Here is a 113,101-nt window from a genome sequence, read left to right as displayed (position 1 = left end):
TGAATCCCGTGGAGTCGAGCGGCTCGCCACCGAGGGGTGGGGGTGGGGGCTACCGCTGGGGGATGAACAGAAGCATGACGACCCGACAGGGCAAATGACAGGTCCGCCTCAGGAGTTGGCCAGGTCTCGCCAGCAGGTGAAGGCCGTTCACAGAGTGGACGGATCAGGACGATTCACCCGCCGCCCGAGATCGCCGCCATCCGCAAGACGGCCGACCGCCTGCGGAGACGGCCGTTCGCCCACCGAACGCGGATTCCGCCCACCGGACGGGCCGGCCGGCGATCGACTTTTACAACTGTGTAGAAGATTCCACGTGACGCCCGGGCGTCCGGGTGGCGGGATCCCGCCACCGGGACGCCGCCCGACCCCTTGCCCGGCGGCGGAGCATCTGCTAGTTCTGCGGCGCCGTCCCGGGCATGCGCGGGCTACTGCAGCCACCACTCCTGGGCCGTGTTGCCAGGGGTGCAGGGGACCATGGTGACCTCGTTGCCCGGGCCGTTGCTGGTCATGCAGGCCGAGTTCATGTAGTCGGCCAGCGTGTACGAGCCGGGGGTGGAGCCGCTGCGGACGGTCCAACTGGTGAGGAAGCTGTACCCGGTGGTGGCCACGACCTTGTTGTCCATCGTCTGGACGAGCGCCGGTCCGCCGCTGTTGCAGGCGTTGAAGTGGATCCAGGCGCCCGGATCGGTGGACCGCACCCAGCCGTACTGCGACGCGCCGCCGAGGACGATCGGGTTCTCACCGGTCAGGCTGTCGTTGCGCATCCCGATCGCGCCGTTGTGCCGCACGTTGACGATGGTGGTCCAGCTGCTGCCGCCGCAGGACGCGGGCCGGCTCGGGCTCTGCGGGGCCGTCGTGGTGCCGCCGCCCGTGGTCTGGGCCGGGGGCTGCGGGTTCTGGTTGGCGGGCGGGGCGGGCGGGTTGCCGCCGGCCCCGCCGCCGGGCTGGTTCGCCTGACCGCCCGCCGCCCCGCCGTTGGTGGACGCACCGCCGCCGGCGCTCGCGCCCCCACCGCCCGGCCGGGCACCGCCCGCTGCTCCGCCGCCGGATCCGCCCGGGGCCGGCGCCGGGGCCGGGACGGGGGCCTGCTGCGGGTTCTGCGCGCCGGGAGCCGGCTGCTCGGCGCCCGGGGTGGCCGCCGGGGTCTCGGTGGCCGGCGGCGGAGTGCCGGGCGCCGTGGCGGCCGAGGCGGCCGGGCTGCCGCCGACGGGCGTCGCCGGCACGGTGACCACGACGGTCGGCTGCGCGGCCGGCGGAACGGCACCGTCGGAGCCGCCGGGACTGCGGTCCACCAGCAGGGCGGTGGCGGTCCCCATCGAGATGATGACGGGGATGATCACCGGCACCAGCAGGGTGCGCCGGGACCGGCGCTTGCCGGGCTCGGTCCGGGCTTCGGGCTGGACCTCCGCGACCCCGCCCAGCGACGGCGCCGGATCCGTACCGGCGCCGGCACCGGCCACCCCGGCCTGGGCCCCTGCCGCTGCGCCCACCGCGGCGCCCGCCCCCGCCCGCGCCGCCGGCTCGACCGGCCCGCCCCGGGCTCCCTCGGCGCCGCCCCCGGCCCGCTCGCCAGAGCCTCCGGCCGTGACCGGTCGCGCTCCCGCACCCGCCCCTGCCCCCGGCCGAAGCGCGATCGTCCGGCCAGCCGACTCCCCGGCCGCCCCGGCCGCCCCGGCCGCCCTGGCCGCCCCGCCGACCGCGCGGTCCTCGCCCCGGAGGCCGTCGATCGCCGAGCGCGCCGCCGCCGCCATCGCGGCGGCGTCCGCGTACCGCTCCTCGGGCTTCTTCGCCAGCGCCCTGGCGACCAGCACGCGCACGGCCGCCGGGAAGGTGTCCGGCAGTCGCGGCACCGGCTGGTTGACGTGCTTGAGCGCGATCTGCAGCGGCCCGTCGCCGGAGTACGGCGGCTCGCCGACCAGCAGTTCGTAGCAGACCACGCCCATCGAGTAGAGGTCGGTGGCCGGCCCGAGGGCCGCTCCCTCGGCCTGCTCCGGGGACATGTAGAGCGCGGTGCCGATGATCGCGAACGGGGCGGTGAGCTTGGTGCTGGCGATCGCCCGGGCGATCCCGAAGTCGGTGATGGCCACCCGGCCGTCGGTGCGCACCATCAGGTTGGACGGCTTGACGTCCCGGTGCACGATGTCCCGCTGGTGGGCGGCGTGCAGTCCGTCCAGCGCGGCGGCCACCAGCTCCAGGGCGCGCCGGACGGTCATCGGCCCGGTTTCGGCGAGCACCCGGTCCAACGGGCGGCCGTCGATCAGCTCCATGACGATGTAGGCGCAGCGCTCGCCGCTGTCAGCGCCGTCGGCGCCGCCACCGCTCTCGCCGTAGTCGTGGACGTGCACGACGCCCGGGTGGTCGATGGCCGCGACCAGCTGGGCCTCCCGGCGGAAGCGCTGGGCGGCGGTGCCGTCCTCGAACAGCTCGGAGCGCAGGATCTTGACCGCGACCTGCCGCGCCAGCACGGTGTCCTCGGCCCGCCAGACCGAGCCCATCGCGCCGCCGCCGATCCGCTCGACCAGCCTGTAGCGCCCGCCGAGCACGGTGCCCACCCCGCTCATGCCCCTGACCCCCAGTGTGTCGTGACCCTCCCCGACGGGTCATCGGCACACAGTGTGCCAGAGCGTGTCGTCTCCTCAGCCGCTCGGTACTGCGCAGGAATTGAGCACAACTGTCAGTTTTCCCGGAGGTATCGGGCGTGGTCGGACACCTCCAGGACAGCCGCGATCACGGCCCGGGGCCGGTCCGCGTGGACGGCGTGACCGGCGCCGCGCACCAGCATGTGCGTCCCCCGGACGGCCCGGGACGCGACCTGCGACTGCAGGGCCGTCCAGCGGGAGCGCATCGCCCGGGGCAGGCCCTCGGTCGCGCTCAGGACGGCCACCGGCACCGGGGGCAGGTGCGCGGCGGCGCGCTGACGCCGGATCTCCGGGACGACGACGGCCGTCAGCCGGTTCTCGGCGAGGACGGTCCACCGCTGGTGGGGGTGCGCGATCACGGCCGCCTCGGCCCGGGCGAGCGGATCCCCCGCCACGGGCGCCGAGCCCGCCAGTGCCGTCCGGAGCAGCCACAGCCGGTTCAGCGCCGCTTCGGCGACGCGGACGGACGACGGCTGGAACTCCTCGTGCGCCGGGTCCACCAGGACCAGCCCGGCGACCAGCTCCGGCCGCTGCCAGGCCAGCAGTTGGGCCAGCTGTCCGCCCCAGCTGTGGCCCACCAGGACGGCCGGTCCGGCGTCCAGGTGCCGCACCAGGGCGGCGAGGTCCGCGAGTTGGTCCTCCAGCGTCGGGGACACGACCCGGCCCGTGGCCGCGCGGCCGTCAGGGGCGCGGCCGTCAGGGGCGGGGGCGGCGTGAGCGGAGGAGGCACGGGCGTTGGCGGCGGGTGCGGAGGTGGCGTAAGCGGAGGAGGCACGGGCGCCGGCAGCGGGTGCGGAGGCGCGGTGCGGCTCGCTGGCACCGATCCCGGCCCGGTCGTAGGCCACCACCCGTCCGTGGCGGGAGAGTTCGGGCAGCACGGGGGTCCAGGTGAGCGAGGAGGTGCCGCTGCCCGCGATCAGGATCACCGGCACACCACCGCCCCGCCCCGCCTCCACCCAGCGCAAGGCCCGTCCGTCACGGTCGAGTTCGCCCGGCGACACCCCGCCGGGCGTGCATTCGGCGAATGCCCGCACGATCGCGTCCTGGACGCTCCGCAAGCCCCATTCGGTGTGTTCCTGTCCCCGATCGCCCGGCATGGTGTGCACGTACGGCCCCCTGGATCCGTCGTCCGGCCACCTTCTGCCGGGCGCCGCGTTCCCCCGAAGCCCCCGCGTGAAGCGGCCCAACTCCTCATCTGACCGACGACGTTGTACGTCGCGATGCTCCGGCGCCCGAAATCCGCCCGTCCGGTGGGTGAACCGGAGGACAACAGATCGGACGCGGATCGTGCCGGCACGCCGGACGGGCGAGGAGCGCCGCCGGATCGGGCCCGGACGGGGCCCGCCGGCCGCGCACCTGGCGCCCGCCGGCGCGTCAGGCCGGCAGAGCCCGCTGCAGCAGGCCGAGCAGGGCCTCCCAGTGCCGTTCGTCGGCGGCCGCGTCGTAGCGGACCGTGTCGGCCTGGGTGTAGCCGTGCAGGGCGCCGCCGTAGACCTCGGCCCGGAACCGGACGCCGGCGGCGGTGAGCGCCTCGGCGAGTCGGCCGATCTGCTCGGGCGGCAGCGACTCGTCCTGATCGGCGTGCCCGAAGTACAGCTCGGCGGTGATCCGTCCGGCGCTCAGGTGCGGGCTGTCCGGGCGGTCGGTGGCCAGGTTGCCGCCGTGGAAGCCGGCCGCGCAGGCGATCCGGTCGGGGTGGCTGGCGGCGGTGCGCAGCGCGAGCAGGGCGCCGCGGCAGTAGCCGGTGAGACCGACCGGGCCGTCCTGGACCAGCGGGGACTCGGCCAGCCAGCGCAGGTAGGCGTCCGCGTCGCGCTCGGTCACCTCCGGGGTGAGGGAGGCGAGCAGCGGGCCGAGCCGGTCGAAGAGCTCCTCGCCGTCCTCCGGGTCTATCAGCTCCGGCAGGTCGACCACCGGCGCGCGGCCGTGGCGGTAGTAGGCGTTGGGCACGAGCACGGTGTACCCGGCCGCGGCGAGCCGGTCAGCCGACCGCTTCAGGTGCGGCCGGAGCCCGAAGGCGTCCATGTAGAGGAGGACGCCCGGGTGGGCCCGGTCGTCATCGGGGTGGGCGAGGTAGGCGTCGGCGGTGCCGTCCGCCGTCTTGACGTCCACGAGGGTTCCGCGCACGGTCATGGTGGTGGTGCTCCTTCCGTCCGTGCGGCAGCCTAACCGCCTGGCGGACGCTCGGTCGTGACGACCACCATCCCGTCCGCTAGGGGAACGCCCGCACCGCGGCGCGGCGTTGAGCGGGCATGGGGTTGATCGTGGGTGTGGCGGCAGCGGTGGCGGCGGTGCTGGGACTGGCCGTCCTGGCCGTGTGGCAGATCCGGGACGAGGCGTCACCGCGTCCGCGGCAGCGCGGGCCCGGGGTCGGGCTGGGCGCCGGCGGACTGGAGGAACTGCACGCGCTGTTCAGTCCGGGCAAACGGATCCAGGTCGAGCAGAAGAAGGAGCAGCTCGCGCTGCGGGACGACGCGCAGGCCGGCTCGCCACCGCACTTCGGGGTGGACCTGGACCGGGGCGTGGCGGTGCTGCGCACCACGGCCGACGGGGACGTGCGCGACCGGGCGCCGCGTGACCGAGCTCCGCGCGACGGGACCCGCGGCGGCGCGACTCGCGGCGACGACTCGGCCGACGGGACCGCGAACGGGACGACTGGCGGAACGGTGGACGGGACGGCGGACGGGACGACCGGCGCAGCGACCGGCAAGAGGGCCGACGGCCCGGTCGACGGGACGACCGACGGGATGACCGACGGGACGGCCGACGGCGGCGGAACGGGACCGGTCGGTCAGGCCTCCCAGGTGCGCGAGCAGAGCACCAGCCGGTAGCCGTCCGGGTCGGCGACCGTCACGCCGTACTCGTCCCAGTACGGGTTGTGGGCCGTGACCCGGGTGCCGCCGGCCGCCTCCAGACGGGCGACCAGGGCGTCGTCCACCGGCGTGCCGAGGTAGACGACGAACAGGTCCTCCACCGTCGGGGTGGGCTCCAGCGGCCGCTCCGGGTCGTGCGTGAGCTCGAAGTGCCAGGCGCCGCCGGTCGGGCCGACCATCAGCAGGTCGTGCTTGCCGGAGACCCGCTCGGTACTGCGCCACAGCACGTCGAGGCCGAGGCCGGCGACGTAGAAGCGCTCGGCCGCCGCGAGGTCGCGCGAGGGGCGGGCGATCCGGACCCGCACGGTGGAATCGATCATGCCGTCAACCGTAGCCGACGCCACTGACGGCGAACGCCGGGGGCCGCGGTACCCGGTACGGCCCGTGGACGACCCGTGGACGGGCTGGAGGCGGCCCGTGGACGGCCCGTCAGAGCCGGCGCAGCCGCTCCTCGTCGGAGGTCCGCGGGCAGGTCAGACAGGCGGCGGCCGCCGGCGCGACCGCGTAGTAGAGGCAGCAGCCGAGCCGGGTGCGGGTGTGGTGGGCGCGCCCGTCGGGGGTGTGCAGGCGGCGGAAGTCGGCGGCGCCTGGCAGCGGTTGGGTCCCACCGGGCAGCACGGCCTCGGCCGCGGCGACGGCGGCGTCCTGCGCGGCGGTGGCACGCTCCGCGACGACGCCCCCCTCGACGACGGCGCCCTCGGCAAGGGCGCCCTCGGCAACGGCGGCGCGGGCGGAGGCGGCAGGGGCAGCCGGGGCGGTGGGGCCGACGCCGTCGGTGTGCCCCGCGGGGTCCGCCTCGTCGAGCATCCGGCCGAGGTACCAGATCGCGGAGGCGAGGTCGTCCGTGACCATGCCCCAGAGCGCGCGGTCGCGGCGACGGGTGGGACCGGCGAACGCCGCCAGCACCGGCTCGACGTGCGCGACCACCGCGGCCCGCAGTTCGGCGCGCAGCTCGTCGTCGCCGGGCAGCGTGACGTACCCGCGCGGGCGCAGCGCGAGCGCGCCGGTGGGCGCGTGCAGCCAGAGGTCGGCCGGATCGACGACGGGGACCCGGCGGGCCAGGTGCCAAGGACCGGCGACGATCAGGCAGGCCGACCAGACGTAGTGGTGGAGCAACCGGGAGGCGGTGACGTGCAGCCGCGGGGCGCGGCCGTGCTCGGCGGCGATGCGGGCCTCCTCGCCGGCCAGGACGGCGGCCAGCGCCCGCTCGTCGACGGCGAGTTCGGCTCCGGAGTACCAGCCGTCGGCGGCGGACGGGCGCGGTTCGGCGGTGTCGAGCAGGCGCAGGTCCAGCACCGGACACAGCTCCAGGAGGCGCCGGTAGTCCCCGGCCAGGGCGGAGGACTCCGCGACGGGCAGGGCTCCGCGAGGCGCGACGGACATGGGTGTTCCGTGAACCATCGACACTCCCGGGATCGATTCCGTATGATCGATTAAGGTGAGGCTCACCTTACAATGACTCATGCCGCCCGGCGACCACGCACGACCCCGATGGCACGACCCCGAGGATCGGCGCGCTCGGTCGACACGCTCGATCGCGCACCCGGCCGACAGGCCGGGTCAGCACGCCCGGCCGGCGCATCCGGTCGGCGCGCTGACACGCGCACCGACCCGCACGCCGACCCATCGGACCAAGCCGCCCGATCGACCCATTCGGACCATCCGGCCCAACCCGCTCAACCGGGCCAACCCGCCCAAGCTTGACGAACTTAGGTAAACCTAACCTAAGATCTCGACTCGTGTTGAGAACCGATCCGCCGGCCCCCACGGCCCCGGCGACGTCACGCCCCTCTGCGGTCCGGCGGCCCCTGCTGCTGATCGCCGGCGTGTGCGCGCTCGTGCTGTGCGCGGCCCTGAGCCTGGCCCTGGGCTCCCGACCCGTCCCGTTGTCGACCGTCGTCGACGCCCTCACCGGCGCCGCCCACGGCGCCGACGCCGACGTGGTGACAGGCCTTCGGGTGCCGCGCACGCTCATCGGGCTGGCCGTCGGAGCCGCGCTCGGCGTGGCGGGCGCCGTCGCCCAGGGTGTCACCCGCAATCCGCTGGCCTCCCCGATCACCCTCGGCATCAACGCGGGCGCCAGCCTCGCCGTGGTCGCCGCGATCTACGCACTGGGCCTCTCCCGCTCCGTCGAGTACGTCTGGTTCGCCTTCCTCGGCGCGGCCGTCGCCGCCGTCGCCGCGTACGCGATGTCGCGGCGCGGCGGTGACCTCGACCCGGTCCGGCTCGCGCTCGGCGGCACCGTGCTCACCGTGGTGCTCACGTCCTGGACCTCGGCGCTGATGCTGGCCAGCCACCGCACCCTGGACGAGGCCCGGTTCTGGCTGGCCGGCTCGATCGGCGGACGGCACCTGGACACCCTCACCCCCGTCCTGCCCTTCCTGGCGCTCGGCCTGATCGGTGCCCTCGCCATCTCACCCGCCCTCAACGCGCTGGCGCTCGGCGACGAGACCGCGCAGGCACTGGGCGTGCCGGTGGCCCGGATCCGGGTGGTCGGCGGACTCGCCGTCGTCCTGCTCGCGGGCGGCGCGGTGGCTGTCGCCGGACCGGTGGCGTTCATCGGACTGGCCGCGCCCCACCTGGTCCGCCCGCTGCTCGGCAACGACCACCGCTGGCTGCTGCCCGGCTGCCTGATCGCCGGGCCGCTGCTGCTGCTCACCGCCGACGTACTCGGTCGGCTGGTGGTCCGCCCGTCCGAGATCGAGGTCGGCATCGTGACCGCCTTCCTCGGCGCGCCGCTGCTCGCGGTGCTGGCCCGGAAGGTGGCGAAGTGAGCGCCCTCACCGTTCCTGCCCGGGCGCTCGCCCGCCGCCGGACCCGTACCGCCGTCTGGTCGCTGGTCGCCGCCGCCCTGCTGGTGCTGCTGACCGGGATCGCGCTCGGCACCGGGCAGGTCGGCATCCCCCTGTGGGACGCGCTGCGCGCGCTCGTCGGACAGGGCGAGCCCGGCAACGTCCTGGTGGTGCAGCAGTTCCGCGCGCCGCGCGTAGTCTCCGCGCTGATCGCGGGCGCCGGACTGGCGATGGCCGGCTCGATGCTGCAGCGACTGTTCCGCAACCCGCTGGCCGCCCCCGACACCATCGGCATCACCGGCGGCGCCTCCTTCGGCGCGGTCCTGATGCTCGCCACCGGCGCCTCGCAGCAGCTGGTCCCGCTGGCCGCGGTCGGCGGCGGACTGCTCGCGGCGCTGCTGCTCGGCGGCTTCGCCTGGCGTTCCAAGATGGCCGTCACCCGGCTGGTGCTGGTCGGCCTGGCGGTGCAGCAGGGCCTGGCCGCCGCGGTGAACCTGATGATCGTACGGTTCCCGGCCGAGCTGGCCTCCTCCGCGCTGCAGTGGACCACCGGCTCGCTCTACGGCCGCAACTGGACCGAGGTGTGGATCGGCGGCAGCGCCATCGCGATCACCGCCGTCGGCGTACTGCTCTGCCAGCGGCGGGTCGCCGTGCTCGACCTCGGCGACGACTCGGCGGGCGGCCTCGGCCTCACCCCGGCCCGCGACCGGCTCTGGCTGCTGCTGCTCACCATCACCCTCGCCTCGCTCGCCGCCGCCCTCACCGGACCGGTCGCCTTCGTCGCGCTCGCCGTCCCGCACCTGGTCCGGCTGCTCGCCGGGCCGCCCACCCTCGGCACCCTCGGCCTCACCGCGCTCACCGGCGCCGTGCTGCTGCTCTCCGCCGATCTCCTGGTGCTCCACGTGATCCCCGTCCACGGCCTGCCGGTCGGTGCCGTCACCGCCACCCTCGGCGCCCCCTGGCTCCTGGTGCTGATGATCCGCCAGGGCCGGCTTCCCCAGAGGAGCAGCTGATGACCTCCGTCCAGAGCTCTGTCGCCAGCCCGGCCGGGACGACGAACCGGCTGGCCGCCCACGGACTCGGCCTGCGCTACGGCGACCGGACCATCGTCGACGGGCTCGACCTCGAACTGCCCGGCAACGCCGTCACCGCGATCGTCGGGCCCAACGCCTGCGGCAAGTCGACGCTGCTGCGCGGGCTCGTCCGGCTGCTAGATCCGGCCGCCGGCACCGTCACCCTGGACGGCGCGGACATCCACCGGATGCCCGCCCGAGCCCTCGCCAAGCGGATGGGCCTGCTGCCGCAGCAGCCCGTCACGCCGGAGGCCGTCACCGTCGAGGCGCTGGTCAGGCTCGGGCGGTACCCGCACCAGCGGATGCTCAGCCCGTGGTCCAAGGCCGACCAAGCCGCCGTCGAGGAGGCGCTGGAGCGCACCGGCACCGCCGAACTGCGCGACCGGCAGGTCGACCGGCTCTCCGGCGGGCAGCGCCAGCGGGTCTGGATCGCGCTCGCCCTCGCCCAGGAGACCGACCTGCTGCTGCTCGACGAGCCGACCACCTTCCTGGACCTGCGCCACCAGCTCGACGTGCTCGACCTGGTCGCCGACCTGCACGCCGAGGCCGGGCGCACCGTCGTCATGGTGCTCCACGACCTCGGGCAGGCCGCCCGGTACGCCGACCACCTGGTGGTGCTCAAGGACGGACGGCTCGCGGCCGCCGGCCCGCCGTCGGAGGTGCTGACGGCGGAGCTGGTGGAGTCCGTCTTCCAGGTGCCGTGCCGGGTCGTGCCCGATCCGGAGACCGGCACGCCGCTGGTCGTGCCGCGGGCGCGGGCGCGGGTACGGGGCGCTGCCGCCGGTGCTCGTGCCACTGCCGCCGCGTCCGGACCGGCGTCCGCCGCCGTCTGAACCTCCCTTTCCCGTCCCCCTGTTCGACCCGATCCAAGGAACCCCTGATGAACCGCCGACTCCCCGTCGCCGTCCTCGCCGTCGCCCTCTCGACCACCCTGCTCGCCGCCTGCGGCAGCAACGGCGGCGGTGCCACGTCGGGCGGCGACTCCGCGTCCTCCGCCTCGGCAGGCACCGCCGCCGGGTTCCCCCGCAGCGTCAAGCACGCCGCCGGCACCGCCGAGCTCAAGAGCCGGCCGCAGCGCGTCGTCGTCCTGGACAGCGGTGAGCTGGACGACGTCACGCTGCTCGGCATCACCCCGGTCGGCGCCGTGTCCCCGCACATGAAGACCGAGGGCGGGTTCCCGAACTACCTCAAGGACAAGATCAAGGACACCAAGGACGTCGGCCCGATGAACGAGCCGAACCTGGAACTGATCGCCTCCCTCAAGCCCGACCTGATCCTCTCCTCCAAGGTCCGGCACGCCAAGGTCTACTCCCAGCTGAACGCGATCGCCCCGACCGTGCTGGCCGAGACCACCGGCTTCCCGTGGAAGGACAACCTGGCGCTGTACGCCCAGGCGCTCGGCAAGGAGGACGAGGCGAAGAAGGCGCTGGCCGACTACGAGGCCCGGGCGAAGAAGCTGGGCGAGGAGATCAAGGCCAAGTACAACGGCACCATGCCGACCGCGTCGGTGGTCCGCTTCGTGGCCGGCCCGACCCGCCTGTACGCCAAGTCCTCCTACAGCGGCGTGGTGCTCAAGGACGTCGGCCTGGCGCGCCCGGCCTCTCAGGACGTGGACCAGAACATCGTCGAGGTCAGCTCCGAGCAGATCAACCAGGCCGACGCCGACCTGGTCTTCGTCACCACCGCCGACGACCCGAGCAAGACCAAGGAGAGCGAGGTCCAGCAGACGCCGGTCTGGCAGGGCCTGAACGCCGTCAAGAACAACAAGGTGTTCAACGTCCCGGACGAGACCTGGATGTCCGGCATCGGCGTCCAGGCCGCCGACGCGATGCTCGTCGACATCGCCAAGGCCGCGGGCGTGGACGCGCCCAAGTAGTCGTCCCGCGCACACCGGCGAACGGACGACAGCCGACGGATGCCGACCGACGGCTGACGGATCCCAGCTGACCGATGACAGCTGACGGATTTCAGATGACAGCCGACAGATGACAGATAACAGATAACAGATTTCGAAAGTTGTCATCTGTCCGCCGTCCGCTGTCGTCCGTTCGCCCACCCTCCTCCGCACCCCTCAGAGGACCCCTCCCCATGCGGCTCTACCTGCTCGCCCTGAACCCCACCGACTCGGTCACCGCCGGTTTCCTGCCCGCGGCCGCCAGACTCGGACTCGACGTCACCGTCCTCACCGACCACGCCGAACCCCACCGACGGGCTTACACCGCGCTCCCCTTCACCGCGCCCGAGGTCCTGGAGTGCGACGTGCGCGACTTCCGCGCCGTCGTCAGCCTGATCTCCCGCCGTGCCCTGGCCGGCGCCGACCACGCGCCCGACGCGGTGTTCAGCAACAGCGACCACTTGCAGACCCAAACCGCCCTGGCCGCCGAGTACTTCGGCCTCCCGGCCAAGGACTGGCGGGCCGCCCTGCGCGCCAAGGACAAGGGCCAGCTGCGCCGCCACCTCGCGCTGACCGGCCAGGACACCGTCTGGTCTGCCGAGTTGGCCCCCGGCCAGGACCCGGCCGAGCTGGACCCGCCCTTCCCGTGCGTGGTCAAGCCCCGCGAGGGGGTGGCCAGCGAGGACGTCACCCTGGTCACCGACGCTGCCGAACTCGCCCAGCGCTGCAAGGAGATCCAGCACCGCAGGGCGGGCGCCACCCTGGTGGTGGAGGAGTTCCTGGACGGCGGGCTGCACACCCTGGAGACCCTCGGCGACGGTCGGCGACGCCACGTCCTCGGCGGGTTCCGCACCCGGCTCTCCCCGCCGCCGGACTTCATCGAGGAAGTGCTCACCTTCGTCCCCGCCCACCCGCAGCCGGTGGTCGACCAGGTGCTCGCCCAACTCGACGCGCTCGGCGTCGGATTCGGCGCCTGCCACACCGAGTTCGTCCTCCAGCCGGACGGCCGCGCCCGCATCATCGAGGTCAACTACCGCGCCATCGGGGACCAGTGCGACCTGATGCTCGCCGAGATCCTCGGCATACCCCTGTTCGAGCTGATCCTCGGCGTCCACCTGGGCCGCGAGCTGCCCGCCGACCTGGCCGAGCGCTGCGCCGCCACCCCCCGCCGGGCCCGCAACGAGGTGGTCTGCGCGGACCGCGCCGGTGTCCTCACCGCCGCCCCGGGCCCGTACGACGAGGAGCGCGACGGCGTCCGGCTCGCCTACCGCCCGCTGCGCCCGATCGGCGAACGCCACGAGCACTACCGCACCAACCGCGACTACCTGGGCGTCATCTGGGCCGTCGGCACCGACCAGGACGCGGTCGACGCCTCCGTCGCCCGCTTCCTCGCCGCCAACCGCTGGGAGATCACCCCGTGACCGCCGGAGACCGACCCGCATCCACCGAGGCCCGGCCCGACGGCACCACGGGCGTCGCCGCGCTCACCGCCGCCGAGCAGCTCACCCTGCGAGTGCTGTCCGCCCTGCTGCGCGAGGACGTCCTCGCTCTGCGCACCCTCGGCACCGTCGAGGACCGTCCGGACGGCCCCTGGCTGACCGTCGCCGGGCTGCGCCTGGCCCTGCCGGTGGCCCCGGAGGGCTTCCAGTGCGAGTACGCCGCCCGGCTGCCGCTGCTGGAACTGGACGGGCGGACCGTCACCGGCCCGGACACCGTCGTGGCCGCACTCGCCGAACTCGCCGAGGAGGAGGACCGGCCCGGCTGGGCGGCCTTCGCCGAGGAGTGCCGGCAGACCCTGGCCACCATGGAGCTGCACGAGCGCGCCCGCGCCGGGGTGCACGAGCGGCTGACCGACCGCTACGGCGCCGACCCGGCCGACTGGACCGGCCTCGCCGCCGCCCTCGGTCACGACACCCTGGCCGCCTACCTCGACCACCCGGTCTACCCGACCGCGCGCGGTCGGTCCGGACTCACCGAGCCCCAACTGCGCGCCTACGCACCCGAGTTCCACCCAGCCTTCAAACTGCGCTGGCTGGCCGTGCCGACCGACGCGCTGACCGTCCACGGCGAGCGGCCGCTGCCCGACTGGTGGCCCACCCCCGACCGGCTCGGCCTCGCCGACCAGTGCCCGGGCGACGGCTGGACAACCCTGCCGGTCCACCCGCTGACCGTCGGCGCCCCGCTGGACGAGGCCCTGGCGGCCACCGGCCTGGCCGGCCGCGCGGTGCTCGCCGAGCGTCCGTACCTGACGGTCGTGCCGACCCTCTCCATGCGCACCGTCGCCGTCGCCGACGACCCGGTCTGCCACCTCAAACTCCCGCTCGCCACCGCCACCCTGGGCCGTCTCAACCGCCGCACCATCAAGCCCGGCACGCTGCTCGACGGCGCCGCCGGCCAGCGGCTGATCGAGGCCGTGCTGGAACACGAGCCGCGGTTCGCCGGCCGGATCCTGCACGCCGACGAGCAGACCTGGGCGCACGCCGGACACGAACTGCTGGCCGTCCTGCTGCGCCGCTACCCGGCCGGGCTGGAGCAGGCGACGACCGTCCCGCTGGCCGCCCTGCTGGCCCCCGCCCCCGACGGCCGCCCGGTCATCGAGCACCTCGCCGACCGCTACCACGGCGGCGACGTCCTCGCCTGCTACGACGCCGTGCTGGAACTGCTGCTGGACTGGCAGGCCACGCTGTTCGGCTACGGCATCGCCCTGGAGTCGCACCAGCAGAACACCTCCCTGGTGCTCGACCGGGACGGCCTGCGGCTGCTGTACAAGGACGACGACGGCCCGCGCGTGCACACCGCCCGGATGGCCGCGGCCCTCGGCGAACTCGCCCCCGCCGCAGGCGACTTCGACGACCCGCGGATCTTCGGCGAGGACGACCGGGCGCTCATCGACCTGTTCGCCACCATCACCGGCCACCTGTGCACCGGCGCGTTGGCCTTCGGCCTCGCGGCCCAGGGCCGGGCCGAACTCTCCGACGCCCTCGCCCTGTTGCGCAAGAGGACGGCGGAGGCCGTGGAACGGCTCGGCCCGGTGGGCGAGCCGCTGCGGGCCGCGCTGCTGGACGCCGAGCGGCTGCCGGTCAAGGCCATGGTCACCGCCGGCACGCTGCTCAGCAAGCAGCGCTCGGGCGCGGCCGACATCAACAAGCACTACACCAGCGGGCCCAACTACCTGCGCGGCCACGCCCAGGAGTCCGGCCACGCCACCGGGCCCGGCCGCGCCCCCCAGCGCGGCGAAGCCCCGGAGCGCACCCCCGCCGACCGCACCAGCCCCGACGCCCTGCGCACCGACGGGACCGTCCGATGACCGTGGAGACCCTGCCGCAGCAGTCGCCGCCCTCGGCCGCGCGCTCCGACGGGCTCGGCCGCCGCCAGGTGCACGCCGTCGCGGCCTGCTACTTCGTCGCTTCCTTCGCCGCGCTCGGGCTGCCGCCGTACCTGACCGCGATCCTGCCCGGCCTCGGCGACCCGCAGGCCCGGTGGGCCGGCGTGCTGTACATCGTTCCGACGGTGTTCAGCGCGCTCGGCGCACCGCTGTGGGGCCGGCTGGCCGACCGCTTCGGCCGCAAGCGGCTGCTGCTGCGCGCCCAACTCGGGCTCACCGTCTCCTTCCTGCTGGCCGGAGCGGCGAACAGCCTGCCCGCCTTCACGCTCGCGCTGGTCCTCCAGGGCTTCCTCGGCGGCACCTTCGCCGCCACCAACGGCTACCTCGCGGCCGCGCTGGACGGCTCCCGGCTCTCCCGCGCGCTCACCCTGATGCAGGGCAGCGCCCGGGCCGCCCTGGTGGCCGCGCCGATCCTGGTCGGGGCGCTCTCCCCGTGGATCGATCCGCACCGCCAGTACCTGGTGATGGCCGTACTCCCCCTCGCCGCGGCGGTGTTCCTCTCGCTGCTGCCCGAACCGGCCAGCCCCGAGCCCCCCGCGACGGCCTCGGGCCGGGTGGCCGCGCCGACCGCCGGGGCCTCCCTCCTGACGCTCTACGTCTTCGAGTTCGCCTTCGTCTTCGCGACGGTGATCTCCTTCCCGTACCTCATCGCCCTCGCCGAGCAGCGTCTGCCCGGCGTGGACGGCACCACCACCGGTGTGCTCTTCGCCCTGCCGCACCTGTGCTACCTGGTGCTCGCGGCCCGCGTCCACACCCTGTTCGACTCCCGCCCGCACACCGGGATAGCCCTCGGCTTCGGCTTCGTCGCACTCGGCCTGGCCGGACACGCCGTCGCGTACTCGCTGCCCGTGTTCATCGCCGTCCGGCTGCTGCTCGGGGCCGGGCTCACGCTCGGACTCGTGTGCCTCGCCGTGCTCGCCGCCGGGGCCGCCAAGGGCCGCCCGCCCGGCCGGATGTTCGGCACCCTCGAACTCGTCTCCAAGGGTGGCGCCGTCGCCGCCGGCGCCGTCGCCGCGCTGGCCAACGGGCGATTCGGCGCCGCCGCCCCGGTGGTGGCCGGCACCGCCGCCGCCCTGCTGGCCGCCGTCGCGGCCACCGTCCTCACTCTCCCGTCCCTCCGCCAGCGCTGGAGTCGCCGATGACCGCCGAGCAGATGACCGCCGCCCAGCCCGCGACCGACGAGCACACGGCCGCCCGGCAACCGACCGCCCAGGGCACGACCGCCCAGCGCGCGACCACCCGGCAGCCGACCGCCCGGCGACCGACTGACGGGCGGACGGCCCGCACCACCGACACCCGTGAACCGATGGGTCGCGAACCGATGAACCACGAACTGCCCACCGCCGACGAGGCCGTGGCCCACACCCTGCTGAACTGCCTGCTGCGCGAGGTCTCCGCGCCGGAGCACCAGACCGCCGCCGACGACGGCCGTCTCCTGCTGCGCCTGCCCCGCCGCGGCGCCCTGCTGCGGGTCGCCCTGCGCCGCACCTCGCTGCTCGGCGCACACCGCTTCAGCGGACCGGTGGAGGTCGAACGGGACGGCGACTGGCACGAGTCGGGCTGGCAGGAGCTGGCCGAGTACGTCCAGGACGAGCTGGAGCTGCGCACCGGCACCGTCAACGAGGAGTTCCTCGACCAGGTGGCCTCCAGCCACGAGGGCGTCCGCCAGGGGCTGGAACACCGCCCGGGCCCCGGCATCGACCGCTACCTGGAGTCCGAGCAGGCCCTGCTGTTCGGCCACCGCTTCCACCCCGCCCCCAAGTCCCGTTCCGCCGCCCGCGGCGACTGGCGCCGGTACGCCCCGGAGTCCCGAGCGGCCTTCCCTCTGCGGCACTTCGCCGTCCGCACCGAGCTGCTGGCCGAGGAGTCGCTGGACGGCAGCGTCAGCGCCCTGCTGGACGGCCTCGGCGAGGTGCCGGACGGCTACCGGCTGCTGCCCGTCCACCCGTGGCAGTACGAACTCATCGGCGACCATCCGCTGTTGCGCGACGCCATGGCCCGGGGCGACGTCCTCGACCTCGGCCCGCGCGGCGAACGGTTCACCGCCACCGCCTCGGTGCGCACCCTGCACGGCGCCGACGCCTTCCTCAAGTTCAGCCTCAACGTCCGCATCACCAACTGCCTGCGCAAGAACGCCGCGTACGAGCTCACCGGCGCCGTCGCCCTCACCCGGCTGCTCGCCCCCGCCCTGGCCGACCTCGCCCGGCGCTTCCCCGACGCCGCGATGCTGCGCGAACCGGCCTTCCGCACCCTCGCCCTGCCCGGCGCCGACGGACGGCCTGACCGGGCCCTGTACGAGGGCTTCGGCCTGATCGTCCGCGAGGGCTTCGGCGAGGTTTTGCGCCCCGGCGTCACCCCGCTGCTCGCCGCCGCCGTCGCCGACGAGCACCCGACCAGCTCCGCCCACATCTCCCGGCTGTTGGAAGCCGGTTCGGACGGCGACCCGGGGAACGCGGCGCTCGACTGGTGGCGCGCCTACCTGAGGCTGCTCCTCCCGCCGGTGCTCGCCGCCTACTTCGACCACGGCGTGGTGCTGGAGCCGCACCTGCAGAACGTGCTCATCGGCGTGGACGCCGGCGGCCACCCCGTCCAGGTGCTCTTCCGCGACCTCGAAGGCACCAAGCTCGTCCCCGAGCACAACGAGTCCATCCTCGCCGCCCTCCCGCCCGAGGTGGCCGGGCCGATGACGTACGACGCCGAGCGCGGCTGGGACCGGGTGGTCTACTGCCTGCTGGTCAACCACGTCTCCGAACTCCTCGCCGCCCTCGCCGACCGCCACCCGGAGCTGGAGTGCGCGCTCTGGCAGGCCGTCCGGGACACCCTGGAGGAGTACGCGGCGGGCCACGGCTGCCCGCCCCGGCTGCGCGCCCTGCTCGCCGGAGTCCCGCTGCCCGCCAAGGCCAACCTGCTGACCCGCTGGGAGCGCAAGGCCGACCGCGAGGCCGGGTACGTCCGACTGCCCTCCCCGCTGGCCGGCTCCGTCCTCGCCGAGGCCGCCCGCATGCCCGTCCGCCTTCCCGCCGGGAGCACCGCCCGATGACCGACACCCACCACCGCGACCTCCGCCGCGACCGCCACCAGGGGCTCCACCAGGGCCTCGGGCACGCCACCGAGCGCGTCCGCGCCCACGTCGCCGCCCTCGCGCCGGACGAACTGCCCGTCTACGTCTACGACCTGGCCGCGCTGCGCGAGCACGCGGCGGCCGTCCGGGCCGCCCTGCCCGAGCGGGTCGAGCTGTACTACGCCGCCAAGGCCAACCCGGAGGCGCCGCTGCTCACCGCGCTGCGCGCCGCGGTCGACGGCTACGAGGTCTCCAGCGGCGGTGAGTTGGCGCACGTCCGGGCCGCCGTGCCGGACGCCCCGCTGGCCTTCGGCGGACCGGGCAAGACCCCGGCCGAGATCGCCGCCGCGGTGGAGGCCGGGGTGCACCGCTGGCACGTGGAGAGCGAGCAGGAGCTGCACCGGCTCGCCGCGGTGCTCGCGGACCGGCCGGGCACGGTCGTGGACGTGCTGCTGCGGGTCAACCTGGCGGTCACCACGGACGCCCTCGACGCGGTGCCGCTCGCGATGGGCGGACGGCCGACGCCCTTCGGCCTCGACCCGGACCAGGCCGGGGAGTGCGTCCGCGCGCTCACCGACGGCCCGCTGGGACGGCAGCTGCGCCTGCGCGGCGTGCACGCCCACCTGGCGAGTGGCCTCGCGGCGGAGGAGCAGCTGTCGGTCGCCGCGCAGATCGTCGCCTGGTCGGGCGCGCTCGCCGAGCGGCACGGCTTCCCGCTGGCCGAGGTCAACATCGGCGGCGGCATGGCCGTGGACTACGAGGACCCGTCGGCGCGCTTCGACTGGACGGCCTTCGGCGAGGGCCTGGCCAAGCTACTCGACGCCCACCCGGGCCTCATCCTGCGGATCGAGCCGGGCCGCGCGCTGACCGCCTACTGCGGCTGGTACGCGACCGAGGTGCTGGACGTGAAGCAGAGCCACGGCGAGGACTTCGCCGTGGTCCGCGGCGGCACCCACCACCTGCGCACCCCGGCGACCCGGGGCCACTCCCAGCCCTTCGAGGTGCTCCCGGTGGACGCCTGGCCGTACCCGTGGCCGCGCCCCGTCGTCACCACCGGCCGGGCCACCCTGGCCGGACAGCTCTGCACCCCGAAGGACGTCCTCGCCCGCGCGGCCGACGGCGCGAGCGGGCTGCGGGCCTCGGACCGTGTGCTGTTCGCCATGGCCGGCGCCTACGCCTGGAACATCTCGCACCACGAGTTCCTGATGCACCCCCGCCCGGGCTTCCACTACCTGTGACGGCCGACGAGTGACGGATGACAGCTGACAGGTAACAGATGACAGATGACAGATTTCGAAATCTGTCATCTGTCATCTGTTACCTGTCAGCTGTCCGCGGCCCTCCGGGGACCGTCCGCAGGCCACAGCCCGCTCCCCGCTGTCCGCACCCCCTTCCCCCGCAGCCCCTCGTGCGCACTCGTGGGAGAGTGGTACACAGCGAAGGGAGCGCAAACGTGCTGATGGACAAGGTGGCCGCGATACTCGCCGAGGCATCGGCCGAGGCGGTGGAGCCGCGTTTCCGGGCGCTGGCCGCCGGCGAGGTGATGGAGAAGGCGCCCGGCGAGGTCGTGACGGTCGCCGACCGCGAGGCCGAAGCCATCATCGCCCGCCGCCTGCACGAGCTGCTGCCCGTCCCCGTGGTCGGTGAGGAGGCCGTCGCCGCCGACCCCGCGCTGGCCCTGGCCCTCCACGACGAGCCCGCCGCCTGGCTGGTCGACCCGGTCGACGGGACGGCCAACTTCATCGCCGGCCGTCCCGAGTACGCCGTGATGTGCTCCCTGGTCCGCGGCGGCCGGACGGTCGCCGCCTGGATCTGGCAGCCCGCGACCGCCACCGCCTACCGCGCCGAACTGGGCTCCGGCGCCTGGCGCGACGACGAGCGGCTCACCCGCCCCCCGGCGCCGCAGGACCCGGCCGAGCTGCGCGGCTCGGTGAAGAGCCGCTTCCTGGACCCGGACCACCGCCGCCACCTGGAAGCCAACTGCTCGGCGTTCGGCGACGTCTCCCCCGGCCGGCACGCCGCCGGGATCGAGTACCCCGACGTCATCGAGGGCCGCTTCGACTTCCTGCTCTACTGGCGCACTCTCCCGTGGGACCACGCCCCCGGCTCCCTGCTGGTCACCGAGGCCGGTGGCGTGTCCGCGCGGCTGGACGGCACCCCCTACCGCCCCGAGGCCCCCGGCTGCGTGGACGGCCTCCTGGTCGCGGCCGACCCGGACACCTGGGAGCTGACCCGCAAGGTCCTCCTGGGCGCCTGACCCGGGCACGCCGCCCGGGGCTCCGTGCCGGGCAGAACCGGGGCGCCTCTCACCTCACCTCGCCTCACCACGTCGCCACGGCGTCACCACACCACCGGCAGCCGCTCCGGCATGCGCTTGATGAACCCCGGCCGCCACGCCAACTGCTCGACGGGCAGGGCGAGCCGGAGCTCCGGCAACCGCTCGACCAGCGCGGTGACGGCGATCTCGGCGTGCGTCCGGCCGAGCGCCGAGGCCGGGCAGAAGTGGCGGCCGGCCCCGAAGGCGAGGTGCGGGTTCTCCGGCCGGTCGAAGTCGATCCGCTCCGGGTGCGGGAAGACCGCGGGGTCGTAGTTGGCACCCTCGATCAGGACGAGCACCAACTCGCCCTCCCGCACCAGGGCATCACCCACCTGGACGTCCGCGAGCGCCAGCCGGGGCAGCGCGTCGCCGATCGACAGGTTGACCCGCAGCAGCTCGTCCACCGCGCGGCCGATCAGCGCGGGCTCCCGCCGCAGCCGCTCGGCGAGTTCGGGCTGCTCGCACAGGTAGACGATGGCGTTCAGCAGGAACGCCGAGGTGGAGACGGCGCCCGCGCCGAACAGCGACAGGGCGACGGTGGCGAGCAGGTCGTCGCTCACCCGGTCCGAGACGTCCGGGGAACGGCGAAGTGCGGCGAACCGCCCGAGCAGCCCGTCCACCGGCTCCGGATCGGCGTTGAGCTTCCCCAGCATGTAGCCGAGGTCCTTATACCAGTTGGGCGTCGATCCCGCGAAGGGCACCGGGCTGGTCAGGAAGGCCACGTCGATGCCGGACATCAGCCGTCGCCAGTCGTCGGCCGGGATGCCGAGCAGTCGGCAGTGGAGCGCGGCCGAGTAGGGCTCGGTGAAGCCGTCGCGCAGTTCACCCGGCGCGCCCTGCGCCTCCAGGTCGTCGATCAGCCGGTGGGCTTCGGCCTGCAGCCACCCGTCGAGTTCCTTGTCGGCGCGCGGGGTGAGCGTCTTCATGACGGCGTTGCGCAGCCCCGCGCTGTTGATGTTGCCCATGTTGTCGACCACCTCCGGCGGGATGGTCAGCGCGTACTGGCGCGGCACGCCGGGGTTGGCGGTGTCCTTGAGGCTGAACCGCTCGTCCTCCAGCACCTGCTTGGCGAGCCGGTAGTTGCTGACCAGCCAGGCCGGGTCCCCGGTCATGGTGCGGACCCGGGCGATCGGTTGCCGCTCGCGCAGCCGGTCGGCCTCCTCGGGGAGCACGTCGCCCCGCCGGGAGAACGGGAAGGTGAGTTCGGTCGTCAGCAGTTCCGTCATGGTGGGCTCCTTGCGTGAAATGGCGGGAAACGCGCGGATGGTGAGGGGAATCGGCTATGCGGCCCGTCCGGGACCGACCCCGACGGGCTCGGGTGCGGCGGGACCGACCCCGACGGGCTCGGAGACCGCGGCGCCGACGGCGCCCGACAGCGGCGGCAGGTCCGCCGGCACCGGCGGCAGCTCGGCCGCCGCCGGCGGCAGCCCGTCCGGCACCGAGGGCACGCCCGCCGGCCGCACCACCGCGTAGGCCTGGCCCGCCGCCGCCCGCGTCCCCTCCTCCCGCCCGAACAGCACGGGCGTGAGCGGCAGTTGCAGGTGGTAGCAGCTGACCGAGGACGCCACGCCGAGCAGCGCCGGGGTGTCCAGGAAGAACGGCAGCTCGGCGGTGATGTAGCGCAGTCCGGCGGCGAGTTGGGGCTCGTTCGGGGCCAGGCCCTCGCCCATCCGGGCGGCCAGGAAGCCGCGCGCCATGGCTTCCGCGGCGGCCCGGTACACCGGGTCGGTCCGCAGGCCGTCGACGGCCTGCCGGTGCAGTCGCCGGTAGGCGTCGTCGGCGGTGAAGTCGGAGAGGGCGTGCACCCCGACGGCGTCGCAGCGGCCGGATTCCTCGACGCCCCGCTCGATCCGGCGGGCGGTGGCCTTGACCTCCTTGGCGGCCCGCCGCTGCGCGTGCTCGGGGGTGTAGCCGAAGGTCTCGAACTGGGTCGCGACGTGGAGGTCGGCGTACACGACGTCGATGCGTCCGAAGAACTCGAGCCCCCACCCGACGAGTTCGGCGATCCTGCGGTGACTGAAATAGCTGTTGCCGGGGCTCACGCCGATCAGCAGGTGCTCGCCCCGCTGCCAGATCTCCCGGCACCGGCGGGAGTACGGGAGTGCCTCGTACCGGCCCGCCGGGGTGGTTATCGGCTCGTCGTCCGGAACGGTTTCGCGCATGCCTTGCCTCCGCTTCGCAGCATGGTCACAGGACGGTGTTCACAGGGGATTCACCGGGGTTCACAGAAATGCACGACGGGTAGGCGGAGTTCACCCGGATGTCCGGGGGTGATCACCGCGCCTGGGCGACATGTGCCTGATCAGGCGGCCTACCCCGGGGATGCCGTGTGCGCATGGTGGGGCTGCGGCCACATGAAGTTACCGCCGCGCTTCGGGATCTCCGCAAGCCCTGACCGGGGGTTGGCGGAATATGGTCACCGGGCGGCCGGAAACGGCCTGTACACCTTCACAACGCTATGTCCACGGACATCAACGGCGGTGCGGTCCGATATCTCCGGAGAGCCTCCCACACCAGTGTGCCTTCCTCCAACACCGGCCCGGAAAAAGGACTCCTGATATGGAGGCAGCAGAAAGGGCGCCACACGAACCGTGTGACGCCCTGACCGGAGTCCGGAAACACCGACCGAACACCGGAAACACGGGCCGCGCACCGCAAGCACCGGCCAGGCACAGCAAGCACCAGCTCGGCACCGCAGGCACCGGCCGGGCACCGGAAGCCCGGATCAGCGCACCGGGGACCGCGCCGGCCGGCCGCTATCCGGCGCGCTCGCCCGCCACCTTGCGGCCGGCCCGCACCACTTCCCGCAGCAGCGTGGACACCTCGCCCGCCGTCGCGTGCGGGTTCAGCAGCGTCAGCTTCAGCCGGACCCGCCCCGGGCCCCGCCCCGGGAGTTCGGTCCGTCCGACCACGGCCCGGCCGCCGCGCAGCAGCAGCCGTCGCAGCTGCCCGTTCGTCTCGTCCAGCGTGGCGCCGTCCGTCACCCCCGGCGGCCGGTAGCGGAAGAGGACGGTGGTCAGGACGGGGTCGGCGTGGAGTTCGAGGGAGGGTTCGGCGCGGACGGCGTCGGCGGCGGCGTGGGCGAGGTCGTGGCAGGTGTCGACGAGCCGGCCGAGGCCGTCGCGGCCGAGGGTGCGCAGGGTGACGGCGAGCTTGAAGGCGTCGGCGCGACGGGTGGTGCGCAGCGAGCGGCCGAGCAGGCTGGGGTAGCCGGCCTGCTCGTCGTCGACCGGGTTGAGGTACTCGGCGCGGCGGGCCAGGGAGACGTACGTTTCGGCCCGGCGGACCAGGAAGACCCCGGCGGCGGCGGGCTGCCAGCCGAGCTTGTGCCAGTCGAGGGCGACCGAGTCGGCGCGGGCGATGCCGTCGAGGAGCGGGGCGAGCCGGTCGGAGAGCAGCGCCCCGCCGCCGTACGCGGCGTCGACGTGCAGCCAGGCGCCGTAGCGGCGGGCGAGGTCGGCGGCGGCGTGCAGCGGGTCGACGGCGCCGGTGTCGGTGGTGCCGGCGGTGGCGACCACGGCGATCGGGGTCCGGCCCGCCCAGCCGGCCTCGGCGAACGCCTGTTCCAGGGCCTCCTCCCGCATCCGCTGGCCGCGGTCGACCGGGACGGGGACGACGGACCGTTCGCCGAGCCCGAGGAGGGCGGCGGCGCGCTGGACGGAGAAGTGCGCGGCTTCGGAGGCGATGATGCACGGGCGGACGCCCGCCGGGATTCCGTCGAGTTCCACGATGCCGTCGAGCTTCTGGTCGCGCGCGAGCATGAGCCCCATGATGTTGGACTCGGTGCCGCCTGAGGTGAGGACGCCGGCGGAGCGAGCCGGGTCGTAGCCGACCAGTTCGGCGATCTCGGCGAGCAGCGCGGTCTCCAGCGCCGTGGCGGCGGGGGCCTGGTCCCAGGAGTCCTGCGAGGGGTTGAGGGCGCTGACGGCGAGGTCCGCCGCTGCGGCGACGGCGAGCGGCGGGCAGTGCAGGTGGGCGGCGCAGGCCGGGTCGGCGGGGTCGGCGGCGCCGTAGGCGAGGAGTTCGGTGAGCCGGGCGAGCGCGTCCCGGCCGGCGGCGGTGGCCAGGGCGTCGTCGACCAGGGCGGTGATCTCGGCGGGGCTGCCGGCCGGCAGCGGCCCGGAGCGCATGGCGATGCCGGTGTCCAGGGCGTCCAGGACGGTGGCCAGCAGCGGCGCGAGCGCCCCGGGGCCGCCCGCGCCACCGGCCAGGGCGTCCGCCGCGACCTCGCCGCCCGGCAGCCCGATCGGCCCGGGCCCGTCCCCGCTCACCGCGCGCCCCTCCCCGCGCCGGCCTTGCCCGACGCGGCGCCCGAGGCGACACCGGCCCCGCCTCCCGGCCCCGCGCCCCGTCCCGCGCCCGGCCTGTCGGCCGAGGCCGACGCCGAGGCCGACGCCGAGGCCGAGGCCGACGCCGACGCCGACGCCGACGCCGACGCGATCGCCTCCGCCAGCCGCTCCAGCACGGCCGTCACCTGCTCGTCGGTGATGGTGAGCGGCGGCAACAGGCGCAGCACCGCGTCGTGGCGCCCGCCGAGTTCGACGATCAGTCCGCGCGCCAGGCAGGCCTCCCGGACCCGCACGGCGAGCGCCGGGTCCGCCGGGTGCGCCCCGCAGGCGTCGGGCTCGGCCGTCGGGTCGACCAGTTCGACGCCGAGCATCAGGCCCCGCCCGCGCACGTCGCCGATCACCGGCAGCTCGGCCGCGAGTGCCCGCAGCCGGGCCGCCATCCGCTCGCCGACGACGGCCGCCCGTTCGGCCAGCCCGTGCGCCGCGACGTACCGGAGCGTGGCGGCCCCGGCGGCCATGGCGAGGGTGTTGCCGCGGAAGGTGCCGGTGTGGGCGCCGGGCCGCCAGCCGTCGTAGTCCTCGCGGTAGACGACGACGGCGAGCGGCAGGCTGCCGCCGATGGCCTTGGAGAGCACCATGGCGTCCGGGACGATGCCGCTGTGCTCGACGGCCCACATCGCTCCGGTGCGGCCGACGCCGGTCTGCACCTCGTCGACGATCAGCGGGATGCCGCGTTCGGCGGTGATCCGGCGCATCTCGCGCAGCCAGCGGTCCGGCGCGGGGACGACGCCGCCTTCGCCCTGGACGGCCTCCAGGATCATCGCGGCGGGCGGCAGCACCCCGCCCGACGGGTCGTCCAGCAGCCGCTCGACGTACGTCGCGGCGAGGTCGGCGCCCGCCTCGCCGCCGACCCCGAACGGGCAGCGGTAGCCGTAGGGGTACGGCAGCCGGACGACTTCGCCGCCGCTCGGCAGCGGTTCCTTGACGGCGACGTTGCCGGTGAGCGCGAGGGCGCCGGCGGTCATGCCGTGGTAGGCGCCGGTGAAGGCGAGCGCGCCGGAGCGGCCGGTGGCGGTCTGGGTGAGCTTGAGCGCCGCCTCGACCGCGTCCGTCCCGGCCGGGCCGCAGAAGTGCACCCGGGCCCGGTCGGCGAACTCGGCGGGCAGGCTCTCGAACAGGGCGCTGGTGAAGTCGTCCTTCTCCGCGGTGGCGAGGTCGAGCAGGTGCAGCGGGGCACCGCTGTCCAGGGTGCCGCGGATGGCTTCCAGTACGACGGGGTGGTTGTGGCCGAGGGCGAGCGTGCCGGCACCGGAGAGGCAGTCCAGGTAGCGCCGTCCGTCGGCGCCCTCGACGGTCATGCCGTTGGCGCGGACGGGGACGATCGGGAAGGAGCGGGCGTACGTCCTGGCGGCGGACTCGCGGACGCGCTGGCGACGCAGGATGGCCTCGCCGGGGGCACCCGGGCCACCGGTGGCCGGGGCTCCGGAGGCGGCCTGGGCGGGTACGGCAGCGAGCGACACGACAAACCCCCAGAAGAAGTTAGGTAAGCCTAACTTTACTGCCCTTGACCTGGTGGAATCCCAGCGGGCCCCTCAGAACCACCCGAGCGGGTGAACCGTCCCCGGTTCTCCAACGAGCACCGCGCCGAGAGGTCACGCCCCGGACCGCCCACGGGCCGAGGCCGCCCACGTTCCGACAGCGGGTCGCGACGACCGGGAGCCGCTCACTCCGACCAGGAGCGGGTCGTGACACCCCTCGCCCCGGCCGGAAGCGGGTCGTGACACCCCTCGCCCCGACCGGGAGCGGGTCGTGACACCCCTCGCCCCGACCGGGAGCGGGTCGTGACACCCCTCGCCCCGACCGGGAGCGGGACTTGACGCCCCCGGAGCGCCCACGGGCCGAGGACCGCCGCGCCCCGGCGGGCGCCGGCCGTCAGCCCTTCGCCTTCCACCGGTAGCAGAGCTCCGGCCGGCCGACGTTCCCGTACTGCGGCTCCCGCACCGCCCGTCCGGTGTCCACCAGGTGCTCCAGGTAGCGCCGCGCGGTGATCCGCGAGACCCCGGCGGCGGCACCCGCGGCCGCCGCCGAAAGGCCGGTCGCGGCCTCCCGCAGCACCGAGGCGACGGTGTCCAGGGTGGGCGCGTACAGGCCCTTGGGCAGGGTGCTGCGCTCGGGGGTGCGGAGCAGCGCGAAGGCCTGGTCGACCTCGTCCTGACCGGTCGCCTCGCCGGTGCGCCCGAGGCTGTCGCGGTAGCGGGCGTAGCGTTCCAGGCGGTCGTGCAGGGCGGCGGCGCTGAACGGCTTCAGCAGGTACTGCACGACGCCCGCCGAGACCGCCTGCCGGACCATCGCCAGATCGCGGGCCGAGGTCACCGCGATCACGTCGGTGCTGTGGCCCGCGGCGCGCAGCGTGCGGCACAGCTGCAGCCCGTGGCCGTCCGGCAGGTAGAGGTCCAGCAGGGTGAGGTCGACGGGGGTTCCGGCGGCGCGGGCCCGGTCGAGGAAGCGCAGCGCGTCGGCGCAGCTGTGGACGGTGCCGGCGGCGTGGAAACCGGGTTCGCGCTCGACGTACAGGGTGTGCGCGGCGGCCGCCACCGGATCGTCCTCGACGACCAGGACCGAGATCGCCGCCGGGCCGGTCACGCGGACACCCCTTGCTGCTCACGGCCTGCCGCCTGCGGCCCGCCCGCCCCACCGGCCGCCGCGGCCGCTCGACCGACCGCTTCCCCCACCCCACCGGCGGCCGCGCCCGCCCGGCCGGCCAGCGGCAGCCGGACCGTCAGCACCGCTCCGCGGTCCCGCCCGACCTCGACGGTGCCGCCGTTGCGCCGGGCCGCCTGGGCGACCAGGGCCAGGCCGAGGCCGTGCCCGCGGCCGTCCTGCTTGGTGCTCCAGCCGCGCCGGAACACGTCCTCGACGGCCGCGGGGTCGATGCCGGCGCCGGTGTCGGCGACCCGCAGCAGCAGGCACGCGCCGTCACCGCCGCCGTCACCGCCACCGCCACCGCCACCGCCACCGCCGTCACCGTCGATCCGCGCGGTGACGGTGACCTCCGGCGGGGTGGCGCTCCGCGCGGCCCCCGCGATGGCCGCGTCCACGGCGTTGTCGATCAGGTTGCCGAGCACGGTGATCAGGTCCCGCGCGGGGAGCTCGGGCGGGAGCAGTCCGTCGTCGATCCGGCTGTCCTCGGTGAGGGTCAACTCCACTCCCCGCTCGGCGGCTTGGGCGGCCTTGCCGAGCAGAAGCGCGGCCAGCACCGGTTCGCTGACCGCCGCGACCACCCGGTCGGTGAGCTGCTGGGCGAGTTCGAGTTCGGCGGTAGCGAACTCCACCGCCTGTTCGTGGCGGCCGAGTTCGATCAGCGAGACGACCGCGTGCAGCCGGTTGGCGGCCTCGTGCGCCTGCGCGCCGAGCGCCTCGGTGAAGCCCCGGACGGAGTCCAACTCGCCGCTGAGTGACTGCAGTTCGGTGTGGTCCCGGAGGGTGACCACCCGGCCGAGGCCGGTGCCGATGGTGGAGGTGTTGAGCACCACGACCCGCTCGGCCGTCAGGTGCACCTCGTCCCGGGCCGGCTCCTCGCCCAGGACGGAGGCGACCAGCGCCCGGGGCAGTCCCAGTTCCGTCACCGGGCGGCCGTCCACGTCCCCGTCCAGTCCGAGCAGTTCGCGGGCGGCGTCGTTGCAGAGCACGACCCGGTGCGAACGGTCCAGCAGGACCAGCCCCTCGCGCACGGAGTGCAGCGTCGCCTGGTGGTACTCGTAGAGGTGGCTGAGCTCCTCCGGCCCCATGCCGTGGGTGTGCCGCCGCAGCCGGGAGTTGGCGAGGTAGGTGCCGGCGCCGCCGAGCGCGAGCGCGGCCACCGCCACCCCGACCAGGGCCATCAGCGGGCCGCTCAGCTGGGCGGAGATCGACTCGACCGTACGGCCCACGCTGACCAGCGCGACCAGCCGGTGCCCGTCGTCGTACACCGGCGTGACCACCCGGACGGACGGGCCGAGCGTGCCGGTGTACGTCTCGCTGCGGGTCTGCCCGGCGAGCGCCCAGTCGATGTGCCCGAGGTAGCGCTTGCCGATCTGCTCGGGCAGCGGGTGGGTCCATCGCACCCCGTCGGTGTCCATGACGGTGATGAAGGAGACCCCGGTGTCCAGGCGCACCTGCTCGACGTACGGCTGGAGCACCGCGGTCGGGTCCGGACCGGCGACGGCGGTCCGCACGGACGGCGAGTCGGCGACGGCGTGGGCGACGGCGGTGACCTGGCGGCGGGCCCCGTCCTCGTTCCGGTCGGCGGTGAAGAGGTACGCGAGCACCGCGCCGCCCGCGACCACCGCGGCGACGATGACCACCTGGACGACGAACAGCTGCCCGGCCAGACTGCGCACCAGACGACGGGACGGGCGGCCGGGCGGCCGACGGGACACGCGGCCGGACGGACGGCGGAACAGCGGGAGCCCACGGCGCGCGGAGGTGGGGGCGGTGCGCTCGGACATGCCAGCCAGTGTGCACCACGCTCCGCACGGCCGACCCCGGTGCGCCGAGCGTGAACTCTATGAACGCAAACGTGACCTCCGTCACTCCCCGACCCATAGTCGGATCGGCCCACCACCCGGGGCCGCCAGGACTGCAGGGCAAAGGAGCCGCAGATGTCGTTCGCTGGAGCCGCGACGGCGGGGGGACCCAGACGCAAGGACCGGACCCACTACCTCTACCTCGCCGTGATCGCCGCGGTGATCGCGGGCGTGGTGGTCGGGCTGGCCGCCCCCGGCTTCGCCGTGGAGCTCAAGCCGGTGGGCACCGGCTTCGTCAACCTGATCAAGATGATGATCAGCCCGGTGATCTTCTGCACCATCGTGCTGGGCATCGGCTCGGTGACCAAGGCCGCCAAGGTCGGCAAGGTCGGCGGCCTGGCCCTCGGCTACTTCCTCGTGATGTCGACCGTCGCGCTGGCCATCGGCCTGGTCGTCGGCAACCTCCTGGAGCCGGGCGGCGGCCTGCACCTGACGGCCGCGCTAGCCAAGGCCGGGCACGCGCAGGCGGCGGCCGGCGGCGCCCAGTCGACCACCGACTTCCTGCTCGGGATGATCCCCGACACCATGTTCTCGGCCCTCACCCAGGGCAAGGTGCTGCAGACCCTGCTGGTCGCCCTGCTCACCGGCTTCGCCCTGCAGGCGATGGGCCCGGCCGGTGCGCCGGTGCTGCGCGGCGTCGAGCACGTGCAGCGGCTGGTCTTCCGGGTCATGGCGATGATCATGTGGGTCGCGCCGATCGGCGCCTTCGGGGCCATGGCCGCCGTGGTGGGCGCCACGGGCACGGCCGCGCTGAAGAGCCTCGCGGTCATCATGATCGGCTTCTACCTGACCTGCGCGCTGTTCGTCGTCGTGGTGCTGGGCACCCTGCTGCGCCTGGTCGCCGGGATCAACGTGTTCGCGCTGCTGAAGTACCTCGGCCGCGAGTTCCTGCTGATCCTCTCGACCTCCTCCTCCGAGAGCGCGCTGCCCCGCCTGATCGCCAAGATGGAGCACCTCGGCGTCAGCCGCCCGGTCGTCGGCATCACCGTGCCGACCGGCTACAGCTTCAACCTCGACGGCACCGCCATCTACCTGACGATGGCGTCGATCTTCATCTCCGAGGCGATGGACAAGCCGATGTCGATCGGCGAGCAGCTCTCGCTGCTGGTGTTCATGGTGATCGCGAGCAAGGGCGCGGCCGGGGTCACCGGCGCCGGTCTGGCCACCCTCGCGGGCGGGCTGCAGTCGCACAAGCCCGCGCTGGTGGACGGGGTCGGCCTCATCGTCGGCATCGACCGCTTCATGTCGGAGGCCCGCGCGCTCACCAACTTCGCCGGCAACGCCGTCGCGACCGTCCTGATCGGGCGCTGGACCGGCGAGCTCGACGCCGAGCGCGCCCGCCGGGTGCTGGCCGGCGAGGCGCCCTTCGACGAACTGACGCTGGTCGACGGGCACGGGCAGGGAGCCGGCAGCCCGGCGACGGACGCCGCGCCCGAGGCCGCACCCGGGACTGCGCCCGGGACCGAGGCCGACGGCGTCCCCACCCAGGGCACCGCGCCCGCCGCCGCCTGAGCGACCGCGCGACCCCTCCCGCTCCCCCGGTTCGGCGCCACCCCCATCCCCCGGAAACGGCGCCGACCCGGGGGCCTTCCGTCTCCCGGGCCGAGCGGCTCCGGACCGCGCAGCACCCGGCGTGACCAGGCCCCGGCCCGAACAGCCTCCGTTCCGAACGGCCCCGGCCCTGGCCCCGAACAGCCTCGGTTCCGAACGGCCCCGTTCCGAACGGCCCCTGTTCCGAACAGCCCGCGGCCCGAACAGCCCGCGGCCCGAACGGCTCCCGAAGCCACCGCTGCCGTCGTCGCCCGTCAGGTCACAGTTCCTGCGAGCCGCTGACCGCCCAGGCCACCCCGCTCGCCGGGTCCTCCAGCGCGACGTGCAGGTGGTGCAGCCCGGCCGCCGGCTCCTGCCAGGTGAAGCAGCGCATCCTGGCCACCAACGCGTTCACCTCGCCAGGGTCCGGCCCGTTCGCCACCGCCATCGCGGCCAGCGCCCGCCACAGCCCCAGCCGCCCGTGCGCGCAGCCCTGCGCCCGGCCCACGGCGGCGGCCCGGACCAGCGCCGGATAGGCGAGCGCGAACGGCAGGTACCCGCCGACCACCCGCCGGCCGCGGGCCAGCAGCGCGGCCGCCAGCGGGGCCTGGCCGCGGACGCAGGCCACCTCCGCCCACGGCGCCAGCGCGCCGAGCTCGGCCCGCGCCCGAGCGACCCGCGGCCCCACCGGCCGACCGTCCGTCCGGCGCACCGGGGCCGGCAACTCCACCTCGCCGAGGCCCTCCCGACTGGCCGGCAGGGTCAGCAGCGCGCTCCGCGCACCGCCGCCGGGCAGGTACTCGCGCACCCGCACCGCCTCCTCCCAGCCCGCCGCCTCCCACGGCTCCAGGCGCAGCGGCACGCCCTCCGGGTCGGGCTCGGCCCCGTACGAGAGGTCCTCGCCGAGCAGCACCCGGGTGTGCGCGACCAGCCGGCGCACCGGGGCCGGGCCGAGCAGGGGAGCGAGCCGCAGCCAGGAGTGCCGGGTCGCCAGCACCTCCCAGAGCGGACCGGCGTCGTGGTCGGCCACCCCGGCGACCGTCCCCTCACCGCCGTCCCGGTCGAACAGCCGGACGGCCAGCTCGGGCGGCGCCGCGTAGGCGATCAGGTGGCCGAGCGGGGCGGTCAGGGCCGCCGCGGCCTCCTCGCCCGCCTCGGCCACGGCGGCCGCCCGACCCTGCCGGTAGGCGGCGAGCAGCTCGTGCCAACGGCCGTCCGCGGCCAGGGCGCGCAGGCGGCGGTCCTCGTACGTGATCACGATTTTCAGCGTACGGGCCGCAGCCGCGCAACAGCTGACTTGTCGTCAGTACGGTGCGTCGAGCCGCCGCTCACCGTGCTCGGGGGACCCCGGCTCGCGGCCCCCGACCACGCCCGTCAGCCACGCCCGTCGGTCGGGCCTGCCAGTCGGGCTCGTCATGCCCGTCAGCCACGTCCGTCGGCGCGGCCGTCAGCCACAGCCGCGCTCACGCTCCTGCTCGAGCACGGCGCGCAGTCGCCCGTGGGCGCGGCGGCGGGTGACGGCCAGGGTGCTGCGGTGCAGCCCGAGGAGTGCGGCCGCCTCGTCGACGGTGTAGCCGTCGAGGTCCACCAACGCCACCGCCCGAGCCTGCTTGGCGGTCAGGAAGGCCAGCAGGCGGGCCACCTCCCAGCGCGCCTGCAGCTCGGCCGTCCCGTCCGACCACGGCGCGGACACCGCACGGTCCCGCGCGGCCGTCTCGCCCGTCTCCGGCAGCTCGGGCATCGGGACCCTCCGGCGCTCCCGGCGCCACTGGTCGCGCAGCAGGTTGACCATCGTGGTGCACGCGTAGGCGTACGGCCGCGGATGGCCGAGGAAGCGCTCCGGCCGGCGGGCGATCCGCAGGTAGGCGTCGTGGACGACGTCCCCGGCGACGAGCGGACTGCCGGTGAGCACGACGGCCGCCTGCTGGAGCCTGGGCAGCAGCGCGGTGAACACCCGGTTGAAGTCGACCGCTTGACCGCCACCGCCGCAGCGCCCACCGCTGCCACCACCGCCGCCGTTCCCGCATCTCCCGCCGGCCCCGAATGGGCCGAAGCCCTTCTCCGGTCCGCCGTCCGCCCGCCGACCGCCGCAATCCACCATGCCGCTCTCCCCGGAAATCGGCACCCCTGACGCCTGCCAGGGCCAGACCACCGGCCCCGGCCCCGGCCGAGCTGCGTGTGACACGGGTCACATGATAGGACGCCACCTTCACCGTGCGCAGTCGATTAGACACAAATAGTCATCGCCCCTGCAGTGCCCGGGAGTTCACCTCCGGCGACGCGGAGTCCGCGAGCAGCCGGGCGGCGCGCACCCGGCCCGCGTGCTCGACCAGGTTGATCAGCACCTCCTTGCCCGACGACCGGCGGCGCGCGTCGCAGAGCAGCACCGGCGTTCCGGCGTCCAGGTCCAAGGCCCGGGCGACGTCCGCCGGGCCGAACTCCCTGCTCCCGGCGAAACGGTTCACTGCGACGACGAACGGGATGCGCCGGTGCTCGAAGAAGTCGACGGCCGGGAAGCAGTCGGTCAGACGGCGGGTGTCGGCGAGCACCACGGCCCCGAGCGCGCCCTGGGCCAACTCGTCCCAGAGAAACCAGAACCGGTCCTGGCCCGGCGTCCCGAACAGGTAGACCGCCAGGCCCTCGCGGATGGTGATCCGCCCGAAGTCCATCGCCACCGTGGTGGTGCCCTTGCGCTCCACGCCGCCGAGGTCGTCCACGCCGCGCCCGGCCTCGGTCAGCCGCTCCTCGGTGCGCAGCGGGCGGATCTCGCTGACCGCGCCGACCAGCGTCGTCTTGCCCACCCCGAAGCCGCCCGCCACCAGGATCTTGAGCGCGAGCACGGTGCCGTCGGGATCCTCCGCCGCCGAGGATCCGGGGGGACGGGACAGGTCGTCAGAGTGCGCGGAGTCCATGGATGACCTCCTGGAGGATGCGCTCGTCGGGGAGCAGGGCGGGCGGGACGGGGCGGCTGACCCGGATGAGCCCGGCCGCCAGCAGATCGCCGAGCAGCACCCGCACGACGCCCACCGGCAGGTCGAGGTCGGCGGCGAGTTCGGCCACGGACAGCGGCGTGCCCCGGCACAGCGCGAGGATCCGCTCCTGTTCGGGGCCGACCGGCGACTCGGGCACGTCGCGGGCGAACGCCGCCGGGCCGGACGGGGAGGACCGGGAGGACGGGCCGGACGAGGAGGGCGGGCCGGACGAGCAGGACGGGCCGGACGAGCAGGACTCGTCGCAGAAGACCACGGCGATCAGGTCGAGCTGCTGCTCACCGGCCCCGGTGCGGCCCCGGGTCATGGTGTACGGACGGACCAGCGGGCCGGCCTCGTCGTCGTACCAGCGGGCCCGGTGGGCGGCGGCGAGCGGGTTCCGTGAATGCGGGGTCCCGGCGTGCGGGTCGGGCACCGGGGTCACCAGCCGTCCACCGCGCGCGGCGCCGCGCCCAGGTGCTCCCCGACTCGGCGGACCAGTCGGGCCATCTCGTAGGCGATCAGCCCGAGGTCCGCCCGGGCGGTGGCGAACACGGCCAGGCAGGTGCCCTCCCCGGCCGCCGCGACCAGCAGGTACCCGCCCTCCAACTCGACCATGGTCTGCCGGACGTCACCGGCGCCGAAGTGCCGGCCGGCACCCTTCGCCAGGCTGTGGAAACCGGAGGCGACGGCCGCCAGGTGCTCGCCGTCCTCGCGCGGCAGACCGGCCGAGCTGCCCATGGCCAGGCCGTCGGCGGAGAGCACCACGGCGAAGCGGACCTCGGGGGCCCGCCGGACCAGCTCGTCCAGCAGCCAGTTCAGCTCTCCTGCGCGGTGGGTGGTGCCGATCACGGACGCTCTCCTTCGGGTCGGGGTGGGAATAGGGAACCGCGCGGACCCTGCGGCGGCGGGCGGTCGGCCGGGCCGGCGGCCCGCTCGACGGGCTGTTCGACCGGCCGGACGGCGGATCGGCTCTCGGGTCGGCCGTACCGTCCGTCCTCGGGACGCAGTCCGCGCGCCCACCCGCTCTGGAAGGCCGCCATCGCCGCGCGCGCCGCCTCGGGGCTTCGGCCGTCGCCGTCTCGGCTGCCGGACCCATGGCTCATGGCCGTGCGGCTCCCCGGGGCGCGGCGTGCGGCGCCGCGCCCGGCGGGGTCCGATCCGACCGGGGCCTCCCGCAGCTGCGGCGCGAGACTCGCCTGCCGGGTCCGCCGCGGCAACTCCGCTGTTTCCGGAGCGGGTTGACGACCTCCCGGCGCCTGCCCCGGATCGGACCCCGGACCCGGCGCGGGCCCCGGCCCGGCCTCGGGCTCGGGCTCGGGCTCGGGCTCGGGCTCGGGCTCGGGCCACGAGCGGTACGGCTGCGGCGACCCGGACTGCGGACGGGAGGCGGCACCCGGGCCCCCGTCCGCAGCCGGGTCCGCCACCCGGGCACCAGGGGCCCGGAAGGGGGTGCGGCGCGCCGGCCCGGGGTCGCTGCCCCGGACGCCGAACGGCAGCAACGCCCCACTCTCCGGCGACGGCCCACCCGCCGCCGGAAGTCCTGAATTCCCCGCATCCTGAGGTTGGCCCCCGCCCGCCGGTGGCCCACCGACCTCCACCGGGTCGACGTCCACCTCCGCTACCGGCCAGCGCGGTTGGCGCAACGCGACCGCCGGCCCGTCCGCCGCCCCCTGCTCCCGGCCGTGCCCCCACCCGTCAACCGGCCCGTCCACCGGTCCGTCAACCGGCCCGTCCACCGGTCCGTCCACCGGTCCGTCAACCGGTCCGTCCACCGGTCCGTCAACCGGCCCGTCCACCGGTCCGTCAACCGACCGGTCCGCCGGTCCGCCGCCGAGCAGCGCCGTGGGCAGCAGGACCACGGCGGTGGTGCCGCCGTACGCGGAGGTCACCAGCGAGACCTTGACGTCCTGTCGCCGGGCGAGCCGGCTGACCACGAACAGGCCGAGCCGGTCACTGTCGAAGAGGTCGGTCTGTTCGGCCGCCGCGATCCTGCGGTTGGCGGCGGCCAGCGCCTGCGTCCCCATGCCGAGGCCCCGGTCCTCGATCTCCAACGCGTAGCCGGTGCCGACCCGTTCGCCCCGGATGCGCACCCGGGTGTGCGGCGGGGAGAAGCCGGTGGCGTTCTCCACCAGTTCGGCGACCAGGTGGGTGAGGTCGGCGACGGCGTGCCCGGCGACGGCGACGCGCGGCAGCGGGTGCACCTCGACCCGGGCGTACTCCTCGACCTCGGAGACCGCCGCGCGCACCACGTCCACCAGCGGGACAGGTCGGCGCCAGGCCCGCCCGGGGGCGGCGCCGGAGAGGATGATCAGGCCCTCGGCGTGGCGCCGCATCCGGGTGGTGAGGTGGTCGAGCCGGAACAGGTCGGCCAGCTCGGACGGGTCCTCGGTGCGGCGCTCCATCGCGTCCAGCAGGGTGAGTTGGCGGTGCACCAGGACCTGGCTGCGGCGGGCGAGGTTGACGAACACCCCGGACACCCCCGACAGCACCTCGGCGCGCTCGACCGCCGCGGTGACGGCCGCCCGCTGGACGGCACCGAGCGCGCGGTGCACCTGGCCGATCTCGTCGCCGCGTCCGGTCTGCCGCGGCGCCTCGGTGTCGATGTCGACCTGCTCGCCCGCCCGCAACCTCCGCATCGTCGCGGGGAGTTTGCGACCGGCCAGCTCAAGTGCGGTGTTCCGCAGGCCGATCAGCTCGGTCACCAGCCCGCGCCCGATCTGTACCGAGATCAGCAGCGAGGCCAGCACACCGACCACGCCGAGCAGCACGGCCGCCCCAGCCGGGGTGAACAGACCTATGGCGTAAGGGTTCTGGCGTTCCGACGCGATCCGCCCGGCCTGGTCCTCGACGGTGCGCAGGCCGCTCTCGACGCTCCCCGCCACCATCGCCCACCGGTCCGCCGGCACCGCCACGGCGGCCGTCCGACCGTCCGCGGCCGCACGCACCCGCTCCTCGTACCCGACCAGCTCGCGGTGGTCCTGGCCGCCGGTCACCACGAGCAGCGCCTCCCGGTCCGCGGAGGGCAGGCCGACGCCGGAAGTCCGCTCGAACTCCCGCCGGGCGAAGGCCGTCCCGGTGAACTCGCGCAGCTGGTCGTCGCCGAGCGCGCCGGAGAGCTGGGCGGCGCGCAGCAGTGCGTCCTCCCGGGCCAGCAGCTCGCGGGAGCGGGCCAGCTCCAGCAGGGCGCGCGCGTCCGCGACGGCCGGGCGGCCTTGCGGCGGGGCGACGGCGCCGACCGCGGCGAGCGCCCGGTCCACCGCCTCACCGTACGCGGCGTACGCCTCGGGCCAGCCGACGCTGCGCGCCAGGACCCGGCCGCGCAGCTCGGGCAGGGCGGCGAGGGCGGCGCCGAGGGCGTCCAGGCGGGCGGCGGCGTCGGCGCCGAGTCCCTGGGCGTCGGCACGGTTGTAGCGCTGGTCGGGGTGGCGGGAGTCGGGGTACAGCGGGGTGACCGCGCGGTCGGTGGCCGCGACGGCCTCGCGCAGGGCGCTCTCCCGGGCGGCGGTGGGGGCGGCCGGCGGGGCGGCCAACAGCTGTCCGGCGGCGGTGCGTTCGGCCTGCAGGCCGGCCACCGCCGCGGCGAGCGGGGTGAGCGCGGTGCGCTGGGTGTCGTGCTGGCGCAGCAGGTCCCAGACACCCTGGGCGGTGGTGACGGTGGCGAACGCCCACAGGGCGATGACCGAGACGACCGGGACCATCAGCAGGGCGATGATCCTGGCGCGGACGGTCCGGGGGCGCAGCCCGTGCAGCCGCGGGCCGGGGCGCGGCGCCCGGGCGGGCGGCCCGGCGTGGGCAGCCCGGCGGGCACCGGGAGCGGTACCGCGGTCGTCTCGCATGGATGAGGAGCCTTTCGGGGCGCTGGGGGTCGGGCGTAAGGAGCTCAGGCGGCGCGGTCGCGGTGCTCCGCTCCAGGGCGCTCCGCGTCGTGGCGCTCGACGTTGGTCGAGCCGGGCTCGCGGGAACCGGGACCAAGGGGACCGGGACCAAGGGGACCGGGACCAAGGGGACCGGGACCAAGGGGATCCAGGCCGGGGCGGGCCACCCCGGCGGGGAACTCCAGCTCCTCGAGGGCCAGTTGGTCCGCCCGTCGGTGGGCGGCCCGCTCCTGGGCGGTCGGGGAGAGCGCGACGAAGGCCGAGGCGAGGAAGAGGAACGAGCCCAGGCCGACGGCGAGCGGGAAGACGAACTCCATCGGCCTGGCCCCGCCGAGCCCGGTCCGGGTCGGCTCCAGCCGGACGTGGACGGCGGCCATCCCGGTGTAGTGCATGCAGCTGACGGCCAGCCCCATGGCCAGCGCGGCGGCACCGGCCGCGTAGAGGTTGCGGATGGTGACGGCGGCCCAGAGCGCCGCGGTGGCGGCGCCGACCGCGACCAGCACGGACAGCGCGACCGCCCCGGCGTCGTAGCGCAGCCCGCCGTGCATCCGCACCGCCGCCATGCCCAGGTAGTGCATCGCGGCGACGCCGAGTCCGGTGGTGACACCGCCGCCCAGCAGCGAGAGGCCGCGGTGCCGGCCGTAGCAGACCACGGCCAGGCCGAGGCCGGTGACCAGCACGGCGACCGCCAGGCTGAGGACGGTCAGCGGGACGTCGTAGCGCAGCTCGGTGCCGTCGACGGTGAAGCCGAACATGGCGACGAAGTGCATGGTCCAGATGCCGGAGCCGATCGCCGCGGCGGCCGTCACCAGCCAGTTCCTCCGGACGGAGCCGGTCGCGGCCAGACCGCGCAGGGTGCAGCGCAGCCCGAGGGCGGCGCCGGCGCAGGCCATCAGATACGAGAGGGCGGGCGTCAGCCAACCGAGGCTGAGGTGGTTGAGGGTGCCCATGGGACCTCCGATCGGCCGGTCGGGCCCGGGGGCGGTACGCAGCGCGCCCGGGCTCCCCGGGCCGGGCGGACTCCATGCGGCCGACGAGGAGGTGCGGTCTCGTCATATGCCACCCGCATGTGCGCTTTCGGCCTGGGGTGCGTGGGACGCTATCGAGGGGCCGGAAACAGCCACCAGAAGATCTGAAAAGCTGCCCGTGGGTGGCGGGTGGTGTGTTCGAATGACCCGGTCGTGTGCCCGGGCGGCGGACAAGAGCCGGGGGCGTCGGCCGACGGCCGACGGGCAAGAGCCGGGGCCACGGGCGGCGGCCGCTGTGACAGCAGACAGCGAACAGATGACAGAGTTTGAAATCTGTCATCCGTTCGCTGAAATCTGTCGGCTGTGATCTGTTCGCCGAAACCCGTTCGCGGACGTCCGCCCGCTCACGTCCGCCCGCTCACGTCCGCCCGCTGCTGTCCGCCCGCCGTCAGACGCCCGCAGTGACCCGGATCCGCATCGGGCTCGCCGCCCGCAGCGTGATCCCCTGGGAGAGTGCCACTCGGCGGTCCACGGCCTCCACGTCGAAGTCCCGGAGCACCACGCCGAGGGTCAGCACCGACTCCAGCATCGAGAAGTGCTGCCCGATGCACGCCCGCGGCCCACCGCCGAACGGGAACCAGGCGTACCGGTGCCGGGCCTTCTCCTCCTCCGGCAGGAAGCGGTCGGGGTCGAAGCGCTCCGGATCCACCCAGTGGTCGGGGTGCCGGTGGGTGACCAGCGGGGCGACGACCACCTGCGCGCCCGCCGGGATGACGTACCCGTCGATGACGGTCTCCGCGACCGCCCGCCTGCCGGTCAGCGCCGCCGCCGGGTAGAGCCGCATCGCCTCCTTCAGCACCCGGGTGAGGTACGGCAGCGCCTCCAGGTCGGCCGCGGTCGGTGCCCGCCCCGCCAGGACGGTCCTCGCCTCCTCCCGGGCCAGCTTCCGCTGTTCCGGGTGCTTGCCCAGCAGGTGCAGCGCGAAGGCCAGCGAGGTGGCGGTGGTCTCATGCCCGGCAAGCAGGAACACCAGGACCTGGTCGCGCAGTTCGGACGGATCCAAGCGCTCGCCGTCCTCACCGCGGGCGCGTCCGAGCAGCGTGAGCAGGTCGTCCGCGTCCTCGTCGCCGCCCCCGCGCGCGGCGCGCTCCGCGATGATCCGGTCGCAGATCCCGTACAGCGCGCGCTGGGCCTCCAGGCCGCGCCGGTTGCCCGGAGTCGGCCAGCTTCGCGGGACCCGGACCGGGGCGAATCCGCGCTCCTTGACGTACTCGCCGAGCGCCGGGAAACTGCGCTGCACCACGGCGACGGCCTCCTCCACGTCGGCGCCGAAGAGGATTCGCGCGACCGTCCGCAGGGCGAACCGCGACATCTCGTCCGCCGCGTCCACCACGCCGTCCGGCGCCTTCCGCCAGCGTTCGGTGAGCGACTGCACCTCCTGCGCGATCGCGCCCGCGTAGCCGTCCACCCGGCGGCGGGTGAACAGCGGCTGGATCAGCCGGCGCTGGCGCTGGTAGTCGCCGTCCTGGCTGGTCAGCAACCCGTTGCCGACGCTGATCCGCAGCTCGTCGTAGAAGGCGTTCTCCTTGCGGAAGTTGGCGGCCTCGCCACCCAGCACCTGCTGGGCGCCCTCCGGGGAGAACACCGCGTAGAAGTCGGCCCGCAGCCCGGGCGGGCCGGCTTGGATCCGCACCACGTCCCCGTAGTCCCGCCGGGCCGCGAGGTAGGTGCGCAGCGGGCGGCGCGTGAGGTCGAACAGCGATCCGACCAGCGGATTGCCGGCCGGTCCGGGTATGACGGTTTCGGCGGTCATGGCGACTCCTTCTCCACGGGGATACCCGTTCCGACTCTACTGACGGTCAGTCAACACCGAAAGGAACGCCCGAGCCGCCGAACCTCCAGGCCGCCGAACCTCCAGGCCGCCAGGCCGCCGAACCTCCAGGCCTACTCGTACTCGGTGCCGCCCTTGCGGGTCAGGTAGGCGTCGCTGACCACCTTGGCGATCGCCCGGCCGCCGAGCACCGGACTCCAGCGCTCGGTGACCGGACGGACCACGACCCCTTCGCGCAGGTGGAGTTCGCGCCCCGACATGCTCTCCTTGCCCAGGGCGTGCCCCAGCACGACCTCCGCGTCGAACGGCCCGCGCCACAGCTCCGGCGCCAACGGCAGCTCGCCGTCGAGCAGTTCGGATGCGGACAGCCAGTTCAGCTGCCCGTCCACCACGGCCGACACGTCGAACGCCGCGTACCCGGGCCGGTCGGTGCGCGCCGAGGCGCCGTAGCTCAGGTCCTGCACGCCCTCGCCGAAGACCTCGCCGAAGATGCCGACCCGCTCGGCGCCGAGCCGCTCCGCCAGTCGGGCCGCCACCGCCGGGATGTCGTAGGCGCGCACCGCCCGCCAGTACAGGTTGCGCTCGTCCTCGACCAGCGCCAGCCCCTGCGCGCCCATCCCCTTCGACGAGACCTGCACCTCCCCCGTCCCGGCGGCGTAGGTGACCAGGCAGCAGCTGCCGTGCAGCTTCTCGGTCAGCACCACCGGCTCGCCGGGCTCGAAGACGTCCGGGTACCGCTTGAGGTTCTCGATGTCCACCCAGGGCAGCAGGTCGGGCGCGCTGATCACGTCTCCGCTCATCGAAGTCGGAACCGGAGGCTGCCACTTGACCACACCGAGCAGCTCGGCGAAGTCCTCGCCGGACTCGGCCGCGGCGACCAGGTCGGTGCCAGCGAGCGCGGCGGGCCGGCAGACGATGCCCTGGGACAGCTCGCCGCGCAGCCGCACCGCCTTCACCCGGTTCGCCTGGGCGCCGGCCAGCTTGCCGGTCAGTCCCAGCTCCGCGATCAACTCCTCCGGGAGCACGGACTGTTCGGGGATGTAGACGGCGTAGTCTCCGGTCCGGTACGCACCCCTCGCGACCACCGCCCGGTAGAGACCGACCTGGGCGAGCTCCAGAGCATCGGCGTTCGGGTGCTCCAGGATGGTCAGCTTCTCGGCGGTGACGCGCAGCGTGGACATGAGTACGGACTCCTCCCCTTGGTTCGACCGCGGCGGCGCACCCGCCGGCCCGGTCGCACGTACGGACGTCCGAATGCACGGACGGTGACCACTCTGACCGCTCGACCGCCCCGGCGCGACGCATTTTCCGCCCGCCTCCCCCGTCCACCCCTCGCACGGGTTTGAGCCATCCCACAGCAGGTCCGGCGCCCCCGCTGGTCCCCGCCTGTGCAAAGCGACAGAGGATTTATCGCTCGCATTTGCGGCACTATGATCGCCGTAATGGCCGCAGCTGCGGCCGTCGCCTCGCGCCCCTCCCGGCGCGCACCCCGGAGGGGAAGCACCGATGAGCATCCGTACCACCGGCACCACTCGCAGACTCGCCGTCGCCGCCGCAGCGGCCCTCGCTCTCAGCCTCGGGGTCACCGCCTGTGGCAGCGACGGCGGCACGTCCGGTTCCAGCGCTTCGACCGCCGCCACCGCCGCGAACCCCGCGGCGTCCTCCGCGTCCTCGGCGTCCGGAGGAAGCGGCACCGCGCCGAAGGCGAGCGGCACCATCACCGTCTTCGCCGCCGCCTCGCTCAAGGAGACCTTCACCGAACTCGGCAAGAAGTTCGAGGCCGCCAACCCGGGTAGCAAGATCACCTTCAACTTCGGCGGCAGCTCCGCCCTCGCGAGCAGCATCAACTCCGGCGCCCCGGCGGACGTGTTCGCCGCCGCCAGCCCGGCCACCATGAAGACCGTGACCGACGCGGGCGGCGCGAACGGCCAGCCGACGACCTTCGTCAAGAACACGCTGACCATCGCCGTCCCCAAGGGCAACCCCAAGCACATCGCGGGCCTCAAGGACCTCACCGCCTCCGGCGTGAAGGTGGCGCTGTGCGCGAAGGAGGTGCCCTGCGGCGCCGCCGCCCTGACCGCGCTCAAGGCCGCCGGGCTGGAACTCACCCCGGTCACCCTGGAGCAGGACGTCAAGGGCGCGCTCACCAAGGTCGAACTCGGTGAGGTGGACGCCTCGCTGGTGTACAAGACCGATGTGCAGGCCGATGCTGCGAAGATCGACGGCGTGACCTTCCCCGAGGCCGACAAGGCCGTGAACGACTACCCGATCGCCGCGCTCGCCAAGGCTCCGAACAAGGACGGCGCCGCCGCCTTCGTCGCCTACGTCCAGTCGCCCGAGGCCAAGCAGGTGCTGACCGCGGCGGGCTTCCAGGCGCCGTGAACCTCCGCACCACCGACCCCGGCGAAGACGGCACCGGCAACGGCGGCCCAGGCAACGGCGGCCCGCGCGAAGGCGGTCCGAGCGAAGGCAGCACCCGCGAAGGCGGCCCGGACACCGGCAGCACCCGCGAACACGGCACCGGCGGAGACACGGCCGGCGGACGGCGGTCCGGTCCGTGCCGCCGTCCGCGCCGGTCGCACCGGCACCGCGTCCCGGTCACCCTGCTGCTCCCGGCGCTGCTCGGGCTGGCGTTCCTGCTCCTCCCGCTGGTCGGACTGCTGGTCCGGGCGCCGTGGAGCGGCCTCGCCGAGCAGCTCACCAGCACCGCCGTCTGGGACGCCCTGCGTCTGTCGCTGATCAGCGCGACGGCGGCCACCGCCGTGTCGCTGGTCCTCGGGGTCCCGCTGGCCTGGCTGCTCGCCCGCACCGAGCTGCCGGGCCGGCGGGTGATCCGGGCGCTGGTCACCCTGCCGCTGGTGCTGCCGCCGGTGGTCGGCGGCGTGGCGCTGCTGCTGGCGCTCGGACGCCGCGGCATCGTCGGCTCCTGGCTGGACTCCGCGTTCGGCATCACGCTGCCGTTCACGACCGCCGGGGTCGTGATCGCCGAGGCCTTCGTGGCGATGCCGTTCCTGGTGATCAGCGTCGAGGGCGCGCTGCGCGGCGCCGACCCCCGCTACGAGGAGGCCGCCGCGACCCTGGGCGCCTCCCGGCTGACCGCCTTCCGGCGCGTCACGCTGCCCCTGATCGCCCCGGGGATCGCCGCCGGAGCCGTCCTGGCCTGGGCCCGGGCGCTCGGCGAGTTCGGCGCGACGATCACCTTCGCGGGCAACTTCCCCGGCCGCACCCAGACCATGCCGCTGGCCGTCTACCTGGCCATGGAGTCCGACCCGCAGGCGGCGATCGCACTGTCGCTGGTCCTGCTGGCGGTCTCTGTCGCCGTCCTGGTCGGCCTGCGGGACCGTTGGCTGTCGACGCCGTGACGCCGCCCGCCACCGCCTCCCCCGCACCCCGCACCCCGCACCCCCGTCAACGCGTGAACGTCCCGAACGCCCGAACACCCGGACGCCCGAACGCCCGAACGCCTGGAAGCCGACCCGATGAGCACCGAGACGGGCGCCGAGACGAGCGCCGAACGCCTCCCGAGCACCGCCCTCGACGCCCGACTGCGGGTCGAGCGCGCCGCGTTCACCCTCGACCTCGCCCTCACCGCCGCCCCCGGCGAGGTGGTCGCGCTGCTCGGCCCCAACGGCGCCGGCAAGTCCACCGCCCTGCGCGCCCTCGCCGGGCTGCTCCCGCTCACCGGCGGCCACCTGCGGCTGGACGGCCGCCTGGTGGAGGATCCGGCCGAGCGCGTGCACACCCCCGCCGAGGACCGCCCGGTCGGCGTGGTGTTCCAGGACTACCTGCTCTTCCCGCACCTCAGCGCGCTCGACAACATCGCCTTCGGCCCGCGCTGCCAGGGCCGCCCCAAGCGCGCCGCCCGGGCCGAGGCGGCTGCCTGGCTGGAGCGGATGGGCCTGGCCGACCACGCGTCGGTGCGCCCCGCCCGGCTCTCCGGCGGACAGGCGCAGCGGGTGGCCCTGGCCCGGGCGCTCGCCGTCCGCCCCCGGCTGCTCCTGCTGGACGAGCCGCTGGCCGCCCTGGACGCCCGCACCCGTCTCGACGTACGGGCCCGACTGCGCCGCCATCTGGCCGAGTTCGAGGCGGTGGCGGTGCTGGTGACCCACGACCCGCTGGACGCGATGGTGCTGGCCGACCGGCTGGTGGTGATCGAGGACGGGCGCGAGGTGCAGTCCGGCAGCCCGGCCGAGGTCGCCCGGCGGCCGCGCACCGACTACATCGCCCGGCTGGTCGGGCTGAACCTGTACCAGGGCCGGGCCGAGGGCACCCGCGTCACGCTCACGGACGGCACCGTCCTGGCCACCGCCGAGGAGGTGGACGGCCCGGCGTTCGTCGCCTTCCCGCCGTCCGCCGTGACCCTCTACCGGGAGCGGCCGCAGTCCAGCGCGCGCAACCTGTGGAGGGCCGAGGTCACCGGCCTGGACCTGCACGGCGACCGGGTCCGCGCCGACCTGGCCGGCGAGCTGCCGATGTCCGCCGACCTGACCCCCGCGGCCGTCGCGGAGCTGGGCCTGGCGCCGGGGGTCACGGTCTGGGCCTCGGTCAAGGCCACCCAGACCCACGCCTACCCGGCCTGATCCGACCGCGGATCGTCGGGCTCGCCCTACTCCGAGGGCTCGCCCTACTCCGAGGGCTCGACCTACTCCGAGGGCTCGACGAACCCCGACTCGTACGCGGCGATCACCGCCTGCGTGCGGTCCCGCGCGCCCAGCTTCGCCAGCACACTGCTGACGTGTGTCTTCACGGTCTGCACGCCGAGGAACAGCTGCTCGGCGATCTCGCCGTTGCTGAGGCCGCGCGCGACCAGCCGCAGCACCTCCGCCTCGCGCTCGGTCAGCGCCGCCCGCTCCATGGCGGCGCGGGCGGTCGGATTGCCGTGCCCGGCGGCCAGGCGGCGGATCGCGGCCGGGAACAGCAGGCTCTCGCCCGCCGCCACCAACCGGACGGCGTGCGCGATCTCGGCCGGCCGGGAGCGCTTGAGCAGGAAGCCGTCGGCGCCCGCGCGCAGCGCCTGGTAGACGTAGTCGTCGTTCTCGAACGTGGTCACGACCAGGATCCGCGGCGCCCGCTCCCCCGGTGCGCCGGGGCGCAGCAGCTCGCGGGTGGCCGCCAGTCCGTCCATCACCGGCATCCGGACGTCCATCAGCACCACGTCCGGGCGCAGCGTCCGGGCCATCGCCACCGCCTCCGCGCCGTCGGCGGCCTCGCCGACCACCCGCAGGTCCCCCTGCGCCTCCAGGACGGCCCGCAGCCCGAACCGGACCAGCTCCTCGTCGTCGGCGAGCAGGATGTCCGTCATCCCCGCACCACCCTCCCCGTGTTCCCCGTGTTCCGCCATGTGCCCCGTGCTCCCCGTGCTCCCGTAACGTCTCCCGCCGGACCCCGTCTCCGGCAAGATCATCGGTCACGCCCCCAAGCGTAGGGGCAGCCGGACGGCCAGCACCCACTCCCCGCTCCCGTCGGCCGCCGCCCCGGCCGTGGCCTCGCCGCCGAGCAGCGCGGCGCGCTCGCGGATGCCGCGCAGCCCCTTGCCGCCCTTGCGCCCACCGCCCGCCGGACGCGGCACGCCGCCGACGCCACCCGAACCGCCCGCGCCGCCGCCGGTCGTGCCGCGCGGCGCCCGGTTGGTGCAGCGCAGCTCCAACTGCCCCTCCCGGACGGCGATCCGGACGCTGAGCGGCTCCCCCGGCGCGTACTTGAGCGCGTTGGTGACGCCCTCCTGAACGATCCGGTAGGACTCGCGGGCGAGCACCCCGGGCAGCGTTCCGGTCGGCACGTCGATCCACGCCTCGACCGGACTGCCGGCCGCGCGGGCGGTGTCGAACAGCGCCGGCAGCTGCTCGATCCCGGGCTGTTCGGTGGCGGTGCCGTTCGCACCGGGCGGGGTCTCGCGCAGCAGGACGAGGGTGCGTTCGAGGTCGTCCATGGCCTGGCGCCCGGTCTCCTCGATGACCTCCAGCGCCTTGGCGACGAACACCGGGTCCCCGACCTCGCGCGCCGCGCCCGCCTGAAGGACCGTCACCGTCAGTGCGTGGCCGATGGAATCGTGCAGCTCGCGGGCCAGCCGGTTGCGCTCCAGCAGCCGTTCGGCCCGCAACTCGGCCTCCGCCAGCCGCTCCGCCGGAGACGGCCCCAACAGCCGGACCGCCATCGCGAGTTGGAGGCGACCCGCGAGCACCACCAGCCAGCCGTAGGCGAACAGCGCCACCGGCAGCAGCGGGAGGTAGCCCGGCCCCCGGGGCCCCGCCAGCAGATGACCGCCGGCGTTGACGCCGAACGCCGCGGCCATCCCGACGGCCGAGCCGAGCGCGACCCGGCCGATCAGCCAGAGGGCGGTGCGCCACCGGTCCGCCCAACCGCGGGAGGAGTCGGCGGCGATGTCCTGCTCGCGGTCGGGCACCAGCAGCAGCCGGGCCTGGATCCCCTCCGCCCGCCGCGCCGCCGGGATGAGCGCGACGAGCACCAGCAGGACGGAGTCCACGGCGACGCACTCCGCCACGATCCGGGTGAGCGTCAGCCCGACCGTCCCCGGATAGATGAGCAGGACGACACCCATGAAGACCCATCCGACCAAGAGGTGCAGGAGGCGCGCGTAGGTGACGCCGGCCAGCAGCGGCGCGAGGATCCTGGGCAGGGCGATCTTGGTCACCGCGCCATCCTCCCAGCCCAGCGGGAGTTCGCGGCTCCCGCCCGTGGTGCGACCGCGCTCCCTCCCGAGAGGGAGGCGGCGCCACTCCGCTGCGGGATCCGCCACCGGGGCCCACTCCGGTCGAATGGGACCACCGGCCGGAACCGCCGGCAGCAACGCAGCACCGAACAACCCCGGAGGGAGCGTGGCCGTGATCGAGATCCAGGGCCTGACCAAGGAGTACGACGGCCGACGTGTCGTCGATGACCTGTCCTTCGAGGTGCGCCCCGGCGTGGTGACCGGCTTCCTCGGCCCGAACGGCGCGGGCAAGAGCACCACCATGCGCCTGGTCCTCGGCCTGGACCGGCCCACCGCCGGACACGCCCTGATCGACGGCCGCCCGTACGCCGAACTGGCCGCGCCGCTGCGGCGGGTGGGCGCCCTGCTGGACGCCCAGGCCCTGCACGGCGGCCGTACGGCGCGCGGGCACCTGCGCTGGCTCGCGGCCAGCAACGGCCTGCCGGAGCGCAGGGTCGACGAGGTGCTCGCGCAGGTCGGCCTGACGGACGCGGCCGGGCAGCGGATCCGACGCTTCTCGCTCGGCATGCGCCAGCGCCTCGGAGTGGCGGCGGCGCTCCTCGGCGATCCGGCCGTCCTGCTACTGGACGAACCGGTGAACGGCCTCGACCCCGAGGGCATCCGCTGGATCCGCACCACGCTGCGCCAACTGGCCGCCGAGGGCAGGGCGGTGCTGGTCTCCTCCCACCTGATGAGCGAAATGGCGCTCACCGCCGACCACTTGGTGGTGATCGGACGCGGCCGGCTGCTGGCCGACGCCGCCACCGCCGACTTCATCGACCGGCACGGCCGCACCCGGATCCGGGTGCGCGCCGTGGACCCGGCCAAGCTGGACGCCCTGTTCACCGAGCCCGGCCACGGCCTCGACGCCACCCGGGTCGACGGCGGCGCCTGGGAGGTGAAGGGCGCCGAACCCGAGCGGATCGCCTCGCTCGCCGCCGCGCGCGGCGTGGTGCTGTACGAGATCGCGGTCCAACAGGACTCACTGGAGGAGGCGTTCATGCGGATGACCGCCGACAGCGTCGAGTACCGGGCGGAGGCGGCGGCATGAACCTCCCGGCCCCCAAGGTCCGTCCGGCCCTCCCTGTCCCCCCGGTCCTCCCGGCCCCTTCGGCCGCTGCGATCCTCCCGGTCCTCCGTGCCGAGCGGATCAAGTTCACCACCCTGCGCTCGCTCTGGATCACCCCGCTGCTCGCCGTGCTGCTCAGCGCCGGCCTCACCACGGCCGTGGGCGCCTGGCTCGGCGGCGCGGACCACAACATCGTCGACGATCCCGGCGTGGGCGTCTTCTACGGGCTCAACTTCGGCCACGTCGCACTGGCCTGCTTCGGCATCCTGCTGATCGGTCAGGAGTTCAACACCCGCATGATCGACATCTCGTTCACCGCCGTCCCCCGCCGCACCCGGCTGTACGGGGCGAAGCTCGCACTCGGAGCGCTGGTCGGCCTCGCCGTCGGGGTGGCCGGGACGGCGGGCGCCTTCGCGGGGTACGCGGCGACAGTCCCCGGGGCCTGGCACGGCCCCGCGTTCACCCGAGCCGCCGTCGCCGGGGTGCTGTACCCGCCGCTGCTGGTGGTGTTCTGCCTCGGACTGACCGCACTGCTGGGCAATCTCACCGCCGCCATGGGCCTGATCACCCCGACCGTCTTCCTGCTGTCACCGGCGCTCGGCGGCCTGCCCGGAGCCCGCGTCCTGGCCCAGTTCCTGCCCGACCGAGCCGGCCAGTACGCGCTGCACTACGTCGACGACCCGCACGTCGTCTACGGGCACTGGACCGGACTGCTGATCATGGCGCTCTGGGCCGCCGCGACCTCGTACGCCGGGCTGCGCGCCCTGCACGGCACGAAGTGAGCCCCCGGCACTCCCCCGAACGACAGGAGGACGGGCATGGGCCCGCGACCGAACGCCGACGCCCTGCGCGCCGAACGGATCAAGTTCACCACCCTGCCCTCACAGTGGGCGGCCCCGCTGGTCGCCCTGGCGCTGACCGTCGGCATCACCGCCGCCGTCAACGCCGCCTACGGCGTGAAGGACCACACGCCCGGCGAGGACCCGGCCGGCGGGATCTACTACGGCCTGCTGTTCGGCCACGTCGCCGTGGCCTGCTGCGGAATCCTGCTGATCGGGCAGGAGTTCAACACCCGCATGATCGGCGGCTCGCTCACCGCCGTCCCCCGCCGCGGCCGACTGTACGGCGCCAAGCTCGCGTTCGGCGCCGGGCTGGGCCTGCTGCTCGGGCTGGCCTCGACCGCCGGGTCGTTCCTGGTCGTCGACGCGACCGTGGGCGTGGACTTCTCCACCCCGGGCCTGTCCCTCAGCTTCCTGGCCGGCGTGCTGTACCACCCGATGCTGGTGCTGATCTGTCTCGGACTGACCACGCTGCTGGGCAACTTCAGCGCCGCCCTCGGGCTGGTCGCCCCGATGCTCTTCCTGGGCACGACCTTCCTGTCCGCCGTTCCCGGCGTCAGCGAGGTCTGCCAGTTCCTGCCCGACCGGGCCGGCCTCTACGCGATGCGCACCCAGCCCGAACCGGGCATCCACTACGGGCACGGGACCGGACTGCTGATCATGGCGCTCTGGACGGCCCTCTCGGTCTACGGCGGCCTACGGGCGCTGCGCCGGTTCGAGGCCTCCGGCACCTGACACGGAGACCACACGGAACGGGAAACAGGGACCAGGTAACAGCTGACAGTCGACAGATAACAGCTAACAGATGTTGAAATCTGTCAGCTGTTATCTGTCATCCGTCCGCTGTCGGTTGTCCCCGTCGTCTCACCGTCCGTCACCACCGTCAGGGCGCCGTCCGCCGCCCACCCGACGGCTCCCCTCACCGCAGCGCCGGGTGCTCCGCGATCACCGTGCAGCTGCCCGGGGCGATCTCGGTGAAGCCCGCGTCCTGGACCACCGGCAGCCCGCTGCCGACCAGCTCCTCCCACGCCTCGGGCGTCGCGGTCCGCACCGCCAGCGCGAAGCCGGACTCCACCCACTCCTTGCGCCGCGCCTCGTCCAGCCGCCACCAGGCGAGCTGCGCGGCGTGCCCGGTCTGGGCCATCGTCTTGCCCGCGCTCATCTCCAGCTCGGGGTTGAGCCACAGCACCGGCAGCCCCGGCTCGGGCTCACTGACCTCAGCGGTCTCCTCCAGGTCCGTCCCGGAGACCTGCAGCTTGGCGAGCTCCTTCGGCCAGCCGTCCAGCGGAACCGGCGGGAACACCCGCACCTCCGCCTCCCGCCCCTGCACGGTGACGCCCGGCAGTTCGCCCGCCCGACGCCACTCCCCGCCCCGGGCCCGCCGGACCACCTTGCGGATCCGGGCGTCCTCCCAGGCCGCGACCCGCTCCGCCCACTCGCCGTCCGGCCCGGTCACCCGGGGGTCGGCCAGCAGGGTGAGCACGGCCCTGGCCGAGGTCTCCAGCGCGTCCGTCCGCCCGGGCGGGGTCGCCCGCTCCATCCGAACGAGCAGCGGCAGCACGTACTGCGGTCGCGCGTCCCGGTCCCCGACGGCCGGAGAGTGGCCGGGATCGGCGTCGGGTGCACTGGACGAGGAAGCGGAAGCCGGGGCGTCGAACGGAGAAGTCACCCGTCCAGGATGCCAGCCCGCCCCCGACGCACTCCTCCCACCCCGTCCCGCCCCACTCGACCCTGGCGCGGCCCCTCCCGGGCCACTCCCGGCCCCGTCCGGCATGTCGGGCCGCCCCACGGCCCCGGTTCAGCGCAGCCGCTGCCGCAGCTCCTCCACGGCCGCCCGGATGCCCGCGCTGTAGGCGTCCCCCGGCAGGACGTCCAGGCTGCGCACGGCCCGTTCGAGCTGCTCGCGCGCGAGGTCGGGCTCGCCGAGCTTGAGGTGGTCCGAGGCCAGGTTCAGGTGCAACGAGGGGTAGAAGGCGCGCACCTGGAGGGCCGCCTCGTAGGTCTGGGCGCGCTCGGCGGTCAGCGAGTCGGCGGCGGCCAGGGCGCGCCGGTCCCACTCCAGCTCCGCTCGCGGGTCGTCCTGCAGATCGGCCAGATAGTGCGCCAGCACGCACCGGTGGAAGACGTCCTGCTCGCCCAGCTCCTCCCACAGCGCCTCGAAGCTGGCCCGAGCCTCGGCCGTCCGTCCGCGCTGCGCCGCCCGTACGCCGTCCAGCCCGAGCGCGATCCGGGCCAGCTCCGGCTCGTCGGCACCGGGCTGGGCCTCGTCGGCGTCGGCGGGACCGGTCGAGGACACCTCGGGCATACCAGGCACATCGGACATGCCCGCAGCCTAGCCGCCCCGCCCTGCCCCGGCCCACCCGCCGGACCGCCACCCCCCGCACCTCCGAACCCATGGCCTCTGCCCCCGGCCCCCGGCCCCCAGCGCCCGCAGCGGGCCCCCGGCCCGGGCCCGACGCCCGGTCAGCGCCGGTAGCCCCGCTGGGGGTCCCGCTCCTCCGCGTCCTCGTACGTCAGGAACCAGCCCTCCGGGTGCGTGGCCGCGAGCAGCATCTCCGTCCGCTGCTCGGCGGCGAGCTCCGGGTCGCCGTCGTCCGGCCCGTAGACGCCGAACAGCTCGTCGTGGCAGCCGTCCCAGTCGTAGTCGTAGAGGTCGGCCGGAAGGTCGCCCATCATGTCCGCCACCGATTCGGGCTGTGCGCCGAGCAGTGTCCGGGCGTCGACCAGTGCCATCCGCAGCGCGATCTCCTCGGCCAGGCAGCGCGGCAGCGGCCACTCGCCGAGCGCGAGGTCGTCGGCGAGGTCGTCGAAGGCCCGGGCCATCGTGCGGCGCCAGCCCCGGTGCAGCCGCCAGGTGCGCTGGGGCAGCCGGGCGAAGACCGTCCAGTCCGGGTCCTCGCCGTCGGAGACGGCCTCGTCCCCGTGCTCCTCGAGGTCGTCGTAGGCGGCGTCGGCCAGGCCGAGCAGTTGGGCGTGGAGCAGGCAGGCGGTGCGTGGGGTGAGGGTCCAGTCCGCGCCCGCGCCGCCGTCCTCCTCCTCGCTCTCCAGCGGGAACAGCTCGGCGAAGTCCGGGGTGAAGTCCTCGGTCACGCTGATCTCCAGCGTGCCGCCCATCGCCTCGACCCCGGGGATCGCGGCGACCAGCCGGTCCGGGTGGAGCAGCGCGCCGAGCGCCGCGTTGGCGTCCTCGGCGACCTCGCGCAGCAGTTCGCGGCGCTGGCCGGCCGGATCGATGCCGTCGAAGTCCAGCTCCTCGACGGCCCTGATCGCGGCCGCGCGCAGGGCCGGCCAGTCGGTGATCCGCAGGCCCAGCACCACCGTCGCCTCGATCTCCTGCGCACCGGAGTCCTCCGCCGCGCCCGGCCCCTGTGGATGATCGCTTCGCTCGCCCATGGGGCTACGGTACGGCTTTTCGGCCGCCCGATCACCGGTCGGGACCACCTTGCGGAAGCCTTCTCGGCCACCGCCCGGCCCCGCCTCGGTCACTCGGACGCACGACATGGGCAGGATGACCCCCATGGCTGACATCAACGAGTACGGCGGCGGGCAGAGCCCGAACGCCGACGTCCTGGTCGTGACCACCAACGACATCCCCGGCTACCGGGTCGACCACGTGATCGGCGAGGTCTTCGGGCTGACCGTCCGCAGCCGCCACATCGGCAGCCAGATCGGTGCCGGTCTGAAGTCGCTGATCGGCGGCGAGCTGCGAGGCCTGACGAAGACCCTGGTCGAGAGCCGCAACGAGGCGATGCAGCGACTGGTCGAGCAGACCAAGGCCCGTGGCGGCAACGCCGTCCTGATGATGCGCTTCGACGTGACGGAAGCGGCGGACGTCGGCACCGAGGTCTGCGCCTACGGCACGGCCGCGGTGATCTCCCCGCTCGCCTGACACCGCCGCGCCCCGCCGCCCCACTCCGCCTCCAAGGCCCCGAGCCGGGACCCGGGCCGGGGCCGAGGGCGGAACCGAGGGCGGGACCGGCGGGAACAGGCGCGGGGAACGGGCGTCGGGAACAGCCGACGGCTTCCCCGATGTTTCACCTTCGTGACTGTTTACGGTGCAACGAACGACGACAGCGCAACGGTCGACCGTGCGGGTACGGCGCAGCGCGTGGACGTCCTGGTGGTGGGCGCCGGGCAGGCCGGACTGTCCGCCGCCTACCACCTGCGCCGCCGCGGCTTCGCCCCGTACCGGGCGGGTGTCGACGGCGGCTTCGTCGTGCTCGACGCGAACGCCGGGCCCGGCGGCGCCTGGGCGCACCGCTCACCGTCCTTGCGGATGGCCACCGTGCACGGCTTCCACGACCTCCCGGACGCCGCACTCCCGCCGGCCGACCCCGAGGCCCTCGCGCGCGTGGTGGTGCCGGGGTACTTCGCGGCGTACGAGGCCCGGCACGCGCTCCCGGTCGTGCGCCCGGTGGTGGTGCGCGCCGTGCGCGCCGAGTCCGAGCGCCCCGATGCCCGGCTGCTGGTCGAGACCGATCGCGGCACCTGGTCCACCCGCGCGCTGATCAACGCCAGCGGTACCTGGACCCGCCCGTTCCTCCCGCACTACCCGGGCCACTACGCCGGCCGCCAGTTGCACTACGCCGAGTACCGCGGCCCCGGGGAGTTCGCGGGCAAGCGCGTCCTGGTGGTGGGCGGCGGCGCCTCGGCGATCCAGGTGCTGTCCGAGGTCGCGGCGGTCGGCGAGACGGTCTGGGTCACCCGCTCCGAGCCCGTCTTCCACGAGGGGCCGTTCACTCCCGAGTACGGGCGCGCGGTGGTCGCCAAGGTCGAGGAGCGGGTCCGGCAGGGCCTGCCGGTGCGCAGCGTGGTGAGCGTGACCGGCCTCGGCCCGTCCGTCGCCTACCGACGCGCCGAGGAGCTGGGCGCGCTGGACCGCCGGCCGATGTTCGACCGCCTCACCGAGCGCGGCGTCGCCTGGGGCGACGAGGAGCTGGCGGTGGACGCGATCGTCTGGGCCACCGGCTTCCGGCCCGAGGTCGGCCACCTCGCACCGCTCGGTCTGCGCTCCCCGGGCGGCGGCATCGCGCTGACCGGCACCCGCGCCACCGCCGATCCGCGCGTCCACCTGGTCGGCTATGGCCCGTCCGCCAGCACCATCGGCGCCAACCGGGCCGGGCGCGCGGCCGTCAACGACCTGGTCAGGCTGCTCGGCGACCCGGTCCTGCGGGACCTCCCGGCCGACCCGGCCAACCCGACCGACCCGGCCAACCCGGCCGACCTGGCCAACCCGACCAACCCGACCGACCCGGCCGACCCGGCGCAGGTTCCGACGCCGCGCCGGCCCGTCCCGACGGCCGTATGACGGCCGCCCGACGCGCCGGCCCGCTCAGCGGTCGTAGTCGACCGTCACCCGGTCGGTGACGGGGCGTGCCTGGCAGGTGAGCACGTAGCCGGCGGCCAGTTCCTTCTCCTCCAGGGCGAAGTTGCGGCGCATCTCCACCTCGCCCTCGGTGACCAGGGCCCGGCAGGTGCCGCAGACCCCGCCCTTGCAGGCGAACGGCAGGTCCGGCCGGGAGCGCTGGGCGCCGTCCAGGATGGATCGGTCGCGCGGGAGGCAGAGGGTGCTGCCGCGGCCGTCGAGGACGACGGTGACCTCGCTCTGCGGGCCGCCGTCCGTCCGGTCCGGGCCGTCCGTGCGGTCCCAGTCCTCGTCGCGCTCCGGGAGCGGCTCGTCCTCGGCGTGGAACAGCTCCTGGTGCACCCGCTCGGCCGGGACGCCCAGCTCGGCGAGCAGCTCCTTCGCCCCGGCGACCATGCCGAACGGGCCGCACAGCCACCAGTGCCCGACGCTCCCGACGTCCACCAGCGCCGCCAGCAGCGCCCGCACCCGCTCCGGGTCGAGCCGGCCGCTGAGCAGCTCGGCGTCCCTGGTCTCCCGGGACAGCACGTGGACCAGCTGGAAGCGGCCGAGGTAGCGGTCCTTCAGGTCGGCCAGCTCGTCCGCGAACATCACGGTGTCGCTGCGGCGGTTGCCGTAGAGCAGGGTGACGGTGGAGCGGCGGTCGGCGGCCAGCACGGAGCCGGCGATCGACAGCATCGGGGTGATGCCGGAGCCGGCCGCGAGCAGCACGTGGTCGGCGGGGACGCCGAGTTCGGGGCTGAAGAGACCCGACGGCGTCAGGACCTCCACCTCCTCGCCGGACCGGGCCTCGCGCACCAGCCAGCGCGAGAACAGCCCGCCCGGCACCTCCCGGACGGCGATCCGCAGCGGGCCGCCGGCCGGGGCACAGATCGAGTAGGAGCGGCGCTCGTCGGCGCCGTCCACCAGCTTGCGCAGCGTCAGGGTCTGCCCGGGGCGGAAGGCGTAGTCCTCCGCCAGCTCCTCCGGCACCGCGAAGGTCACCGCCACGGCGTCCTCGCAGAGCCGCTCCACCCGGTCGATCCGCAGCCGGTGGAAGGTGGGGCGGCGAGCGGGGCGGATGCCGGCCGCCTGGGTGTCGGCGAGGGCGGGCGAAACGGCGGCGGACATTCAGATCTCCTTGACGCGTTCGAAGGGCTCCCGGCAGGCGCGGCAACGCCAGAGCGCCTTGCAGGCGGTGGAGCCGAAGCGGGACAGCTCCTCCGTCTGCGCGCTGCCGCACAGCGGGCAGCACACCCGGCGGTCGACGGCACCGGTGGCCGTGGAAGCGCCGGCGGCCGTAGCGGGGGCGGTAGCCGTGGCGGTGGCGGTGGCCGTGGCGGGGTCGGTAGCCGTGGCGGGGGCGGCTCGGGTCGGACCGAGGGCCAGCGGGACCGGCCCGGCCGCCCGCACGGCCGAGGTCGGGCGCGGCGGGGCGATGCCCGCCTCGGCGAGCTTGCGGCGGCCCTCCGCCGTGATCAGGTCGGTGGACCACGGCGGGTCGAGCCGCAGCCGCACCCGGACGTCCGGGTATCCGGCCGCGCGCAGCCGGCGGTCGACGTCGGCGGCCATCTCGGCCACGGCGGGGCACCCCGAGTAGGTCGGGGTCAGCCAGGCGGTGACGACGCCGCTGCCGCCGTCCACCTCGACGTCCGCCAGGACGCCCAGGTCGGCCAGGGTCAGCATGGGCAGCTCCGGGTCCGGAACGCCCGCGGCGACCGCCCAGGCGAGGTCACGGGTCGTGCCGACGGCTTCCGTCCCCGCGTCGCCCGCAGACCCTACGGCGCCCGCAGGGCGCGCGGAGCCCGCCGTGCCCACGGCGCCCTCGCCGACCCGGCCGCCGGTCACCACGTCGCCCCGGGGTGCGCGCGGGCCACCACCTGCAACTCGGCGAGCAGCGGACCGAGGGCCTCGGTGTGCACGCCGTCCCGACCGCCCCGGCCGAGGACGGTGGCCAGCGGCGGAACGTCCGGCACGGCCAGCCCGGCCTCGGCGAGGACGGCGGCGAGCGAGCGCAGCACCGGCTCGCGCAGGGTAGCCGGGTCGACGCCCACCCGCAGCTCCACCGGGTGCGCGGTGAACAGCTCCTCCAGCAGCGGCCAGACCGCGTCGAGCCCGGCCTGCATCCGCTCGGCCGAGTACGGCGTGCCGTCTCCGAGGCGCAGCGTCCAGGCGGTGGCGTACTCGCGGTGGTACGCCAGCTCCTTGACGCCCCGGGTGGCGACCGCGGCCAGCACCGGGTCTGGGTGCGCGCTCAGCGCCTCGTACAGGGCGCCGCGCGCGGTGGCGAACAGCAGCAGCCGGGCGATCGAGTACGCGAAGTCGCCGTTCGGGGTCTCCACCATCCGGACGTTGCGGAACTCGTGCTCCTCGCGCCAGTACGCCAGGTCGTCCTCGGTGCGCCCGGAGCCGTCCGCCTGGCCGGCCCGGGTGAGCAGCAGGCGGGCCTGGCCGAGCAGGTCGAGGCCCAGGTTGGCGAGCGCGACCTCCTCCTCCAGCTCCGGTGCCCGGGTGCACCACTCGATCAGCCGCTGGGCGAGGACGAGGGCGTCGTCGCCGAGCATCTGGCAGTAGGCGGCGAGGTCCGCGCCGTCCGTCCCGGCGGGCAGGGCGGTGTCCACGCCGAGCAGCGGGTCGGCGAAGCCCGTGCCGTACGCCCAGCGGCCCTCGCCCTCGGGGCCGGGGGTGGCCTCGGCGAGGCTGAGGTAGACGTGGTCGTCCTCGGTGGTGGACGTGGTGTGGTCCTGCATGGTGGTTCCCCCGTCAGATGTGCGGGACATCCTCGGGGATGTCGTAGAAGGTCGGGTGGCGGTAGACCTTGTCGCCGCTGGGCTCGAAGAACGGGTCGCGCTCGTCCGGGGTGGAGGCGGTGATCGCGTCCGAGCGGACCACCCAGAGGCTGACGCCCTCGTTGCGGCGGGTGTAGAGGTCGCGGGCGGCGAGCAGGGCCATCCGTTCGTCGGCCGCGTGGAGCGAGCCCACGTGGACGTGGTTCAGGCCGCGCCGGGGGCGCACGAACACCTCGTACAGCGGCCAGCCGGCCTTGGACTCGGTCACTTTCCGTTCTCCTGTTCGGTGGCGGGCGGGGCGGACGGCCGGTCGGGCTGCCCCGCGGACTGCTCCGCGGCCTGGCCCGCGGTCTGCTCCGCGGCGCGCTTGGCGGCGTAGGCGACGGCCGCCTCGCGGACCCAGGCGCCGTCCTCGTGGGCGGCGCGGCGGCGGTCGATGCGCTGGGCGTTGCAGGGGCCCTGGCCGCGGATGACCCGGTTCAGCTCGGACCAGTCCGGCTCGCCGAAGTCCCAGCCGCCGCGCTCCTCGTTCCAGCGCAGCTCGGGGTCGGGGAGGGTGACGCCCAGGTGCTGGGCCTGCGGGACGGTCATGTCGACGAACCGTTGGCGCAGCTCGTCGTTGCTGTGCCGCTTGATCCGCCAGGCCATCGAGCGGGCGGAGTTCGGCGAGTCGGCGTCCGTGGGGCCGAACATCATCAGCGACGGCCACCACCAGCGGTCCACCGCGTCCTGGACCATCCGGCGCTGGCCCTCGGTGCCGCGCATCAGCGTCATCAGGAGCTCGTAGCCCTGGCGCTGGTGGAAGGACTCCTCCTTGCAGATCCGCACCATCGCGCGGGCGTACGGGCCGTAGCTGCAGCGGCAGAGCGGGACCTGGTTGCAGATCGCCGCGCCGTCCACCAGCCAGCCGATCACGCCGACGTCGGCGAAGGTGAGGGTCGGGTAGTTGAAGATCGAGGAGTACTTCTGGCGGCCGGAGATCAGCTTCTCGGTGAGCTCGGCGCGGTCGACGCCGAGGGTCTCGGCTGCGGCGTAGAGGTAGAGGCCGTGGCCGGCCTCGTCCTGGGCCTTGGCGAGCAGGATGGCCTTGCGGCGCAGCGAGGGGGCCCGGGTGAGCCAGTTGCCCTCCGGCTGCATGCCGATGATCTCGGAGTGGGCGTGCTGGGCGATCTGGCGGATCAGGGTCGCCCGGTAGGCGTCGGGCATCCAGTCCCTGGGCTCGATCCGCTGCTCGGCGGCGATGACCGCCTCGAAGCGCTCCTCCGGTGTCTGCGCGGGGACCTCCTCGGCCACCTCTGTTGTCACCACGGTCACCTCTCGCGTCCCGATCCTCGCGCACTCGCGCCCCAACCGACTGACCGTTCGGTCGGTACCATTCTGCGTGGCGGGGTGGAGGCATGGCAAGGCGCGGAACAGATAACAGCTGACAGATTTCGAAATCTGTCAGCTGTTATCTGTCATCTGTCATCTGTTAGCTGTTAGCTGTTAGCTGTTAGCTGTTAGCTGTTAGCCGACTGTCGGCCGACATCCGTCGGCTGGTAACCGTCGTCCGGACGTCCCGAGCACCGACCGGCGTCGCCCGTCACCCCTCCGCACGGTCGCGCAGTCGCGGCAGCGGCACGGCGAGGAGTGCCGCCAGCAGCGCGATCCGGGGAGCGATCTGGTCCAGCCGGATGTGTTCGTGCCGGGCGTGGGCACCGGCGCCCACCGCGCCGAAGCCGTCCAGCGTCGGCAGTCCGCGCGATCCCGGCAGGTTGGTGTCCCCCGCCCCACCCGCGGGCGCGCCGTCCAGCTGCTGCCCGAGCACCGCGGCCAGCGAACGCACGTGCCGCAGCAAGGGATTGCCCGTCCGCTCGGGCCAGGCCGGGCGGCTGGACAGCACCTCCGTCCGCACCCGCGCCCCCGGGCGCAGCGCGGTGAGCCGGGCGAGGTGGTCGAGCGTACGGCGCTGCGCCTCCGCGGTGGAGAACCGCAGACCGAGCTCGGCCTCGGCCCGGCCCGCGACCACGTTGGCACGCGAACCGCCGCTGATCCGACCGGCGTTGAGCTCCGTTCCGGGCTGGCCCGCGAGGCCGCGGACGAGCACGAGTTGATCCACCAGCTCGTCCACCGCCGACACCCCGTCGTGCGCGTCGTTGCCCGCGTGTGCCTCCCGCCCGGTCACGGTGAGCCGGACCCGGGTACTGCCGCGCCGCGCGGTCTTCAGCCGACCGTCGGGGTGCGGCGGTTCGAGCCCCAGCACCGCCGCGGCGCCGCGCAGTTGGCGCTCGACCAGGCGCCGCCCGTCCGGGCTGCCGACCTCCTCGTCGGAGACCACGACCAGGCGAACGGTCCGGTGCGGGCGCTCCCCCAGGTCTGCGAGCAGCGCCAACGAGCCCTCCAGGATGGCGAGTCCACCCTTCATGTCGACCACGCCGGGGCCGGTGAGCCGCCCGTCCTGCTCGGTGACCGGCCAGTCCGCCAGGGTGCCGACCGGCCAGACGGTGTCGTGGTGGCCGACGATCAGCAGGTGCGGCAGGGACTCGTCCCGCCCCTCCCACTCCAGGACGAGGTGGTCACCGGCCGGGCCGGGCTCGCGTCGGGCGGTGGCCCCGGTGGCACGGAACCCGGCGGCCAACTCCTCGGCGAGGGCGTCGAGTCGGGGCGCGTCCCCACTGGGCGACTCGATCCCGGCCAGGTCGGCACAGCGGCGTCTGACGGCGCCGGCGAGCGTACGGGCGCGGGTGCTGAGCGCCTGCGGCAGACCGGGCAGCGCCGCGGTGACCGCGCCGTTCACGGCAGCGGCAACGGTGGCGGCAACGGAGGCCGCGGGGCTGCCCGGTGTAGTGGTCGGTGAGGCGCCGGCGGTGCCGGCGCCGGTCGCCACGGCTGCGGTCGGGCCCGGGTCCGTCGTGACGGCGGTGGCCGGGACGCCCGGCGCGGTGGCGGCGGACGCGGTGGCGGCGGGCGCGGTGGCGGCTCGAGTTTCGCCGTCGGTCGCGGCCGGGACGGAGACCTCGTCCCGCTCGGCGATGTCCACGTCGGTGCCCGGCGCGGCCGACGGCCCGACGATCTGGGGACTCAACGCTCGCCTCCGCGGCCGCCGCCGGTATTCAGCGGCCGTACCGGCCGACCGCTCCCGCCGGGGTACCCGGCCCGACCGGAGCGCACCGTGCGGCCGGGATGATCGGCGGCCCGGTTGATCGGTCGGTCTGGCCCAAGTGCGGTGGAACGGCTGGGCGGCGTGCTTGGCATTGCGTCCTCCTCGCTCGATCCGGTGGCCCCGGTCCGCCCGGAGCCCCGTGGACGGCGGCCTCCTGGCGGCGGGCGCGAAGGCCGGACCGCCGCAGGGAAGCCGAGATGTGAGCCTAGAAGAACCGTTCGGTTTCCTGCGAGGTGGCCCTGCTCCCAGCGTGCCGGTACCGGGCCCGGCCACGGACACCCGCCGGAGAACGGCGACGGGCGCACGGCACGCGGGCCTGGATCGGCGCGCGGGCGCGGTCGCCGGATCGCGCCCATCTCCACCATGGACCCGCCGCCCGAGTTCGGCAGCGCAAACCGCCAAGGCACGGCATTTCCACGCCGGATGGGTGACAGCGGCTCAGCATGCGGTACGAACCGGGAGCACGCGGCGGCTCAGGGGAGCCCGGTCCGGCACCCGGCTTGATTCCGGGGAAACGTCCGGGGAACACCCGTGTGACCACCGGCCGGTGCGATGCCCCGACGAGCCCGCCGTGCGCCGCTCCCCAAGGTCGGGCCGGCACCGCGTGCACCGGGCCGGACGCGTCGCGACGCGGCGGGCCGCGGGTTCAGGCACCGTCCCCGACCAGCCCGGCATCGCGTGCCAACAGCGCGGCCTGGACCCGGTTGCCGACATCGAGCCCGGTCAGGATCCGACTGACGTGCGCCTTCACGGTGCTCTCACGCATCCCCAGCACGCCCGCGATCTCCGCGTTGGAGAGCCCGTCGGCGAGTTCGCGCAGCACGTCGGTCTCGCGCGGAGTGAGTCCGGCCACCCGGCCGCGGGCCGCGATCGAACGGGGCGCGCCCACGCGGTGGTAGCGGTCGATCAACCGCCGCGCGGCCGCCGGGTGCAACATCCCCTGCCCGCCCGCGACCACGTGCACGGCCCGGGCGATCTCCGCGGGCGGAGTGTCCTTCAGCAGGAAGCCGTCGGCCCCGGCGGCGAGTGCTTGGTACACGTACTCGTCCAGGTCGAAGGTGGTGAGCGCGATGACCCGCGGGGCGTCGGGCAGTTCGCGCAGCCGCCGGGTGGCGGCGATGCCGTCGAGCCGGGGCATCCGGATGTCCATCAGCGCGACGTCGATCCGCCGGCTCCCGGCGAGTTCGACGGCCTGGAGCCCGTCGGCGGCCTCGGCGACCACGGCGAGCGCCGGGTCCTGGGCGAGCAGGTCGACCAGGCCGAGGCGGACCAGCGCGTCGTCGTCGACCACCATCGTGCGGATCATGCCTCGTCCTTCGGCTGGTGCTCCGGCCTGCTCGGTGGCCTCGCCGGCTCGGGCGGTAGGGGCGGTAGGGGTGGTTCCGGTGGCCTCGGCGGCTGGGACGGGCTCAGGGGTTCGGACGGGCTCGGCGGCGGATACAGCGGCTCCGGTCGGTCCTCGCGGTCCTCGCGGTCCGAGCGGTCCTCGCGGTCCGAGCGGTCCGAGCCGTCAAAGCGGGCCGAGCGGTCCGGCCGGTCCGGGCGACTCAGCGGCTGCGGCGGCCGGCCCGGCGCGGGCAAGCGGGCGGAGAGCCGGAAGCCTCCGCTGCCGTCCGGGCCAGCGTCGAGGTGTCCGCCGAGTGCGCCGACCCGTTCGCCCAGCCCCACCAGGCCGTACCCGCCGCCTGCGAGCGGACCGTCCGGCGGCGCCTCGCCCGGGCCGTTGCGGACCTCGACGGTCGTCGCCGGAGCCCCGTAGCCGACCCGGACGGTGACGGGCGCGGCGGGCGCGTGCTTGCGGGCGTTGGTCAGTGCCTCCTGGACCAGGCGGTGCACGGCCAGCCGGTGGGTGGTCGGAACCGCCTCCGGATCCCCGGAGAGGGCCAGCTCGACCCGCTGCCCGGCCCCGGTGGCCTCGCCGACGAGGTCGGTGAGGTCACACAGGGCGGGCGCCGGAACGGACCCGCCGACGGGTATGGGTACGGATGCCGGTTCGGGCATCCGGGCGGGCCCGAGCACCGTCCGCGCGGACGGCCCGCACCTGGTGGCCGAGGGGGGCGACGGCGCCGACGAGGTCGACGGGGCCGGCACATCCGCCCGCAGCGCCCCCAGGACGTCCCGCAAGTCGTCGAGCGATCGGGCGGCGGTGGTGCGCAGCAGTTCGAGGCGGTGGGCGAGCCGGTCCGGGTCGGCGGCGACGGTACCGGCCCGGGCCTGGTCCCGGAGCACCCCGGCGTGCAGCACCAGCAGGCTGAGGCGGTGGGCGAGTACGTCGTGCATCTCCCGTGCGATCCGGGCGCGTTCGGCGGACCGCGCGTGCTCGGCACGCAACTCGCGCTCGCGGCGCAGCACGTCGACCTGTTCGCGCAGGGTGCGGATCAGCACCCGTCTGCCGTGCAGCCATAGGCCCACCGCCAGGGTGGCGGCTTGGACGAGGAGTTGGGAGCCGGTGGTGCCCGCCCAGCCGACCAGGGATTCCGGGCCCGTCACGTCGACCACCTCGACGGCGCCGCCGACCGCCGCGATGACGGCGCCGGCGGCCGTCGCCGGGCCGATGCGACCGAGGTAGGCGAGGTGGAAGACGCTGAACAGGCCGGGGAACGCCCGGTTGAACAGCCCGGCCGTGAGCACCGGTAGCACGGCGGAGGCGACCGGGTGGCGGCGGGCCAGGACCAGCGAGAGCGAGGCGAGCGCGGCCACGACCGTTCGCGGCACGCGCAGCGGACCGTCCGCGCGGAGCCACTGGACCAGGGCTTCCTCGGTCGCGAGGGCGAGCACGCCGACGAGCAAGGCGCTGTCCGTCCAAGGCCGGTGGCCCGGGCCGTACCAGCCGAGCAGGCTCCGGCCCATGGCGGTGCCTCCTCTCCTCGTCCGCTGCCGGTCATCCACGCAGTCACCCACGCAGTCATCCACGCAGTCACCCGCTCGGTCACCCGCTCGGGGCGTCGCCTCGGGCCGTCTCCTCGGGTCGTCCGCTCGGGCTCGATGCTAGGCGCGCCCGGGTCCGCGGCGCCTCCGTCTTCCGGCCAACCGCACCCTCGACTTCCGTCGGGGGTGCCCGTCGCTGACCGGCCGATTCGCCCCGCTCCCGCCCTCCCTAGCGTCGACCGCATGACCGACGAACAGCTCATCCGACGCCCCAAGTCCATTTCCGTTTCCCAAAGTTCGGTCCCTGGCAGCGATCGCCTGCTGTTCCTGGCCGAAGCGCTGCGCACCTTCCACGACACCGGCGCGATGGCGCCGAGCGGCCCGGACCTGGTGAACGCCCTCGTGGTGCCGGCCATGAGCCGCCCGGACCGCCCGATCTCGGTCCTGGAGGTCGGCGCCGGCACCGGCGTGGTGACCCGCCGGCTGGTGCACGTGCTGCGGCCGGGAGACCGCTTGCACGTCGTCGAGGCGAACCCGCGGTTCGCGGACCGACTGCGGCAGGACCCGGTCCTGGCCGCCCGCCACCCCGCGGTGGGGCTGCGGCTCTCGGCCTGCCGGGTCGAGGAGCTGCCGCGGGGGCGTCCGGCGACGGCCGGAGCGGACCCGGAGGAGCCCGGGGAGCGGTACGACGCGATCGTGTCCGGGCTGCCGTTCACCAACTTCCACCCGGCCCGGGTCCGCGAACTCCTCGACCTCTACCTGCGGCTGCTGGCACCCGGCGGCGAGCTGACCTACTTCGGGTACCTCGGGACCACGGCGGCGCGCACCCTGACCTCGGGGCCCCGCCGGGGCGCCCGCCACCGCGCGGTGGTGCGAGTGCTGCGGCAGTTCGAGGCGACGTACGGGCTGGGCCGGCGAACGGTGTGGCGCAATCTTCCGCCCGCCCGCGCCCACCTCCTCCGCGCCCCGGGCGGGCGGGCCGGTCCGAACAGATGACAGATGACAGACGACAGCGAACAGATTTTGAAATCTGTTCGCCGTCGTGCCATAGTGGCACCCGGGCCGCCCTGCGCCCGCCCGCCCCGGACCCCGGAGTGCCCCATGTCCTCGACCACCCGCCCCGCCCAGCATCGCCTCGGCGCCACCGGCCCCGTCACCTCCATGCTCGGCCTCGGCTGCATGGGCATGTCCGACATGTACGGCCCCGCCGACGAGGCCGAGAGCATCGCGACCATCCGCGCCGCCCTCGACGCGGGGATCACCCTCCTCGACACCGGCGACTTCTACGGCATGGGCCACAACGAACTGCTGATCCACGAGGCGCTGCGCGGTCGCGACCGCGAGAGCGTGCAGATCAGCGTGAAGTTCGGCGCCCAGCGCGGCCCGGACGGCCAGTGGCTCGGCTACGACGCGAGCCCGGCCGCGACCAAGACCGCTCTCGCCTACACCCTGCGCCGCCTGCGCACCGACCACGTCGACGTCTACCGCCCCGCCCGGCTCGACCCGAAGGTCCCGGTCGAGGAGACCATCGGCGCCATCGCCGACCTGGTGAAGGCCGGCTATGTCCGGCACATCGGCCTCTCCGAGGTCGGTGTCGACACCCTGCGCCGTGCCGCCGCCGTCCACCCGATCAGCGACCTGCAGATCGAGTACTCGCTGCTCTCCCGCTCGATCGAGGCCGCCATCCTCCCGGCCGCGCGCGAGCTCGGCGTCGGCATCACCGCGTACGGCGTGCTCTCGCGCGGTCTGCTCAGCGGCCACTGGAGCCGGGAGCGCGCGCTCGCCGGCACCGACTTCCGCGGCCACAGCCCGCGCTTCCAGGGCGAGAACCTGACCCACAATCTGGCACTGGTCGAGGCGCTGCGCGCGATCGCCGCCGCGAAGGGGGCTAGCGTCGCCCAGGTCGCGATCGCCTGGGTGGCCTCGCGCGGCCAGGACGTCGTGCCGCTGGTGGGTGCCCGTCGCCGGGAGCGCCTGACCGAGGCCCTGGGCGCCCTCGAGGTCACGCTGACCGAAGACGACCTCGCCGCCGTCGAGGCGGCCGTCCCGGCGGGCGCCGCCGCGGGCGACCGGTACGCTGCCGCCCAGATGGCCCACCTGGACAGCGAGCGCTGACCAGCCCCGGGCCGTCGGTACCTGTACCGCCCACGAGCCGCCGGCACCGGCCGGCACCCACCGGTACCGGCCGCCACCGACCAGTACCGCCCAGCACCGACCAGCACCGACCAGCACCGACCGACCGCACGACCCTAAGGACGGACCCCGTGACCACGGACACCGCACTCACCGCCGACCAGATCCTGATCGCGGCGGAGGACGTCCTCCGGCGGTTCGGCCCGGCCAAGGCCACCGTCGTCGACGTCGCCCGCATCCTCGGCGTCAGCCACAGCAGCGTCTACCGCCACTTCCCCAGCAAGGCCGCCCTGCGTGAGGCCGTCACCCAGCGCTGGCTCGACCAGGCGCACTTCGAGCTCGCGGCCATCTCCACCGAGAGCGGCCCGGCGGCCGACCGGCTGCGCGCCTGGCTGACGACGCTCTTCGCGGCCAAGCGGAAGAAGGCGCTCGACGACCCGGAGCTGTTCGCCACCTACATGGTGCTGGTCGACGAGAACAGCGGCACCGTCGAGGCCCACATCGACACCCTGGTCGACCAGATCGCGCAGATCGTCCAGGACGGCATGGACGGCAAGGAGTTCAAGCTCGCCCACATCCGCAACACCGCCCGGGCCGTGTTCGACGCCACCGCGCCGTTCCACGACCCGGCGTACGCGGCCACCTGGTCCGCGGCCGGTGCCGACGACCGCTTCGACGCCGTGTGGAAGCTCGTCCTCGGCGGCCTGAAGGCCAAGTGACGCGCGGCTCGCGGTCACCCGCGGAGCACGGACGACCGGGGCGCCGACGGCCGGAGGGAAATCCGGTCGCCGGCGCCCCGCCCGTCCGCCAGACTGGCCGCCCGCCGTCGATCTCACCCGGAGGATGACATGTGTGCGGCCGGTCCGGCCCTGGACAGCCTGCAGGGGCTCGCCCTCGGCGACGCCTTCGGCGACCGCTGGTTTCTCGGTCCCGGTGGACGAGGCGTCCGCGGCGCTGGCAGCCCGCCTGGTCCGCCGCGCGCCCTGGCACTGGACGGACGACACCGCGATGGCACTCGTGCTGGTGCGCCACCTGATCACCCACGGCGAGGTCCGACAGGACGCGCTGGCCGGGGAGTTCGCCGCCGAGTACGCGCGGCAGTACGGGCGCAAGTACGGCCCGTCGATGCACCGGGTGCTGCGCGGGATCGGGGCGGGCGGGGACTGGCGCGCCCTCACCTCGGGCCAGTTCGAGGGCCAGGGCTCGTACGGGAACGGGGCCGCCATGCGGGTCGCCCCACTGGGTGCCTGGTTCGCCGACGACCTGGCCCAGGTGGCCCGGCAGGCCGAACTGCAGGCGCTCACCACGCACTTCCACCCGGAGGCGGTGACCGGCGCGGTGGCGGTCGCCCTCGCGGCCGCGTTCGCCGTCCGGAGCCGGGGCGAAACCCCGCCCGGCCGCGCCGAGTTGCTGACCGAGATCGCCGGACGGTTGCCGGAGGGCGATGTCCGGTCCGGGCTGCGGCTCGCCGCCCGGCTGCCCGCGCACACCAGCGTCCGGCACGCCGCCCACGTGCTCGGCTCCGGGGCTTTGATCTCCGCCCCGGACACCGTCCCGTTCGCCCTCTGGTCCGCCGCCGGGCACCCGGACTCGCTGAGCGAAGCCGTCTGGCACACCCTGGAGGGCTGGGGCGACCTGGACACCACCTGCGCGATCGCCGCCGGTGTGGTCGCCGCCCGCACCGGGCTCGCCGACGTCCCGCCCGCCTGGCTCACCGCCCGCGAGGACCTGCCGGACTGGGTCGCCGAGGCGACGACGGCGGCTGCGGCTCAGCGCCGGACGACGCGGTACAGCACCCCGTAGAGGAACAGCAGCACCACCGCGCCCCCGATCGCCGACACCCAGGTCGTCAGGTCGAGGAAGCTCACCTTCACCGTCCTGTGCATCCAGTGCGAGACGATCCAGGTGCCCACGTAGGACCCGGCGATGCCGATCAGGGTGGTGCCGATCAGCCCGCGCTCACCACGCCCCGGCATCGCCATCCGGGCCAGGGTCCCCGACACCAGGCCCAGCACGATCCACGCCATCCAGCTCATCCGTCGCCCCTCGCGTCATCGGCGTGACGGCCCCGTCGAGACTCCGGGCCCGGACCGAAGGACGCGGGAGGGCGCCCTCTGGTTTCCGGCGCGCGGGACGACCGACGCGAACCGGCCACTCCCGGACGGCCCGACTCCGGGCGGCGCAGAGCGCCGGTGCGCTTCCGGTGCCGACACCGGAAGCGAAGCCGCCGCGACAGCCGGTCAGCGGCGCGAGTTGCCGAACAGCAGCCGGTAGACGATCAGCAGCACCAGGGCTCCGCCGACCGCCGACATCCAGGTCGCCCCGTCGAAGAAGTGCGCGTTGATCGAGCGGTGCATGAAGTGCGAGGCGATCCAGCCGCCGACGAAGGATCCGGCGATGCCGATCAGGGTGGTCACGATCAGGCCGCCCGGGTCCTTCCCCGGCAGCAGCAGCTTGGCCAGCGCTCCCGCGACCAGACCGAGCACGATCCACGCGACGATGCCCATCCGTCCATCCCTCCCGTCCCGGCGTGACGGCCCCGTCCCGCACGCTCTGCCCCGAAGGACGCGACCGCCCGCCCCGCGGTTCCGACGCTCGGGACCGGAGGTCCTGAACCGGCCACCGCCCTCCCGCTCCGGCCGCGCGTGGCGTCCTACCGGCCGGCCCGCCGCGCCGGAATACTGCGGCCATGCGCATCCTGATCGCCACCGCGGGATCCCGGGGCGACGTCGCCCCCTTCACCGGGCTCGGGGGCCGCCTGCGGGCGGCAGGCCACCAGGTGGCGGTCGCCACCCACGCCACCTTCGCCGAATCCGTACGGGCGGCCGGGCTGGAGTTCCGTCCGCTGCCCGTCGACCCGCGCGCCGAACTCGCCTCCGACCAGGGCCGACGGCTGCTGAAGGCCGGGAGCGGACCGGCGGTGGTCCTCCAACTCCTGCGACTCGGCCGGACGTTCATGCCGGCACTCGGGGACGGCATCGTCGAGGCCGTCGCGCTCGGCACCGACCTCCTGCTGACCACCAGCACCACCAGCGCGCTCGGTCAGGTCGCCGCCGAGGCCGCCGGCATTCCCACCGTCGGGCTGTTCCTCCAACCCCTGTCCCCTACAGGCGAGTTCGCGCCAGCCGTCACGGGCACCCGGTCACTCTCCCGGCCCGGCAACCTGCTCGCCGGGCACGCCGTCCAGGCCGCGACCGACCAGCTGTTCGCCCCGGCCGTCCGCGCGCTGCGCCACCGGCTCGCCCTGCCGCCGCTCCGCATCGCCCGGGCCCGGCGCGAGCACCCCGTCCTGCACGGCTTCTCGCCGACCGTCGTCCCGCGCCCGGCCGACTGGCACCCCCGGCTGGACGTGGCGGGCTACTGGTGGCCGGCCACCGAGCCGGACTGGCAACCCCCGGCCCGGCTCGTCGACTTCCTCACCGCCGGCCCGCCGCCGGTCTTCGTCGGCTTCGGCAGCCTGGTCGTCCCGGACCCCGAGCGGCTCACCGCGACCGTCCTCGCCGCCGCCCGTACCGCCGGGGTGCGGCTCCTGCTGCAGGCGGGGTGGAGCGGCCTGGCAGCCGGGGACTCGGACACCGTGCTGACCATCGGCGACACCCCGCACGACTGGCTGTTCCCCCGGACGGCCGCCGTGATCCACCACGCCGGTGCGGGCACCACGGCCGCCGCCCTGCGCTCCGGAACTCCCACCGTGCCGGTGCCCGCCCAACTGGACGCCCCGTTCTGGTCCGCCCGGCTCACCGCCCTCGGCGTCTCACCCGGCCCCGTCCCCCTGCGCGCCCTCACCCCGGCCCGCCTCGCCGCCGCCCTCCGCGAGGCCCTGGACGACCCCCGCTACCGCGCCCGCGCCCGCGCCGTGGCCGCGACCCTCGCCGCCGAGGACGGCGCCGCGAAGGTCCTGGCCGCCGTCGAGCGCGCCGAGGGAGGCGGGCGGGCGCCGACGACGAACGGCTGACGAATGACAGATGACAGATTTCGAAATCTGTCATCTGTCATCTGTTCGCCGTCATCTGTGCACTGCCGCCTGTCCGCTCAGCCCGCTCTCTGCCTGCTGCGCCCTGCCGTCCGGCGTCCGTCAGCGGCCGCCCGTCATCCGCCACCCATCGCCCGCTCCGCCCGTCGCCCCCTCCGCTGCCGCCCGCGCCCGAGGTTGAGGAGCACGTACAGGCCCGCCGCCGCCGTGAGGCCGACGGCCCAGCCGTAGTCGGCGAGCGGCTTGAGAACCGGGATGAGCCCGTCGGCCGGGAACGGCCCCTGCTTGACGCCCCGCGCGTCGACGGTGGAGTACGAACCGCCCACCGCCAGCAGGCCGCCCACCAGCGCCGCCGTGACGGCCCGCCAGTTCCAGCCGCCCGTGTACCAGTACGCCCCGCCCGGCCGGTACAGCTCGGCGAGCTGCAGCCGGGTGCCGCGCAGCAGCCAGTAGTCCGCGATGAGGACTCCCGCGACCGTACCGAGCAGACCGCCGACCACGCCCAGCCACGTGTAGATGTAGACGTGCGGGTCGGAGATCAGCCGCCACGGGAGGATCGCGATCCCGACCACGCCCGTGACCAGCGCTCCGGTACGGAAGTCGACGAACCGGGGCAGCAGGTTGGCGAGGTCGTAGGCCGGCGAGACGACGTTCGCGGCGATGTTCACCGACAGCGTCGCGACCAGGACGGTCAGCAGCGCGAACAGGATGCCGACCGGGTTCTCCATCTTCGCGGCCAGCTGGATCGGATCCCACACCGGTGTGCCGTACACGGCCTGGGAGCCTGAGGTGACCAGGACGGACAGCAGCGCGAACAGCGTCATCGTGGTCGGCAGGCCGAGCGCCTGGCCGCGGATCTGGGCCCGCTGGCTGCCACCGAAGCGGGTGAAGTCCGGGATGTTGAGCGACAGGGTGGACCAGAACCCGATCATGCCCATCAGCGCCGGGAAGAAGACCTTCCAGAACCCGCCGCCCCACCCCAGAGTGGACGGCTGGTCGAGCAGCGGCCCGAACCCGCCCGCCTTGACGGTGATCCACACCAGCAGGGCGAGCGCGCCGACGATGACGAACGGCGCCGCCCAGTTCTCGAAACGCCGCAGCGCCTCCATGCCCCGCGCGATGATGGCCATCTCGACCAGCCAGAACACCAGGAAGGAGAGCCACTGCGTCCACGGGTAGCCCGCGAACTCCCCGGCGGTGCGCCAGGACTGGCCGAGCAGCTTGCCCGCCAGCAGGAAGATCCCCTCCCCGCCGATCCAGGTCTGGATGCCGAACCAGGCGCAGGCCACCGCCGCCCGGACGAGCGCGGGCAGGTTGGCGCCGCGCAGTCCGAACGAGGCCCGGGCGAACACCGGGAACGGGATGCCGTACTTGGTGCCGGCGTGCCCGGCGAGCAGCATCGGTATCAGCACGATCAGGTTGGCCAGGGCGATGGTCAGCACCGCCTGCTTCCAGTCCATGCCGAGCGCGACCAGGCCCGAAGCCAGCGTCCAGGAGGGGATGTTGTGGGCCATGCCGACCCACAGCGCGAGGAAGTTGTAGGTGGTCCAGGTGCGCCGCGCCACCGGGACCGGCCGCAGGTCGTCGCTGGTGAAGCCGTTGGGAGGCAACTCCCCGGAGGCCGGGTCGAGTTCGACCCGGCCGTCGGGGTGCTGCCACTGTCTGCCGTCGCCGGTCAGGGTGTCGGCCATGGGCAACTCCCGTCTGCTGCAACTGGGATCACATGGGGGTTACACGTGCGGGATGACGTCCGTCCCGTAGGCGTCGATGGTGGTCTCGATCGCGTCGTGCATCGCGTACACGGCGAACTGGTCGACGCCGAGGGAGCGGAGTTCCTCCAGTCGGGCGCGCTGCGCCTGCGGCGGACCGATCAGGCAGAAGCGGTCCACGATCTCGTCGGGGACGAAGGCGGTGTCCGGGTTCCCGGCCCGACCGTGGTGGCTGTAGTCGTAGCCCTGGCGGCCCTTGATGTAGTCGGTGAGCGCCTGCGGCACCAGGTCCGAGTGCTCGCCGTAGTGGCTGACCAGGTCGGCCACGTGGTTGCCGACCATGCCGCCGAACCAGCGGCACTGCTCCCGGGCGTGGTCGAGCGCGGCGGGCGAGTCGTCGGCGGTGACGTAGGCGGGGGCGGCGACGCAGATGGTCACGGAGTCCGGGTCCCGACCGGCCTCGACGGCGGCGGAGCGCACCGCCTTGACCATGAACTCGGTGAGGTACGGGTCGGCCAACTGCAGGATGAAACCGTCGGCTTGACGTCCGGTCAGGGCCAGCGCTTTGGGCCCGTACGCGCCCATCCAGACCGGCAGCTCCGCGCCCGGACCGACCCACGGCAGGTGCATCTCGGTGCCGTCCACCTCGACGGTGCGGCCTTCGGCCAACTCCTTGATGGCGTGCATGGCTTCGGAGAGCCTGGCGAGGGTGGCGGGGCGGCGTCCGGCGACCCGCATCGCGGAGTCCCCGCGGCCGATCCCGCAGACCGTGCGGTTGCCGTACATGTCGTTCAGCGTGGCGAACAGGGAAGCGGTGACCTCCCAGGTGCGGGTGGAGGGGTTGGTGACCATCGGGCCGACGGTCAGGCGCTCGGTCTCGGCGAGGATCCGGCTGTAGATGACGAAGGGTTCCTGCCACAGGACGCAGGAGTCGAAGGTCCAGCCGTGGCTGAATCCGGCCCGCTCGGCCCGGACCATCCGGTCGATGAGCAGGCGGGCGGGCGGGTCGGTCTGCAGGACGAGGCCGATGTCCATGACGGTCTCCAGGGATCCATCGATAAGGAGGGTGGGGCCGCCGCCCGCGCCCCGGCCGGACGGCGGCTCGGACGGCGGTTCGGACGGCGGTTCGGACGGCGGTTCGGACGGCGGTGAAGGCGGCAGCTCGGGCGGCGGTTCGGGCGGCGGCTCGGACGGCGAATCGGGCGACGCTTCGGGCGGTGGCTCGGGCGGCGGCAGGTGGATGAAGGGGCAGGAAGGAGGCCGAACGCGGTCAGACCAGGTACTGGCAGGTGTCGCGACGCAGGAAGGTGCCGTGGCCGGCCCGGCCGAGCCAGGTGCCGTCGTCCAGCACGACGGTGCCCCGGGACAGCACCGTCCTGGCCCGGCCGGTGAGTCGGCGGCCCTCGTACGCGGAGTAGTCCACGTTCATGTGGTGGGTCGCCGCGGACACGGTCTGCACCGCGGTGGGGTCGTAGACCACGAGGTCGGCGTCGGCGCCCGGGGCGATGGTGCCCTTGCGCGGGTGCAGGCCGAACATCCGGGCGGGCGTGGTGCAGGCGATCTCGACCCAGCGGCGCCGGCTGATGTGCCCGTCCACGACGGCCTGGTGCAGCAGGTCCATCCGGTTCTCCACGCCCGGCAGGCCGTTGGGGATCTTCGAGAAGTCGCCGCGCCCGAGTTCCTTCTGCCCGACGTAGCAGAACGGGCAGTGGTCGGTGGAGACCACCTGGAGGTCGTTGGTGCGCAGCCCGCGCCAGAGCGCCTCCTGGTGCTCGCGCGGCCGCAGCGGCGTGCTGCACACGTACTTGGCGCCCTCGAAGCCGTCGGCGCCCTCCTCGGCGAGGTTGTCGGTGGAGAGGAACAGGTACTGCGGGCAGGTCTCGCCGAAGACGTTGAGCCCGTCGTCGCGGGCCCGGGCGAGTTCGGCGAGGGCGGAGGCGGCGGAGACGTGCACCACGTAGAGCGGGCTGCCGGCGACCTGGGCGAGCTTGATCGCCCGGTGGGTGGCCTCGGCCTCCAGCAGTTCGCGGCGGACCTCGCCGTGGTACCGCGGGGCGGTCCTTCCGGCGGCGAGAGCCTGTTCGACCAGGACGTCGATGGCGATGCCGTTCTCGGCGTGCATCATGATCAGCCCGCCGTTGGCGGCGCCGCGCTGCATGGCGCGCAGGATGCGGCCGTCGTCGCTGTAGAAGACGCCGGGGTAGGCCATGAAGAGCTTGAAGGAGGTGGACTCGCCGGAGTCGACGAGGGCGTCCATCTCCTTCAGCACACCGTCGTTGACGTCGGAGACGATGGTGTGGAAGGCGTAGTCGACGGCGCAGTTGCCGTCGGCCTTGGCATGCCAGGCGTCCAGGCCCTCGCGCAGCGAGCCGCCGACCGGTTGCACGGCGAAGTCGACGATGGTGGTGGTGCCGCCCCAGGCGGCGGCCCGGGTGCCGGTCTCGAAGGTGTCGGAGGCCGCGGTGCCGCCGAACGGCAGCTCCATGTGGGTGTGGGCGTCGACGCCGCCCGGGATGACGTAGTGGCCGGTGGCGTCGATGACGGTGTCGGCGGTCCAGGCCCCGGCGGCCGAGCTGCCGGTGGCGGCGAGGGCGGCGACGCGCTCGCCCTCGATCAGGACGTCCGCGTGGATCTCCTCGGTGGCCGTGATGACGAGGCCGCCGCGGACGATCGTGCGCTGCTGGGGGTCACGGGTGGTCATCGCGCTGCTCCTCAGGCCTCGGCGAGCGGACCGTAGGCGTCGGGGCGGCGGTCGCGGTAGAACGCCCACTGCTGGCGGACCTGTTCGATCAGGCCGAGGTCGAGGTCGCGGACGACGAGTTCCTCCTCCTTGTCGGAGGCGACGTCCCCGACGAACTGTCCTCGCGGGTCCACGAAGTAGGACGTTCCGTAGAAGTCGTTGTCGCCGTACTCCTCGGTGCCGACGCGGTTGATGGCGGCGACGAAGTACTCGTTGGCGACGGCGGCGGCGGGCTGTTCGAGCTGCCAGAGGTAGGCGGACAGGCCGCGGCTGGTGGCGGAGGGGTTGTAGACGATCTGCGCGCCGGCCAGGCCCAGGGCGCGCCAGCCCTCGGGGAAGTGGCGGTCGTAGCAGATGTACACGCCGACCTTGCCGACGGCGGTGTCGAACACCGGCCAGCCCAGGTTGCCGGGCTTGAAGTAGTACTTCTCCCAGAAGCCCTTGACCTGCGGGATGTGGTGCTTGCGGTACTTGCCGAGGTAGCTGCCGTCGGCGTCGATCACGGCGGCGGTGTTGTAGTAGACGCCGGTCTGCTCCTCCTCGTACACCGGGACGACGATGACCATCCCGAGTTCGCGGGCGAGGTCCTGCATCCGGCGCACGGTCGGCCCGTCCGGGACGGCCTCGGCCCAGCGGTAGTGCTCGGGCTCCTGGACCTGACAGAAGTACGGGGAGTTGAAGACCTCCTGGAAGCCGATGATCTTCGCGCCCTGGGCGGCGGCCTCGCGGGCGTACCGCTCGTGGAGGGCGATCATGCTGTCCTGGTCGCCGGTCCAACGGGTCTGGACGAGCGCGGCACGGACGATCTGCGACATGGGTACCTCCGCAACTCCGCGGTCCGGCCGTGCGGTCGGGCCCGCGGTCCGATGGTTGACGGGGTGGGTCTCACCCGTGGGTCCGCTCGGGGATCCCCGGGGGTCTACGTGCGTAGAAAGCGATCTGAAGACGGTAGGCCGGGCCTTGGTGGCCTGACAATACGTCGGCGGTAACGCGTCTGGGGCGATCTTGTTACGCGGACACGCGGACGGCCGCGGGTGGGATGAAACGGTCATGTACCCCGGCAGTCCCCTCGTTACTCATCCGCCGGGAACCGGGTACTCGGGCTCCGCCGGGGGAGGCTCACGCGGCCGGGCGCCCGAGAGAGCGGGCGCCCCGAGCGGGCGGCGGCGGCCCGTGCCGGTCCCCGGCACGCTCGGGGCGGCTCGCGGCACGCTCGGGGCGGCTCGGGGCGGGGCTCGCGCCGGATCACGGCACGCCCGTGCCGGACCGACGCTCGCTCGCGGCAGGCTCGCGGCGGGCTCGGGGGCGCCTCGGGGACCGGTGGGGCCGGTGACCTGGCCGCCGGTGCGGCTTGACTTCGTCCGGTTCGCTCGGGAAGGATCCGGCGCATGGACTCCGGCACCACTCTGGTTTGCCGCCTGCACGTCGATCTGCGACGCCAGGCGAGTTCCATCTGTGCCTGTTGACCTCGCACCGCCCCGCCGGTCCCGCCCTGTGACGTCTGCCAGGGCCCGCGCCGCGCACCCGCATCCGCAGTTCTGACCTCCCCCGCCCCCACCCGGTGCACCCGTACGGGCCGGGCCGCTCCGTCGGTCCGCGTCCGGCTCCCGCCGGTGGCCGGGCGCACCCCGCCGACGTTCCCGCGCACCCGAGGACGCCCGATGAGCCCGCACACTCCCGACACCGCGACGACCACCCGCCCCGCGCCGCCCGCCCGGGCGCCGCTCACGCCCACCGCCCTGCGGACCGTCGTCCGCGAACTGGCCGAACAGCCCGAACGGTGGATCCACCACGTCCGCCTCTCCACCGAGGAGCGCTGGTACCGGCGCCTGGTGGCCGAGGACGACCACGAGGTGTGGCTGATCAGCTGGCTGCCCGGCCAGTCCACCGGCTTCCACGACCACGGCGGCTCGCGCGGCGCGTTCGCCGTGGCGCTCGGCGAGCTGGAGGAGCTCTCCCTCGGCGGCCCGGAGCAGGGCCTGCTGATCCGCCGGGTCCCGGCCGGCACTGCCCGGGCCTTCGGCCCCGAGTACGTGCACGACGTGCGCAACACCGCGTCCGGGCCCGCCGTCACCCTGCACGCCTACTCGCCGCCGCTGAGCTCGATGGCGCACTACGACCTGCGGGCCGGCGGGCTCGTCCGCACCTCCGAGGAAGGACCGGAACAATGGTGACCACGATCGACGACCTGGTGGAGCGGGCCCGTGAGGGCGTCCACCGCCCGCGCGCCCGGGAGGCGTACCAGGCCCAGCTGGACGGCGCGCTGCTGGTGGACATCCGCCCGGCGGCGCAGCGGGCGGCCGAGGGGGAGATCCCGGGCTCGCTGATCATCGAGCGCAACGTGCTGGAGTGGCGGCTGGACCCGACGGGCAGTCACCGGATTCCCGAGGCCTCGGGCTACGACGTGGAGGTGATCGTGGTCTGCTCGGAGGGCTACGCCTCCAGTCTGGCCGCCGCCTCGCTCCGCGAACTGGGGCTGCACCGGGCGACCGACCTGGACGGCGGCTTCGTCGGCTGGGCCGCGGCCGGCCTGCCGACCCGTCAGGGCGGCTGAGCAGGGCCGCTGCGCGGCGCCCCCAGGGGCGGCACGGCTGCCCCGCGGCACGCGTCCGGCGGGAAATCAGAGACAGGAGATGACGCAGGTCATAGTCTGATCAGAGTTTCCGCCGGTCCCGCCCTGGGCAGCCACGCGGGCGGAGGAACGCCCGGGCGGTCGGTACGACAAACGCCACCCGCACCGATCCGCACCACCGTTTGTCGACAAACCGTCATCCACCGAACGACCGACCGACCCAGGCGCCGCCTTCCCGGGGCGCCCTGACGAGGAAACACCCCGTGATCAGATTCGAGGGCGCCGGAAAGCGCCACCCCGACGGCACCGTGGCCGTCGAGGGCTTGGACCTTGAGGTCCCGACCGGCCGGATAACCGTCCTGGTCGGACCGTCCGGCTGCGGCAAGACCACCCTGCTGCGCATGGTCAACCGGATGGTCGAGCCCACCTCGGGCCGGGTGCTGCTGGACGGCACCGACGTCGCGAAGCTGGAGCCCGCCAAGCTGCGCCGCGGCATCGGGTACGTGATCCAGCAGGCCGGCCTGTTCCCGCACCGCAAGGTGATCGACAACATCGCCACCGTGCCCCGGCTGCTCGGCTGGGACCGCGCCAGGGCCCGCGCCCGGGCCGCCGAACTGCTCGAACTGGTCGGGCTCGCCCCCGAGACCGCCAAGCGGTACCCGTTCCAGCTGTCCGGCGGCCAGCAGCAGCGGGTCGGCGTGGCCCGCGCCCTGGCCGCCGACCCGCCGGTGCTGCTGATGGACGAGCCGTTCAGCGCCGTCGACCCGGTGGTGCGCGCCGGGCTGCAGGAGGAACTGCTGCGACTGCAGTCCGAACTGCACAAGACGGTGCTGTTCGTCACGCACGACATCGAGGAGGCCGTCCGGCTCGGCGATCAGGTGGTGGTGCTGCGCGAGCACGGCCGGATCGCCCAGCTGGCCGACCCGCACACCCTGCTCACCACCCCCGCCGACGAGGGCGTGGCCGCCTTCCTCGGCCGCGACCGCGGCCTGCGCGGCCTCGGCCTGCGCCCGGCGCGCGACATCGCGCTGCGCCCGGTGGGCGACGGCCTCAGGTACGGCGGCTGGGAGTTGGCCCTGGACGACGAGCGCCGGCCGATCGGCTGGATCGACCGCGACGCCGTCACCGCCGAGCTGCACCCGGCCGTCGGCTTCCGCCCGGACACCGACACGCTGCGCACCGCGCTGGACGCCGCCGTCCTCTCCGCCGCCGGAGTCGCGGTGGCGCTGGACGCCGAGGGCCGGGCCACCGGAACCGCGAGCCGCGAGGCCGTCCTCGCCGCGCTCCGGCCGGGGGCCGACGGGCCCGTCCTGATCGGCAGGCCCGCCGCCGTGGGCGCCGCCGGAGACCCGGCGGGCTCGGGCGACCGGGCGGGCGCGGGCGAGCCGGCCGGCGCGGGCAAGCCGGCGGGCTCGGGTGACCGGGCGGGCTCGCGCGACCGGGCTGCGACTGCCACCGCCGACGCCGGCGACGACCCCCGTGACGAGATCGCCGTCGACGGTTCGGACGGAGCTCCCGGTGGACGATGAACCGATCGTCCGCTGGTACTGGATCGGCGACCACCTCGGCTACCTCGGCCACCTGCTCGCCGACCACGCCGTGATCGCGCTCGTCCCGGTCCTGATCGGGCTGCTGCTGGCGATCCCGCTCGGTCTGGCCTGCGCCCGCTTCCCCCGGCTCTACCAGCCGCTGTCCGCCGTCTTCAACATCGTCTACGCGCTGCCCTCGCTGGCCGTGTTCGTGGTGCTGATCCCGTACACCGGGCTCGCCACCCAGGCGACCGTGATGATCCCGCTCACCTTCTACGCCCTCGCCGTCCTGCTGCCGACCACCGTGGACGGCCTGCGCGCCGTCCCGGAGGCCGTCCGGCAGGCCGCCACCGCGATGGGGTACGGGCCGTGGCACCGGCTGACCTCGGTCGAGCTGCCCGCCGCCGTCCCGTACCTGATCGCCGGGCTGCGCGTCGCGGCGGTGTCCAGCATCTCGCTGGCCAGCGTCGGGGCACTGGTCGGACGCGGCGGGCTCGGCTACCTGTTCATCGACGGCTTCCAGCGGACCTTCCCGACCCCGATCGTGGCCGGCATCGCCCTGATCGCCGTCCTCGCGCTGGCCGTCGACCTGGTCCTGGTGGGCGCCCGTCGGGTGCTCGCGCCCTGGGCCGTCCGGGAGAAGGGGGCGGGCTCGTGAACTGGCTGACCTGGCTCGGCGACTTCTTCAGCGCCGCGGACCACCGCAGCGGTCCGGACGCGATCGTGCACCGGATCTCCGAGCACCTGCTGCTCTCCGGTGAGGCGCTGCTGTACGCGGCGCTGCTGGCCGTCCCGCTCGGGCTGCTGATCGGCTACACCGGGCGCGGCGTCACCGTGGTGACCGCGTTCGCCGGGGCCGCGCGTGCCCTGCCCACCCTCGGCCTGGTGACGCTGGCGGTGCTGCTCGCCGGGGTCGGCGACACCGCCGTCCTGATCCCGCTGGTCGCGCTCGCCGCGCCGCCGCTGCTGGTGGCCGCCGTCGAGGGGGTGCGCGGCACCGACCCGGACGTCCGGGACGCCGCGCGCGGCATCGGCCTGACCCACCCCCAGGTGCTCCTGCAGGTCTGCCTGCCCTCGGCCGCACCGACCCTGCTGGCGGGCTTCCGCACCGCCACCGTGCAGGTGATCGCGACCGCCACGGTGGCCGCGTACGTCGGGCTCGGCGGGCTCGGCCGCTACGTCATCGACGGGCTGGCGACCCGCAAGTACGCCGTGACGGTCGGCGGGGCGCTGCTGGTGGTGCTGCTGGCGGTCGCCGCCCAACTCTTCTTCGCCCTGCTCGCCCGGTTCGCGCTCTCGCCCGGGGTGCGCGCCCAGCAGCGGGCCCGCTGAACCTCCTCTCCCCTCCTCTCCGGAAGGACACGTATCACCATGTCGACAATCAAGCGAGGCCGGCGCGCCCTCGTCCTCGGCACGCTCGCCGCACTCGCCCTCGGCGCCACCGCCTGCGGCTCCTCCGGCGGCGATCCGCTCGCCGGGGGCACGAGCTCCCCGGCCTCATCGGGCGCAGCGGGCGGTACCGGCGGCGCGGGCGGCTCCGGCGGCGGTTCCGGGTCGACGGTCGTCGTCGGCTCGGCGAACTTCCCGGAGAACGTCCTGCTCGGCTCGATCTACTCGCAGGCCCTCAAGGCCAAGGGCGTCAAGGTCGAGGAGAAGTTCAACATCGGCAGCCGCGAGGTGCTCTACGGGCAGCTGCAGAGCGGCAACCTGACCGTGCTGCCCGAGTACAACGGCGCGCTGCTCGCCTACCTGGATGCCAAGGCCACCGCCGTCAGCACCCAGGACGTGAACGCGGCGCTCGCCAAGACGCTGCCCTCCGCGCTCGGAATCCTCGACTCCTCCCCCGCCGAGGACAAGGACTCGCTCAGCGTCACCCAGGAGACCGCCGACAAGTACAACCTCAAGAGCATCTCCGACCTGAGTGCCAAGGCCGGCGAGTTCACCATCGGCGGCCCGCCGGAGTTCAAGTCCCGCCGCGAGCAGCAGTTCAAGGACGTCTACGGGCTGACCTTCAAGGAGTGGAAGCCCACCGCCGACACCACCGCCAACGCGCTCAAGGACGGCGGCATCCAGGTCGGCAACGTGTTCACCACCGACCCGAAGATCGTCCAGTACAAGCTCGTCCCGCTGGCCGACCCGAACAACGTCTTCGGCGCCCAGAACGTCACCCCGCTGGTCAACAAGGCGGGCGTGAACGCCACCGCGACGGCCGCGCTCAACGCGGTGTCGGCCAAGCTCGACACGGCGGGGCTGACGGCCCTGATGAAGCGCGTCGCGGTGGACAAGGAGGACCCGTCGACGGTGGCCAAGGACTGGCTGAAGGCCAACGGCCTCGGCTGACGGCCCCTCGCGTGGTGGACGCCTGCGTCACCGGCACCGTCCCGCCCGGCGAACACTACGGCGGCCCGGGGAACACCTCCCCGGGCCGCCGTCCGTCCTCCCGGGGCCCGCCCTGGGCCGCCGCGCACTCTTCTCCCGAGCCCCGCGGGTCGGCAGGCGGTCGCCCGGTCGCCCGGCCCTCGCCGTGGGCTGCCGACCGCTGGCCCGGGCCCGCCATGGGGGGCGGTCCGCCCGCCCGGGGCCCACCGTGGGGCGCGGTCCGCCCACCCGAGGAGCCTTCCCTTCCGCGCCGCGAACATGACACTCTGGGCGCCATGCGCACTCGTCTCCTCGCCGCCACCCTCACGGCACTCGCCGCGGTGAGCCTCGCTGCCTGCTCCAGCTCGGGATCCGGCTCGGGCAAGGCCACCTCCGCGGCCGGCTCCCCCACCGCGACCGCCGCCTCGACCGCCGCACCCTCCGACGCCGCCCCGGCGCCGACGGCCCCCGCGCCCGGAACCGCCGCGCCGACTTCCGCCCCGGCGGCCGACGGCGCCACCGGCACGCCCGCGCCCGACGCCGGCACCCCGGGAGCCCCCGCACCGGCCAAGCCCGCTCCGCCCGCGGACGCCGGACTGCCCGCCAAGCCGGGCGCCGACCTCACCACCAAGCTGGTCGCCGCGCTGGACGCGATCGACCCGGCGATCGTCGGCGGCAAGCCCGACCAGGCCGTGGACCGGGCGCGCAACCAGTGCCAGTCGATGTACCAGTTCCCCAAGGACAAGGAGAAGCTGGTCGAGCTGGCCAACCAGCGCTTCACCTCGCCCGACCATCCGCAGGGCTTCGGGGCGGACACCGCCGCCAAGATCAACGACGCGCTGCGCGCCACGCTCTGCCCGTCGCCCCGCTGATTCAGCTTTCCGATCCCGCCCCGCCGATCCCGTTTCGCCGATCCCGTTTCGCCGATCCCGTCTCCCGAGCGCGCGCCGACGAGCGCGCCTCGCGGCGCGGCCTCCGCGAGACCCCGAACCGCCCGGTGTCCTGAGCGCCGGGCCGCCGTGGCCGCGCACCCGTCCGAAGGGTGTGCGGCCACGGTCTTTCGACGTCGCTTCCGGCACCCCGCCCGTGCGCCGACGAACCACCAGCTCCCTTGACAGAGAAGTGGTCTAGTCCAAACATAAGCATGTCGATCCGACCGGGATGCACTGTGGGGGTGTGACCACCGGCGGCTGAGGCACCCCCCTGCCCTGTTCCGCTCCGCCCCCGCCCCCGTCCCGTACGGCCGCGTGCTCGCAGTGCCGCTCGCGTCCGCACGGGCCGCCGGGCTTCCGCACGCCAGCACACCGGCACAACCCGCACATCCCGTACGCCCCGCACGCCCGCACGTCGGCACTCCCCCACGCTCCGCCGTGCCGGCCCCGGGTGTCCGGCTCCCCAACATCCTGCCCCACCAGACCTGTTGGAGAATCCATGCGTCTTCGCAGAGCGATCCAGGCCGTGCTGACGGCCTGTGCCACGCTGGCCGCCTCGGCCGGCCTCGTCGCCACCGGGACGACCACCGCCCAGGCCGCCACCCCGCTCCCCAGCCGGGTGTTCGCCCCCTACTTCGAGGCCTGGACCGGCCAGAGCCCGGCCCAGCTGGCCGCCCAGTCCGGCGCCAAGCACCTGACCATGGCGTTCCTGCAGACCGCCACGAAGGGCTCCTGCACGCCGTACTGGAACGGCGACTCCTCGCTGCCGGTCTCCTCCGCGACCTTCGGCGCCGACATCGCCACCATCCGCGCCAACGGCGGGGACGTGATCCCCTCCTTCGGCGGCTACACGGCCGACAACACCGGCACCGAGCTGGCCGACAGCTGCACCGACGTCAACCAGATCGCGGCGGCCTTCGAGAACGTCATCACGACCTACGACATCAGCCGGATCGACCTCGACATCGAGGACAACTCGCTGACCAACACCGCCGGCATCGACCGCCGCAACAAGGCGATCAAGCTCGTGCAGGACTGGGCCGCCACCAAGGGCCGGAGCATCCAGTTCTCCTACACCCTGCCGACCACCACCGGCGGGCTGGCCGACAACGGCCTCTCGGTGCTGCGGAACGCGATCAGCAACAACGCCCGGATCGACGTCGTCAACATGATGACCTTCGACTACTACGACAACGCCACCCACGACATGGCGGCCGACACCCAGACCTCCGCGCAGGGCCTCTACAACCAGCTCGCCAGGCTCTACCCGTCCAAGACCCCCGCCCAGCTGTGGGGTTCGATCGGGATCACCGAGATGATCGGCGTCGACGACTTCGGCCCGGCGGAGACCTTCACCCTGGCCAACGCCGCCACCGTGTACAACTGGGCGGTGTCCAAGGGCATCAACACGCTGTCCTTCTGGGCACTCCAGCGGGACAACGGCGGCTGCCCCGGCACCAAGGGTGACGACAACTGCTCCGGGATCAGCCAGAACACCTGGGACTTCTCCCACGTCTTCGCACCGTTCACCAGCGGCTCGACGGTGAGCAACGACTTCTCGCTGGCCGTCAACCCGAACTCCGGTACGGTCAAGCCCGGTTCGTCCACCTCGGCGACGATCGCGACGGCCGTCACGGCGGGCGCGGCGCAGAGCGTCAACCTGACCGTCAGCGGCGCCCCGGCCGGCGTCACCGCCACCGCTGCCCCCGGCAGCGTCACCGCCGGCACCGACGCCACGCTCACCATCAGCACCACCTCGTCGGTGGCGCCCGGGAGTTACCCGATCACCGTCACCGGCACGTCGGCCTCCGGCAGCCACACCACGAGCTACACGCTGACCGTCACCGGCACCACGCCGCCGACCGGCCTGGTCAACGGCGACCTGGAGACCGGCAGCCTGGCTCCGTGGACCTGCCAGAGCGGCGGCGCCGTGGTCTCCACCCCCGCCCACTCCGGCACCCACGCCCTGCAGGCGGCGGCCACCGCGAGCCAGACCGGCGAGTGCGCGCAGACCGTCACGCTGAAGCCCAACACCGGCTACACGCTGACCGGTTGGGTGCAGGGCAACTACGCCTACGTCGGCGTCAGCGGCGGTGCCACCGCGAGCACCTGGACCAGCTCGGGCTCCTGGACCAAGCTGACCGTCCCGTTCACCACCGGCGCCTCCGGCACCGTCACCGTCTACCTGCACGGCTGGTACGCCCAGGGCAACGTGTTCGGGGACGACTTCTCGATCGCGTAGCGGGCGACGGGAGCGGGTGACAGATCACCGATGACGGGTGACAGCTGACAGATGATGAAATCTGTCAGCTGTCATCTGTCATCTGTCGTCTGTTAGCTGTCGTCTGTCAGCTGTCATCTGTCATCTGTCAGCCGTCCTCTGTCCGCCGTCAGCTGTCAGCTGTCAGGCGCCGCCGTCCGCATCCGGCCCGGCCGGCACAGCGTCAGGTACGCCGCCGACGAGAGCACACCGCAGGCCAGGACCACCACCGCCAGCAGCACGGCGGACGGCCGGCCCCCGAGGCTGCTCAGTGGGGCGACCACTGCTCCGACCAGGAAGTTCCCCGTCCCGAGCAGCGCCGACGCCGTCCCCGCCACCTGGGGTTCGACCAGACCGAGCGCCTGCGCGGCGGTGTTCGGCAGGACGACCCCCAGACTGCCCATCATCACGAACAGCGGCGGGCAGAACCCGCCCAGCCCGAAGTCCCACACCGACGTCAGCAGCACCAGCGCCACCCCGGCGGCGACCGCCGCCGCGAGCCCGCCCAGCATCAGCGCGCGCGGAGTGAAGCGCGGCGCCAGCACCCGCCCGTTCAGCTGCGTCATCACCACGATCGCCAGCGAGTTCACCCCGAACAGCAGGCTGTAGGTCTGCGGCGAGACCTGGTACACGTGCTGCAGCACCGTCGAGGACCCGCTGATGTAGCCGAACAGCGCCCCGAAGGCGAGCGAGCTGGTCAGCGCGAGTCCGAGGAACGGCAGGTCGCGCAGCAGTCGCCCCATCGTGCGCAGCGTCGCGGCCACCCCGCCGCCCTCCCGCGCCTCCGACGGCAGGGTCTCGCGTAGGGCGCCGACCGCCGCGAGGGTGAGCAGCAGGCCGAGCGCGGTGAGCGCACCGAAGGTGCCGCGCCAGGAGGTGAAGCGCATCAGCTGGGCGCCGATGATCGGGGCGAGGATCGGCGCCAGCCCGGATATCAGCGCGATCGAGGCGAGGAAGCGCAGCAGCGAGACGCCCTGGAAGCGGTCGCGGGCGACGGCGCGCCCGATCACCAGCCCGGCGGAGCCCGCCGCGCCCTGGACGAAGCGGGCGGCGATCAGCACCGGCAGGGTCGGCGCGAGCACGCACACCACGCTGGACAGGGTGTAGACGACGAGTCCGACGAGCAGCGGTGGGCGGCGTCCGAAGCGGTCGCTGAGCGGTCCGAAGACCAGTTGTCCGGCCGCGACCCCGACCATCGAGAAGGTCAGGGTGAGCTGGACGGCCGCCGGTTCGGCGGCGAGGTCGTCGGCGATCGCGGGCAGGCCGGGGAGGTAGAGGTCGGTGGTGAGCGGCCCGAGGGCGGTGAGACCGCCCAGGACGGCGATCGTGGCCCAGCCGGTGGCGGACCGGCCGGCGGCCTGCGCGGTGGTGGCGGGTGCGGTGGTGGCGGGAGCGGGCGACGTGTCGTCGGCGGGGCCGACGGTCGGGCCGGGCATGGCTCTCCTCACGGACGGGGGTGGCGCGGGGCTCGTTCGCGTCCCGTCCTATCGCAGCCCCGGCCGGTTGCGACAGCAGGGGGGCGCAGTCGAGTGCGTTCGCCGCCCACACGCCTCTCCGGCTCGTCGCCACGCACGACCGGCACGACGGCGGCCCGCCCGCACCTTCCGGTGCCGGGCGGGCCGCATCGTCCCACCGGTCCATCGGTCCGTCAGCCCATCGAGCGTGAGGGCGTCCGGCGTCAGGACGTCCGGGTGTCAGGACGTCCGGGTGTCAGGGTGTCCGGGTGTCAGGGTGTCCGGCCGGGACGCTCAGTGCTTGGTGATGTGCGCGGCGCGCTGCGCCGCCTGGACCGCTGCGCCGTCCTGCCACGCGTAGAGCTGGTTGCCGGTCAGGGCCACGTTGTAGTGCCCGCAGGTGGCGCTGGCCTTGGCCACGACGCCCTCCGGGAACCAGCCGGCCTTGAGCGACGCCGGCGCCGGGTGGGCGGCCTTACCCGGCAGCCCGCTGGTGCAGCCGGCGGGCAGCCGCCCCTCGGGGAGGGTGGCGCGCAGCAGGCGGTCGTCGCCGGTGGTGGACATCAGGTACTTCACGCCGGAGGCGTTGTCGGGCAGCCAGGCCGGCATCGAGTGGCGGTCGGCCTTGGCCTGGGTGCCGGTGTCGTAGGAGGCCTGCTCCTGGTGACGCCCGTCGTACCAGTCGGACACGCGGGGGCCGATGGCCACGGTCGCGACGGCCACGGCCATGCCGGTGCCCGCGACTCCCAGCGCGACCTTGCTCACGATGCCCTTCATGCCCGTTCGTCCTCTCCGTGTTCGTGGCCGTGCCCCCGGCCGGTGTCCGTGCGCTGAGTCCGTTGCCCCGCGTTCGCCGTCGGCCGTTCCCGTCCCCGCCGCCGGCCCGGGCGACGCGTTCCGCCGTCCGGTGTACATATCGTGGCCCGCGCCGTCCCGGCGGAGCGTCACCACCAAGTCGCGATCTTGCCTCCGACCCACGGGGTACGGTCTCCACCTTCAGGCGTATGTCCTACGGCAGGGGCGCCGGGCTCCGCGGGACCCGGTCCGTGCCGGTCCGGCGCTCAGGTTGGCACGCTCCGGTCGAGTACCGCCCGAACCCCGATCGAGCCTCGCTCAAGCCCGGCGTCACCGCAGCCCGGCCTGCTGCACCCGGGGCACCCTCGGCTCCGGCCACGCGACGTCCAGGTCTTCCGCGGCCTGGAACGCCTGCGGCGACGCCCGACGGCGTCAGACGGCGCCCGACGGCGTCAGACCGTCGCGGGCACCGGCCGGGCGACCGGGAAGGGCCGGCCGTCGAGGGTCCAGTGCGGGTCGATCGGGCGCAGCAGCGAGGCGTACACCTGGGCGGCGACGTCCGGGTGGCGGATCTCGCCGAGCGGCGGTCCGGCGGGGATGTCGTGCCCGGCGCAGGCGACCCAGGCCGTCCGCTCCTCGACCGTCCGGCCGCCGTGGCCGCCGGCGTCGACGTGGCCGTGGTCGGTGACGACGATGACGGTCCACTGCTCTTCGGCGTACGACGGCCGGCCGCGGACGGCGTCCAGGAGGCGGCCGAGGCGTTCGTCGGCGGTGCGCATCGAGGCGCGGTACTCGTCGCCGCAACCCAGGAAGTGGGCGGTCTCGTCGACCGCGCCGAGGTAGACGAAGGAGGCCTCGGGATCGGCGGTGCCGAGGACGTGGACGGCCTCCCGGGTGACCTCCTCGTCCACGGCCTCCCAGGCCTCGGGGGTGTCCTCGGCCGGGGCGACGTAGGAGAGCCGCCCGGGCGCGCGGAAGAGCGGGCCGCCGGACTCGTTGATCATCAGCGGGTCCCAGCCGGCCGCGACGAAGGTGCGCCGGCGGTCGCTCCGGTTGAGGCGGGTGGCGAAGTCGGGGAACACGTCGAGCCGGTTGCCGCCCAGGTGGTTGCCCCAGACGCCGTGCTTGGCGGCCTCGACACCGGTCACGATGGTCGCCCAGCAGGGGCCGGACATGGTGGGCGTGCCCTCCGCCACGGTGACCGGTACCAGGAACCCGGCCTCGGCGACCTCCCGCAGGCGCGGCATCGGCACCTGCTCCAGGTAGTCGTGCCGGACGCCGTCGATCCCGACGACGAGCACGCGGGGGCGGGGCCACTGGACAGCGGACATGGCGGGGTTCCTTTCGGTCGTGCGCACCGTCGGCCGCGCCCGCCCGGGGCGCCGCCGACCGCGCCATGCTCCACCGACCGCCGTACCGAACGGCGTCACGCAGCCGAACGGCGGGTGTCCGCGAGGTGTCGGGCGACCTCCGCGCCGCTGGTCGGCGAGCCACCCGGACGGGGCGGGCGTGCTGGTCAGCGGGGCACCCGGACGGGGCGGGCGTGCTGGTCAGCGGGCCGAGGGCAGCGCTCGCGGGACCGTCACGGCCGGGGCCGGAACTCGTGGACGACCTCGATGCGCCCCACGATGTGCCGGTTGAACTCCTCCAGCTCTTCGGCGGGCACCCAGAGCTCCAGGATCGTCCGGCCGCCGGCCTGCCGTACGGGATAGCGGGCGAGGAACTCGGTCTCGACCTCGAAGCGGGTGACGTAGCCGACGCCGGAGGCGGGCACGTTCCAGTCACGGGCGATCTTGATCGCGTAGTCCTCGTCGAGGACCGGGTAGAAGATCGGCTGGTCGGGCAGCCGGGGCGGCCAGGCACGCCGGTCGGCGGCCTCGACCAGCGCCAGCTCCTCGGGCCCGGTGGGGCGCCAGAGGGTGGTGGTCGGGGGCGTCCTGGGATGCGTGCTGGTCATGGACGGGCACGGTAGCCGGGCACGGTCGCGCCCGGCCACCGCTTTTCCCCTGGTCACGAGGGGCGGGCGGCCCGTCAGCGGTAGGCGGACTCGCCGGTGATGGCCTCGCCGAGGACCAGGGTGTGGATCTCGCTGGTGCCCTCGTAGGTGAGCACCGACTCCAGGTTGTTGGCGTGCCGCAGCACCGGGTACTCGGTGGTGATGCCGTTGGCCCCGAGGACGGTGCGGGCGCTGCGGGCGATGTCCAGCGCGGTGCGCACGTTGTTGAGCTTGCCGAAGCTGATGTGCGGCGGGCGGGCGGCGCCCTCCTCCTTGAGACGGCCGATCCGCAGCGCCACCAGGTAGGCCTTCTCGACCTCCAGCATCATCTCGACCAGCTTCTGCTGGGTCAGCTGGAAGCCGGCGATCGGGCGGTCGAACTGGATCCGGCTCCTGGCGTAGTCCAGGGCGGAGGTGTAGCAGTCACGGGCGGCGCCGACGGTGCCCCAGAGGATGCCGTAGCGGGCCTCGTTGAGGGAGGAGAGCGGGCCGCGCAGGCCGACCACCCCGGGGAGCACGGCGTCGGCGGGCAGGACCACGTCGTCGAAGGCGAGCTCGCTGGTGACGGAGGCGCGCAGGGAGAGCTTGCCGTGCACGTCGGTGGCGGTCAGGCCGCGGGTGCCGCGCTCGACCAGGAAGCCGCGCACGCCCTCCTCGGTCTGCGCCCAGACGACGGCGACGTCGGCGATGCTGCCGTTGGTGATCCACATCTTGCTGCCGGACAGCACCCAGTCGCCGTCCGCGCCGCCCTTGCGGACCGCGCGGGTGCGCATGTTGGCCGGGTCCGAGCCGAAGTCCGGTTCGGTGAGGCCGAAGCAGCCGATCAGCTCGCCCGCGGCCATCCCGGGCAGCCAGCGCTGCTTCTGCTCCTCGGAGCCGAAGGCGTGGATCGAGCGCATGGCGAGCGAGCCCTGGACGGAGACGAAGCTGCGCAGCCCGGAGTCGGCCGCCTCCAGCTCCATGCAGGCCACGCCGTACGCGACCGCGTCGGCGCCCGCGCAGCCGTAGCCGTCGAGGTGCATGCCGAGGACACCGAGGGCGCCGAGTTCGGGGGCGAGTTCGCGGGCCGGGAAGACCCCGCGCTCGAACCACTCGCCGATGTGCGGGCGGATCCGTTCCTCGGTGAACCGGCGGACGGTGTCGCGGATCAGCCGCTCCTCGTCGGAGAGGAGGTCGCCGACGGCGAGCAGGTCGGACGGGTCGATCCGGTTCGGCTTCGTCATCGAAGCTCCTTGCAGTCTCGGCAGGGCACCGGTCTCGGCGGGTCGGCGGAGCACCGGCGCGTGTTCGGAGTACCGGCGAGTATTCCGCACCCGCCCCGGCCGTGGGTGGGCGCGAACGCGTGAGGAAAGCGACAGCGCGGGCTGACGGCATCTCAGCGGCCGCCCGCCCCGACCCGTAGGGGGGTGGCGCTCAGGCCACCCCGCACAGCCGGAGCACTGCCGTCGTGACCGCGCCCGCGACGACCACCACCGGGAACGGCGCGCGCCGCACCGCCAGCACCCCCGCCACCAGCACACCCGCCGGACGGGCCCACCCGGCGAAGCCGTGCCCCTGGGTCAGCGCACCGGTCGCCACCAGGGCGACCAGCAGCACCGCCGCCGCGACGGCCAGCAGGTGCCGCAGGCGCTCCGAGAGGGCCAGTCGGCCACCCAGCAGCGGCCCGGCGAGCCGGAAGGCGTACGTGCCGAGCGCCAGCAACAGCACCGCGTACAGCGGCATCATCGGACCGCCTCCTTCTCCTCGACCAGCGCCGGATCCTCCGCCGCCCGGGCCCCGGACTCCGTGGGCTGCGCAGACCCTCCGAGCCCCGCAGACCCCGCGGACACCGCGGACTCCCGGGGGCCCGCAGACCCATCGGGCCCCGCAGGCCCCACAGACCCATCGGGCCCCGCAGACCCCACAGACCCCTCGGGCCCCGCAGACCCCTCGGGCCCCGCCGTCGGCCGGCCCCCGAACAGCAGCCCGACCAGGGCCAGCAGCACCGGCAGGCCGGCCGGGACGAACGGCGTCGCCGCGACCGCCACCGCCGCGCCCACCAGCGCCGCGGTACGGGTGCGCCGGTCGGTGAGCGAGGGCAGGACGAGGGCGAGCAGGACGGCGGGGAAGGCGGCGTCCAGGCCCAGCGCGTCGGTGTCCCCGATCAGGCCGCCCGCGACGGAGCCGAGCAGCACCGCGACGTTCCACACCACGAACAGGGCGGTCCCGCAGAGCCAGAACGCGGCCCGGCGCCGTCGCGGCTCGCTCTGCTGCAGGGCGAAGGCGGCGGACTCGTCGGTGATCAGCTGGGCGCCGACCATCCAGCGCCACCGGGGGCCGTCGAGGACGTCGGCCACGGTGAAACCGAAGGGCAGTAGCCGGGCGTTGAGCACCAGTCCGGTGGCGACCGCCGCGAGCGCTCCGCCGCCGGAGAGCACCACGCCGACCGCCGCGAACTGCGAGCCGCCCGCGAACACGAGGACGGAGAGTGCGATCGGCACCCAGAGGGGCAGACCGCCGGAGACGCTGATCGCGCCGAAGGAGGCGCCGACGAGGGCGTCGGCCAGGCATACCAGAGCGATGTCACGCAGGGTGACGCGCTCCAGTGTTCGGATGAGCGAACGCATGTCCATCAGAATGAACCCGCCGTTACGGGTTCGTCAAGGCGAACAAGGGGACCGGCAGACCGAACGCCAGCCCACCGGACACCTCCGCGGGCCCGGGCGTCCGTGGCAGCATGAGCGGCACCGGCCGCCGCACCGGAAACCCGGAGCCGGACGCCCCCGGGAGCCGGACACCACCCGGGACCGGGCGGCAGCGGCCCACGGAGGGCGAAGGAGTCAGAGGAGAGCGTGAGTGGCGAGCATGAGTGACCACACCACCCCGGCCGCGGTCGCCGGCGGTTCCGGGACCGAGCTGATCGGCCAGATCGCCGCCTCGATCCGCCGCGAGCGCGAGCGCAGCGGGCTCTCGATGACCGAGCTGGCCCGCCGCGCGGGCATCGCCAAGTCGACGCTCTCCCAGCTGGAGTCGGGTGCGGGCAACCCCAGCGTGGAGACGCTCTGGGCCCTCGGGGTCGCGCTGAACGTGCCGTTCAGCCGACTGGTCGACCCGCCGCGCCCCGCGGTCAAGGTGATCCGGGCCGGCGAGGGCCCGGTGACCCACTCCGAGCGCGCCGACTACGCCGCCACCGTGCTCTCCTCCTGCCCGCCCAACGCCCGCCGGGACATCTACCGGATCGAGGCGCAGCCCGGCGAGACCAGGGCCTCCGACCCGCACATGCCCGGCACCGTCGAGCACGTGATGATCGGTGCCGGGCGCGCCCTGGTCGGACCGGCGGAGGCGCCGGTCGAACTCGGCCCGGGGGATTACGTGAGCTACCCGGGCGACTCCCCGCACGTGTTCCGCGCCCTGGCCCCGGACACCCTGGCGGTGATCGTGATGGAACACATCTGACCGAGCCTTCCGATGCCACCTCAGATGTGAAGTCTCACTTCAACAGCCTGTCCAGGAAGGGGTTCCCGAACACCCGGTGCGGGTCGTGGCGGTCCAGGACGGCGACCGCCTCGTCCCAGCCGGGGCCGCCGCCGGCCCGCAGGCCGTCCGGGATGACCCGGTCGATCAGGTCCGGGTCGGACCAGGCGGCGTCGGCGGTGTAGGCCCAGCCCTTGGACCACTCGACCCGCAGGCCCGCCCGGGTGCCGTCGAAGGTGCGCAGCAGCCACTGCTCCAGGTCCCGGGCGAAGCGCTCCAGGCCGGGCGTGCCGGGGAAGGCGAGGACGTCGAGCCAGACCGCCGTGTCCCACTCGGGGCGGTCGGCGCGCGGGCGCAGCGCGGACAGCAGCGGGGGGCGGGCACCAGGGACGCCGCAGTACGCCGGGTCGTCCAGGCCGGTGACCCGGATCTCCACCGCGCCGTTCACCGGGTACTCGCCGCGGGCCTGGTACGCGGCCAGCAACTCCTGGTAGTACGCGGCGAATTCGCTGACCACCCACTGCAGGTCGGCCCGTCGGGTGAGGATCGCGTAGCCGTTGGCGGTGACCCGCAGGGTGGTGGGGCGGACGTACTGCAGCAGGGCGCGCGAGCGTCCCCAGAGGTCGGAGTGCAGGCCGCCGGCGAGCAGGTGGGTGAGCACCTCGCCGCTGAGCAGGCCGCGCAGCAGCCCGCCGGAGAGGAGGACGTCGGTGAGGTCGCCGGTGAGCCCCACCTTCGCGACCAGGTACTGGAGCCGACCGAACAGCGGGGCAGACGCCCAGGCGCCGGAGACGATGTCACCGGCCAGCCGGGCCACGGGCTCCGGGACGTTGTCCGAGAAGGGGTAGTTGTACGGCTGGTCGACGGTGAGGGAGGCGAGCGGCTTGGTCGGGGCGACGCTCCAGGTCTTGAGCCAGGGGCGGTCGGTGTAGGCGAACCAGATCGCCTCGGCCCGGCCGTCGCGCTCGACGAACTCGGCGAAGGTCCGGGGGCCGTCCCCACCGGACCCGCCACCCAGCAGGCCGCCCAGCACTCCCCCGAGCAACCCGCCGCCGCTCCCGCCGCTCCCGCCGACCGGGCCACCGCCGGACGCCGCCCCCGGGCGGGCGAAGAGCTCGGCCGCGGGGATGTCGAGTCGGCTGACGCAGCGCAGCGGCCGGTCGGCGCCGGCCCGCAGCACGACCTCGGTGAGGAAGGCGCGGCCCAGGTGCACCAGGAAGGCGGCGCTGTCGGCCTCGGAGCGGTCGAAGGTCCGCAGCGTGTAACGGCCGGTGGCCGGGTCGAGGACGACGGCGGTGAGCCGGACCACCTGGTTGCTCACGGAGCCGTAACCGTGCCCCTCCGGCCGCACCTCGCCGGCGGCGGGGACGGCGGTGCCGTGGCCGCCGATGGCGAGCACCCCGCCGACGGTGATCTCGCCGGGCGCCGGACAGGCGGTCAGGCCGAGGCCGCGGTCGGCCAGGTGGGCGAGCAGGGCCTCCATGGTGGCGCCGGTCTGCACCCGGACGGTGGTGGACGAATCCGCGCTGATCGCCGTCAGGTGGCGGCTGGTGTCCACGAGCAGGACGCGGGCGCTCTCCGGGGTCCGGTCGGCGACGGTGAGCGGCGCCCAGGTGTGACGGTAGCCGCAGGCGCGCAGGCGCCAGCCGTTGGCGTGCGCCCAGTCGGCGAGGGCCGGCACCTCGTCCGGGGTGCGCGGCGCGCAGGTCCACAGCTGGTCGGTGCGGATCTCGCCGGACCAGTTCTGGAAGACCCGCTGGTAGAGCTCGGTGCCGTCGGGCAGTGCGGGCGGTGCGGGCGTGGCCGCCTCGGCGCTGTCCGGTCCGACGGTGCCGCGCAGGATCCAGGCGGCGCCGCCGAGTGCGGCGGAGGCGCCCAGCAACTGCCGCCGGGTGAGACCGCTCCCGCCGGTGCCGCCGATACTGCCGGTACTGCCCGTGCTACTCGGGCTGCTCGGGCTGCTCCCGGCGGTGTCCGTCGTCCCCGTGCCGTGTCGTCCCCTGGTCATCCGTCCGCCCCTCGCGCTGGTCCCCCCGGGCCCGGCTGCGGCCGTCCGGGTCGGCCGGTGTCCGCCCGGCCCGGGGAGGAGCGTACGAAGTGCCGCACGGAGGTTTGGGGCGGACCCGTCGTTGACTCACTCCTTCGAGTGAGCGCGGCGCCGGCAACGGTTGGGGGCGCTCGGCGCAGGGCAAGTGGAGCGGCCTCCTCCGGAGGACCGGACGGGCTCTCCCCGGAGGGAACCGGACTGCCGCCCCCGGGGCCGGGAGGCCCGGCCGGATAGCCGGGGCTCGGGCCGGATAGCCGGGGGCCGGGCCGGAAATACCCGGGGCCCGCTCGCGGCTGTGGTGATCGGAGATCCGCTCCGGGCCGGACCGGCCCGTACAGGAGGTGCAGCGCGCGATGGGTGACGAGCAGGCGAAGCCGCAGGAGTCGCAGGAGTACCGGGTCGAGCACGACTCGATGGGCGAGGTCCGGGTGCCGGCCGACGCGAAGTGGCAGGCGCAGACGCAGCGGGCGGTGGAGAACTTCCCGGTGTCCGGGCAGCGGCTGGAGCGGGCGCACATCGCCGCGCTGGCCCGGATCAAGGCCGCCGCGGCCCGGGTGAACGCCCGCCTCGGGGTCCTGAACGGGGAGACGGCGGAGGCGATCGTCGCGGCCGCCGAGGAGGTCGCGCAGGGGCACTGGGACGACCAGTTCCCGGTGGACGTGTTCCAGACCGGTTCGGGCACCTCGTCCAACATGAACACCAACGAGGTGATCGCGACCCTGGCCGGGGAGCGGCTCGGCCGTCCCGTCCACCCCAACGACCACGTCAACGCGAGCCAGTCGTCCAACGACGTCTTCCCGTCCTCGATCCACATCGCCGCCACCGCCGCCGTGACGCACGACCTGGTCCCGGCACTGGAGCACCTGGCGGAGGCGTTGGAGCGCAAGGCCGCCGAGTTCGCCGAGGTGGTGAAGTCGGGCCGTACGCACCTGATGGACGCCACCCCGGTCACCCTCGGCCAGGAGTTCGGCGGCTACGCGGCGCAGGTGCGGCACGGCCGGGAGCGGCTGCTGGCCACGCTCCCCCGGGTCGCCGAACTCCCGCTCGGCGGAACGGCGGTGGGCACCGGCATCAACACTCCTCCGGGCTTCCCGGAGGCGGTCATCGCGGAGGTGGCCCGCGCCACCGACCTGCCGCTGACCGAGGCCAGGAACCACTTCGAGGCGCAGGGCGCGCGGGACGCCCTGGTCGAGCTGAGCGGCCAACTACGGACGGTGGCGGTCGGGTTCACGAAGATCGCGAACGACCTGCGGTGGATGGGCTCCGGCCCGCGCACCGGACTCGGCGAGATCAACCTGCCGGACCTGCAGCCGGGTTCGTCGATCATGCCGGGCAAGGTGAACCCGGTGCTGCCCGAGGTGGTGCTCATGGTCGCCGCCCAGGTGGTCGGCAACGACGCGACGGTGACGCTGGCCGGCGCGAGCGGCAACTTCGAGCTGAACGTGATGCTCCCGGTGATCGCCCGCAACGTGCTGGAGTCGGTGCGGCTGCTCGCCACCAGCGCCCGGCTGCTCGCGGACCGGACGGTGGACGGCATCACCGCCAACGTCGAACGGGCCAGGGAGTACGCCGAGTCCTCGCCCTCGGTGGTGACCCCGCTCAACCGGTACATCGGGTACGAGGAGGCGGCGAAGGTCGCCAAGCAGTCGCTGGCCGAGCGCAAGACGATCCGTCAGGTGGTGCTGGAGCGGGGCTACGTCGAGCGGGGCGAGCTCACCGAGGAGCAGCTGGACGAGGCGTTGGACGTGCTGCGGATGACGCACCCGTAACGCCGCGGGGCCGTGGCCGGGGCCGGGGCGTGCGCCGCGGCGGCTCCGAGACCCGGGGGTCCGGAGCGTGCGCCGGGGCGGCTCGGGTGGGGGCGGGGGCCGGGGCGTGCGCCGGGGCGCGGTGGGCGGTTGTGCCCGCCGCGCCCCGACGGGGCTGCGGGGAAGATCAGCCCCGGGCGCGGCCGGCCCGGCCGCGCCGCATTGCCGCTCCGTTCGAGGTCATGGTGGCCATCGAGATCGCCGCGAGTCCGAGCAGGAACATCACGGCACCGGTGATGAGGCAGGTGACGATGTTCTTGCCGTGCGCGACGGAACCGGAGACCACCCACGGGGAGATGATCGTCCATACACCGAGCGCGGTGGCCGCCCAGGCCCTCGCGTGGGTGCGTTCGTAGGCCGTGCCGTAGCCGGCCATCAGCACCGTGTAGGCCAGCCCGACGATCAGGCAGGTCACGGTGAGGGTGCTGAACGCGGTGAAGCCGACGATCCACGGCGATGCCGCCAGGAAGAGGCCGGCCAGTACGGCCAGGGCTTCCACACCCTGGGCGCGCGGGGTCGAGGTGACCCGCTCGTAGTGTTCCCGTAGTTCGACGATGTCCGGATGGTGCTCCATGCCCGTCGGGATATGGGTTGCCACCGATACCACCTCCTGTGGTCCGGAACCTGGGGGACGCACAGCCCGTGAACGCGCGCGCCCCGTACCCATTCTGTCCCTTCTCTAACGTTTTGCACCCTATTGGGCGTAATGATCGATAACCATCCGATCACGCCGGTGACCTGCGTCTCACCGCCGCGGTGCGCCATTGCCTATGCAACTCGTTGCATAGCAGGATGCGGGTCATGGCACTGGAGCACGCGATCCTCGTCTCGCTGCTGGAGCAGCCCGGCTCCGGCTACGAGCTGGCCCGGCGTTTCGACCGCTCGATCGGCCGCTTCTGGACCGCCACCCACCAGCAGATCTACCGGGTGCTGCGGCGCATGGAGGCGGACGGCTGGGTCGCCGCGGAGGAGGTCGCCCAGGACGGGCGCCCGGACAAGAAGGTCTACTCGGCCGCAGCCGCCGGTCGGGCCGAGCTGGCCACCTGGCTGCGCAAGCCGGTCGCACCGGAGACCGTCCGGCACGAACTCGCGGTCAAGATCCGGGCCGCCGCCTTCGACGACCCGGCCGCGCTGATCTCCGAGGTCGAACGCCACCGCGAGGCCCACGCCGCCCTGCTCGCCCGCTACCTGCACGGCGAGCAGCGGGACTTCCCCGACCTCGAAGCCCTCGACACCCGGCAGGAGCTGCAGCACGTGGTGCTGCGCGGCGGCATCGAGTTCGAGCGGATGACCCTCGACTGGCTCGACGACGTGCTGGCCACCCTGCGCCGACTCGCCGCCGACCGGCCGTCCAGACCCGGCGCCGACCGGCCGTCCTGACGCGTCGGCGTCGCCTGCCGTGTCGGGCGTCGTCCTGCCGTGCAGGCGTCGCTCTGACACGCCGGTGCCGTCCTCGCGCCCCGGTGCCGTCCTTGACGCGCCGGTGCCGTCCCGAACCACGGGCGCCCGGCCGTCCTGACGCGCCGGCGCCCCGCCCCGCCACCCGCTTCCCACACCCTCGACCTCGGGAGTCCCCGATGCTCTTCAATCCGCGCACCTACGACCCCGCCCAGTTCGACGAGCCGACCCGCCGGCTGCTGCGCGCGACCGTGGACTGGTTCGAGTCCCGCGGCAAGAAGGCGCTGATCGACACCTACATCGACCGCAGCTGGTACGCCGACTTCCTCGAATTCGCCGCGAAGGAGGGCCTGTTCGCGGAGTTCCTGACCCCGTCCGCGGCCGACCCGGACAAGCGCTGGGACACCGCGCGGATCGCCGAGCTGAACGAGATCCTCGGCTTCTACGGCCTCGGCTACTGGTACACCTGGCAGGTCACCATCCTGGGCCTCGGCCCGGTCTGGCAGAGCGAGAACGAGGCCGTCCGGGCCCGCGCCGCCCGGCTCCTGGCGGAGGGCCACGTCATGGCCTTCGGCCTCTCCGAGCGCACCCACGGCGCCGACATCTACTCCACCGACATGATCCTCACCCCGGACGGCGAGGGCGGCTTCACCGCGACCGGCTCCAAGTACTACATCGGCAACGGCAACGTGGCCGGCCTGGTCTCGGTCTTCGGCCGACGCTCGGACGTCGAGGGCCCCGAGGGCTACGTCTTCTTCGCCGCCGACAGCCGCCACGAGGCGTACCACCTGGTCAAGAACGTGGTGAACGCCCAGATGTACGTCAGCGAGTTCCGCCTGGAGGACTACCCGGTGCGCGCCGAGGACGTGCTGCACACCGGCCAGGCCGCCTTCGACGCCGCCCTGAACACCGTCAACGTCGGCAAGTTCAACCTCTGCACCGCGTCCATCGGCATCTGCGAGCACGCGATGTACGAGGCCCTCACGCACGCCCACAACCGGGTGCTGTACGGCAAGCGGGTCACCGACTTCCCGCACGTCAAGCGGGAGCTGACCGACGCGTACGTCCGCCTGGTCGCGATGAAGCTGTTCAGCGCCCGGGCCGTGGACTACTTCCGCACCGCCTCCCCCGAGGACCGCCGGTACCTGCTGTTCAACCCGATGACCAAGATGAAGGTCACCACCGAGGGCGAGAAGGTCATCGACCTGATGTGGGACGTCATCGCGGCCAAGGGCTTCGAGGCGGACACCTACTTCGACAAGGCCGCCAAGGACATCCGCGGCCTGCCGAAGCTGGAGGGCACCGTCCACGTCAACCTGGCGCTGATCCTCAAGTTCATGGGCAACTACCTGTTCGCCCCGGCCGAGTACGCCCCGGTGCCGTCCCGTCTGGACGCCGCCGACGACGCCTTCCTGTTCCGCCAGGGCCCGGCCCGCGGCCTCGGCGCGATCCGCTTCCACGACTGGCGCACCGCCTACGACCGCCAGGCGCAGCTGCCCAACGTCGCGCGCTTCCGCGAGCAGGCCGACGGCTTCTGCGAGCTGCTGCTCAGCCACGCGCCCAGCAAGGAGCAGCAGGCGGACCTGGACTTCCTGCTGGAGATCGGTCAGCTGTTCGCGCTGATCGTCTACGGCCAGCTGGTGCTGGAGCAGGCCGAGCTGACCGGTCTGGACGCCTCCGACGAGGGCCGTGAGGTCCTGGACCAGGTCTTCGACGCCCTGGTCCGCGACTTCTCCGCGCACGCCACCGAACTGCACGGCAAGGCCTCCACCACCGAGGAGCAGGCCGCCTGGGCACTGGCCAACGTGCGGCGTCCGGTGTCGGACGCGGCGCGGGCCGCGCGGGTGTGGGAGCGGGTCGAGGCGCTCGCGGGCGCGTACGAGATGCAGCCGTAGGCGCGAGCCGTGCGGAATGTCATCCGGGGGTCGCGATCCGGAAGGGGCGTGACCCGGGGGGGTGTGATCCGGGGGTCGCGATCCGGAAGGGGCGTGACCCGGGGGGGGGTGTGATCCGGGGGGCATGACCCAGGGGATGTGACCCGGGGATGTGCTCCGGGGAGTGACCGAGCGGGTCCCGGGGGTGCCGGTCGGCGGACCGGCGCCCCCGGTCGCGGGTTCCCGCGTTTGGAGGCGGACGGCCCGGGGCGTCCGCCTCAGCCCTGCCGCAGCCAGTCCGGCCGCGCCGCCCCGCCCCGGCCGCCCCGGCCGCCCCGGCCGTCGCTTCAGCCGTCGCCGAGGCCCATGTCGCGGGCTCGGGCGACCGCTTCGGCGCGGGTGGCGACGTGCAGCTTCTCGAAGATGTGCGTGATGTGGTTGCGGACGGTCTTCTCCGCCACCACCAGCTCGCGGGCGATCCGCCGGTTGTCCAGCCCGCGCGCGACCAGGTCCAGCACCTCGGCCTCCCGGGCGGTGAGGTCCGGGAACAGCTGCCCCGCCTCGCGCATCCGGGCCCCGGCCAGCAGGGCGGTGATCCGTCCGGCCACCTCACCGCCGAAGACCGCGCCGCCCGCCGCGACCGTCCGCACCGCGTGCAGCACCTCCTCCCGGCCCGCGCCCTTGACCAGGTAGCCGCGGGCGCCGGCCTGGAGCGCGGCGAGCAGGTTGCCGTCGTCGTCCGACATGGTCAGCATCAGCACGGGCGGCGACGCCTCCTGGGTGGACAGCTGACGGACGGCCTCCAGCCCGGAGCCGTCGGGCAGCGAAAGGTCCATGATCACCACGCTCGGACGGTGCCGGGCGACCGTCTCCGGGATGTCGGCGAGCCGCTCGGCCTCGGCGACCACCAGGACGCCCTCGGCGCTCTCCAGCGCCGCCTTGAGGCCCTCCCGGAAGAGCGGGTGATCATCGACGATCAGTACACGGACGGGCGCTGTTCCGCCCGGGCCCGAGGGGGCGACCGACTGTTCTTCATCCACCCGGTCGACACTACCAGCGCCTCATCGGCTACTTTCCGTGACATGCTCGGAAGTCGTCGCGCGGCGGGCGCGGCAGCACGGAGCGGGTGACCGGTCCCGCACCGGGGCCATCGTCGCGGACGGGATCCGAGACCGCTGCCTCAGGCGCCCGGGACACCGGGCCGCCGAAACTGGAACCTGGTCCGTCCACACCGCCGGGGGTCCGCACCACCGGAGTCCGCCCCACCGGCCCAGCCCGTCTGCGAGGTGGTGGCATGACCCCGGCGACCCCCGGCCGGCGTCGCACGCCGGCCCAACGGCAGCTCACCGCCGCGGCGGTCGTCACGGCGGTCTGCATCGTCTCCGCGACGCTGTGGATCTGCTACGTGCTCGTCCACCTCGGCGATCCCGGCGTGGCACTGCCGCGCGACGAGCTCGCCATCCTGGTCTACGCGCTGCCGACCGCGGGCGCGGGCATGCTGCTGCACGCCCACCGCCCGGGCTCGCCGCTCGGCTGGGTGATGCTCGTCTACGCGCTGACCGACATCGTGGAGTTCACGGCGGCCGCGCCGGTCTGGGTCGAGGTCACCGATCCGGGCATCGTCGGCGCCGTGGCCGCGCTCGACGCGCTCTGCCGGTCGGTCAACGTCACGATCTTCTACGTGCTCCCGCTCTGGCTGCCCTACGGGCGGCTGACCACGCGGCGCTGGTGGTGGTACATCGCCGCCGTCGCGCTGTTCGTGGTCCCGGAGATGTCCCAGCGGCTCGCCCTGCCGAAGGCGTTCGGACGGCCCAACCCCCTCGCCGGGAACCCGCCGGCCCACTACTTCGGCGTCGCCGCCGACGCGCTGGGCGGGCACGACCTGCTGGTCAGCGAACTCCTGGTGGGGATCGTGACCGTCGTCCTGCTCACCCGCCTGCTGCGCCCGCGCCCGGGGCTCGACGGTCAGGGCGAGGCCCGTCGGCACCGGCTGCGGGTCGCGGGGATGCTCGGCGCGTACCTGCTCTGGGCCGGGATGCAGGACATGTACTCGCGGACCTGGACCGAGCACTACTGGCTCAGCTACTCGCTGTTCGCCGCCGCCGGGCTGGTGTGGGCGGTCGCGGTGGCCGTCCTGGTCATCCGGGACCACGGCTGGCGGCTCGACCGGGCGGCCCGCAGCGTACTGATAGGGCTGCTGCTGGGCACCGGGGTCACCGGGGTGTTCGTGGTGGCCGCCGCCGTCCTGTCCACCTGGCTGCTACCGGGACACGGCGGCGCCGCCCTGCTGCTGATCGCCCTGGTGTACGCGCTCGGTACCGCCCTGCCGCGGGCGGCGCGGCGCGCCGTCGCCCTGGTGGACCGGCTGTACTACGGCCGGCGCGCGCAGCCCTACCAGGTGCTGCGGACGCTCGCGGGGCGGGTGCGTCAGGTGGTCGACCCGGAGCGGCTGCCCGAGGCGCTGTGCGCGACCGTCGCCGAGGAACTGCGGCTGCCCGGCGTCACCCTCGCCGTCACCACCCGGGCCGGCCGGCGCACGCTGGCCACCGCCGGACTCCTGGACGGCCGCAGCCAGGACTTCGCCCTGGTCCACAACGGACTGCCGATCGGTGAGCTGACCGTCGGGCTGCGCGCGGGCGAGGAGCGGCTGGACGCGAGCGACGTCGACATCCTGCGCTCGCTCGCGGACCAGGCTTCGCCGGCCGTCGCCTCGCTGCGGCTCCAGGAGGACCTGCGGGCCGGCCGGGAACAGATCGTCTCCGCGCGGGAGGAGGAGCGGCGGTGGCTGCGGCGGGACATCCACGACGGGCTCGGACCGGCGCTCGCCGGGCTGCGGCTGCGGGTGGACAACGCGGCCGCGACGGCGCGGGGGCCGCTCGCGGACACCCTGCGCGGGGTGTCGGACGGCCTGGGGATGACGATCAAGGAAGTCCGCCGGATCACCGACCGGCTCGGGCCCGCGTCGCTCGGCGAGTTCGGGCTGACGCGGGCGATCCGGCAGCTGGTGGACACCTTCAGCGGGACGGAGCTGGCCGTGACCGCGGAGCTGGCGCCGGAACCACTGCCGGAGCTGCCGGCGGCGGTCGAGGTCGCGGCGTACCGGATCACGGCGGAGGCGCTCAACAACGTGCTGCGGCACGCCCGGGCTCGGACGGCGAGGGTGACGCTGCGGGTGGACGAGGCGGCGCTGACGCTGGCCATCCGGGACGACGGGGTGGGGTACCGGCCGGACATCGGCGCGCCGGCGGACGACACCCCCCGGGTGGACGGCAGCGGGGTCGGGCTGCAGTCGATGGCGGACCGGGCGGCGGAGATCGGCGGGCACTGCTCCATCCGGGCGCTGCCGTCGGACGGGGGCACCCAGGTGCTCGCGGTGCTGCCGCGTACGGCGGCCGCGAGGCGATGAGGAGCGATGAGGAGCGATGAGGAGCGATGAGGAGCGATGAGGAGCGATGAGGAGCGATGAGGAGCGATGACAGTGGACAGCGAACAGATGACAGATTTCGAAATCTGTCATCTGTTCGCTGTCATCTGTTATCTGTTACCTGTCACTTGTCAGCCGTGGTCGCCACCGTCAGGAAACGGGGTCGGGCGGCTTGGTGCAGCTGCCGGGCTGGCAACCGATGCCTCCGCCGCCGTCCGGCGTCGGGGGCGGGGTCGGGGTCGGGCCGGGCGAGAGCGCCTTGCGGTCGGCCGAGGACGGGGTGAGGGCCGAACAGGCATGACGCGCGGCGCTGATCGCGGCCATCACGCCGGCCACGGCGCCCGCCAGCACGCCTGCCGTACAGATCGCGGCGCTGATCGGTTTGGTGGTCATGCGGTGGTCTCCTGGTTCTTCCTACGGACCGATCACTCGATCGGACACGTTCAACTCTGCGGACGGACACGCCCCGAGCGCATGGGCCTGGTGTCCCATTCCGGTCCCGGTTCGGCGCCGGGAGCCCCGATGCGCCCCAGCACGGCGGTGGCCGGCTTGCGCGAACCGGCCCGGAGGCCGTACCGCTCCTGGGCCCGGACGTAGACCAAGTCACCGGGGAGCAGCGGAACTTCGCCGTACTCCCCGAGGAAGGAGCCGACCCCGGAGAGGAGCAGCAGGAAGGCCTCGGCGGCCCGGTCCCGGTACGGACCGCAGAGGCCGCCGGGGTTGAGGTCCACGGTGCCCACGTCGATCTGCCGCCGCTCGCGGACGGCCTCGGGGCCGGACCGCTGGGCCGGGATGTCGCCCCGGTGCGGGGTCGCGCGGATGGTGAGCACGGTGGTCGGGGCGCCGCGGACGGCGGTGAAGCGGTGGCTGGTGCCGGGGCGGTGGCGCAGCGCCTCTCCGGGGGCGAGGATCCGGCCGGCCGCGGACAGCCGACCGGAGAGCACCACGGTCACCGACTCGACTGATTCGTAGGGGAGTTGGTCGACGCGGACACCGGGCGGCAGGCTCTCGACGGTCAGCGCGGCGCGGACGGACGGCCGCTGCTCCGGGTCGATCAGCCGCCGGAAGACGGGCGCGGTGCGCGGGACGGCCGCGGGTACGACGATCACGTGGAGTCTCCTGGGACGGAGGGGAAAGGAGGGAGGGAGTCAGGGCCGGTCGCGGCGGGCGGCGCGGCGCCGGGCCAGGGCGGCCCGGGTGCCGGCGCTGCGCCGGGGCACGGCGAGGGTGAGGCAGAGCAGCTCGACGCCGAGCGGACCGGCTTCGAGGTGCAGCGCGCGGCCCCTGTGGGCCAGCAGCAGATCGCCTTCCGAAGCCAAGTGGTCTGGTTCGTCGGACAGTTGACCGACGACGGCGGCGCCGCGCAGGACGTGCAGGACGGTCTCGGTGTCGGGTCGGCCGGCCAGCACGTGGTGGGCGCCGGGGCTGAGCCGCAGGTGGTCGAAGGCCTCGCAGGCACTGGCGAGCATCGGGCGCCGGGCCAGCGAGCGGATCCGTACGCGTTCGCCGTTCGGTCCGAGGACGACCATGGCGGCGCCGGTGCCGGTGGTGACGATCATGCGGGTTCATCTCCGCTCAAGGGGTGGGGCGGCCCGCCGGGACGGTCAGGACGGCGTGGAAGTACTCCAGGCCTGCGGTCCCGGCGGTGAGGACGGTCCGGGTGCCGAGCGGGAGGACGATGGCGGTGCCCTCGACAAGGGGGATACCGGCGTCGTGCGGCTCGGGGTCCGGTTCGGGGTCCCGTCCGGGGTCCCGTCCGGGCTCGTGCGGCCCGGCGTCGTGGCCGGCCTGCGGGGCGTCCCGCCGTACGGCCTCGTCGGGCGCTTCGGCGAGGCCGGAGCCGGCGGTGACGTAGAGCGCGTGCTCGACGGCGTCGGCGGCCACCTCGGTGCTGCGACCCGGTTCGAGCCGCTGCAGCCCGACGCCGCGCAGTGGTCCCGCGAGCAGTCGACCGGGGTCGACGGCGCCGTGCCGGCGGAGGTCGGTGATGACGGTTCCGGGCATGGCGGGGGGCTCCTTCCGGTCTCCGGCGGGCCCTGCGGCCCGCCTCTGGGCTTCACCCTCCGGCGCCCGCTGTCCCGACCGCACGGGGGTTCCGTCCCATCCGGCTCCCGTCCCGCTCCCGGGCCGATCCGGCCGGGATCCCGGTTCGCGCCCGGCCTGGTCCCGGGCCGACCGGCCGCTCCTCACCCCTTCCTGCCCCTCCCGTCGCCGTCCCGGGCCCGCGGCCGGGCCGCCGCCGGGCCGCTCCCGCCCGGCGGACCGCCTCCGCGCGGAACGCCTCCGCCCGGAACGTCCCGCGCGAACCGACGTACGGTGGAACCGGAGGCCGTGTCATGCACGTCACCGGAACCCGTTTCACCCGCTTCGCCGACCGCACCGACGCGGGCCGGCGACTCGCCGCGCGCCTGGGCCACCTGGGCGGGACCGACGCCGTTGTCGTGGCACTGCCCAGGGGCGGGGTGCCGGTGGCCGCCGAGGTGGCCCAGGCGCTCGGCGCTCCACTGGACATCTGTGTGATCCGCAAGCTCGGCGTGCCCTACCAGCCGGAGCTGGGCATGGGGGCGATCGGTGAGGACGGCGTCCGGGTGCTGAACGAGCAGGTCATCCGGCTCGGCTCGGTCACCGACGGCCAACTCGCCGAGGTGGAGCGGCGCGAGCGCGCCGAACTGGAGCGCCGGGCCCGCCGCTACCGGGGCGACCGTCCGCCGGCGGACGTGCGCGGACGCACGGTGGTCGTGGTGGACGACGGCATCGCCACCGGCTCCACCGCTAGGGCGGCCTGCCGGATCCTCCGGGAGCGCGGCGCCGCCCGGGTGGTGCTGGCCGTGCCGGTGGCGCCCCGGGACTGGACCGACCGCCTGGAGGAGGTCGCCGACGAGCTGGTCTGCGTCGAGACGCCGTCGCCGTTCTTCGCGATCGGCGAGTTCTACGCCGACTTCTCCCAGACCGAGGACGCGGAGGTGCTGCGGCTGCTCGCCGAGGCCCGGCAGCGGGAGGGGGCAGGCGCCGACCCGGCCGCCACCGCCGACCCGCCCGCCACCGCCTGGGTCGACCGCGAGCTGGCGCTGCCGGTCGCCGGGGTCCGCCTCGCGGGCCGGCTGACCGTACCGCCCGGGGCGCGCGGCGTGGTGGTGTTCGCGCACGGCAGCGGCAGCGGTCGGCACAGCCCGCGCAACCGGTACGTCGCGGAGTACCTGAACCGGGCCGGGCTGGCCACCCTGCTGTTCGACCTGCTCACCGAGGCCGAGGAGTCGGAGCGGCGGAACGTGTTCGACGTCGGGCTGCTGGGCTCCCGGCTGACCGCCGTCGCCGAGCGGCTAGGCGCGGGCCGGGAAGGCACGGGCACGGAAGGCACGGACCGGGAAGGCACGGGCACGGAAGGCGCCGACCGGGAAGGCACGGGCACGGAAGGCGCCGACCGGGTGGGCCCGGCCGCCCAGGAAGCGGAGGACGAGCCCGTGCCCGAGACCCGCGCGCTGCCGCTCGGCCTGTTCGGCGCCAGCACCGGCGCGGCCGCGGCGTTGCACACCGCCGCCGGGCTGGGCCCGGCGGTGCGCGCCGTGGTCTCACGCGGCGGCCGCCCGGACCTCGCCGGGCCCGACGTCCTGGCCCGGGTGAGCGCCCCGACCCTCCTCGTGGTCGGCTCGCTGGACACCACCGTGCTCGACCTCAACCGGCGGGCCGCCGGCCGGCTGCGCTGCGACAGTGAATTGGCGGTGGTGCCTGGCGCGACCCACCTCTTCGAGGAGCCCGGCACCCTCGACCGGGTCGCCGAGCTGGCCCGGGACTGGTTCCTGCGCCACCTCCCCGAGCCCGGATCAGCGGAACCGGAGCGGTGAGACGTCCTCGAGGACGATTGCGCAGACTTCGTGCATCACCCCCGATCGGCAGCACATTGTGTGCAGCGAAAGCCGGGAAATCCTGGCCAGCTTGTACAGATTGAGCAGTGAAAGACCGACCTGTTGCCCAACCACCCCGACAGGAGCAAGCTCTCCGCAACCGCACCGCCCACCCATCCGCGGTGCGGCCGCGATCCAGCGGAAGCCTCAGAGCCGAGGCCCGAAGTGGAGGAACGACCGATGACCACGCAGTCCCACGCCCTTGAGCTGACCCCCGAGGAGCGCGAGGCCGGTCTTGACGCCGACCAGCTGCGCCGCCTCGTCGGCCTCGTCGAGCACGACCCGGCGGCCGACCCCTTCCCGGTCACCGCCCAGGACGCCGTCGTCTTCGTGGTGGGCAACGCCACCCAGACGGCCCAGTTCTACCAGGTCGTGTTCGGCATGGAGCTGGTCGCCTACTCCGGCCCGGAGACCGGCCGCCGCGACCGCAAGGCCTACGTGCTCCGCTCCGGCTCCTGCCGCTTCGTGATCAAGGGCGGCGTCCAGCCCGACAGCCCGCTGCTGGACCACCACCGCCGCCACGGCGACGGCGTGGTCGACCTCGCCCTGGAGGTCCCGGACGTCGACAAGTGCATCGAGCACGCCCGCGCGTCCGGCGCCACCGTCCTGGAGGAGCCGAACGACGTCTCGGACGAGAACGGCACCGTGCGCCGCGCCGCCATCGCGACCTACGGCGAGACCCGCCACACCCTGATCGACCGCTCCCGCTACCACGGCCCCTACCTGCCGGGCTACGTCGTCGCGGAGAGCAAGGTGAAGCACCCGGAGGGCTCCCCCAAGCGCCTCTTCCAGGCCCTTGACCACGCCGTCGGCAACGTCGAGCTGGGCCGGATGGACGAGTGGGTGTCGTTCTACAACCGCGTCATGGGCTTCGTGAACATGGCCGAGTTCGTCGGCGACGACATCGCCACCGAGTACTCCGCGCTGATGTCCAAGGTCGTCGCCAGCGGCAACCACCGGGTGAAGTTCCCGCTCAACGAGCCGGCCATCGCCAAGAAGAAGTCCCAGATCGACGAGTACCTGGAGTTCTACACCGGCCCCGGCTGCCAGCACATGGCGCTCGCCACCAACGACATCCTCACCACCGTGGACGTCCTGCGGGCGCGCGGCGTGGAGTTCCTCAACACCCCGGACGCCTACTACGACGACCCGGAGCTGCGCGAGCGGATCGGCAAGGTCCGGGTGCCGATCGAGGAGCTGAAGAAGCGCGGCATCCTGGTCGACCGCGACGAGGACGGCTACCTGCTGCAGATCTTCACCAAGCCGATCGGCGACCGTCCGACCGTCTTCTACGAGTTCATCGAGCGCCACGGTTCGCTCGGCTTCGGCAAGGGCAACTTCAAGGCGCTCTTCGAGTCCATCGAGCGCGAGCAGGAGCGACGCGGCAACCTGTGAGCGTCCTGAGCTGAGCTTCGGAGCTCTGACGGACACTGGCGGACGGGCTCGGACGGGTCGTCCCTGGCGGACAATCTCTGACCGGAGGCGTCCCTGGCGGACGGTCCCTGACGGACGGTCCCCGACGGACGGTCCCTGACGGACGGTCCCTGACGGACGGTCCCTGACGGACGGTCTCTGGCGAACGGTCGAGGAGGACCACGGAGATGGCGTACTACCGGCAGCTGGGCAGCATCCCGCCCAAGCGGCACACCCAGCACCGCACCCCCGAAGGCGGTTTGTACTACGAGGAGTTGATGGGCGAGGAGGGGTTCTCCTCGGACTCCTCGCTGCTCTACCACCGGGGCATCCCCTCGGCGGTGGTCAACGCGGTGCCCTGGGAGCTGCCGGACCAGTCCACGGTGCCCAACCACCCGCTCCTCCCGCGTCACCTCAAGCTGCACGAACTGTTCGCGGACCAGGAGTGGAAGTCCGCGGACGTCGTCGGCAGCCGTCGGCTGGTCCTCGGCAACGGCGACGTGCGGATCTCGTACGTCGCCGCCGGGGCCCCCAGCGAGCTGTACCGCAACGGGCTCGGCGACGAGTGCGTGTATGTGGAGTCCGGCGTCGGCACGGTCGAGACGGTCTTCGGGTCGATCGAGGTCGGCCAGGGCGACTACGTGCTCATCCCGCGCGCCACCACCCACCGGTGGGTGCCGACCGGCGACGAGCCGTTGCGCGCGTACTGCATCGAGGCGAACAGCCACATCACCCCGGTCAAGCGCTACCTGTCCAAGTACGGGCAGCTGCTGGAGCACGCGCCGTACTGCGAGCGGGACTTCCGCGGCCCGGTCGGCCCGCTGGTCGTGGACGCCCCCGGGGACGTCGACGTGCTGGTCAAGCACCGCGGCCCGCAGGGGATCGCGGGCACCCGCTACACCGTGCCGCACCACCCCTTCGACGTGGTCGGCTGGGACGGCTGCCTGTACCCGTACGCCTTCAACATCCGGGACTTCGAGCCGATCACCGGCCGGATCCACCAGCCGCCGCCGGCCCACCAGGTGTTCGAGGGCAACAACTTCGTCATCTGCAACTTCGTCCCGCGCAAGGTGGACTACCACCCGCTGTCGATCCCGGTGCCGTACTACCACGCCAACGTGGACAGCGACGAGGTCATGTTCTACTGCGGCGGCGACTACGCGGCGCGCAAGGGCTCCGGCATCGGCCAGGGCTCGATCTCGCTGCACCCCGGCGGGCACACCCACGGGCCGCAGCCGGGCGCGTACGAGCGCAGCATCGGCGCGGAGTTCTTCGACGAACTAGCCGTCATGGTGGACACTTTCCGGCCGCTGGAGCTGGGCGAGGGCGGCCGGGCGAGCGAGGACTCCGGCTACGCCTGGACCTGGGCCGGCCGGGGGCCCGGGCGATGAGCGGACTGCCTGCGGGGGGCTCCGTTCCCGGACCCGTTCCCGGGCTCGCTCCCGGGCTCGCTCCCGAGTCCGTCTCCGAGCCCGCCTCCGAGTTCGTCCCCGAGCTGTTCCGCGGGCTCTTCGACGACGCGGCGGTGTTCCCCCCGGGGAACCTGCCCGTCGCCGAGGCGGTGCCCGCGCACCGCGCCCACCGCGCGGCCTGGTACGCGGAGGCGGTCGGCCCGCTGCTCTGCGGGGCGGGGCGGCTGGGCGAGTTGGCCGCCACCACCGCGACCGAGGCCGGGAGCGCGCCGCTCAGGGTCGGGCTGGTGCTGCCGGGGGGCAGTGCCGAGCTCGCTCCGGCGCTCGCCGCCGCCGCGCCGTTCGAGGTGGTCGGCGTCGAGCTGGCCACCCGGGACGCCGCCGAGGCTGTCGCCGAGTTGGACCGGCTGCTGCCGCCGCACGTCCCTGCCGCCGTCGAGCTACCGCGCGAACTCCTGCGCGGGGACGGACTGGACGCCGTCCTGGACGTGTTGGTGGACAGCCCCTACCGAGCGAAGTTCCGCACCGGCGGGGTGGTCGCCGAGGCGTTCCCCGACGAGGCGGAGCTGGCCGCCTTCCTCACCGGCTGCGCGCAGCGCGGGCTGCCGTACAAGTGCACGGCCGGACTCCACAACGCCGTCCGGCACACCGACCCGCAGACCGGCTTCGAGCACCACGGCTTCCTGAACGTGCTGCTGGCCGCGCAGGAGACCGACCGGGCCGCCGCCGCGGCGGTGCTCGCGGAGCGCGACGGCGAGGCCTTGGCCAAGGCGGTGCGCGCACTGACGGATCGTCAGGTTACGGTGATCCGCAACTCGTTCACCGCGTTCGGCACCTGCAGCATCGCCGAACCCCTGGGCGACCTGGCCGCACTCGGCCTGCTGCCGTCGCCCGCTCCACAGCCCCAGGAGGACCGTTGACCACCCCCCGAAGCTGGCTCGCCAGCGCCCAGGACTCGCCGTTCGGCGTGCACAACCTGCCGTACGGCGTCTTCACCGCCGCCGACCAGCCCGGGCGGCGCCGGATCGGCGTGCGCGTCGGGGACTTCGTGCTGGACGCCGGGGCGGCCGCCCGCGCGGCCGGCGCGCCCTCCGTCCTGCTGGACGCGGACTCGCTCAACCCGCTGATGGCGGCCGGGCGGCCGGTCTGGAGCAGCGTCCGGGCGGACCTGACCACCTGGCTCACGGACGAGTCCTTCCGCGAGGCCCTGTCTCCGGCACTGCTCCCGGCGGCCGAGATCGAGCTGCACCTGCCGTTCGAGGTCGCCGACTACGTCGACTTCTACGCCTCCGAGCACCACGCCACCAACCTGGGCCGGATCTTCCGCCCGGGCTCGGAACCGCTGACGCCCAACTGGAAGCACCTGCCGATCGGTTACCACGGCCGGGCGGGCACCGTCGTGGTGTCCGGTACGCCGGTGGTGCGGCCGCAGGGGCAGCGCAAGGCGCCCGCCGACCCGGCGCCGGGCTTCGGGGCCTCGCGCCGACTGGACATCGAGGCCGAGGTCGGCTTCGTCGTCGGTACGCCGTCCGAGCTGGGCAAGCCCGTCCCGCTGGCGGAGTTCCGGGAGCACGTGTTCGGCGTCTGCCTGGTCAACGACTGGTCCGCGCGCGACATCCAGGCCTGGGAGTACGTGCCGCTCGGCCCGTTCCTCGGCAAGTCCTTCGCCACCTCGGTCTCGCCGTGGATCGTCCCGCTGGACGCGCTGGAGCACGCCCGGGTCGCCCCGCCGGTCCGCGACGTCGAGCCGCTGCCGTACCTGGACGACCGGGGCGGCGAGCCGTGGGGCCTGGACCTGGCGATGGAGGTGCGGTTGAACGGGCACCCGGTCTCCCGCCCGCCGTTCGCCACCATGTACTGGACGGCGCAGCAGCAGCTGACCCACATGACCGTCAACGGTGCCTCGCTGCGCACCGGCGACCTGTTCGCCTCGGGGACGGTCAGCGGGCCGGAGCCGGAGACCCGGGGCGCGCTGATCGAGCTGACCTGGAACGGCGAGGAGCCGCTGAAGCTCCCGGACGGGACGACCCGGACGTTCCTGGAGGACGGCGACGAGGTCACCATCACCGCCACCGCGCCCGGCCCGGACGGGACCGTGGTCGGGTTCGGCGAGGTGACCGGGCGGGTGCGCGGCTGACGGGCGACGGGCGACGGCTGACATATGACGGCTGACGACTAACAGATGACAGCTGACAGATTTCATCATCTGTCAGCTGTCATCCGTTGCAGCCTCCCCGGTACGGTGGACCGCGGAACTCCACATCACCGAGGGGACGGGAGCGGGCCCGATGAGCGCAGAGGCGACAGGGGCGACAGCGGCTGCAGAGGCGGCGGAGGTCCGCGCGCATCTGGACGGCGGGGTCGGACGGATCGAGCTGAACCGTCCGCGGGCGCTCAACTCGCTCACCCACGGCATGATCACCACCCTGCGCGCGACGCTGGACGACTGGGCCGCCGACGACCGCGTCCGAGCCGTCGTGCTGACCGGCGCGGGCGAGCGCGGCCTCTGCGCCGGCGCCGACATCCGCGCGATGCACGACGACGCCAAGGCGGGGGGAGCCGGCACCCGGGCCTTCTTCCGCGACGAGTACCGGCTGAACGCGCTGATCGGCCGCTATCCGAAGCCGTACGTCGCGGTGATGGACGGCATCACCATGGGCGGCGGCGTCGGCCTCTCCGCCCACGGCGCCGTCCGGATCGTCACCGAGCGCTCCACCGTCGCGATGCCCGAGACCCGGATCGGGCTCGTCCCGGACGTCGGCGGCAGCCGCCTGCTCGCCCGCGCCCCGGGCGAGTTGGGCACCCACCTCGGGCTCACCTCGGCCGCGATGGGCCCCGGGGACGCGCTGCTGTGCGGATTCGCGGACCACTACGTGCCCTCGGCCCGGGTCCCGGAGCTGCTGGACGCCCTCGCCCGCGGCACCGCGGCCGCCGCCTCCGCCGAGGAGGCCGCGGCCGTCGTCGCCTCCGTGGTCGCCGCGCACGCCGAGCCCGCGCCGCCCGCGGCCCTGGCCGGGCAGCGGGCCTGGATCGACGCCTGCTACGCGGCCGACACCGTCGAGGAGATCGTGGAGCGGCTGGTGAACTCCGGTGTCCCCGAGGCGAAGGAGGCCGCCGAGCAGGTCCTCGGGAACTCCCCCACCGCCGTCAAGGCCACCCTGGCCGCGCTGCGCCGGGCCCGTACGCTTCCCTCGCTGGAAGCCGCGCTCGACCAGGAGTACCGCGTCTCCTGCGCCGCGCTGGACGGCCACGACCTGGTCGAGGGCATCCGCGCCCAGGTGATCGACAAGGACCGCAATCCGCGCTGGGAGCCCGGCACGCTCGCCGGGGTGACGGAGACGGATGTCGCCCGCTTCCTGGCCCCGCGCGAGGGCGATGAGCTGGGCCTGGCCTGACCGCGTCCTCTCGACTCGTGACCGGCGTCTCGCATGCCAAGACTGGCGCGGGACCGGGCGCGTCGTAGATCGTTGGGTGGTCAGGCGCGCCCGCGCGGCGCCGAGCAGCGGACATGGGAGTCAACGGCGATGACCGAGACCTACGAGACGATCCTGGTCGAGCGCAAGGGCCGGGTGGGACTGATCACGCTCAACCGGCCGAAGGCGCTGAACGCGCTGAACACCCAGCTGATGAACGAGGTGGTCGCGGCGGCCACCGCCTTCGACCGGGACCCGGAGATCGGCTGTCTGGTGATCACCGGTTCGGAGAAGGCCTTCGCGGCCGGTGCCGACATCAAGGAGATGCAGGGCAACGTCTTCCCCGACGTCTACCTGGACGACTGGCTGGGCCCGTGGGACCGGCTCGCCGCGCTGCGCAAGCCGGTGGTGGCGGCTGTGGCCGGGTTCGCGCTGGGCGGCGGCTGCGAGCTGGCGATGATGTGCGACATCCTGCTGGCCGCGGACACCGCGAAGTTCGGGCAGCCGGAGATCAAGCTCGGGGTCATCCCCGGCATCGGCGGCTCGCAGCGGCTGACCCGGGCGGTCGGCAAGGCCAAGGCCATGGAACTCTGCCTGACCGGCCGGATGATGGGCGCCGAGGAGGCGGAGCGGGCGGGCCTCGTCTCCCGCATCGTCCCCGCCGACCAGCTGATGGCCGAGGCCCTGGCCACCGCGGAGACCGTCGCGGCGATGTCCACCCCGGCGGCGATCATGCTCAAGGAGAGCGTCAACCGCTCCTTCGAGACCACGCTGGCCGAAGGCGTCCGCTTCGAGCGGCGCCTCTTCCACGCCGCCTTCGCCACGGCGGACCAGAAGGAGGGCATGGCGGCCTTCGCCGAGAAGCGCCCGCCGTCCTTCAGCAACCGGTGACGGACGACAGCTGACGGCTGACCGGCCGGCGGACGACCGGTCGGCGGCTGACGGCTGACCGGCCGGCGGACGACCGGTCGGCGGCTGACGGCTGACCGGCCGGCGGATGACAGCTGACGGATTTCAGATGACAGATTTCAGATGTTGAAATCTGTCATCTGTCGGCTGTCATCTGTTCGCTGTCACTCCGCCACTGCCGCGCCCGCCTCCGGTTCTGCGTCCGGCTCTGCATCCGGCTCTGCATCCGGTTGGGCGTCGACCACGTCGGACGCACCGGTGCCGGCGCCCGCCGTCTCCTCCAGCGCCACCGTGTTCAGCCGGGCGAGCCCGCTGCGGGTCGCGGCGACCACGATCCGGTCGCCCGGGGCGAGCCGGCGGGTGCGGTCGGGCAGACCCCACTGCAGGTGTGCGTCACGGGCGAACCGCACGGCGATCACCCGGACGCCGCCCGGGTCCTCCAGGTCGTGCCGGTCGAGGCCGATCAGCCCGCTGCCGTCCTCCGCGGACAGCTCCGCGATCAGCAGCACGTGCCGGAACACCGAGAGCGTCCCGCGCACCTCGCGCCCCATCAGCGCCGCCGCGAAGGCGGGTGCGGCCAGGTAGGACACCGACCGCGAGGCCGCGTTGTCCAGTGTCCGGTAGAAGTGCCCGGCGAAGTCGTCGTCGAACAAGCGGACCACCACCCGGACTTCGGGATTTCCGTGGCGCGCCTCCAGCGCCGCCTCCAGGTTGGTGGCGTCGTCCCCGCTGACCGCGACCAGCGCCCGGCTGTGCTTCAGCCGAGCACGGCG

Annotated in this window: 100 protein-coding genes (1 of these 100 only partly in view); 46 read left to right on the top strand and 54 right to left on the bottom strand. The window is 74.2% G+C overall.

Features of this window, described 5'->3' with window-relative positions; genetic code table 11:
* Positions 1-425 precede the first annotated feature (425 nt).
* The 3 genes from ACZ6Y7_RS09715 to ACZ6Y7_RS09705 form a co-directional block, all read right to left on the bottom strand.
* Complete coding sequence (locus tag ACZ6Y7_RS09715; protein ID WP_465757312.1) at positions 426-2,561, bottom strand: serine/threonine-protein kinase; 2,136 nt, start codon at positions 2,559-2,561, stop codon at positions 426-428.
* A 113-nt stretch (positions 2,562-2,674) separates the two neighbouring features.
* Complete coding sequence (locus ACZ6Y7_RS09710) at positions 2,675-3,673, bottom strand: alpha/beta fold hydrolase (RefSeq protein WP_465757311.1); 999 nt, start codon at positions 3,671-3,673, stop codon at positions 2,675-2,677.
* A gap of 340 nt (positions 3,674-4,013) precedes the next feature.
* A complete protein-coding gene (locus ACZ6Y7_RS09705; RefSeq protein WP_465757310.1) occupies positions 4,014-4,772 on the bottom strand; it encodes a dienelactone hydrolase family protein in 759 nt (252 codons plus the stop codon).
* A 119-nt stretch (positions 4,773-4,891) separates the two neighbouring features.
* On the opposite strand from ACZ6Y7_RS09705, the gene ACZ6Y7_RS09700 reads away from it, so the two are divergent.
* Complete coding sequence (locus ACZ6Y7_RS09700; RefSeq protein WP_465757309.1) at positions 4,892-5,470, top strand: DUF6191 domain-containing protein; 579 nt, start codon at positions 4,892-4,894, stop codon at positions 5,468-5,470.
* On the opposite strand, the gene ACZ6Y7_RS09695 is transcribed toward ACZ6Y7_RS09700, so the two are convergent.
* Together ACZ6Y7_RS09695 and ACZ6Y7_RS09690 are read right to left on the bottom strand one after the other, a co-directional pair.
* Positions 5,431-5,832, bottom strand: coding sequence for a VOC family protein (locus ACZ6Y7_RS09695; RefSeq protein WP_465757308.1), 402 nt, complete (start codon positions 5,830-5,832; stop codon positions 5,431-5,433). The two genes, ACZ6Y7_RS09700 and ACZ6Y7_RS09695, sit on opposite strands and share 40 nt — an antisense overlap.
* 109 nt (positions 5,833-5,941) lie before the next feature.
* The gene (locus ACZ6Y7_RS09690; protein ID WP_465757307.1) at positions 5,942-6,895 is read right to left on the bottom strand and encodes a (2Fe-2S)-binding protein; all 954 of its coding nucleotides are present in this window, start codon (positions 6,893-6,895) and stop codon (positions 5,942-5,944) included.
* A gap of 434 nt (positions 6,896-7,329) precedes the next feature.
* Between ACZ6Y7_RS09690 and ACZ6Y7_RS09685 the strand changes: the two genes are divergently transcribed.
* The 10 genes from ACZ6Y7_RS09685 to ACZ6Y7_RS09640 all read left to right on the top strand — a co-directional run bounded on the left by ACZ6Y7_RS09685 (position 7,330) and on the right by ACZ6Y7_RS09640 (position 19,974).
* Positions 7,330-8,286 carry a FecCD family ABC transporter permease gene (locus ACZ6Y7_RS09685; protein ID WP_465757508.1) on the top strand — a complete coding sequence of 319 codons (957 nt, stop codon included), beginning with the start codon at positions 7,330-7,332 and terminating at the stop codon, positions 8,284-8,286.
* Complete coding sequence (locus tag ACZ6Y7_RS09680; protein WP_465757306.1) at positions 8,283-9,317, top strand: FecCD family ABC transporter permease; 1,035 nt, start codon at positions 8,283-8,285, stop codon at positions 9,315-9,317. The genes ACZ6Y7_RS09685 and ACZ6Y7_RS09680 overlap by 4 nt, the downstream gene beginning before the upstream one ends.
* Positions 9,317-10,210: an ABC transporter ATP-binding protein gene (locus tag ACZ6Y7_RS09675; protein ID WP_465757305.1), complete on the top strand. Its 894-nt coding sequence runs from the start codon at positions 9,317-9,319 to the stop codon at positions 10,208-10,210. Before ACZ6Y7_RS09680 ends, ACZ6Y7_RS09675 begins: the two co-directional genes overlap by 1 nt.
* 47 nt (positions 10,211-10,257) lie before the next feature.
* Entirely contained in the window at positions 10,258-11,253 is a 996-nt protein-coding gene (locus ACZ6Y7_RS09670) for an ABC transporter substrate-binding protein (RefSeq protein ID WP_465757304.1), read from the top strand.
* A 212-nt stretch (positions 11,254-11,465) separates the two neighbouring features.
* On the top strand, positions 11,466-12,692 hold the full coding sequence (locus ACZ6Y7_RS09665) for an ATP-grasp domain-containing protein (protein WP_465757303.1): 1,227 nt from the start codon (positions 11,466-11,468) through the stop codon (positions 12,690-12,692).
* Positions 12,689-14,578 carry an IucA/IucC family protein gene (locus ACZ6Y7_RS09660; RefSeq protein ID WP_465757302.1) on the top strand — a complete coding sequence of 630 codons (1,890 nt, stop codon included), beginning with the start codon at positions 12,689-12,691 and terminating at the stop codon, positions 14,576-14,578. Before ACZ6Y7_RS09665 ends, ACZ6Y7_RS09660 begins: the two co-directional genes overlap by 4 nt.
* Positions 14,575-15,798 carry an MFS transporter gene (locus ACZ6Y7_RS09655; protein WP_465757301.1) on the top strand — a complete coding sequence of 408 codons (1,224 nt, stop codon included), beginning with the start codon at positions 14,575-14,577 and terminating at the stop codon, positions 15,796-15,798. The genes ACZ6Y7_RS09660 and ACZ6Y7_RS09655 overlap by 4 nt, the downstream gene beginning before the upstream one ends.
* A gap of 164 nt (positions 15,799-15,962) precedes the next feature.
* The gene (locus ACZ6Y7_RS09650; RefSeq protein WP_465757507.1) at positions 15,963-17,696 is read left to right on the top strand and encodes an IucA/IucC family protein; all 1,734 of its coding nucleotides are present in this window, start codon (positions 15,963-15,965) and stop codon (positions 17,694-17,696) included.
* On the top strand, positions 17,693-18,955 hold the full coding sequence (locus tag ACZ6Y7_RS09645) for a type III PLP-dependent enzyme (RefSeq protein ID WP_465757300.1): 1,263 nt from the start codon (positions 17,693-17,695) through the stop codon (positions 18,953-18,955). Before ACZ6Y7_RS09650 ends, ACZ6Y7_RS09645 begins: the two co-directional genes overlap by 4 nt.
* 221 nt (positions 18,956-19,176) lie before the next feature.
* Complete coding sequence (locus tag ACZ6Y7_RS09640) at positions 19,177-19,974, top strand: inositol monophosphatase family protein (protein WP_465757506.1); 798 nt, start codon at positions 19,177-19,179, stop codon at positions 19,972-19,974.
* Between the two features lie 83 nt (positions 19,975-20,057).
* Here ACZ6Y7_RS09640 and ACZ6Y7_RS09635 read toward each other — a convergent pair whose 3' ends face one another.
* The 6 genes from ACZ6Y7_RS09635 to ACZ6Y7_RS09610 form a co-directional block, all read right to left on the bottom strand.
* A complete protein-coding gene (locus ACZ6Y7_RS09635) occupies positions 20,058-21,260 on the bottom strand; it encodes a cytochrome P450 (protein ID WP_465757299.1) in 1,203 nt (400 codons plus the stop codon).
* A 54-nt stretch (positions 21,261-21,314) separates the two neighbouring features.
* Positions 21,315-22,196: a tRNA-dependent cyclodipeptide synthase gene (locus ACZ6Y7_RS09630; RefSeq protein WP_465757298.1), complete on the bottom strand. Its 882-nt coding sequence runs from the start codon at positions 22,194-22,196 to the stop codon at positions 21,315-21,317.
* Between the two features lie 594 nt (positions 22,197-22,790).
* A complete protein-coding gene (locus tag ACZ6Y7_RS09625) occupies positions 22,791-24,305 on the bottom strand; it encodes a pyridoxal phosphate-dependent decarboxylase family protein (RefSeq protein WP_465757297.1) in 1,515 nt (504 codons plus the stop codon).
* Positions 24,302-25,843, bottom strand: coding sequence for a diaminobutyrate--2-oxoglutarate transaminase (locus tag ACZ6Y7_RS09620; RefSeq protein ID WP_465757296.1), 1,542 nt, complete (start codon positions 25,841-25,843; stop codon positions 24,302-24,304). Before ACZ6Y7_RS09620 ends, ACZ6Y7_RS09625 begins: the two co-directional genes overlap by 4 nt.
* 412 nt (positions 25,844-26,255) lie before the next feature.
* A complete protein-coding gene (locus tag ACZ6Y7_RS09615; RefSeq protein WP_465757295.1) occupies positions 26,256-26,966 on the bottom strand; it encodes a response regulator in 711 nt (236 codons plus the stop codon).
* Positions 26,963-28,810 carry a sensor histidine kinase gene (locus ACZ6Y7_RS09610; protein ID WP_465757294.1) on the bottom strand — a complete coding sequence of 616 codons (1,848 nt, stop codon included), beginning with the start codon at positions 28,808-28,810 and terminating at the stop codon, positions 26,963-26,965. The genes ACZ6Y7_RS09615 and ACZ6Y7_RS09610 overlap by 4 nt, the downstream gene beginning before the upstream one ends.
* A gap of 153 nt (positions 28,811-28,963) precedes the next feature.
* Here ACZ6Y7_RS09610 and ACZ6Y7_RS09605 point away from each other — a divergent pair, with 153 nt between their 5' ends.
* Positions 28,964-30,400 (top strand): cation:dicarboxylate symporter family transporter, encoded by a 1,437-nt coding sequence (locus tag ACZ6Y7_RS09605; RefSeq protein WP_465757293.1) that lies wholly within the window; start codon positions 28,964-28,966, stop codon positions 30,398-30,400.
* Between the two features lie 298 nt (positions 30,401-30,698).
* Here the strand turns inward: ACZ6Y7_RS09605 and ACZ6Y7_RS09600 are convergent, their stop codons facing one another.
* The 9 genes from ACZ6Y7_RS09600 to ACZ6Y7_RS09560 all read right to left on the bottom strand — a co-directional run bounded on the left by ACZ6Y7_RS09600 (position 30,699) and on the right by ACZ6Y7_RS09560 (position 41,245).
* The gene (locus ACZ6Y7_RS09600; RefSeq protein ID WP_465757292.1) at positions 30,699-31,676 is read right to left on the bottom strand and encodes a hypothetical protein; all 978 of its coding nucleotides are present in this window, start codon (positions 31,674-31,676) and stop codon (positions 30,699-30,701) included.
* Positions 31,677-31,865: 189 nt separating this feature from the next.
* A complete protein-coding gene (locus ACZ6Y7_RS09595) occupies positions 31,866-32,372 on the bottom strand; it encodes an RNA polymerase sigma factor (protein ID WP_465757291.1) in 507 nt (168 codons plus the stop codon).
* Positions 32,373-32,658: 286 nt separating this feature from the next.
* Positions 32,659-33,330 carry a GTP-binding protein gene (locus ACZ6Y7_RS09590; RefSeq protein WP_465757290.1) on the bottom strand — a complete coding sequence of 224 codons (672 nt, stop codon included), beginning with the start codon at positions 33,328-33,330 and terminating at the stop codon, positions 32,659-32,661.
* Positions 33,311-33,715 carry a DUF742 domain-containing protein gene (locus ACZ6Y7_RS09585; RefSeq protein WP_465757505.1) on the bottom strand — a complete coding sequence of 135 codons (405 nt, stop codon included), beginning with the start codon at positions 33,713-33,715 and terminating at the stop codon, positions 33,311-33,313. The genes ACZ6Y7_RS09590 and ACZ6Y7_RS09585 overlap by 20 nt, the downstream gene beginning before the upstream one ends.
* A 113-nt stretch (positions 33,716-33,828) precedes the next feature.
* On the bottom strand, positions 33,829-34,239 hold the full coding sequence (locus tag ACZ6Y7_RS09580) for a roadblock/LC7 domain-containing protein (RefSeq protein WP_465757289.1): 411 nt from the start codon (positions 34,237-34,239) through the stop codon (positions 33,829-33,831).
* Positions 34,236-37,226, bottom strand: a complete 2,991-nt coding sequence (locus tag ACZ6Y7_RS09575; RefSeq protein WP_465757288.1) for a sensor histidine kinase — start codon at positions 37,224-37,226, stop codon at positions 34,236-34,238. Before ACZ6Y7_RS09575 ends, ACZ6Y7_RS09580 begins: the two co-directional genes overlap by 4 nt.
* 44 nt (positions 37,227-37,270) lie before the next feature.
* Positions 37,271-38,215 (bottom strand): MHYT domain-containing protein, encoded by a 945-nt coding sequence (locus ACZ6Y7_RS09570; RefSeq protein ID WP_465757287.1) that lies wholly within the window; start codon positions 38,213-38,215, stop codon positions 37,271-37,273.
* A gap of 466 nt (positions 38,216-38,681) precedes the next feature.
* Complete coding sequence (locus ACZ6Y7_RS09565) at positions 38,682-40,046, bottom strand: cytochrome P450 (RefSeq protein ID WP_465757286.1); 1,365 nt, start codon at positions 40,044-40,046, stop codon at positions 38,682-38,684.
* Between the two features lie 131 nt (positions 40,047-40,177).
* Complete coding sequence (locus tag ACZ6Y7_RS09560) at positions 40,178-41,245, bottom strand: RNA ligase (ATP) (RefSeq protein WP_465757285.1); 1,068 nt, start codon at positions 41,243-41,245, stop codon at positions 40,178-40,180.
* A 325-nt stretch (positions 41,246-41,570) separates the two neighbouring features.
* Between ACZ6Y7_RS09560 and modA the strand changes: the two genes are divergently transcribed.
* The 3 genes from modA (at position 41,571) to ACZ6Y7_RS09545 (ending at position 44,644) form a co-directional block, all read left to right on the top strand.
* Positions 41,571-42,446: a molybdate ABC transporter substrate-binding protein gene (modA, locus tag ACZ6Y7_RS09555; protein WP_465757284.1), complete on the top strand. Its 876-nt coding sequence runs from the start codon at positions 41,571-41,573 to the stop codon at positions 42,444-42,446.
* Positions 42,443-43,426, top strand: coding sequence for an ABC transporter permease (locus ACZ6Y7_RS09550; RefSeq protein WP_465757283.1), 984 nt, complete (start codon positions 42,443-42,445; stop codon positions 43,424-43,426). Before modA ends, ACZ6Y7_RS09550 begins: the two co-directional genes overlap by 4 nt.
* A 117-nt stretch (positions 43,427-43,543) precedes the next feature.
* Complete coding sequence (locus tag ACZ6Y7_RS09545; protein WP_465757282.1) at positions 43,544-44,644, top strand: ABC transporter ATP-binding protein; 1,101 nt, start codon at positions 43,544-43,546, stop codon at positions 44,642-44,644.
* 62 nt (positions 44,645-44,706) lie between these two features.
* On the opposite strand, the gene ACZ6Y7_RS09540 is transcribed toward ACZ6Y7_RS09545, so the two are convergent.
* Complete coding sequence (locus ACZ6Y7_RS09540) at positions 44,707-45,366, bottom strand: response regulator transcription factor (RefSeq protein ID WP_465757281.1); 660 nt, start codon at positions 45,364-45,366, stop codon at positions 44,707-44,709.
* A 105-nt stretch (positions 45,367-45,471) separates the two neighbouring features.
* The gene (locus tag ACZ6Y7_RS09535; RefSeq protein ID WP_465757280.1) at positions 45,472-46,716 is read right to left on the bottom strand and encodes a sensor histidine kinase; all 1,245 of its coding nucleotides are present in this window, start codon (positions 46,714-46,716) and stop codon (positions 45,472-45,474) included.
* A 190-nt stretch (positions 46,717-46,906) separates the two neighbouring features.
* On the opposite strand from ACZ6Y7_RS09535, the gene ACZ6Y7_RS09530 reads away from it, so the two are divergent.
* The 3 genes from ACZ6Y7_RS09530 to ACZ6Y7_RS09520 are packed head-to-tail and all read left to right on the top strand — an operon-like array spanning position 46,907 to position 49,416.
* Positions 46,907-47,824, top strand: a complete 918-nt coding sequence (locus ACZ6Y7_RS09530) for an ABC transporter ATP-binding protein (protein WP_465757279.1) — start codon at positions 46,907-46,909, stop codon at positions 47,822-47,824.
* Positions 47,821-48,624, top strand: a complete 804-nt coding sequence (locus ACZ6Y7_RS09525) for a hypothetical protein (protein WP_465757278.1) — start codon at positions 47,821-47,823, stop codon at positions 48,622-48,624. Before ACZ6Y7_RS09530 ends, ACZ6Y7_RS09525 begins: the two co-directional genes overlap by 4 nt.
* Before the next feature lie 36 nt (positions 48,625-48,660).
* The gene (locus tag ACZ6Y7_RS09520) at positions 48,661-49,416 is read left to right on the top strand and encodes a hypothetical protein (protein ID WP_465757277.1); all 756 of its coding nucleotides are present in this window, start codon (positions 48,661-48,663) and stop codon (positions 49,414-49,416) included.
* Between the two features lie 184 nt (positions 49,417-49,600).
* Here ACZ6Y7_RS09520 and ACZ6Y7_RS09515 read toward each other — a convergent pair whose 3' ends face one another.
* The 3 genes from ACZ6Y7_RS09515 to ACZ6Y7_RS09505 all read right to left on the bottom strand — a co-directional run bounded on the left by ACZ6Y7_RS09515 (position 49,601) and on the right by ACZ6Y7_RS09505 (position 52,074).
* Positions 49,601-50,350: an aminoacyl-tRNA hydrolase gene (locus tag ACZ6Y7_RS09515; RefSeq protein ID WP_465757276.1), complete on the bottom strand. Its 750-nt coding sequence runs from the start codon at positions 50,348-50,350 to the stop codon at positions 49,601-49,603.
* 129 nt (positions 50,351-50,479) lie between these two features.
* Positions 50,480-51,004, bottom strand: a complete 525-nt coding sequence (locus tag ACZ6Y7_RS09510) for a hypothetical protein (RefSeq protein WP_465757275.1) — start codon at positions 51,002-51,004, stop codon at positions 50,480-50,482.
* 140 nt (positions 51,005-51,144) lie between these two features.
* Complete coding sequence (locus ACZ6Y7_RS09505; protein ID WP_465757274.1) at positions 51,145-52,074, bottom strand: beta/alpha barrel domain-containing protein; 930 nt, start codon at positions 52,072-52,074, stop codon at positions 51,145-51,147.
* Between the two features lie 124 nt (positions 52,075-52,198).
* Here ACZ6Y7_RS09505 and ACZ6Y7_RS09500 point away from each other — a divergent pair, with 124 nt between their 5' ends.
* Positions 52,199-52,570 (top strand): YbjQ family protein, encoded by a 372-nt coding sequence (locus ACZ6Y7_RS09500; RefSeq protein ID WP_465757273.1) that lies wholly within the window; start codon positions 52,199-52,201, stop codon positions 52,568-52,570.
* A gap of 219 nt (positions 52,571-52,789) precedes the next feature.
* A complete protein-coding gene (locus ACZ6Y7_RS09495) occupies positions 52,790-53,989 on the top strand; it encodes an NAD(P)-binding domain-containing protein (RefSeq protein WP_465757272.1) in 1,200 nt (399 codons plus the stop codon).
* A gap of 24 nt (positions 53,990-54,013) precedes the next feature.
* Here the strand turns inward: ACZ6Y7_RS09495 and paaE are convergent, their stop codons facing one another.
* The 8 genes from paaE to ACZ6Y7_RS09455 all read right to left on the bottom strand — a co-directional run bounded on the left by paaE (position 54,014) and on the right by ACZ6Y7_RS09455 (position 62,806).
* Complete coding sequence (gene paaE, locus ACZ6Y7_RS09490) at positions 54,014-55,156, bottom strand: 1,2-phenylacetyl-CoA epoxidase subunit PaaE (RefSeq protein ID WP_465757271.1); 1,143 nt, start codon at positions 55,154-55,156, stop codon at positions 54,014-54,016.
* The gene (gene paaD / locus ACZ6Y7_RS09485) at positions 55,157-55,843 is read right to left on the bottom strand and encodes a 1,2-phenylacetyl-CoA epoxidase subunit PaaD (RefSeq protein ID WP_465757504.1); all 687 of its coding nucleotides are present in this window, start codon (positions 55,841-55,843) and stop codon (positions 55,157-55,159) included.
* Positions 55,844-55,869: 26 nt separating this feature from the next.
* On the bottom strand, positions 55,870-56,775 hold the full coding sequence (gene paaC, locus ACZ6Y7_RS09480; protein WP_465757270.1) for a 1,2-phenylacetyl-CoA epoxidase subunit PaaC: 906 nt from the start codon (positions 56,773-56,775) through the stop codon (positions 55,870-55,872).
* A gap of 13 nt (positions 56,776-56,788) precedes the next feature.
* Positions 56,789-57,082 (bottom strand): 1,2-phenylacetyl-CoA epoxidase subunit PaaB, encoded by a 294-nt coding sequence (gene paaB, locus ACZ6Y7_RS09475; protein WP_465757269.1) that lies wholly within the window; start codon positions 57,080-57,082, stop codon positions 56,789-56,791.
* On the bottom strand, positions 57,079-58,128 hold the full coding sequence (gene paaA, locus ACZ6Y7_RS09470) for a 1,2-phenylacetyl-CoA epoxidase subunit PaaA (protein WP_465757268.1): 1,050 nt from the start codon (positions 58,126-58,128) through the stop codon (positions 57,079-57,081). The genes paaB and paaA overlap by 4 nt, the downstream gene beginning before the upstream one ends.
* Positions 58,129-58,396: 268 nt before the next feature.
* Positions 58,397-59,878 carry a M20 family metallopeptidase gene (locus tag ACZ6Y7_RS09465; protein WP_465757267.1) on the bottom strand — a complete coding sequence of 494 codons (1,482 nt, stop codon included), beginning with the start codon at positions 59,876-59,878 and terminating at the stop codon, positions 58,397-58,399.
* Positions 59,879-60,602: 724 nt separating this feature from the next.
* Positions 60,603-61,262 (bottom strand): response regulator, encoded by a 660-nt coding sequence (locus ACZ6Y7_RS09460; protein ID WP_465757266.1) that lies wholly within the window; start codon positions 61,260-61,262, stop codon positions 60,603-60,605.
* Positions 61,259-62,806 carry a sensor histidine kinase gene (locus ACZ6Y7_RS09455; RefSeq protein WP_465757265.1) on the bottom strand — a complete coding sequence of 516 codons (1,548 nt, stop codon included), beginning with the start codon at positions 62,804-62,806 and terminating at the stop codon, positions 61,259-61,261. Before ACZ6Y7_RS09455 ends, ACZ6Y7_RS09460 begins: the two co-directional genes overlap by 4 nt.
* Before the next feature lie 261 nt (positions 62,807-63,067).
* Between ACZ6Y7_RS09455 and ACZ6Y7_RS09450 the strand changes: the two genes are divergently transcribed.
* The 4 genes from ACZ6Y7_RS09450 to ACZ6Y7_RS09435 all read left to right on the top strand — a co-directional run bounded on the left by ACZ6Y7_RS09450 (position 63,068) and on the right by ACZ6Y7_RS09435 (position 66,760).
* The gene (locus ACZ6Y7_RS09450) at positions 63,068-63,820 is read left to right on the top strand and encodes a class I SAM-dependent methyltransferase (RefSeq protein ID WP_465757264.1); all 753 of its coding nucleotides are present in this window, start codon (positions 63,068-63,070) and stop codon (positions 63,818-63,820) included.
* Positions 63,821-63,925: 105 nt separating this feature from the next.
* Complete coding sequence (locus ACZ6Y7_RS09445; protein WP_465757263.1) at positions 63,926-64,939, top strand: aldo/keto reductase; 1,014 nt, start codon at positions 63,926-63,928, stop codon at positions 64,937-64,939.
* A gap of 149 nt (positions 64,940-65,088) precedes the next feature.
* The gene (locus ACZ6Y7_RS09440) at positions 65,089-65,676 is read left to right on the top strand and encodes a TetR/AcrR family transcriptional regulator (RefSeq protein WP_465757262.1); all 588 of its coding nucleotides are present in this window, start codon (positions 65,089-65,091) and stop codon (positions 65,674-65,676) included.
* 214 nt (positions 65,677-65,890) lie between these two features.
* Positions 65,891-66,760: an ADP-ribosylglycohydrolase family protein gene (locus ACZ6Y7_RS09435; protein ID WP_465757261.1), complete on the top strand. Its 870-nt coding sequence runs from the start codon at positions 65,891-65,893 to the stop codon at positions 66,758-66,760.
* Here ACZ6Y7_RS09435 and ACZ6Y7_RS09430 read toward each other — a convergent pair.
* Positions 66,727-66,993, bottom strand: coding sequence for a GlsB/YeaQ/YmgE family stress response membrane protein (locus ACZ6Y7_RS09430; protein ID WP_465757260.1), 267 nt, complete (start codon positions 66,991-66,993; stop codon positions 66,727-66,729). The genes ACZ6Y7_RS09435 and ACZ6Y7_RS09430 overlap by 34 nt on opposite strands.
* Before the next feature lie 204 nt (positions 66,994-67,197).
* Positions 67,198-67,464 (bottom strand): GlsB/YeaQ/YmgE family stress response membrane protein, encoded by a 267-nt coding sequence (locus tag ACZ6Y7_RS09425; protein WP_465757259.1) that lies wholly within the window; start codon positions 67,462-67,464, stop codon positions 67,198-67,200.
* A 182-nt stretch (positions 67,465-67,646) separates the two neighbouring features.
* Here ACZ6Y7_RS09425 and ACZ6Y7_RS09420 point away from each other — a divergent pair, with 182 nt between their 5' ends.
* On the top strand, positions 67,647-68,912 hold the full coding sequence (locus ACZ6Y7_RS09420) for a glycosyltransferase (protein ID WP_465757258.1): 1,266 nt from the start codon (positions 67,647-67,649) through the stop codon (positions 68,910-68,912).
* 134 nt (positions 68,913-69,046) lie between these two features.
* On the opposite strand, the gene ACZ6Y7_RS09415 is transcribed toward ACZ6Y7_RS09420, so the two are convergent.
* From ACZ6Y7_RS09415 to ACZ6Y7_RS09400, 4 genes are all read right to left on the bottom strand, one after another.
* Entirely contained in the window at positions 69,047-70,621 is a 1,575-nt protein-coding gene (locus tag ACZ6Y7_RS09415; protein ID WP_465757257.1) for an NCS1 family nucleobase:cation symporter-1, read from the bottom strand.
* Between the two features lie 39 nt (positions 70,622-70,660).
* Entirely contained in the window at positions 70,661-71,674 is a 1,014-nt protein-coding gene (locus tag ACZ6Y7_RS09410; protein ID WP_465757256.1) for a TIGR03842 family LLM class F420-dependent oxidoreductase, read from the bottom strand.
* A 235-nt stretch (positions 71,675-71,909) separates the two neighbouring features.
* Positions 71,910-73,340 carry a dihydropyrimidinase gene (hydA, locus tag ACZ6Y7_RS09405; protein ID WP_402209930.1) on the bottom strand — a complete coding sequence of 477 codons (1,431 nt, stop codon included), beginning with the start codon at positions 73,338-73,340 and terminating at the stop codon, positions 71,910-71,912.
* A gap of 11 nt (positions 73,341-73,351) precedes the next feature.
* Entirely contained in the window at positions 73,352-74,194 is an 843-nt protein-coding gene (locus tag ACZ6Y7_RS09400; RefSeq protein ID WP_465757255.1) for a nitrilase-related carbon-nitrogen hydrolase, read from the bottom strand.
* A 573-nt stretch (positions 74,195-74,767) separates the two neighbouring features.
* Here ACZ6Y7_RS09400 and ACZ6Y7_RS09395 point away from each other — a divergent pair.
* The 9 genes from ACZ6Y7_RS09395 to ACZ6Y7_RS09355 all read left to right on the top strand — a co-directional run bounded on the left by ACZ6Y7_RS09395 (position 74,768) and on the right by ACZ6Y7_RS09355 (position 83,012).
* Positions 74,768-74,845: a putative leader peptide gene (locus ACZ6Y7_RS09395; protein WP_101948289.1), complete on the top strand. Its 78-nt coding sequence runs from the start codon at positions 74,768-74,770 to the stop codon at positions 74,843-74,845.
* Between the two features lie 195 nt (positions 74,846-75,040).
* Entirely contained in the window at positions 75,041-75,553 is a 513-nt protein-coding gene (locus ACZ6Y7_RS09390; protein ID WP_465757254.1) for a cysteine dioxygenase, read from the top strand.
* Positions 75,547-75,933, top strand: a complete 387-nt coding sequence (locus ACZ6Y7_RS09385) for a rhodanese-like domain-containing protein (RefSeq protein WP_465757253.1) — start codon at positions 75,547-75,549, stop codon at positions 75,931-75,933. The genes ACZ6Y7_RS09390 and ACZ6Y7_RS09385 overlap by 7 nt, the downstream gene beginning before the upstream one ends.
* 281 nt (positions 75,934-76,214) lie before the next feature.
* Positions 76,215-77,480: an ABC transporter ATP-binding protein gene (locus ACZ6Y7_RS09380; protein WP_465757252.1), complete on the top strand. Its 1,266-nt coding sequence runs from the start codon at positions 76,215-76,217 to the stop codon at positions 77,478-77,480.
* Complete coding sequence (locus ACZ6Y7_RS09375; RefSeq protein WP_402209918.1) at positions 77,470-78,138, top strand: ABC transporter permease; 669 nt, start codon at positions 77,470-77,472, stop codon at positions 78,136-78,138. Before ACZ6Y7_RS09380 ends, ACZ6Y7_RS09375 begins: the two co-directional genes overlap by 11 nt.
* Entirely contained in the window at positions 78,135-78,812 is a 678-nt protein-coding gene (locus ACZ6Y7_RS09370; RefSeq protein ID WP_465757251.1) for an ABC transporter permease, read from the top strand. Before ACZ6Y7_RS09375 ends, ACZ6Y7_RS09370 begins: the two co-directional genes overlap by 4 nt.
* Positions 78,813-78,851: 39 nt before the next feature.
* Positions 78,852-79,820 carry an ABC transporter substrate-binding protein gene (locus ACZ6Y7_RS09365; RefSeq protein WP_465757250.1) on the top strand — a complete coding sequence of 323 codons (969 nt, stop codon included), beginning with the start codon at positions 78,852-78,854 and terminating at the stop codon, positions 79,818-79,820.
* A 314-nt stretch (positions 79,821-80,134) separates the two neighbouring features.
* Entirely contained in the window at positions 80,135-80,710 is a 576-nt protein-coding gene (locus tag ACZ6Y7_RS09360; protein ID WP_465757249.1) for a hypothetical protein, read from the top strand.
* A 559-nt stretch (positions 80,711-81,269) separates the two neighbouring features.
* A complete protein-coding gene (locus ACZ6Y7_RS09355; protein WP_465757248.1) occupies positions 81,270-83,012 on the top strand; it encodes a glycosyl hydrolase family 18 protein in 1,743 nt (580 codons plus the stop codon).
* Between the two features lie 155 nt (positions 83,013-83,167).
* Here the strand turns inward: ACZ6Y7_RS09355 and ACZ6Y7_RS09350 are convergent, their stop codons facing one another.
* From ACZ6Y7_RS09350 to ACZ6Y7_RS09320, 7 genes are all read right to left on the bottom strand, one after another.
* Positions 83,168-84,466, bottom strand: a complete 1,299-nt coding sequence (locus ACZ6Y7_RS09350) for a multidrug effflux MFS transporter (RefSeq protein ID WP_465757247.1) — start codon at positions 84,464-84,466, stop codon at positions 83,168-83,170.
* Between the two features lie 312 nt (positions 84,467-84,778).
* Entirely contained in the window at positions 84,779-85,261 is a 483-nt protein-coding gene (locus tag ACZ6Y7_RS09345) for a hypothetical protein (protein ID WP_465757246.1), read from the bottom strand.
* A gap of 470 nt (positions 85,262-85,731) precedes the next feature.
* Positions 85,732-86,610, bottom strand: a complete 879-nt coding sequence (locus tag ACZ6Y7_RS09340; protein ID WP_465757245.1) for an alkaline phosphatase family protein — start codon at positions 86,608-86,610, stop codon at positions 85,732-85,734.
* A 251-nt stretch (positions 86,611-86,861) separates the two neighbouring features.
* Positions 86,862-87,236 carry a hypothetical protein gene (locus ACZ6Y7_RS09335; protein ID WP_465757244.1) on the bottom strand — a complete coding sequence of 125 codons (375 nt, stop codon included), beginning with the start codon at positions 87,234-87,236 and terminating at the stop codon, positions 86,862-86,864.
* 74 nt (positions 87,237-87,310) lie between these two features.
* Complete coding sequence (locus ACZ6Y7_RS09330; RefSeq protein ID WP_465757243.1) at positions 87,311-88,498, bottom strand: acyl-CoA dehydrogenase family protein; 1,188 nt, start codon at positions 88,496-88,498, stop codon at positions 87,311-87,313.
* Positions 88,499-88,688: 190 nt separating this feature from the next.
* Entirely contained in the window at positions 88,689-88,997 is a 309-nt protein-coding gene (locus ACZ6Y7_RS09325; protein WP_465757503.1) for an AzlD domain-containing protein, read from the bottom strand.
* A complete protein-coding gene (locus ACZ6Y7_RS09320; protein WP_465757242.1) occupies positions 88,997-89,881 on the bottom strand; it encodes an AzlC family ABC transporter permease in 885 nt (294 codons plus the stop codon). The genes ACZ6Y7_RS09325 and ACZ6Y7_RS09320 overlap by 1 nt, the downstream gene beginning before the upstream one ends.
* Before the next feature lie 238 nt (positions 89,882-90,119).
* Here ACZ6Y7_RS09320 and ACZ6Y7_RS09315 point away from each other — a divergent pair, with 238 nt between their 5' ends.
* On the top strand, positions 90,120-90,710 hold the full coding sequence (locus tag ACZ6Y7_RS09315; RefSeq protein ID WP_402210753.1) for a helix-turn-helix domain-containing protein: 591 nt from the start codon (positions 90,120-90,122) through the stop codon (positions 90,708-90,710).
* 34 nt (positions 90,711-90,744) lie between these two features.
* On the opposite strand, the gene ACZ6Y7_RS09310 is transcribed toward ACZ6Y7_RS09315, so the two are convergent.
* Positions 90,745-92,736, bottom strand: coding sequence for a cholesterol oxidase substrate-binding domain-containing protein (locus ACZ6Y7_RS09310; protein ID WP_465757241.1), 1,992 nt, complete (start codon positions 92,734-92,736; stop codon positions 90,745-90,747).
* A gap of 392 nt (positions 92,737-93,128) precedes the next feature.
* On the opposite strand from ACZ6Y7_RS09310, the gene ACZ6Y7_RS09305 reads away from it, so the two are divergent.
* Positions 93,129-94,544 carry a class II fumarate hydratase gene (locus ACZ6Y7_RS09305; RefSeq protein WP_465757240.1) on the top strand — a complete coding sequence of 472 codons (1,416 nt, stop codon included), beginning with the start codon at positions 93,129-93,131 and terminating at the stop codon, positions 94,542-94,544.
* Positions 94,545-94,710: 166 nt separating this feature from the next.
* Here ACZ6Y7_RS09305 and ACZ6Y7_RS09300 read toward each other — a convergent pair whose 3' ends face one another.
* Positions 94,711-95,157: an SPW repeat protein gene (locus ACZ6Y7_RS09300; protein WP_465757239.1), complete on the bottom strand. Its 447-nt coding sequence runs from the start codon at positions 95,155-95,157 to the stop codon at positions 94,711-94,713.
* A gap of 227 nt (positions 95,158-95,384) precedes the next feature.
* Here ACZ6Y7_RS09300 and ACZ6Y7_RS09295 point away from each other — a divergent pair, with 227 nt between their 5' ends.
* Entirely contained in the window at positions 95,385-95,963 is a 579-nt protein-coding gene (locus ACZ6Y7_RS09295) for a PadR family transcriptional regulator (RefSeq protein WP_465757238.1), read from the top strand.
* A gap of 197 nt (positions 95,964-96,160) precedes the next feature.
* On the top strand, positions 96,161-97,876 hold the full coding sequence (locus ACZ6Y7_RS09290; protein ID WP_465757237.1) for an acyl-CoA dehydrogenase family protein: 1,716 nt from the start codon (positions 96,161-96,163) through the stop codon (positions 97,874-97,876).
* Positions 97,877-98,202: 326 nt separating this feature from the next.
* On the opposite strand, the gene ACZ6Y7_RS09285 is transcribed toward ACZ6Y7_RS09290, so the two are convergent.
* Positions 98,203-98,895: a response regulator gene (locus ACZ6Y7_RS09285; protein WP_465757236.1), complete on the bottom strand. Its 693-nt coding sequence runs from the start codon at positions 98,893-98,895 to the stop codon at positions 98,203-98,205.
* 254 nt (positions 98,896-99,149) lie between these two features.
* Here ACZ6Y7_RS09285 and ACZ6Y7_RS09280 point away from each other — a divergent pair, with 254 nt between their 5' ends.
* Positions 99,150-101,261: a sensor histidine kinase gene (locus ACZ6Y7_RS09280; protein WP_465757235.1), complete on the top strand. Its 2,112-nt coding sequence runs from the start codon at positions 99,150-99,152 to the stop codon at positions 101,259-101,261.
* A gap of 168 nt (positions 101,262-101,429) precedes the next feature.
* Here the strand turns inward: ACZ6Y7_RS09280 and ACZ6Y7_RS09275 are convergent, their stop codons facing one another.
* Genes ACZ6Y7_RS09275 through ACZ6Y7_RS09260 form a run of 4 tightly spaced genes read right to left on the bottom strand, consistent with a single transcriptional unit; the run spans position 101,430 to position 103,283 of the window.
* Positions 101,430-101,672: a hypothetical protein gene (locus ACZ6Y7_RS09275; RefSeq protein WP_465757234.1), complete on the bottom strand. Its 243-nt coding sequence runs from the start codon at positions 101,670-101,672 to the stop codon at positions 101,430-101,432.
* Positions 101,673-101,722: 50 nt separating this feature from the next.
* Positions 101,723-102,388 (bottom strand): hypothetical protein, encoded by a 666-nt coding sequence (locus ACZ6Y7_RS09270; RefSeq protein WP_465757233.1) that lies wholly within the window; start codon positions 102,386-102,388, stop codon positions 101,723-101,725.
* Between the two features lie 39 nt (positions 102,389-102,427).
* Positions 102,428-102,838: a hypothetical protein gene (locus ACZ6Y7_RS09265; RefSeq protein ID WP_465757232.1), complete on the bottom strand. Its 411-nt coding sequence runs from the start codon at positions 102,836-102,838 to the stop codon at positions 102,428-102,430.
* Positions 102,839-102,854: 16 nt separating this feature from the next.
* Positions 102,855-103,283 carry a hypothetical protein gene (locus ACZ6Y7_RS09260; protein WP_465757231.1) on the bottom strand — a complete coding sequence of 143 codons (429 nt, stop codon included), beginning with the start codon at positions 103,281-103,283 and terminating at the stop codon, positions 102,855-102,857.
* Between the two features lie 332 nt (positions 103,284-103,615).
* On the opposite strand from ACZ6Y7_RS09260, the gene ACZ6Y7_RS09255 reads away from it, so the two are divergent.
* From ACZ6Y7_RS09255 to ACZ6Y7_RS09225, 7 genes are all read left to right on the top strand, one after another.
* Positions 103,616-105,121, top strand: a complete 1,506-nt coding sequence (locus ACZ6Y7_RS09255) for a phosphoribosyltransferase family protein (protein WP_465757230.1) — start codon at positions 103,616-103,618, stop codon at positions 105,119-105,121.
* A gap of 240 nt (positions 105,122-105,361) precedes the next feature.
* Positions 105,362-106,576: a 4-hydroxyphenylpyruvate dioxygenase gene (hppD, locus tag ACZ6Y7_RS09250; protein ID WP_465757229.1), complete on the top strand. Its 1,215-nt coding sequence runs from the start codon at positions 105,362-105,364 to the stop codon at positions 106,574-106,576.
* A 206-nt stretch (positions 106,577-106,782) separates the two neighbouring features.
* Positions 106,783-107,985, top strand: coding sequence for a cupin domain-containing protein (locus ACZ6Y7_RS09245; protein WP_465757228.1), 1,203 nt, complete (start codon positions 106,783-106,785; stop codon positions 107,983-107,985).
* A complete protein-coding gene (locus tag ACZ6Y7_RS09240; RefSeq protein WP_465757227.1) occupies positions 107,982-108,926 on the top strand; it encodes a hypothetical protein in 945 nt (314 codons plus the stop codon). Before ACZ6Y7_RS09245 ends, ACZ6Y7_RS09240 begins: the two co-directional genes overlap by 4 nt.
* A complete protein-coding gene (gene fahA, locus ACZ6Y7_RS09235; protein WP_465757226.1) occupies positions 108,923-110,143 on the top strand; it encodes a fumarylacetoacetase in 1,221 nt (406 codons plus the stop codon). The genes ACZ6Y7_RS09240 and fahA overlap by 4 nt, the downstream gene beginning before the upstream one ends.
* A 151-nt stretch (positions 110,144-110,294) precedes the next feature.
* Positions 110,295-111,401, top strand: a complete 1,107-nt coding sequence (locus ACZ6Y7_RS09230; RefSeq protein WP_465757225.1) for an enoyl-CoA hydratase/isomerase family protein — start codon at positions 110,295-110,297, stop codon at positions 111,399-111,401.
* Positions 111,402-111,530: 129 nt separating this feature from the next.
* Positions 111,531-112,310, top strand: a complete 780-nt coding sequence (locus ACZ6Y7_RS09225) for an enoyl-CoA hydratase (RefSeq protein ID WP_465757224.1) — start codon at positions 111,531-111,533, stop codon at positions 112,308-112,310.
* Positions 112,311-112,492: 182 nt separating this feature from the next.
* On the opposite strand, the gene ACZ6Y7_RS09220 is transcribed toward ACZ6Y7_RS09225, so the two are convergent.
* Positions 112,493-113,101, bottom strand: the 3' portion of a protein-coding gene (locus ACZ6Y7_RS09220; protein ID WP_465757223.1) for an NAD-binding protein. The gene runs 1,401 nt beyond the window's last position; only the last 609 of its 2,010 coding nucleotides appear in the window; its start codon lies beyond the right edge, outside the window; it ends in the stop codon at positions 112,493-112,495.

The organism is Kitasatospora sp. NPDC053308 (assembly GCF_055585785.1).
This window is presented reverse-complemented; position numbering and strand designations above follow the sequence as displayed.

Bases quoted from the DNA above. Each gene is read 5' to 3' on its own strand.
- ACZ6Y7_RS09655 (WP_465757301.1), top strand. From the start codon at position 14,575: ATGACCGTGGAGACCCTGCCGCAGCAGTCGCCGCCCTCGGCCGCGCGC.
- ACZ6Y7_RS09325 (WP_465757503.1), bottom strand. From the start codon at position 88,997: ATGCCGCTGTACGCGGTGCTGTTGCTGGCGCTCGGCACGTACGCCTTC.
- ACZ6Y7_RS09385 (WP_465757253.1), top strand. From the start codon at position 75,547: ATGGTGACCACGATCGACGACCTGGTGGAGCGGGCCCGTGAGGGCGTC.
- ACZ6Y7_RS09630 (WP_465757298.1), bottom strand. From the start codon at position 22,196: ATGCGCGAAACCGTTCCGGACGACGAGCCGATAACCACCCCGGCGGGC.
- ACZ6Y7_RS09445 (WP_465757263.1), top strand. From the start codon at position 63,926: ATGTCCTCGACCACCCGCCCCGCCCAGCATCGCCTCGGCGCCACCGGC.
- ACZ6Y7_RS09665 (WP_465757303.1), top strand. From the start codon at position 11,466: ATGCGGCTCTACCTGCTCGCCCTGAACCCCACCGACTCGGTCACCGCC.
- ACZ6Y7_RS09335 (WP_465757244.1), bottom strand. From the start codon at position 87,236: ATGACCAGCACGCATCCCAGGACGCCCCCGACCACCACCCTCTGGCGC.
- ACZ6Y7_RS09245 (WP_465757228.1), top strand. From the start codon at position 106,783: ATGGCGTACTACCGGCAGCTGGGCAGCATCCCGCCCAAGCGGCACACC.
- ACZ6Y7_RS09460 (WP_465757266.1), bottom strand. From the start codon at position 61,262: ATGATCCGCACGATGGTGGTCGACGACGACGCGCTGGTCCGCCTCGGC.
- ACZ6Y7_RS09650 (WP_465757507.1), top strand. From the start codon at position 15,963: ATGGGTCGCGAACCGATGAACCACGAACTGCCCACCGCCGACGAGGCC.
- ACZ6Y7_RS09570 (WP_465757287.1), bottom strand. From the start codon at position 38,215: ATGGGCACCCTCAACCACCTCAGCCTCGGTTGGCTGACGCCCGCCCTC.
- ACZ6Y7_RS09605 (WP_465757293.1), top strand. From the start codon at position 28,964: ATGTCGTTCGCTGGAGCCGCGACGGCGGGGGGACCCAGACGCAAGGAC.
- ACZ6Y7_RS09340 (WP_465757245.1), bottom strand. From the start codon at position 86,610: ATGTCCGCTGTCCAGTGGCCCCGCCCCCGCGTGCTCGTCGTCGGGATC.
- ACZ6Y7_RS09315 (WP_402210753.1), top strand. From the start codon at position 90,120: ATGAGTGACCACACCACCCCGGCCGCGGTCGCCGGCGGTTCCGGGACC.
- ACZ6Y7_RS09705 (WP_465757310.1), bottom strand. From the start codon at position 4,772: ATGACCGTGCGCGGAACCCTCGTGGACGTCAAGACGGCGGACGGCACC.
- ACZ6Y7_RS09360 (WP_465757249.1), top strand. From the start codon at position 80,135: ATGCGCACTCGTCTCCTCGCCGCCACCCTCACGGCACTCGCCGCGGTG.
- ACZ6Y7_RS09310 (WP_465757241.1), bottom strand. From the start codon at position 92,736: ATGACCAGGGGACGACACGGCACGGGGACGACGGACACCGCCGGGAGC.
- ACZ6Y7_RS09575 (WP_465757288.1), bottom strand. From the start codon at position 37,226: ATGCGAGACGACCGCGGTACCGCTCCCGGTGCCCGCCGGGCTGCCCAC.
- ACZ6Y7_RS09700 (WP_465757309.1), top strand. From the start codon at position 4,892: ATGGGGTTGATCGTGGGTGTGGCGGCAGCGGTGGCGGCGGTGCTGGGA.
- ACZ6Y7_RS09635 (WP_465757299.1), bottom strand. From the start codon at position 21,260: ATGACGGAACTGCTGACGACCGAACTCACCTTCCCGTTCTCCCGGCGG.
- ACZ6Y7_RS09565 (WP_465757286.1), bottom strand. From the start codon at position 40,046: ATGACCGCCGAAACCGTCATACCCGGACCGGCCGGCAATCCGCTGGTC.
- ACZ6Y7_RS09560 (WP_465757285.1), bottom strand. From the start codon at position 41,245: ATGTCCACGCTGCGCGTCACCGCCGAGAAGCTGACCATCCTGGAGCAC.
- ACZ6Y7_RS09505 (WP_465757274.1), bottom strand. From the start codon at position 52,074: ATGGGCGAGCGAAGCGATCATCCACAGGGGCCGGGCGCGGCGGAGGAC.
- ACZ6Y7_RS09355 (WP_465757248.1), top strand. From the start codon at position 81,270: ATGCGTCTTCGCAGAGCGATCCAGGCCGTGCTGACGGCCTGTGCCACG.
- ACZ6Y7_RS09695 (WP_465757308.1), bottom strand. From the start codon at position 5,832: ATGATCGATTCCACCGTGCGGGTCCGGATCGCCCGCCCCTCGCGCGAC.
- ACZ6Y7_RS09525 (WP_465757278.1), top strand. From the start codon at position 47,821: ATGAACCTCCCGGCCCCCAAGGTCCGTCCGGCCCTCCCTGTCCCCCCG.
- paaC (WP_465757270.1), bottom strand. From the start codon at position 56,775: ATGCAGGACCACACCACGTCCACCACCGAGGACGACCACGTCTACCTC.
- ACZ6Y7_RS09690 (WP_465757307.1), bottom strand. From the start codon at position 6,895: ATGTCCGTCGCGCCTCGCGGAGCCCTGCCCGTCGCGGAGTCCTCCGCC.
- ACZ6Y7_RS09320 (WP_465757242.1), bottom strand. From the start codon at position 89,881: ATGCGTTCGCTCATCCGAACACTGGAGCGCGTCACCCTGCGTGACATC.
- ACZ6Y7_RS09520 (WP_465757277.1), top strand. From the start codon at position 48,661: ATGGGCCCGCGACCGAACGCCGACGCCCTGCGCGCCGAACGGATCAAG.
- ACZ6Y7_RS09585 (WP_465757505.1), bottom strand. From the start codon at position 33,715: ATGACCCGGGGCCGCACCGGGGCCGGTGAGCAGCAGCTCGACCTGATC.
- ACZ6Y7_RS09425 (WP_465757259.1), bottom strand. From the start codon at position 67,464: ATGGGCATCGTCGCGTGGATCGTGCTCGGTCTGGTCGCGGGAGCGCTG.
- ACZ6Y7_RS09300 (WP_465757239.1), bottom strand. From the start codon at position 95,157: ATGGAGCACCATCCGGACATCGTCGAACTACGGGAACACTACGAGCGG.
- ACZ6Y7_RS09230 (WP_465757225.1), top strand. From the start codon at position 110,295: ATGAGCGCAGAGGCGACAGGGGCGACAGCGGCTGCAGAGGCGGCGGAG.
- ACZ6Y7_RS09415 (WP_465757257.1), bottom strand. From the start codon at position 70,621: ATGGCCGACACCCTGACCGGCGACGGCAGACAGTGGCAGCACCCCGAC.
- ACZ6Y7_RS09240 (WP_465757227.1), top strand. From the start codon at position 107,982: ATGAGCGGACTGCCTGCGGGGGGCTCCGTTCCCGGACCCGTTCCCGGG.
- ACZ6Y7_RS09365 (WP_465757250.1), top strand. From the start codon at position 78,852: ATGTCGACAATCAAGCGAGGCCGGCGCGCCCTCGTCCTCGGCACGCTC.
- ACZ6Y7_RS09610 (WP_465757294.1), bottom strand. From the start codon at position 28,810: ATGTCCGAGCGCACCGCCCCCACCTCCGCGCGCCGTGGGCTCCCGCTG.
- ACZ6Y7_RS09395 (WP_101948289.1), top strand. From the start codon at position 74,768: ATGGACTCCGGCACCACTCTGGTTTGCCGCCTGCACGTCGATCTGCGA.
- ACZ6Y7_RS09295 (WP_465757238.1), top strand. From the start codon at position 95,385: ATGGCACTGGAGCACGCGATCCTCGTCTCGCTGCTGGAGCAGCCCGGC.
- ACZ6Y7_RS09410 (WP_465757256.1), bottom strand. From the start codon at position 71,674: ATGGACATCGGCCTCGTCCTGCAGACCGACCCGCCCGCCCGCCTGCTC.
- ACZ6Y7_RS09390 (WP_465757254.1), top strand. From the start codon at position 75,041: ATGAGCCCGCACACTCCCGACACCGCGACGACCACCCGCCCCGCGCCG.
- hppD (WP_465757229.1), top strand. From the start codon at position 105,362: ATGACCACGCAGTCCCACGCCCTTGAGCTGACCCCCGAGGAGCGCGAG.
- ACZ6Y7_RS09265 (WP_465757232.1), bottom strand. From the start codon at position 102,838: ATGATCGTCACCACCGGCACCGGCGCCGCCATGGTCGTCCTCGGACCG.
- paaE (WP_465757271.1), bottom strand. From the start codon at position 55,156: ATGTCCGCCGCCGTTTCGCCCGCCCTCGCCGACACCCAGGCGGCCGGC.
- ACZ6Y7_RS09715 (WP_465757312.1), bottom strand. From the start codon at position 2,561: ATGAGCGGGGTGGGCACCGTGCTCGGCGGGCGCTACAGGCTGGTCGAG.
- hydA (WP_402209930.1), bottom strand. From the start codon at position 73,340: ATGACCACCCGTGACCCCCAGCAGCGCACGATCGTCCGCGGCGGCCTC.
- ACZ6Y7_RS09675 (WP_465757305.1), top strand. From the start codon at position 9,317: ATGACCTCCGTCCAGAGCTCTGTCGCCAGCCCGGCCGGGACGACGAAC.
- ACZ6Y7_RS09430 (WP_465757260.1), bottom strand. From the start codon at position 66,993: ATGAGCTGGATGGCGTGGATCGTGCTGGGCCTGGTGTCGGGGACCCTG.
- ACZ6Y7_RS09510 (WP_465757275.1), bottom strand. From the start codon at position 51,004: ATGTCCGATGTGCCTGGTATGCCCGAGGTGTCCTCGACCGGTCCCGCC.
- ACZ6Y7_RS09290 (WP_465757237.1), top strand. From the start codon at position 96,161: ATGCTCTTCAATCCGCGCACCTACGACCCCGCCCAGTTCGACGAGCCG.
- ACZ6Y7_RS09225 (WP_465757224.1), top strand. From the start codon at position 111,531: ATGACCGAGACCTACGAGACGATCCTGGTCGAGCGCAAGGGCCGGGTG.
- ACZ6Y7_RS09275 (WP_465757234.1), bottom strand. From the start codon at position 101,672: ATGACCACCAAACCGATCAGCGCCGCGATCTGTACGGCAGGCGTGCTG.
- ACZ6Y7_RS09545 (WP_465757282.1), top strand. From the start codon at position 43,544: ATGAGCACCGAGACGGGCGCCGAGACGAGCGCCGAACGCCTCCCGAGC.
- ACZ6Y7_RS09305 (WP_465757240.1), top strand. From the start codon at position 93,129: ATGGGTGACGAGCAGGCGAAGCCGCAGGAGTCGCAGGAGTACCGGGTC.
- ACZ6Y7_RS09640 (WP_465757506.1), top strand. From the start codon at position 19,177: ATGGACAAGGTGGCCGCGATACTCGCCGAGGCATCGGCCGAGGCGGTG.
- ACZ6Y7_RS09260 (WP_465757231.1), bottom strand. From the start codon at position 103,283: ATGCCCGGAACCGTCATCACCGACCTCCGCCGGCACGGCGCCGTCGAC.
- ACZ6Y7_RS09450 (WP_465757264.1), top strand. From the start codon at position 63,068: ATGACCGACGAACAGCTCATCCGACGCCCCAAGTCCATTTCCGTTTCC.
- ACZ6Y7_RS09255 (WP_465757230.1), top strand. From the start codon at position 103,616: ATGCACGTCACCGGAACCCGTTTCACCCGCTTCGCCGACCGCACCGAC.
- modA (WP_465757284.1), top strand. From the start codon at position 41,571: ATGAGCATCCGTACCACCGGCACCACTCGCAGACTCGCCGTCGCCGCC.
- ACZ6Y7_RS09590 (WP_465757290.1), bottom strand. From the start codon at position 33,330: ATGGACTCCGCGCACTCTGACGACCTGTCCCGTCCCCCCGGATCCTCG.
- ACZ6Y7_RS09420 (WP_465757258.1), top strand. From the start codon at position 67,647: ATGCGCATCCTGATCGCCACCGCGGGATCCCGGGGCGACGTCGCCCCC.
- ACZ6Y7_RS09500 (WP_465757273.1), top strand. From the start codon at position 52,199: ATGGCTGACATCAACGAGTACGGCGGCGGGCAGAGCCCGAACGCCGAC.
- ACZ6Y7_RS09540 (WP_465757281.1), bottom strand. From the start codon at position 45,366: ATGACGGACATCCTGCTCGCCGACGACGAGGAGCTGGTCCGGTTCGGG.
- ACZ6Y7_RS09645 (WP_465757300.1), top strand. From the start codon at position 17,693: ATGACCGACACCCACCACCGCGACCTCCGCCGCGACCGCCACCAGGGG.
- ACZ6Y7_RS09400 (WP_465757255.1), bottom strand. From the start codon at position 74,194: ATGTCGCAGATCGTCCGTGCCGCGCTCGTCCAGACCCGTTGGACCGGC.
- ACZ6Y7_RS09280 (WP_465757235.1), top strand. From the start codon at position 99,150: ATGACCCCGGCGACCCCCGGCCGGCGTCGCACGCCGGCCCAACGGCAG.
- ACZ6Y7_RS09670 (WP_465757304.1), top strand. From the start codon at position 10,258: ATGAACCGCCGACTCCCCGTCGCCGTCCTCGCCGTCGCCCTCTCGACC.
- ACZ6Y7_RS09455 (WP_465757265.1), bottom strand. From the start codon at position 62,806: ATGGGCCGGAGCCTGCTCGGCTGGTACGGCCCGGGCCACCGGCCTTGG.
- ACZ6Y7_RS09330 (WP_465757243.1), bottom strand. From the start codon at position 88,498: ATGACGAAGCCGAACCGGATCGACCCGTCCGACCTGCTCGCCGTCGGC.
- ACZ6Y7_RS09345 (WP_465757246.1), bottom strand. From the start codon at position 85,261: ATGAAGGGCATCGTGAGCAAGGTCGCGCTGGGAGTCGCGGGCACCGGC.
- ACZ6Y7_RS09350 (WP_465757247.1), bottom strand. From the start codon at position 84,466: ATGCCCGGCCCGACCGTCGGCCCCGCCGACGACACGTCGCCCGCTCCC.